Source organism: Rhodococcus sp. KRD175 (assembly GCF_017168275.1).
GTDB lineage: Bacteria > Actinomycetota > Actinomycetes > Mycobacteriales > Mycobacteriaceae > Rhodococcoides > Rhodococcoides fascians.
Map to the genome: position 1 here is coordinate 148,126 of NZ_JABFAQ010000004.1, position 114,176 is coordinate 262,301.

At 64.9% G+C, this 114,176-nt stretch carries 111 protein-coding genes, 1 tRNA gene and 3 pseudogenes (1 of these 115 running past the window's edge); 60 read left to right on the top strand and 55 right to left on the bottom strand.

The features are described from left to right. Positions 1–169: 169 nt before the first annotated feature. On the bottom strand, positions 170–1,039 hold the full coding sequence (locus J1M81_RS05195; protein ID WP_027494282.1) for an SMP-30/gluconolactonase/LRE family protein: 870 nt from the start codon (positions 1,037–1,039) through the stop codon (positions 170–172). 55 nt (positions 1,040–1,094) lie between these two features. On the opposite strand from J1M81_RS05195, the gene J1M81_RS05200 reads away from it, so the two are divergent. Further along, entirely contained in the window at positions 1,095–1,841 is a 747-nt protein-coding gene (locus tag J1M81_RS05200; protein WP_032364983.1) for an amidohydrolase, read from the top strand. Here J1M81_RS05200 and J1M81_RS05205 read toward each other — a convergent pair. Beyond that, complete coding sequence (locus J1M81_RS05205) at positions 1,838–2,320, bottom strand: DUF456 domain-containing protein (protein WP_032371480.1); 483 nt, start codon at positions 2,318–2,320, stop codon at positions 1,838–1,840. The genes J1M81_RS05200 and J1M81_RS05205 overlap by 4 nt on opposite strands. A gap of 42 nt (positions 2,321–2,362) precedes the next feature. On the opposite strand from J1M81_RS05205, the gene J1M81_RS26780 reads away from it, so the two are divergent. After that, positions 2,363–3,058, top strand: coding sequence for a CPBP family intramembrane glutamic endopeptidase (locus J1M81_RS26780; protein WP_155288749.1), 696 nt, complete (start codon positions 2,363–2,365; stop codon positions 3,056–3,058). A gap of 10 nt (positions 3,059–3,068) precedes the next feature. Here the strand turns inward: J1M81_RS26780 and purT are convergent, their stop codons facing one another. Then, entirely contained in the window at positions 3,069–4,265 is a 1,197-nt protein-coding gene (purT, locus tag J1M81_RS05215; protein ID WP_032373689.1) for a formate-dependent phosphoribosylglycinamide formyltransferase, read from the bottom strand. A gap of 95 nt (positions 4,266–4,360) precedes the next feature. Between purT and J1M81_RS05220 the strand changes: the two genes are divergently transcribed. Further along, a complete protein-coding gene (locus tag J1M81_RS05220) occupies positions 4,361–5,437 on the top strand; it encodes a CaiB/BaiF CoA-transferase family protein (RefSeq protein ID WP_032373688.1) in 1,077 nt (358 codons plus the stop codon). Positions 5,438–5,521: 84 nt separating this feature from the next. Here the strand turns inward: J1M81_RS05220 and J1M81_RS05225 are convergent, their stop codons facing one another. Beyond that, positions 5,522–7,003, bottom strand: a complete 1,482-nt coding sequence (locus J1M81_RS05225; RefSeq protein ID WP_032373687.1) for a PLP-dependent aminotransferase family protein — start codon at positions 7,001–7,003, stop codon at positions 5,522–5,524. A 90-nt stretch (positions 7,004–7,093) separates the two neighbouring features. On the opposite strand from J1M81_RS05225, the gene J1M81_RS05230 reads away from it, so the two are divergent. Then, positions 7,094–7,618, top strand: a complete 525-nt coding sequence (locus tag J1M81_RS05230) for a methylated-DNA--[protein]-cysteine S-methyltransferase (protein WP_032373686.1) — start codon at positions 7,094–7,096, stop codon at positions 7,616–7,618. A 71-nt stretch (positions 7,619–7,689) separates the two neighbouring features. On the opposite strand, the gene J1M81_RS05235 is transcribed toward J1M81_RS05230, so the two are convergent. After that, positions 7,690–8,034 carry a hypothetical protein gene (locus J1M81_RS05235; RefSeq protein ID WP_230593450.1) on the bottom strand — a complete coding sequence of 115 codons (345 nt, stop codon included), beginning with the start codon at positions 8,032–8,034 and terminating at the stop codon, positions 7,690–7,692. 1,040 nt (positions 8,035–9,074) lie between these two features. Between J1M81_RS05235 and J1M81_RS05240 the strand changes: the two genes are divergently transcribed. Further along, the gene (locus tag J1M81_RS05240; protein ID WP_206497685.1) at positions 9,075–9,413 is read left to right on the top strand and encodes a hypothetical protein; all 339 of its coding nucleotides are present in this window, start codon (positions 9,075–9,077) and stop codon (positions 9,411–9,413) included. A 483-nt stretch (positions 9,414–9,896) separates the two neighbouring features. Here the strand turns inward: J1M81_RS05240 and J1M81_RS05245 are convergent, their stop codons facing one another. Beyond that, a complete protein-coding gene (locus J1M81_RS05245; protein ID WP_027494295.1) occupies positions 9,897–11,186 on the bottom strand; it encodes an adenylosuccinate synthase in 1,290 nt (429 codons plus the stop codon). Between the two features lie 203 nt (positions 11,187–11,389). On the opposite strand from J1M81_RS05245, the gene J1M81_RS05250 reads away from it, so the two are divergent. The 3 genes from J1M81_RS05250 to J1M81_RS05260 all read left to right on the top strand — a co-directional run bounded on the left by J1M81_RS05250 (position 11,390) and on the right by J1M81_RS05260 (position 13,410). Further along, the gene (locus J1M81_RS05250; protein ID WP_027494296.1) at positions 11,390–12,055 is read left to right on the top strand and encodes a hypothetical protein; all 666 of its coding nucleotides are present in this window, start codon (positions 11,390–11,392) and stop codon (positions 12,053–12,055) included. Next, a complete protein-coding gene (locus J1M81_RS05255) occupies positions 12,052–12,825 on the top strand; it encodes a site-2 protease family protein (protein ID WP_032400305.1) in 774 nt (257 codons plus the stop codon). Before J1M81_RS05250 ends, J1M81_RS05255 begins: the two co-directional genes overlap by 4 nt. 117 nt (positions 12,826–12,942) lie before the next feature. Beyond that, the gene (locus tag J1M81_RS05260; RefSeq protein ID WP_032391292.1) at positions 12,943–13,410 is read left to right on the top strand and encodes a pyridoxamine 5'-phosphate oxidase family protein; all 468 of its coding nucleotides are present in this window, start codon (positions 12,943–12,945) and stop codon (positions 13,408–13,410) included. Here the strand turns inward: J1M81_RS05260 and J1M81_RS05265 are convergent. From J1M81_RS05265 to J1M81_RS05275, 3 genes are all read right to left on the bottom strand, one after another. After that, positions 13,400–14,329 (bottom strand): cation diffusion facilitator family transporter, encoded by a 930-nt coding sequence (locus J1M81_RS05265; protein ID WP_032373680.1) that lies wholly within the window; start codon positions 14,327–14,329, stop codon positions 13,400–13,402. The genes J1M81_RS05260 and J1M81_RS05265 overlap by 11 nt on opposite strands. A gap of 78 nt (positions 14,330–14,407) precedes the next feature. Beyond that, complete coding sequence (locus J1M81_RS05270; protein WP_032371495.1) at positions 14,408–15,502, bottom strand: aromatic acid exporter family protein; 1,095 nt, start codon at positions 15,500–15,502, stop codon at positions 14,408–14,410. Between the two features lie 37 nt (positions 15,503–15,539). Further along, the gene (locus J1M81_RS05275) at positions 15,540–15,956 is read right to left on the bottom strand and encodes a DUF3151 domain-containing protein (RefSeq protein ID WP_206497686.1); all 417 of its coding nucleotides are present in this window, start codon (positions 15,954–15,956) and stop codon (positions 15,540–15,542) included. A 148-nt stretch (positions 15,957–16,104) separates the two neighbouring features. Between J1M81_RS05275 and J1M81_RS05280 the strand changes: the two genes are divergently transcribed. Further along, positions 16,105–16,806: a hypothetical protein gene (locus J1M81_RS05280; protein ID WP_052061482.1), complete on the top strand. Its 702-nt coding sequence runs from the start codon at positions 16,105–16,107 to the stop codon at positions 16,804–16,806. A 63-nt stretch (positions 16,807–16,869) separates the two neighbouring features. On the opposite strand, the gene fbaA is transcribed toward J1M81_RS05280, so the two are convergent. Beyond that, positions 16,870–17,910: a class II fructose-bisphosphate aldolase gene (fbaA, locus tag J1M81_RS05285; RefSeq protein ID WP_027494302.1), complete on the bottom strand. Its 1,041-nt coding sequence runs from the start codon at positions 17,908–17,910 to the stop codon at positions 16,870–16,872. A gap of 185 nt (positions 17,911–18,095) precedes the next feature. Here fbaA and J1M81_RS05290 point away from each other — a divergent pair, with 185 nt between their 5' ends. Both J1M81_RS05290 and J1M81_RS05295 read left to right on the top strand, forming a co-directional pair. Then, positions 18,096–18,836: a VTT domain-containing protein gene (locus J1M81_RS05290; RefSeq protein WP_370878752.1), complete on the top strand. Its 741-nt coding sequence runs from the start codon at positions 18,096–18,098 to the stop codon at positions 18,834–18,836. A gap of 73 nt (positions 18,837–18,909) precedes the next feature. Beyond that, on the top strand, positions 18,910–19,575 hold the full coding sequence (locus J1M81_RS05295; RefSeq protein ID WP_032400303.1) for a DedA family protein: 666 nt from the start codon (positions 18,910–18,912) through the stop codon (positions 19,573–19,575). An 82-nt stretch (positions 19,576–19,657) separates the two neighbouring features. Here J1M81_RS05295 and J1M81_RS05300 read toward each other — a convergent pair whose 3' ends face one another. The 4 genes from J1M81_RS05300 to J1M81_RS05315 form a co-directional block, all read right to left on the bottom strand. Beyond that, the gene (locus J1M81_RS05300) at positions 19,658–20,794 is read right to left on the bottom strand and encodes a glycoside hydrolase family 76 protein (protein ID WP_032373679.1); all 1,137 of its coding nucleotides are present in this window, start codon (positions 20,792–20,794) and stop codon (positions 19,658–19,660) included. 62 nt (positions 20,795–20,856) lie between these two features. Beyond that, a complete protein-coding gene (locus J1M81_RS05305) occupies positions 20,857–21,540 on the bottom strand; it encodes an RNA methyltransferase (protein ID WP_045841394.1) in 684 nt (227 codons plus the stop codon). After that, entirely contained in the window at positions 21,537–22,199 is a 663-nt protein-coding gene (locus J1M81_RS05310) for a DUF6636 domain-containing protein (protein ID WP_371828105.1), read from the bottom strand. The genes J1M81_RS05305 and J1M81_RS05310 overlap by 4 nt, the downstream gene beginning before the upstream one ends. Before the next feature lie 86 nt (positions 22,200–22,285). Then, entirely contained in the window at positions 22,286–23,074 is a 789-nt protein-coding gene (locus J1M81_RS05315) for an SDR family oxidoreductase (RefSeq protein WP_027494308.1), read from the bottom strand. 90 nt (positions 23,075–23,164) lie between these two features. Between J1M81_RS05315 and J1M81_RS05320 the strand changes: the two genes are divergently transcribed. Further along, on the top strand, positions 23,165–23,614 hold the full coding sequence (locus J1M81_RS05320; protein ID WP_027494309.1) for a hypothetical protein: 450 nt from the start codon (positions 23,165–23,167) through the stop codon (positions 23,612–23,614). Here the strand turns inward: J1M81_RS05320 and J1M81_RS05325 are convergent. Then, the gene (locus J1M81_RS05325; protein ID WP_371833672.1) at positions 23,541–24,242 is read right to left on the bottom strand and encodes a lysoplasmalogenase family protein; all 702 of its coding nucleotides are present in this window, start codon (positions 24,240–24,242) and stop codon (positions 23,541–23,543) included. The genes J1M81_RS05320 and J1M81_RS05325 overlap by 74 nt on opposite strands. A gap of 135 nt (positions 24,243–24,377) precedes the next feature. Here J1M81_RS05325 and J1M81_RS05330 point away from each other — a divergent pair, with 135 nt between their 5' ends. The 5 genes from J1M81_RS05330 to J1M81_RS05350 all read left to right on the top strand — a co-directional run bounded on the left by J1M81_RS05330 (position 24,378) and on the right by J1M81_RS05350 (position 29,466). After that, positions 24,378–24,977, top strand: coding sequence for a hypothetical protein (locus J1M81_RS05330; RefSeq protein ID WP_206497687.1), 600 nt, complete (start codon positions 24,378–24,380; stop codon positions 24,975–24,977). 93 nt (positions 24,978–25,070) lie between these two features. Further along, on the top strand, positions 25,071–25,532 hold the full coding sequence (locus J1M81_RS05335; protein WP_032364936.1) for a MarR family winged helix-turn-helix transcriptional regulator: 462 nt from the start codon (positions 25,071–25,073) through the stop codon (positions 25,530–25,532). Next, positions 25,529–26,755, top strand: a complete 1,227-nt coding sequence (locus J1M81_RS05340; RefSeq protein WP_032400293.1) for an MFS transporter — start codon at positions 25,529–25,531, stop codon at positions 26,753–26,755. Before J1M81_RS05335 ends, J1M81_RS05340 begins: the two co-directional genes overlap by 4 nt. 271 nt (positions 26,756–27,026) lie before the next feature. Continuing rightward, positions 27,027–28,871 (top strand): hypothetical protein, encoded by a 1,845-nt coding sequence (locus tag J1M81_RS05345; RefSeq protein ID WP_045841390.1) that lies wholly within the window; start codon positions 27,027–27,029, stop codon positions 28,869–28,871. A gap of 97 nt (positions 28,872–28,968) precedes the next feature. Continuing rightward, positions 28,969–29,466 carry a class F sortase gene (locus J1M81_RS05350; protein WP_230593448.1) on the top strand — a complete coding sequence of 166 codons (498 nt, stop codon included), beginning with the start codon at positions 28,969–28,971 and terminating at the stop codon, positions 29,464–29,466. Positions 29,467–29,524: 58 nt separating this feature from the next. Here the strand turns inward: J1M81_RS05350 and pyrE are convergent, their stop codons facing one another. The 5 genes from pyrE to clpB all read right to left on the bottom strand — a co-directional run bounded on the left by pyrE (position 29,525) and on the right by clpB (position 35,491). After that, on the bottom strand, positions 29,525–30,073 hold the full coding sequence (pyrE, locus tag J1M81_RS05355) for an orotate phosphoribosyltransferase (protein ID WP_032400291.1): 549 nt from the start codon (positions 30,071–30,073) through the stop codon (positions 29,525–29,527). 102 nt (positions 30,074–30,175) lie between these two features. Further along, positions 30,176–30,751, bottom strand: coding sequence for a LemA family protein (locus tag J1M81_RS05360; protein ID WP_032400290.1), 576 nt, complete (start codon positions 30,749–30,751; stop codon positions 30,176–30,178). Between the two features lie 57 nt (positions 30,752–30,808). Beyond that, a complete protein-coding gene (locus tag J1M81_RS05365) occupies positions 30,809–31,777 on the bottom strand; it encodes a hypothetical protein (protein ID WP_032400300.1) in 969 nt (322 codons plus the stop codon). Between the two features lie 159 nt (positions 31,778–31,936). After that, positions 31,937–32,842, bottom strand: coding sequence for a DUF5666 domain-containing protein (locus tag J1M81_RS05370; RefSeq protein ID WP_052062951.1), 906 nt, complete (start codon positions 32,840–32,842; stop codon positions 31,937–31,939). Between the two features lie 102 nt (positions 32,843–32,944). Then, entirely contained in the window at positions 32,945–35,491 is a 2,547-nt protein-coding gene (gene clpB / locus J1M81_RS05375) for an ATP-dependent chaperone ClpB (protein ID WP_032373675.1), read from the bottom strand. Positions 35,492–35,704: 213 nt separating this feature from the next. On the opposite strand from clpB, the gene J1M81_RS05380 reads away from it, so the two are divergent. Further along, the gene (locus J1M81_RS05380) at positions 35,705–36,868 is read left to right on the top strand and encodes a globin domain-containing protein (protein WP_027494318.1); all 1,164 of its coding nucleotides are present in this window, start codon (positions 35,705–35,707) and stop codon (positions 36,866–36,868) included. Positions 36,869–36,885: 17 nt separating this feature from the next. On the opposite strand, the gene J1M81_RS05385 is transcribed toward J1M81_RS05380, so the two are convergent. The 3 genes from J1M81_RS05385 to J1M81_RS05395 form a co-directional block, all read right to left on the bottom strand. Next, positions 36,886–37,575, bottom strand: coding sequence for a hypothetical protein (locus tag J1M81_RS05385; RefSeq protein WP_155288677.1), 690 nt, complete (start codon positions 37,573–37,575; stop codon positions 36,886–36,888). A gap of 106 nt (positions 37,576–37,681) precedes the next feature. Then, positions 37,682–37,963 carry a DUF2277 domain-containing protein gene (locus tag J1M81_RS05390; protein ID WP_032373673.1) on the bottom strand — a complete coding sequence of 94 codons (282 nt, stop codon included), beginning with the start codon at positions 37,961–37,963 and terminating at the stop codon, positions 37,682–37,684. Positions 37,964–37,985: 22 nt separating this feature from the next. Next, the gene (locus J1M81_RS05395) at positions 37,986–38,561 is read right to left on the bottom strand and encodes a TetR/AcrR family transcriptional regulator (RefSeq protein ID WP_027494321.1); all 576 of its coding nucleotides are present in this window, start codon (positions 38,559–38,561) and stop codon (positions 37,986–37,988) included. 95 nt (positions 38,562–38,656) lie between these two features. Here J1M81_RS05395 and J1M81_RS05400 point away from each other — a divergent pair, with 95 nt between their 5' ends. Continuing rightward, positions 38,657–40,054, top strand: a complete 1,398-nt coding sequence (locus J1M81_RS05400; RefSeq protein ID WP_032373672.1) for a cytochrome P450 — start codon at positions 38,657–38,659, stop codon at positions 40,052–40,054. On the opposite strand, the gene dinB is transcribed toward J1M81_RS05400, so the two are convergent. After that, positions 40,055–41,287, bottom strand: coding sequence for a DNA polymerase IV (gene dinB / locus J1M81_RS05405; RefSeq protein ID WP_268987813.1), 1,233 nt, complete (start codon positions 41,285–41,287; stop codon positions 40,055–40,057). Between the two features lie 134 nt (positions 41,288–41,421). Between dinB and J1M81_RS26785 the strand changes: the two genes are divergently transcribed. From J1M81_RS26785 to J1M81_RS05420, 3 genes are read left to right on the top strand one after another with little or no spacing between them, the layout of a single operon-like run. Next, positions 41,422–43,695, top strand: a complete 2,274-nt coding sequence (locus J1M81_RS26785; RefSeq protein ID WP_045841389.1) for a bifunctional diguanylate cyclase/phosphodiesterase — start codon at positions 41,422–41,424, stop codon at positions 43,693–43,695. An 11-nt stretch (positions 43,696–43,706) separates the two neighbouring features. After that, a complete protein-coding gene (gene bluB / locus J1M81_RS05415; RefSeq protein ID WP_197077456.1) occupies positions 43,707–44,330 on the top strand; it encodes a 5,6-dimethylbenzimidazole synthase in 624 nt (207 codons plus the stop codon). Next, positions 44,327–45,376: a YncE family protein gene (locus J1M81_RS05420; protein ID WP_283348268.1), complete on the top strand. Its 1,050-nt coding sequence runs from the start codon at positions 44,327–44,329 to the stop codon at positions 45,374–45,376. The genes bluB and J1M81_RS05420 overlap by 4 nt, the downstream gene beginning before the upstream one ends. A gap of 4 nt (positions 45,377–45,380) precedes the next feature. On the opposite strand, the gene J1M81_RS05425 is transcribed toward J1M81_RS05420, so the two are convergent. Both J1M81_RS05425 and J1M81_RS05430 read right to left on the bottom strand, forming a co-directional pair. Continuing rightward, positions 45,381–45,893: a DUF427 domain-containing protein gene (locus J1M81_RS05425; RefSeq protein ID WP_032364925.1), complete on the bottom strand. Its 513-nt coding sequence runs from the start codon at positions 45,891–45,893 to the stop codon at positions 45,381–45,383. Positions 45,894–45,915: 22 nt separating this feature from the next. After that, positions 45,916–46,635: a DUF2637 domain-containing protein gene (locus J1M81_RS05430; protein WP_094715158.1), complete on the bottom strand. Its 720-nt coding sequence runs from the start codon at positions 46,633–46,635 to the stop codon at positions 45,916–45,918. 431 nt (positions 46,636–47,066) lie between these two features. On the opposite strand from J1M81_RS05430, the gene J1M81_RS05435 reads away from it, so the two are divergent. The 6 genes and pseudogenes from J1M81_RS05435 to J1M81_RS26215 all read left to right on the top strand — a co-directional run bounded on the left by J1M81_RS05435 (position 47,067) and on the right by J1M81_RS26215 (position 51,696). Then, positions 47,067–47,216 (top strand): transposase, encoded by a 150-nt coding sequence (locus J1M81_RS05435; RefSeq protein ID WP_206497688.1) that lies wholly within the window; start codon positions 47,067–47,069, stop codon positions 47,214–47,216. A gap of 78 nt (positions 47,217–47,294) precedes the next feature. Then, positions 47,295–47,786 (top strand): annotated as a pseudogene (locus J1M81_RS05440) (excalibur calcium-binding domain-containing protein); the annotation flags it as partial. A gap of 581 nt (positions 47,787–48,367) precedes the next feature. Continuing rightward, the gene (locus tag J1M81_RS26205) at positions 48,368–49,567 is read left to right on the top strand and encodes a DUF2510 domain-containing protein (protein WP_008709938.1); all 1,200 of its coding nucleotides are present in this window, start codon (positions 48,368–48,370) and stop codon (positions 49,565–49,567) included. Positions 49,568–49,821: 254 nt separating this feature from the next. Beyond that, positions 49,822–50,637 carry an SDR family oxidoreductase gene (locus J1M81_RS05455; RefSeq protein WP_008709940.1) on the top strand — a complete coding sequence of 272 codons (816 nt, stop codon included), beginning with the start codon at positions 49,822–49,824 and terminating at the stop codon, positions 50,635–50,637. A 54-nt stretch (positions 50,638–50,691) separates the two neighbouring features. After that, positions 50,692–50,967: pseudogene (locus tag J1M81_RS26210) on the top strand (GAF domain-containing protein); the annotation flags it as partial. 180 nt (positions 50,968–51,147) lie between these two features. Further along, on the top strand, positions 51,148–51,696 hold the full coding sequence (locus J1M81_RS26215; RefSeq protein WP_241257827.1) for a hypothetical protein: 549 nt from the start codon (positions 51,148–51,150) through the stop codon (positions 51,694–51,696). A 95-nt stretch (positions 51,697–51,791) separates the two neighbouring features. Here the strand turns inward: J1M81_RS26215 and J1M81_RS26220 are convergent, their stop codons facing one another. Both J1M81_RS26220 and J1M81_RS26225 read right to left on the bottom strand, forming a co-directional pair. Beyond that, positions 51,792–52,004 carry a helix-turn-helix transcriptional regulator gene (locus J1M81_RS26220; RefSeq protein ID WP_241257751.1) on the bottom strand — a complete coding sequence of 71 codons (213 nt, stop codon included), beginning with the start codon at positions 52,002–52,004 and terminating at the stop codon, positions 51,792–51,794. Between the two features lie 54 nt (positions 52,005–52,058). Beyond that, positions 52,059–52,349: pseudogene (locus J1M81_RS26225) on the bottom strand (helix-turn-helix transcriptional regulator); the annotation flags it as partial. 1,083 nt (positions 52,350–53,432) lie between these two features. On the opposite strand from J1M81_RS26225, the gene J1M81_RS05470 reads away from it, so the two are divergent. The 15 genes from J1M81_RS05470 to J1M81_RS05540 all read left to right on the top strand — a co-directional run bounded on the left by J1M81_RS05470 (position 53,433) and on the right by J1M81_RS05540 (position 71,711). Further along, positions 53,433–54,713, top strand: coding sequence for a hypothetical protein (locus J1M81_RS05470; RefSeq protein ID WP_008709946.1), 1,281 nt, complete (start codon positions 53,433–53,435; stop codon positions 54,711–54,713). Positions 54,714–54,842: 129 nt separating this feature from the next. Further along, positions 54,843–55,355: a hypothetical protein gene (locus J1M81_RS05475; RefSeq protein ID WP_206497689.1), complete on the top strand. Its 513-nt coding sequence runs from the start codon at positions 54,843–54,845 to the stop codon at positions 55,353–55,355. A 74-nt stretch (positions 55,356–55,429) separates the two neighbouring features. Then, positions 55,430–56,086, top strand: a complete 657-nt coding sequence (locus J1M81_RS05480; RefSeq protein WP_008709948.1) for a hypothetical protein — start codon at positions 55,430–55,432, stop codon at positions 56,084–56,086. Then, positions 56,086–57,375 (top strand): ParA family protein, encoded by a 1,290-nt coding sequence (locus tag J1M81_RS05485; protein WP_008709949.1) that lies wholly within the window; start codon positions 56,086–56,088, stop codon positions 57,373–57,375. Before J1M81_RS05480 ends, J1M81_RS05485 begins: the two co-directional genes overlap by 1 nt. Before the next feature lie 40 nt (positions 57,376–57,415). Further along, entirely contained in the window at positions 57,416–59,488 is a 2,073-nt protein-coding gene (locus J1M81_RS05490; protein WP_008709950.1) for a cutinase family protein, read from the top strand. 145 nt (positions 59,489–59,633) lie between these two features. Further along, positions 59,634–61,325: a peptidoglycan DD-metalloendopeptidase family protein gene (locus tag J1M81_RS05495; RefSeq protein WP_008709951.1), complete on the top strand. Its 1,692-nt coding sequence runs from the start codon at positions 59,634–59,636 to the stop codon at positions 61,323–61,325. Beyond that, positions 61,322–61,918 carry a hypothetical protein gene (locus tag J1M81_RS05500; protein WP_008709952.1) on the top strand — a complete coding sequence of 199 codons (597 nt, stop codon included), beginning with the start codon at positions 61,322–61,324 and terminating at the stop codon, positions 61,916–61,918. The genes J1M81_RS05495 and J1M81_RS05500 overlap by 4 nt, the downstream gene beginning before the upstream one ends. 58 nt (positions 61,919–61,976) lie before the next feature. Then, complete coding sequence (locus J1M81_RS05505; RefSeq protein WP_008709953.1) at positions 61,977–62,390, top strand: hypothetical protein; 414 nt, start codon at positions 61,977–61,979, stop codon at positions 62,388–62,390. Positions 62,391–62,458: 68 nt separating this feature from the next. Beyond that, positions 62,459–63,193, top strand: a complete 735-nt coding sequence (locus J1M81_RS05510; RefSeq protein ID WP_008709954.1) for a hypothetical protein — start codon at positions 62,459–62,461, stop codon at positions 63,191–63,193. Positions 63,194–63,201: 8 nt separating this feature from the next. After that, complete coding sequence (locus tag J1M81_RS05515) at positions 63,202–65,376, top strand: hypothetical protein (protein WP_206497690.1); 2,175 nt, start codon at positions 63,202–63,204, stop codon at positions 65,374–65,376. 3 nt (positions 65,377–65,379) lie between these two features. Beyond that, positions 65,380–66,966: an SCO6880 family protein gene (locus J1M81_RS05520; RefSeq protein ID WP_008709956.1), complete on the top strand. Its 1,587-nt coding sequence runs from the start codon at positions 65,380–65,382 to the stop codon at positions 66,964–66,966. A 14-nt stretch (positions 66,967–66,980) separates the two neighbouring features. Then, a complete protein-coding gene (locus tag J1M81_RS05525; RefSeq protein WP_008709957.1) occupies positions 66,981–68,471 on the top strand; it encodes a putative ATP/GTP-binding protein in 1,491 nt (496 codons plus the stop codon). Further along, entirely contained in the window at positions 68,468–69,247 is a 780-nt protein-coding gene (locus tag J1M81_RS05530; RefSeq protein ID WP_008709958.1) for a hypothetical protein, read from the top strand. Before J1M81_RS05525 ends, J1M81_RS05530 begins: the two co-directional genes overlap by 4 nt. Further along, a complete protein-coding gene (locus tag J1M81_RS05535) occupies positions 69,244–71,091 on the top strand; it encodes a type IV secretory system conjugative DNA transfer family protein (protein ID WP_008709959.1) in 1,848 nt (615 codons plus the stop codon). Before J1M81_RS05530 ends, J1M81_RS05535 begins: the two co-directional genes overlap by 4 nt. Then, positions 71,088–71,711, top strand: a complete 624-nt coding sequence (locus tag J1M81_RS05540; protein WP_008709960.1) for a DUF4913 domain-containing protein — start codon at positions 71,088–71,090, stop codon at positions 71,709–71,711. Before J1M81_RS05535 ends, J1M81_RS05540 begins: the two co-directional genes overlap by 4 nt. Positions 71,712–71,925: 214 nt before the next feature. Here J1M81_RS05540 and J1M81_RS05545 read toward each other — a convergent pair whose 3' ends face one another. Beyond that, entirely contained in the window at positions 71,926–73,206 is a 1,281-nt protein-coding gene (locus J1M81_RS05545) for a hypothetical protein (RefSeq protein WP_206497691.1), read from the bottom strand. Between the two features lie 372 nt (positions 73,207–73,578). On the opposite strand from J1M81_RS05545, the gene J1M81_RS05550 reads away from it, so the two are divergent. Continuing rightward, complete coding sequence (locus J1M81_RS05550; RefSeq protein WP_008709962.1) at positions 73,579–74,346, top strand: hypothetical protein; 768 nt, start codon at positions 73,579–73,581, stop codon at positions 74,344–74,346. 89 nt (positions 74,347–74,435) lie between these two features. On the opposite strand, the gene mobF is transcribed toward J1M81_RS05550, so the two are convergent. Then, entirely contained in the window at positions 74,436–78,476 is a 4,041-nt protein-coding gene (gene mobF, locus J1M81_RS05555) for a MobF family relaxase (protein WP_008709963.1), read from the bottom strand. A gap of 328 nt (positions 78,477–78,804) precedes the next feature. Between mobF and J1M81_RS05560 the strand changes: the two genes are divergently transcribed. From J1M81_RS05560 to J1M81_RS05570, 3 genes are all read left to right on the top strand, one after another. Beyond that, complete coding sequence (locus tag J1M81_RS05560) at positions 78,805–79,320, top strand: hypothetical protein (protein WP_008709964.1); 516 nt, start codon at positions 78,805–78,807, stop codon at positions 79,318–79,320. A gap of 182 nt (positions 79,321–79,502) precedes the next feature. After that, the gene (locus J1M81_RS05565; RefSeq protein ID WP_008709965.1) at positions 79,503–79,709 is read left to right on the top strand and encodes a hypothetical protein; all 207 of its coding nucleotides are present in this window, start codon (positions 79,503–79,505) and stop codon (positions 79,707–79,709) included. Between the two features lie 319 nt (positions 79,710–80,028). Continuing rightward, the gene (locus J1M81_RS05570) at positions 80,029–80,397 is read left to right on the top strand and encodes an Lsr2 family protein (protein ID WP_042937345.1); all 369 of its coding nucleotides are present in this window, start codon (positions 80,029–80,031) and stop codon (positions 80,395–80,397) included. 225 nt (positions 80,398–80,622) lie between these two features. Here J1M81_RS05570 and J1M81_RS05575 read toward each other — a convergent pair whose 3' ends face one another. The 9 genes from J1M81_RS05575 to J1M81_RS05615 form a co-directional block, all read right to left on the bottom strand. Beyond that, the gene (locus J1M81_RS05575) at positions 80,623–80,958 is read right to left on the bottom strand and encodes a hypothetical protein (RefSeq protein ID WP_008709967.1); all 336 of its coding nucleotides are present in this window, start codon (positions 80,956–80,958) and stop codon (positions 80,623–80,625) included. A gap of 54 nt (positions 80,959–81,012) precedes the next feature. After that, positions 81,013–81,291: a hypothetical protein gene (locus J1M81_RS05580; RefSeq protein WP_008709970.1), complete on the bottom strand. Its 279-nt coding sequence runs from the start codon at positions 81,289–81,291 to the stop codon at positions 81,013–81,015. Beyond that, on the bottom strand, positions 81,288–81,824 hold the full coding sequence (locus J1M81_RS05585; RefSeq protein WP_008709972.1) for a DnaB-like helicase N-terminal domain-containing protein: 537 nt from the start codon (positions 81,822–81,824) through the stop codon (positions 81,288–81,290). The genes J1M81_RS05580 and J1M81_RS05585 overlap by 4 nt, the downstream gene beginning before the upstream one ends. A 111-nt stretch (positions 81,825–81,935) precedes the next feature. Continuing rightward, complete coding sequence (locus J1M81_RS05590; RefSeq protein WP_008709973.1) at positions 81,936–82,241, bottom strand: hypothetical protein; 306 nt, start codon at positions 82,239–82,241, stop codon at positions 81,936–81,938. 176 nt (positions 82,242–82,417) lie between these two features. Continuing rightward, positions 82,418–82,984 carry a hypothetical protein gene (locus J1M81_RS05595; RefSeq protein WP_042937347.1) on the bottom strand — a complete coding sequence of 189 codons (567 nt, stop codon included), beginning with the start codon at positions 82,982–82,984 and terminating at the stop codon, positions 82,418–82,420. A gap of 440 nt (positions 82,985–83,424) precedes the next feature. Beyond that, the gene (locus tag J1M81_RS05600) at positions 83,425–84,300 is read right to left on the bottom strand and encodes a DUF2637 domain-containing protein (RefSeq protein ID WP_008709977.1); all 876 of its coding nucleotides are present in this window, start codon (positions 84,298–84,300) and stop codon (positions 83,425–83,427) included. Further along, on the bottom strand, positions 84,297–84,647 hold the full coding sequence (locus J1M81_RS05605; protein ID WP_008709979.1) for a hypothetical protein: 351 nt from the start codon (positions 84,645–84,647) through the stop codon (positions 84,297–84,299). Before J1M81_RS05605 ends, J1M81_RS05600 begins: the two co-directional genes overlap by 4 nt. Continuing rightward, entirely contained in the window at positions 84,647–85,435 is a 789-nt protein-coding gene (locus J1M81_RS05610; RefSeq protein ID WP_008709981.1) for a ParA family protein, read from the bottom strand. The genes J1M81_RS05605 and J1M81_RS05610 overlap by 1 nt, the downstream gene beginning before the upstream one ends. Before the next feature lie 1,131 nt (positions 85,436–86,566). Further along, on the bottom strand, positions 86,567–86,779 hold the full coding sequence (locus J1M81_RS05615; RefSeq protein WP_230074464.1) for an AlpA family transcriptional regulator: 213 nt from the start codon (positions 86,777–86,779) through the stop codon (positions 86,567–86,569). 124 nt (positions 86,780–86,903) lie between these two features. On the opposite strand from J1M81_RS05615, the gene J1M81_RS05620 reads away from it, so the two are divergent. Continuing rightward, the gene (locus tag J1M81_RS05620) at positions 86,904–87,536 is read left to right on the top strand and encodes a helix-turn-helix transcriptional regulator (protein WP_008709984.1); all 633 of its coding nucleotides are present in this window, start codon (positions 86,904–86,906) and stop codon (positions 87,534–87,536) included. After that, positions 87,529–88,743 carry a site-specific integrase gene (locus tag J1M81_RS05625; protein ID WP_008709987.1) on the top strand — a complete coding sequence of 405 codons (1,215 nt, stop codon included), beginning with the start codon at positions 87,529–87,531 and terminating at the stop codon, positions 88,741–88,743. The genes J1M81_RS05620 and J1M81_RS05625 overlap by 8 nt, the downstream gene beginning before the upstream one ends. A 164-nt stretch (positions 88,744–88,907) precedes the next feature. On the opposite strand, the gene J1M81_RS05630 is transcribed toward J1M81_RS05625, so the two are convergent. Then, positions 88,908–88,982, bottom strand: a tRNA-Thr gene (locus J1M81_RS05630). A gap of 89 nt (positions 88,983–89,071) precedes the next feature. On the opposite strand from J1M81_RS05630, the gene J1M81_RS05635 reads away from it, so the two are divergent. After that, entirely contained in the window at positions 89,072–90,535 is a 1,464-nt protein-coding gene (locus tag J1M81_RS05635; RefSeq protein ID WP_206497692.1) for a threonine/serine exporter ThrE family protein, read from the top strand. 10 nt (positions 90,536–90,545) lie between these two features. On the opposite strand, the gene J1M81_RS05640 is transcribed toward J1M81_RS05635, so the two are convergent. Continuing rightward, the gene (locus J1M81_RS05640) at positions 90,546–90,806 is read right to left on the bottom strand and encodes an MbtH family protein (RefSeq protein ID WP_027495672.1); all 261 of its coding nucleotides are present in this window, start codon (positions 90,804–90,806) and stop codon (positions 90,546–90,548) included. A gap of 90 nt (positions 90,807–90,896) precedes the next feature. Further along, positions 90,897–91,706, bottom strand: coding sequence for an alpha/beta fold hydrolase (locus tag J1M81_RS05645; protein ID WP_027495671.1), 810 nt, complete (start codon positions 91,704–91,706; stop codon positions 90,897–90,899). Positions 91,707–91,798: 92 nt separating this feature from the next. Between J1M81_RS05645 and J1M81_RS05650 the strand changes: the two genes are divergently transcribed. From J1M81_RS05650 to J1M81_RS05660, 3 genes are all read left to right on the top strand, one after another. Beyond that, the gene (locus J1M81_RS05650) at positions 91,799–92,326 is read left to right on the top strand and encodes a hypothetical protein (protein WP_032367327.1); all 528 of its coding nucleotides are present in this window, start codon (positions 91,799–91,801) and stop codon (positions 92,324–92,326) included. Between the two features lie 31 nt (positions 92,327–92,357). Continuing rightward, a complete protein-coding gene (locus J1M81_RS05655; RefSeq protein ID WP_032389807.1) occupies positions 92,358–93,011 on the top strand; it encodes a hypothetical protein in 654 nt (217 codons plus the stop codon). A 194-nt stretch (positions 93,012–93,205) separates the two neighbouring features. Further along, complete coding sequence (locus J1M81_RS05660; protein WP_206497693.1) at positions 93,206–93,418, top strand: hypothetical protein; 213 nt, start codon at positions 93,206–93,208, stop codon at positions 93,416–93,418. 62 nt (positions 93,419–93,480) lie between these two features. Here J1M81_RS05660 and J1M81_RS05665 read toward each other — a convergent pair whose 3' ends face one another. The 4 genes from J1M81_RS05665 to J1M81_RS05680 all read right to left on the bottom strand — a co-directional run bounded on the left by J1M81_RS05665 (position 93,481) and on the right by J1M81_RS05680 (position 98,101). Continuing rightward, positions 93,481–93,969, bottom strand: coding sequence for an FBP domain-containing protein (locus J1M81_RS05665; protein WP_206497694.1), 489 nt, complete (start codon positions 93,967–93,969; stop codon positions 93,481–93,483). Further along, the gene (locus J1M81_RS05670) at positions 93,966–94,538 is read right to left on the bottom strand and encodes a TetR/AcrR family transcriptional regulator (protein ID WP_206497695.1); all 573 of its coding nucleotides are present in this window, start codon (positions 94,536–94,538) and stop codon (positions 93,966–93,968) included. Before J1M81_RS05670 ends, J1M81_RS05665 begins: the two co-directional genes overlap by 4 nt. Before the next feature lie 69 nt (positions 94,539–94,607). Next, positions 94,608–96,356 (bottom strand): ABC transporter ATP-binding protein, encoded by a 1,749-nt coding sequence (locus tag J1M81_RS05675; protein WP_032399230.1) that lies wholly within the window; start codon positions 96,354–96,356, stop codon positions 94,608–94,610. Then, positions 96,353–98,101, bottom strand: coding sequence for an ABC transporter ATP-binding protein (locus J1M81_RS05680; RefSeq protein ID WP_206497696.1), 1,749 nt, complete (start codon positions 98,099–98,101; stop codon positions 96,353–96,355). The genes J1M81_RS05675 and J1M81_RS05680 overlap by 4 nt, the downstream gene beginning before the upstream one ends. A 105-nt stretch (positions 98,102–98,206) precedes the next feature. Here J1M81_RS05680 and J1M81_RS05685 point away from each other — a divergent pair, with 105 nt between their 5' ends. The 3 genes from J1M81_RS05685 (at position 98,207) to rsgA (ending at position 101,072) form a co-directional block, all read left to right on the top strand. Continuing rightward, the gene (locus J1M81_RS05685) at positions 98,207–98,380 is read left to right on the top strand and encodes a hypothetical protein (RefSeq protein ID WP_008710019.1); all 174 of its coding nucleotides are present in this window, start codon (positions 98,207–98,209) and stop codon (positions 98,378–98,380) included. A 52-nt stretch (positions 98,381–98,432) separates the two neighbouring features. Beyond that, positions 98,433–99,881, top strand: coding sequence for a trehalose-6-phosphate synthase (locus tag J1M81_RS05690; protein WP_206497697.1), 1,449 nt, complete (start codon positions 98,433–98,435; stop codon positions 99,879–99,881). A gap of 141 nt (positions 99,882–100,022) precedes the next feature. Continuing rightward, entirely contained in the window at positions 100,023–101,072 is a 1,050-nt protein-coding gene (rsgA, locus tag J1M81_RS05695; RefSeq protein ID WP_206497698.1) for a ribosome small subunit-dependent GTPase A, read from the top strand. A gap of 1 nt (position 101,073) precedes the next feature. On the opposite strand, the gene J1M81_RS05700 is transcribed toward rsgA, so the two are convergent. Then, entirely contained in the window at positions 101,074–101,304 is a 231-nt protein-coding gene (locus J1M81_RS05700; RefSeq protein ID WP_027495662.1) for a hypothetical protein, read from the bottom strand. Positions 101,305–101,462: 158 nt separating this feature from the next. Here J1M81_RS05700 and J1M81_RS05705 point away from each other — a divergent pair, with 158 nt between their 5' ends. Continuing rightward, complete coding sequence (locus tag J1M81_RS05705; protein WP_206497699.1) at positions 101,463–102,878, top strand: MFS transporter; 1,416 nt, start codon at positions 101,463–101,465, stop codon at positions 102,876–102,878. Further along, the gene (locus J1M81_RS05710) at positions 102,875–103,276 is read left to right on the top strand and encodes a MarR family winged helix-turn-helix transcriptional regulator (RefSeq protein WP_206497700.1); all 402 of its coding nucleotides are present in this window, start codon (positions 102,875–102,877) and stop codon (positions 103,274–103,276) included. The genes J1M81_RS05705 and J1M81_RS05710 overlap by 4 nt, the downstream gene beginning before the upstream one ends. Positions 103,277–103,317: 41 nt before the next feature. Here J1M81_RS05710 and J1M81_RS05715 read toward each other — a convergent pair whose 3' ends face one another. The 6 genes from J1M81_RS05715 to J1M81_RS05740 all read right to left on the bottom strand — a co-directional run bounded on the left by J1M81_RS05715 (position 103,318) and on the right by J1M81_RS05740 (position 109,212). Continuing rightward, positions 103,318–104,064, bottom strand: a complete 747-nt coding sequence (locus J1M81_RS05715) for an FAD-binding oxidoreductase (protein ID WP_206497701.1) — start codon at positions 104,062–104,064, stop codon at positions 103,318–103,320. A gap of 184 nt (positions 104,065–104,248) precedes the next feature. Beyond that, on the bottom strand, positions 104,249–104,665 hold the full coding sequence (locus J1M81_RS05720) for a heat shock protein transcriptional repressor HspR (RefSeq protein ID WP_045841157.1): 417 nt from the start codon (positions 104,663–104,665) through the stop codon (positions 104,249–104,251). Then, positions 104,665–105,843, bottom strand: a complete 1,179-nt coding sequence (gene dnaJ, locus J1M81_RS05725) for a molecular chaperone DnaJ (RefSeq protein WP_032371878.1) — start codon at positions 105,841–105,843, stop codon at positions 104,665–104,667. The genes J1M81_RS05720 and dnaJ overlap by 1 nt, the downstream gene beginning before the upstream one ends. A 31-nt stretch (positions 105,844–105,874) precedes the next feature. Then, complete coding sequence (grpE, locus tag J1M81_RS05730; RefSeq protein WP_206497702.1) at positions 105,875–106,534, bottom strand: nucleotide exchange factor GrpE; 660 nt, start codon at positions 106,532–106,534, stop codon at positions 105,875–105,877. Further along, entirely contained in the window at positions 106,531–108,375 is a 1,845-nt protein-coding gene (gene dnaK, locus J1M81_RS05735) for a molecular chaperone DnaK (RefSeq protein WP_206497703.1), read from the bottom strand. The genes grpE and dnaK overlap by 4 nt, the downstream gene beginning before the upstream one ends. A gap of 336 nt (positions 108,376–108,711) precedes the next feature. Then, positions 108,712–109,212 (bottom strand): hypothetical protein, encoded by a 501-nt coding sequence (locus J1M81_RS05740; protein WP_032366878.1) that lies wholly within the window; start codon positions 109,210–109,212, stop codon positions 108,712–108,714. A gap of 316 nt (positions 109,213–109,528) precedes the next feature. On the opposite strand from J1M81_RS05740, the gene treS reads away from it, so the two are divergent. After that, positions 109,529–111,709, top strand: coding sequence for a maltose alpha-D-glucosyltransferase (gene treS / locus J1M81_RS05745; RefSeq protein WP_027495653.1), 2,181 nt, complete (start codon positions 109,529–109,531; stop codon positions 111,707–111,709). A 40-nt stretch (positions 111,710–111,749) separates the two neighbouring features. Continuing rightward, entirely contained in the window at positions 111,750–112,313 is a 564-nt protein-coding gene (locus J1M81_RS05750; protein ID WP_206497704.1) for a hypothetical protein, read from the top strand. On the opposite strand, the gene J1M81_RS05755 is transcribed toward J1M81_RS05750, so the two are convergent. Both J1M81_RS05755 and J1M81_RS05760 read right to left on the bottom strand, forming a co-directional pair. After that, positions 112,302–113,762 carry a dynamin family protein gene (locus J1M81_RS05755; protein WP_027495651.1) on the bottom strand — a complete coding sequence of 487 codons (1,461 nt, stop codon included), beginning with the start codon at positions 113,760–113,762 and terminating at the stop codon, positions 112,302–112,304. The genes J1M81_RS05750 and J1M81_RS05755 overlap by 12 nt on opposite strands. Beyond that, a protein-coding gene (locus tag J1M81_RS05760; RefSeq protein ID WP_241257706.1) for a dynamin family protein crosses the window boundary here: on the bottom strand, positions 113,759–114,176 show its end. The gene runs 1,391 nt beyond the window's last position; only the last 418 of its 1,809 coding nucleotides appear in the window; its start codon lies off the right edge, out of view; it ends in the stop codon at positions 113,759–113,761. Before J1M81_RS05760 ends, J1M81_RS05755 begins: the two co-directional genes overlap by 4 nt.

The following is a 114,176-nucleotide window of genomic DNA, read 5'->3' on the forward strand; positions in this document are numbered from 1 at the left end:
CGCGTGTGAACGATGTCCGTCGAGACGAAGGCCGACACATCACATGAAAGACAGCCATCGGCGTCAGAGCGGAAACGAGTCATACCTTCCACCCCGACGAACGACTCCAGTATCACTGAGTGGAAACGCGTAGCAGGCTACGAGTTTCCACTCACATGCGCGGAGCGCTCTACACCCGAACCGCCAGCAGCTTTCCCTCGGTTTCGATCTTGCGTTGATGCTCGTTGAAATCGGGTGCAGCGCAGACGAACAGCGTGCGGCCGTCGGATCCGCCGAGTCCGCACGCGAACACTCCGAGATCGAAGTCGAGCTGCTCGAGAACCTCTCCGCCCGGCGCGACGTGCAACACGCGCTGACCGAGTGCGTCGGCGATCCACATCGTGCCGTCGGTGTCGATGCAGCAGCCGTCGGCAGCCACCTTCACCTCACTCATGGCCGTTGCCATGTCCGTCGACGACGGCAGTTCACCGAACGTCGCCCAATCACGCCGCTCCCCCAGTGATCCGTCCTCGGCGATGTCGAAGGCACTGACCCGGTTCCCGACCGTCTCGTCGACGAGCAGTTCACCGGAATCGGTGAACGCCATTCCGTTGGGGAAGTACAGGTCCGAGGCCACGACGTGCGCGGACCCGTCCGGGTCGACGCGAATCAGATCTGCCGTCTCGACGGGCGCGAAGTTCATCAGATCGAACCCGAAATTGCCGATGTACGCGCGTCCCTGCGCGTCGACGAGCATGTCGTTGAGGTTCGCCTTCACGTACGTCGACAGATCGGCATGGACGGTCAGCGAACCATCGTGCTCGCGTAGTAGCAGTTTGTAATCGCGCATCGAGACGATCAACAGCCGGCCGTCGGGTAACCAGCCCAGGCCCGACGGCTGATTGGGCACCTCGGCCTCGACTCGCACATCGGAACCGTCCTCGAGGGCGGATACGACGCGATGACTGTAGAAGTCCGATACCCAGATCCTCCCGTCGTGCCAGCGTGGACATTCGAAATACGTGTATCCGTCGAGAACGACGGTGGTCTCCGGTTTCATATTTCGCATTCAAACACCGAGCCAGGTCGCCGCGACGGCGAATCGGCGAGCTGGCATGCTGGGACCCGTGTTCGACGCCCACCTACACATCATCGACCCCAGATTTCCGCTGATCGAGAACCAGGGATACACGCCGGATCCGTACACCGTCTCGAACTATCTCTACGACGTCGACGGGCTCGGGATCACCGGCGGTGCCGTGGTCACCGCATCGTTCCAAGGCACCGATCAGAGCTATCTGTTGGCCGCACTGGAGACGCTCGGACGCGGCTGGGTGGGGGTGGCTCAGCTCGATCCGGAGTGCACGGACGAGGAGATCGTCGCCCTCGACGAGGCAGGCGTGCGGGCGATGCGATTCAACCTCAAACGCGGTGAAACCGACGTCGAGATGCTCACCACGCAGGCCCGACGCGTGCACGAACTGGTGGGCTGGCACGCCGAGCTGTACGTCGACGCGTCGTTGCTGCTCTCGCTCGAGCCGATCCTCGCGAAACTACCGGCGGTGAGCATCGACCATCTGGGACTGTCGACGCAGGGACTTCCCTATCTGTTGAACCTCGTCGACCGCGGAGTACGCGTCAAGGCAACGGGATTCGGGCGCGTGGACCTCGACATCGTCGATACCCTGCAGCAGATCCACCGCGTGAACCCGGAGGCACTGCTGTTCGGCACCGACCTGCCCGGTACACGAGCCCCACGGCCGTTCTCCGAGACCGACATCGACATCATCTCCGGGGCCGTCGGCGGCGACCTCCCCGCTGTGCTCGACGGTAATGCCCGGGCCTGGTATCGGGTCCCCTAGATCAGTACTGCTCCCCCGAGCCACACGGCCGAGGCGAGCAACGCACCGAACAGCTCCACCAGGATGGACAGCCCGGCCGCCTTGGTCGCATGCACGGTCGATCGCCAGGCCTCGGAATGGTTGCGGTGCCTGGGTAGTTCGGCCACGTAGACGCCGGCGATGAAGCCGATGAAGAGCCCGACGACCGGGATGACGAAGAAGCCGACGATGCCGAGCAGGCCGCCGACGATCAGCGACCGCATCGGCACTCCGGCCTCCCGCATCCGGCGGCCCGGCCAGGTGTACTTCACGACGCCGCTCAGAACCAGCAGCACGGTCGCGATGCCGAACACCGTCCACGCGGCGGTGCCGCCGGTAACCCACGCCCACACCGCAACAGCCGCGAAGATCAAGATGGTGCCCGGCAGGACGGGCACGACGATGCCGACGAGTCCGACCAGAATCACCAGGCCGACCAGTATTTCTCCGAGAGCGCTCATGGTGGTCAAGTGTGCACGCCGATCGCCGGTAAGTTGACGCCTGTGCCCCGAACCGCGACTTTCGAACGTCCTGTTTCCGGCGGCGACGCCCTGCTGTCCATCGGCTGCCTGCTCATCGGTGCCATCGCTGTGGTGGCCGCGGTCGTGCTTCTCGTCGGTGTGTTCGACCTGAATTGGGTACTCGGGTACGCCATTCCGCTGGCGACGGCGGTGTTCGCAGTTACCTTGTGGCAGTCGCTGAGTCGCCGCGGCTGGACGTGGAAGGATCTGCAGCTCACGTCGGGTCCACGATCGCTGTGGCACCTGCTGTGGGAAGTACCCGTCGCGTGGATCGCCGCCATGGGCGTCGGCATTGCACTCGCCGGCGCTGTCGACATAGCTCCCGCCTCGGATGCCGGCGGAAGCGCGTCGACTCTCGATGCACTCGACGTGGGTGTGGTCGCCGGAACCCTCACCATCGTCTGCACTGTGCTGATCGCACCGGTACTCGAGGAAGTCCTCTTCCGTCGGGTGATCTTCGGGTGGTTCGACACCCGAACACGATGGCAGATCGCGGTTCTCGGATCCGCGGTGTGCTTCGGGGCCGTCCACGTGCTGCCCGCCATCGCGCTGATCATGGTCTGCATCGGCTCTGCTGCGGCCCTGCTGGTTCGACTGCACCGATCGTTGATTCCGGGCATCGCACTGCACACGATGAACAACGCCGTTGCTACCGCAGCGGTGGTGGCCGCAATCTAGACGGCGCGATCTAGACGGTCGGTCGAACCTTGCCTGCTGCCTCGCGGGCCCGAGCCCGCGCAGTCTCGATGTCCGACGCCGTCGACACCGCAACACCCATTCGCCGCCGGACGAAGCTGGCGGGCTTGCCGAACAGTCGAAGGTCGGTTTCGGGAACCGCGAGGGCATCGGCGACGCCTTCGAACGAGATTCCGTCCGCATCGACACCGCCGTAGATGACCGCCGACGCTCCCGGGGAGAGCAGCGTCGTGTCGATCGGTAGCCCGAGAACGGCGCGGGCATGCAGCTCGAACTCCGAGAACCGTTGCGTACGAAGCGTTACCAGGCCGGTGTCGTGTGGCCGGGGGCTGACCTCGGAGAAGTACACGTTGTCGCCCTGCACGAACAGCTCCACGCCGAACAGTCCCCGACCACCGAGCGCCGTCGTGATTCTCTCGGCCACTTCGCGCGCCGACGCGAGTGCCGCGTCGGACATCGGTTGCGGCTGCCAGGATTCGATGTAGTCGCCCGACTCCTGCAGATGGCCAATCGGCTCGCAGAACGAAGTCCCGTTTATCGCGCGCACGGTGAGAAGTGTTATCTCGTAATCGAAATCGACGAATCCCTCGACGATGACGCGGCCCAGGTCGACTCGACCGCCCTTCAACGCGTAGTCCCACGCCGTTTCGACGTCGGCTTCGCTCCGTACCACCGACTGCCCCTTGCCGGACGAGGACATCACCGGCTTGATGACAGCAGGGAAGCCGATGTGGGACAACGCTTGTCGCACCTCGTCCAACGAATCGGCGAACGCGTACGGCGAGGTCGGCAGGCCGAGCTCCTCGGCCGCGAGCCGCCTGATTCCTTCGCGATTCATCGTCAATTGTGTTGCACGCGCGGTCGGAATGACCACGGAGCGTCTTTTGGCCTCCACCTTGGCGAGCGCATCGGTGGCAATGGCTTCGATCTCCGGGACGACGAAGTCCGGCTGCTGAGCGTCGATCAGCGCCAGCAGCTCTTCGGGATTGCTCATGTCGATCGTGTACGCGTGATGCGCTACCTGATGGCCCGGGGCGTTGTCGTAACGGTCGACGGCAATCACCTCGACACCGAGGCGCTGGAACGCAATGATGACCTCTTTGCCCAGCTCACCTGCTCCGAGGAGCATGACCCGGGTGGCACCGGGCGTGAGTGGAGTACCGATGCGGACGGGTTCTGGGGCAGTCACAGCCCTATTATCCACACCCACATCACTTGGACGCCCTAGTACAAGTTAGTCTCCATTCACAATCGCAGCTGACGAGTCGGAACGAGGCAACAAACGTGGCTAACACTGGTGGACCGCTCGCAGGGCTCCGCGTCGTCGAACTCGCCGGGATCGGGCCCGGTCCGCACGCAGCGCTATTGCTCGCCGACCTCGGCGCAGACGTCGTCCGCGTCCAGCGCGCCGGACAGGTCTCTCCACACGATCACCAGCTGCGCAGCCGCACCATCGTCGAAGCGAACCTCAAGGATCCCGCCGACATCGAGAAGGTCCTCGGCCTGATCGAACGCGCCGACGTCCTCATCGAAGGCTTTCGCCCCGGCGTCACCGAACGGCTCGGCCTCGGGCCCGACGACGCCCTCGCCCGAAACCCGCGACTGGTCTACGGCCGCATGACGGGCTGGGGGCAGGAAGGCCCCTGGGCACAGACCGCCGGCCACGACATCAACTACATCTCCGTCACAGGCGTCCTCAACGCTATCGGCCGCGACGGCGAACGACCGGTGCCACCGATGAACATGGTCGGCGATTTCGGCGGCGGATCGATGTTCCTCGTCTTCGGCATCATGGCGGCACTGTACGAACGACAGAATTCGGGACAGGGCCAGGTCGTCGACGCGGCCATGGTCGACGGCACCGCAGCACTGTCGCACATGATCTGGGCCTGGCGAGGCGTCGGAGCATGGAGCGACGACCGCGGCGTCAACCTGCTCGACACCGGCGCGCCGTTCTACGACACCTACGAGACATCGGACGGCAAGTACATGGCGGTCGGGTCCCTCGAACCGCAGTTCTACGCCCAGCTCGTGACCGGTCTCGGCCTCGCCGATGCAGACCTACCGTCACAGATGGACAAGCCGCGCTGGCCGGAACTGCGCGAGACGTTCACCGCGACATTCCTGACCAAGACCCGCGACGAATGGGCCGCGATCTTCGACGGCACCGACGCCTGCGTCTCCCCCGTCCTCACCTTCGCCGAGGCTCCGAACCACCCACACATGAAGGACCGAGACTCGCTCATCGACATCGGCGGCGTGACGCAGCACCGTCCGGCACCGCGGTTCTCGCGCACCGAAAACGGCGTCCCGACGCCACCGCCCGCCACCGCCACCGACATCGCATCCGTCTGGGCGTAATTCTTTGCGCCGAACTCGAAGTTATGGACGCTTTACGGCTGATTCTCGTCCATAACTTCGAGCTCGCGGTCAGAACACCGCCGCTCAGAACACCAGGGCCGGCTGTTCGGATTCGACGCTCGGTGCCAAGGCTCGATACGCCGCGGCAGTGGCCGCAACCGCAGCCCGAAGCTCCTGCGGCTCACGGGTGTACGGCAGCCGAAGGTAACGCTCGAACGCACCCTCGACCCCGAACCGCGGACCTGCGGCCAATACTGCCCCGAACGCGGGCGCAGTAGCGGCGAGCGCACTCGACACCGGAGCGGGGAGCTGAAGCCACAGCGACATCCCGCCCTCCGAGCGCCGGTACTTCCACTCCGGAACATGTTCGGCCAGGGCATCTTCGAGCACATCTCGACGCTCCCGCAGTTGGGATCGACGGACCTCCAGCGCGGGTTCGGCGTCCTGCAGCAGGAACGACGACGCCAATTGATCGACGATCGAGGTACCGAGGTCATGTGCTGCTCGCGAGCCGGCGAGCTGCGAGACGAGCGAAGGATGCGCTCTGATCCACCCGATGCGCAGACCGCCCCAGAACGACTTGGACGCCGAACCGATCGTGACGATATCCGAACCGGACACCCGTCCGAACGATGCGACCGGTGGCGGCGGTGGCGCATCGAGCCACAGGTCCACCATGGTTTCGTCGACGATGAGCGTCATTCGGGTGTCTCGGGTGATGCGCGCGAGCTCGGCGCGCCCCTCCGCGTCGAGCACCTGCCCGGTGGGGTTGTGGAAGTCCGGAATCAAGTACGCCACCTTGGCGGCGGTTTGCCTTGCGGCACTGCGGATTCCGTCGAGATCCCAATCCCCTTCGACGGGACGGACCGGCACCGGCACCGGCCGGGCACCGACGCGCCTGATGGCCTCGAGTGCATTGGGATACGTCGGGTGATCGATCAGGACGCGGTCACCGGGCGAGGTCAGCGTACCCAGTAGCAACCGAACCGCCTGCTGCGCACCCGAAGTGACCATGATCTGGTCGGCAGTGGTGGGCAATCCACGTTCGACGAAACGCTGCGCGATGGCCTCCCGCAGCACTGCGAGTCCGATGGGCTCCATACCGTGAGTGGGCAGATACGTCGGAAGTGCCTGCAGCGCAGACTCGTACGCTGCCGTCATGGTTCCGTCGGCCGCCGACATGGCCGCATGGCTCATATCCACCACCGGACCCGACGGCGACGTCGACTGAATCAACATGCCGTTGGGGGTCGGCGCGGCAGGCAACGCCACAGTGCTGCGCGATCCCTGCTTGCTGATGAGATAACCCTCGTCACGCAGCACCGAATACGACGAGGTGATCGTGGTACGACTCAGATCGAGAGCAGCGGACAGATCGCGTTCACTCGGCAACCCGACACCCAACGGGATGCGGCCGTCGTGAATGAGCAGTCGAACCCCGTCTGCGAGAGCCCTGTACGTGGGACGGGAGGCCTTGCGCCTGCCGGATCCATCGGCCGACGCGTCGCCGCGCCAGCTTCCGAGATCTCGTGCCAGTGACGTTGCATTGAGCACTCTGGAGGCCATACAGCCCATATTCACCCACTGGCATCGAACTTTCAAGTCCATTGGGCGTTCGACTGGACTGCCTGTCGGCGTCCGGTGGATACTCGACCCATGCCGAGCAGCACCCTCTTCGACACGGCCATCGGGCGATGCGGTCTTGCCTGGAGCGCGGACGGCGTGATGGCCGTGGCACTACCCGAGCCGTCGGACGAGGCGATGCTCGATTACCTGGCCGGCTTCGCCGCTGACCTAGGTCCGGTCGACGCTCTCGCCGAGGACGCGATCGATCGAATCGTGGCGCTCCTCGCCGGGCGCGCCGTGGACATGAGCCCGATCCCGTTGGTGCTCGAGGTTTCGGCGTTCGACGCCTCGGTCTACACCGTGTGCAGCGCGATTCCCCGGGGCGCAACGCTGACGTACGGAGACATCGCGCGTCGACTCGGGGTGCCGGGCGCGGCCCAGGCGGTGGGCGGGGCACTGGGCCGAAACCCGGTACCGATAATCGTTCCGTGTCATCGCGTGCTGGGCGCGGGCCGAGAGGTAGGCGGCTTCTCCGCTCCCGGCGGGGCGAATACGAAACAACGAATTCTCGGCATCGAAGGCGTCACCGGATTCGACGAGCCGACGCTGTTCTGAATTCATCGGTAATCGCTAAAGATACTCTCGACCGAATAAATAGATGAAAAACAGGACTGAAGTTGGCTTTGTCAGCCAGATATGCCGACCGAAGACATCGAGGCGTCGACAACGGAGACCGTCGCGGCGTCGGGACCCGGACTGACATCAGAATCCTCTTCTCTACCGCCGATGGTGAATGCGCCCGTATCCGGTAGCCAGCCGATCGCTCCCCGCTGGAACAGGTTGTAGCGTCCGGAACCGGTGGGCGTCGGGCGCTCGTTGCTGATCGGATAGCCAAGTGCGCCATAGGGTCCGCCGTGCGAGAGGTACCACTCCAAGATTGGTCCGTGTACTTCGTGCGCACCACCCTCGGGGAGAGCGAACACCATCGCGTGGGTGAACTCCAACATGCCGCCACCCTGAGGACCGAGCATGAATTCGCCAGTCTGCGCCCCGATCCACGAGTGTTCGTAAGCAAACCGATCGAATTGGTAGCTGAAAACTTCCAAGCCATTGTAATTTTCAGTCATCGACCGGCCCTCCGTCGCTTTACTTGCCCTCGATTATCCACCCGTTTCGTGGACGCGCACTTCGATTCGGAGATATATGTGACGTCTCCGCTATTGGAGAAGGGCGAGAATCTCGGCGGGGACCTCATCCGTCGCTGCGGGGTCGACCACCGTTCGAGACCAGGCGCAGTCGACATCGACTCGCGCCTGCGGCCGGTCTACGTACACGCCGAACGAGGCGCGCCCCCTACGATCGCTCCAAATCGCGGGTAAGCAGGTCCTCCGCAATGGACCTCCGGTCATACGCGATCATCGAGACCTTGCTGTCGGGTCTGACCGACGGACCTTTCGCGCACATGCCCTCGGCATCATGAGGCGCGGACTCGGCGTAGGTACAGCGGAGCGATCAGCACCACCTGCAACCCGCCGCCGGAACCGTGGCAAGAGGCCGGCACACGAAGCCCAGCGGGATGACGTCGGTGGATCGGGGCTAAAGCAACGCGGCGATGTCCGACGGTAAGTCAGCGGTCGATTTCGTACTCGAAACAAACGTGCCATCACCTGACGGAGCCAACTGCACCGGAGCAGATTTCTCCGAGAGGATGTACAAGCTGCCGTTGGAGGACCACACTGCCCCTGTACCGTAACGCTCACTCGACGACACTGGGTATTCGTACACGATCACCTCCGCGGGATCGGTTATTGCCAGCACACCTTGTGCGACACTCGCTGTGTACTCACCCGAGGATTTCGGCGAACCGGGTGAGACAAATGCGCTTGCTGGAGGGGCTGGCGGAAGCGCCGGCGTCTCAGGGACGGCAAGTCCGGGCTCGACTGGTTCAGGGACAATCGGTGCGGGAACGACCGGTTCGGTGGGGACGGTCGGTGCCGACGTCGTCGTCATTGGTGGCACTTCCGTAGCTTTCGGAGGCGCAACCGTCGTGGTCGGTGTCGTGGTCGGTGTCGTGGTCGCTGTCGTGGTCGATGCCGCGATCTCGGGCGAGGTCGTGTTAGCCACCGAACTATCGATCGTCGGCGACGGTATCGGCACAGCTTGCCTGCTAGCCGACGCGGTGGCGCTGCCGTTGCAATTCACACCTAGAAAAGAGGTGATTGTCTGGGTCTGTTTCCCGGGCGAGACCCACTGCCCAGCAGTCGATCGAACGTCTGCATACGAAGTTCCGCCCAACAATGCCCCGAGAAGTCCGGAAGTCACCACCGCGGTGGCGCTACCGGTCTGCGGCACCGTGAAAGCCATCGGGGCCGTGGAAGTTGTACCTGCAGCATTCCGAACTACCACCTGAAACCCGGTGACCGGAGCCACGGGACGGCCGATGGTCAAAGTCACCGATCTTGCCAACGTCCCACCGCCCGAGCAAACCAGTCCTGTCGGGTTGGGTAAGGTACCGGCTGCTAGCGGCCCCGGCCGAACCGTGGCAGTGTCCGATAGAGCAGCCTCAGTCATGTCAGGATGCGCATACCCCGTCTACCTGGCCTGTTACCCAAGTGAGGGTAAAAGTCCAAGAGTTTTTTCGGCCGCTCGTTTCGTACTCTGAGTTTACAAGTCGAGATCGACTGTAACGCAGAGTCGCATCGGTAATCGGTCGAATTGGGGGCAGTTCGACGGCTGTTTCGCAGTGACCACCCGTCGATAGAGTCATTTCGGCGCAATTGGCAAAACCACAGTTCGTTTTCAACCCACAGCCGATGTGAAAGGTCCAGTCCGTCCTCATACAGCAAAAAGCCCCGAGGCAGTGCGCCTCGGGGCTTTTCGATAACGGGTTCGGCTACCGCAGAATGTCTCGACGGACGATGGTTTCGTCGCGGCCCGGTCCCACACCGATGCACGACATGTACGCACCCGACAGTTCCTCGAGACGCAGGACGTAGTTCTGCGCGTTGATCGGCAGTTCCTCGAATGTCCGGGCACCGGAGATGTCTTCCCACCAACCGGGCATTTCTTCGTAGATCGGCTTCGCATGGTGGAAACCGGTCTGCGTCATCGGCATTTCGTCGTGACGGACGCCGTCGACGTCGTAGGCGACGCAGATGGGCACGGTGTCCAGGCTGGAGAGCACGTCGAGCTTGGTCAGGAAGTAGTCGGTGATGCCGTTGACGCGGGTGGCGTACCGAGCGATGACCGCGTCGAACCAGCCCGTACGTCGGGCGCGACCGGTGGTGACGCCCACCTCGCCGCCCTGCTTGGCCAGGTACTCACCATGGTTGTCGAACAGCTCGGTCGGGAACGGACCGGATCCCACACGCGTCGTGTACGCCTTGAGGATGCCGAGCACCGTGGTGATCTTGTTCGGGCCGATGCCCGAGCCGACGGACGCGCCGCCTGCCGTCGGGTTCGACGACGTCACGTACGGATAGGTGCCGTGGTCGACGTCGAGCAACGTGCCCTGCGATCCCTCGAGCAGAATCGTGTCGCCGCGCTCGAGCGCGAGGTTGAGCTGCAGGCGCGTATCGGTGATGCGGTGCTTGAATCCCTCGGCCTGCTCGAGCACCTCGTCGACGACCTGCTGTGGATCCAGCGCCCGGCGGTTGTAGATCTTCGAGAGCACCTGGTTCTTGAATTCCAGTGCGGCCTCGACCTTTTGGGTCAGGATCTTCTCGTCGAGCACATCCGCCGCACGCACACCGACGCGGGCGAGCTTGTCCTGGTAGCACGGGCCGATGCCGCGCCCGGTGGTGCCGATCTTCTTGGCACCGAGGAACCGCTCGGTGACCTTGTCGATGGCCACGTGGTACGGCATGATCAGGTGCGCATCGGCGCTGAGCAGCAGATTCGACGTATCGACATCGCGCTTCTCGAGGCCGTCGAGCTCGGTGAGCAGCACACCCGGATCGACGACGACACCGTTACCGATGACGTTCTTGACGCCCGGCGTGAGAATTCCCGACGGGATCAGGTGTAGTGCGAACTTGTCTCCGTTGGGAAGAACGACGGTGTGGCCGGCGTTGTTGCCGCCTTGGTAGCGAACCACCCACTGAAGTCGTTCGCCGAACAGGTCGGTGGCTTTGCCTTTGCCTTCGTCGCCCCACTGGGCGCCGATCAGGACTATCGCCGGCATGTGCTCTCCTACGTTGCTTTCGTGCAAGGACGTGCTGCAGATGTACTCGAGCGAATGCAGCAGTCACCATTCGTCGCAGGCGCGACAGTGGCCGGGGGAACAGTCTAGCCGAGGCGGTGAGCTGGCCCGCATGCCGCTACGGTCGACGCCGAACGAGGGCACTATGGTCGTGACGAGGATTCATCGGAAGATCTAGGAGCGCCGTGACACCGTTCGTTCTGCAGTGCGGCAACCCGCTGCTGCCGATCACGCTGACCGACGTCCCACTGCGCAACGCCGACGCAGTACCGACCGACGACGACTGCAGCGCGATCTTCTCCGACATCGAATCCGCCCCCGAGCCACGCATCATCGTCCTGGGCGACGATGCGTCCCTCGCCGCGCTGCTGACGCGCCTGATGCGCACCGAACGGCTGCACGTCGAGGTCGCGTTCGTGCCGGAGAACGCAACCGACGCCGCGCACATCTACAAGCTGGGCACCGGGTCACGTGCCGCCAAGGTCGCCCTGACGGGTACGGCGTCGAGCACACCCCTCATCCGCGACGATGCAGGCAAGGCCGTCGTCGGGAGGGCTCTGCTCGGCGGTGCCGACGGAACCGACCTCGAAGGCGAGGCCTACGTCGACGACACCCGGTTGTTCTCCGGCGTCGTGCCCGGAGTCGAGGTGGCTCCCACCGCGGACATGCCCGGCCTCCGCGCACGCGTCGTCGGCCGTCGCCGATTTCTGCCGCGCCGCTGGGTCAGCGGCCGCGCCATGCAACTCGGCTCCCCCGCCGCCGAACTGACGCGCGACGGTATCGCCGGCGGCAAGGCGGTGAAGCGGTCGACCTTCTACCGCCACCATCAGGAGTGGTTGCTGGTCCGATGACCGTTCCGGTGCGGCGCAGTCCCGTACTGCCGAGCCCGATCTTCGTCGCGGTGCTCGCCGTCGCCGGAATCGGTGGTGCCCTTGCCTGGACGGCGGACGACGTCACGTCCGTCGCCGCGCGCATCGGAGTGTTCGTGCTTGTTCTCGCCGGGTGGATCGCGTCGGTGTGCCTGCACGAATTCGGCCACGCCTACACCGCGTTTCGAGCCGGTGATCGCGAAGTCGAGCTCCGCGGCTACCTGACCCTGAACCCGCTGAAGTACACCCACCCGCTGCTGTCCATCGTTCTCCCGGTGGTGTTCATCGCGATCGGCGGGATCGGCCTGCCGGGCGGCGCCGTCTACCTGCGTACCAGACAGTTCTCGGCGTCGCCCCAGCGGCGCATCGCACTGGCCGGCCCGTTCGCCAATGCAGTTGTGGCCGTGGCACTTCTGGTGGTCATCAGGCTGTTCGGTACCGACGGCACCAACGCCGCCTTCTGGTACGGGCTCAGCTTTCTGACGTTTCTGCAGATCATGGCCACGATCCTCAACCTGATCCCGGTGCCCGGACTCGACGGATACGCAGCCCTCGAACCCTCGCTCTCACCCACCACCCGAGCGTCGCTGAACCAGTTCAAGGGATACGGGATTCTCGTCCTCGTTGCGTTGCTTTTCGTGCCGGCTGTCAATGCCGCCTTCTTCGGAGCGATCTACACCCTGTTCGGATTGTCGGGGGTCCCCGAGTTCTTCGCCGGCAACGGCAACTACCTGATGCGATTCTGGATCTGACAGGTCCAGCGGGAAAGAGTGCACGATATCGAACGCGATCGGCGGGATTCCGTCTGTTCGGGCAGGTTCCGTGCATTCCTGCCCAACACTGTCGGTGGTCGATCGCATAATGTGCGCATGACGACGTGGAACGAATTCTCGGCAGCGGCTCCGACTCTCGCGTCCGCGGTGCGGGCCCGATTCACCGCGCACAAGCACCATGTTCTCGCGACACTACGGGCAGACGGCTCACCGCGCGTCAGTGGAACCGAGGTGGAGTTCGTGGACACCGGGGTGCTGCGACTCGGATCGATGCTCGGTGCCGCCAAAGCGCGAGATCTACAGCGCGACGGCCGGTTCGCACTGCACAGCAATCCCGGCCACCACTCGATGGAGGGCGGCGATGCAAAGATCAGCGGAATCGCCGCAGAGATCACCGATCCCGCTGTGCTGCAACCGATATTCGACGCGGCTCCCGGCGAACTCGTGCCGTACCACGTGTTCGATCTCGACATCGGCGAAGTGGTACTGACGTCACTGGTGGACGATCACATGCAGATCGACGTCTGGCGTCCGGGAACCGAGGTACGCACCGTCACCAGGTGAGCTCTTCCTTGCAGGTTCGGCCGTGTGCGGTCGGCTCGACCTGCACGGTGGCATGGTCGAGTCCGTAGGTCGACAGCAGCGAGCGCGCGCGATCGAGCACCATCGACGACGACCCCTCGCATTCCAGATGCACCGTGGCCACGTCCATTCCGGTGGTCAGGGTCCACACATGCAGGTCGTGCACTCCCGTCACTCCGGGAAGGGCGCTCAGATCTCCGGTCAACGCGTCCACGTCGACATCGGCAGGACTCGCCTGAGTGAGGATGCGCAGTGCCGACCCGGCGAGCTTGATCGCACGCGGAACCACCCACAGCGAAATGAGCACGCCGACGACGATGTCGACCCAGGTCCACCCGAACACCAGCATGAGCACACCGCCAACCAACACACCGACGCTGCCGACGGCGTCGGCCAGCACCTCCATGTAGGCACCGCGAACGGCGAGGGAGTCCTTCGCATCGCCGCGGATGAGCATCATGACGACGATGTTCGCGGCAAGACCGGCCGCAGCGGTGAGAATCAACGGAAGACCGGGGATCTCGGGCGCATCGCCGATGCGAGATATCGCCTCGTACATGATGAACGCCGCAACGCCCAGCAGCAGAACAGCATTCGCGATCGCGGTGAGCACCTCGGCACGGTGCCAACCGAATGTCCTTGCCGCTGCGGCACTTCCCTTCCGTGCAAGGACGAGAGCGATCAAGCCCATCGACATTCCGAGTACGTCGGTGAGCATGTGGCCGGCATCGGCCAGCAGACCGAGCGAGCCGATGGCCAGCGCCACGGTCAGTTCGACCACCAGGAACACCACCAGAACGGCCAACGCCACGATCATCTTGCGAACCCGAGATCTGGGCGGTCCCGCGCCGTCGAGCGAATGACCACCCACGCCGTGGCTGTGTCCGTGACCCGCGCCCATGACTCCCCCTCGTGACTGCAACGACTTCAGGCAGTCACCATATGCGTACATACGCATATATGCAATGGTGTGCTCGGGTCACAACTCCGGCGGGACGTGCGGATGCTTGACCGTCGGCGGCAGAGTCGCCAGCGCAGAGATGCGCTTGAGCCCGGCGACCTGCAACAGATCGACGATGATCGACCGCAACTGAGCGAGCACCACCGTCGCCGACAACCCGGCGTTCGAGATCAGTTCCGGCTTCGCTCCGGCAGCGACCGACCGCAACACCCGCGCGGCCTCCGCCGCATCCGGCTTCTGCCCCGGATCGGCGAGAATCATTTGACGTAGGACTTCCACCGCATGCGCCAGCTTCTCCACCTCGTCGACCACCCGCGGGTCCAGAATTTCGTCGTCGCGCACCAAGGTCAACGACCGCCGAGCCAGCACCCGAATATTGCGAACAGCGTTGTCGATGGGGTCGGCTGTCGCCGCCAGGGCCGCCAACCGAGTGCGATGATTCCAGTACATCGGAGAAATGCGCGCGATCTCCCGGCCGCCCTTGAGATCGGTCCGCAGAGCATCGATTCCGGACTGCGTCGCCCGAGCCTTGCGCAACGCATCCTCGATGGGCTTCGGGTCGTTGGCCACCAACCCGTCGGCCACTTTCTGCAACACACTCGCCGCAGTCGCCAACACGTTCGCCGCATCCTTACGCGCCCGCCACACCGGATGCGTCGGAATCAACGCCACGATCGCGATGCCCACCAGACCACCGACCAACGCGTCGACCATGCGGTTGGGGCCACCCATGTTGCCGGGCGGAATGAGGGTCGCCACCAGCACCGCGGACGATCCGGCCTGCATCGCGATGATGGGTCCGCCGTCGAGGAACACCGCAGCCGACATCGCCAGCACGACCACCAGCGCAATCTGCCACGGCCCACTGCCGATCAGGGAGATCAACAGATCGCCGACGCCGATGCCGACCGTCACGCCGGCCACCAGCTCGGCCGATCGGCGCAACCGCGCCCCGAGGGACACACCGAGCGAGACGACGGCCGCAATGGGCGCGAAGAACGGACGTTCGTGACCGACGAGATCCGTAGCGACGAACCACGCGACCCCGGCCGCCAACGCGCACTGCACGATGGGCAACAGCGACAACCGCAGCCGCTCGGTGCCCGCCTTCATCCGGGTTCGGCCACGCGCCCGGCTCGCGCGGGCACGATCAGCCCAGGCCGAGCGCTTCCGCTGCTTTGGGGTCACAGTCTTCGAGGAGGTCGAGGCAGCGGGCGTACTCGTCGTGCTCGCCGATGTCGCGGGCGGCTTTGGCGAGGACTGCGACGCATCGGAGGAATCCGCGGTTGGGCTCATGGCTGTACGGGACCGGCCCGAATCCCTTCCATCCGTTACGACGCAACTGGTCCAGACCTCGGTGATAACCGGTACGCGCATAGGCGTACGCGGTGATGGTGGCACCCGATTCGAGAGCGGCCTCGGCGAGATACGCCCACGCGATCGACGCCGTCGGATGGGCCGCAGCAACCGTCTCGGGAGCCTCGTGATTCAGCAGTGCGGATTCGGCCTCGTCGTCGCCGGGAAACAGCGTTGGTTGAGGTCCGAGCAGATCACCGAAAGAAGTCATGGCGCTCATTGTGCCCCTACGTCACCCAATCGTGTCCGAACACCCCCGGCGGCGCTCACGCTGCGCTGCACACGCGGTCGATAGGCTGCCAGCTGACGAAATTTCGGACTTACAGCTTTCGAGGAATTCGGTGAACGAGGGAGAACGCATGCCGGACGAGAAGAACAATGCGACCCCCGAGGCCGACACGACCAAGATCGACCTGAACAAGAAGAAGCCGGCCGACGAATCGACGGACGCCTCCACCGAGAAGATCGCTGCACCTGCAGCCGATTCGCCGGTAGCTGCGCCTCGAAAAGCCGAGCCCCAGAAGATTGCGCCCCAAAAGATCGCGCCCAGAAAGATCGAACCGCAGAAAGCTCGGCCGCAGCAGGTCGGACCACGCCGCGTCGGACCGCCGGCTGCGGAACCGAACAAACCGAGTCACAAGAAGTGGTGGGCGGCTCTGGTGGCCGCGGTAGTCGTGATCGCGGCAGTGGCCGCCGGTGCGTACCTGCTGATCGACCGCACGAACGTCGAAGACTCCCCGGAAGCGCAGATTCGCACGACGGTCGAGTCGTTCACCAGGGCGCTGGCCGCCGGGGATCTGGCCACGCTGCGCAGCACGTCCTGCGGAGACCTGGCGACGTTCTATCGCGACATCCCGGACGCGGAGTTCGCCGACGTGCATCGGGTGTCCGTGGAGCAGGGCAACATCCCGACCGTCGACAGCATCGACGCCATCCAGGTCACCGACGACACCACGGCGATCGCTCAGGTCATCGCCCACACGGACGCCAACCCGAACGATCGCTCGCCGCGCACCTTCGACCTGAGCCTCGACGGCGATCAGTGGAAGGTGTGCAGCTGAGTAGCCATGTGAGTGGAACTTCGTAGCCCACTACGAGGTTCCGCTCACATGGGGTGCGGCCGCTTATCCGGCGCTGACGCTGCGTCCGGCCGACTTCAGGTCGTTGCAGGCCTCGATCACACGGGCCGTCATTCCGGCTTCTGCCTTTTTGAGGTAGCTGCGCGGGTCGTAGGCCTTCTTGTTACCCACCTCGCCGTCGATCTTGAGCACGCCGTCGTAGTTGGAGAAGAAGTGTCCGGCGATCGGGCGGCTGAATGCGTACTGGGTATCGGTGTCGACGTTCATCTTCACCGTTCCGTACTCGAGCGCCTCTTCGATTTCGCTCTTCGCCGAGCCCGATCCGCCGTGGAAGACGAAATCGAACGGCTTCGAGCCCGATGCCAGGCCGAGCTTCTCGCTGGCCACACGCTGACCGTCGGCGAGAACGGACGGCTTGAGCTTGACGTTGCCCGGCTTGTAGACGCCGTGCACGTTGCCGAACGTCGCCGCCAGCAGGTAGCGCGAGCCGGCGTCTCCGGCACCGAGTGCCTCGACGGTCTTGAGGAAGTCCTCGTTCGACGTGTACAGCTTGTCGTTGATCTCGGCCTCGACGCCGTCTTCCTCGCCGCCGACGACACCGATTTCGATCTCCAGGATGATCTTCGCGGCCGCAGCGCGGGCCAGCAGATCCTTCGCGATCTCCAGGTTCTCGTCGATCGGCACGGCCGATCCGTCCCACATGTGCGACTGGAACAGCGGGTTCTTGCCGGCGTCGACGCGCTCCTGCGAGATCGCGAGCAGCGGACGCACATAGGTGTCCAGCTTGTCCTTGGGGCAGTGGTCGGTGTGCAGCGCGATCGTGACGTCGTATTCGGCAGCCACGACGTGAGCGAACTCGGCGAGCGCGACAGCGCCGGTGACCATGCTCTTCACACCCAGGCCGGAGCCGAATTCTGCGCCGCCGGTCGAGAACTGGATGATGCCGTCGCTACCCGCGTCGGCGAAGCCTTTGATGGCGGCGTTGATGGACTCGGAACCCACACAGTTGATTGCCGGGAAGGCGAACTTGTGTTCCTTCGCCCGGCCCAGCATCTCGGCGTAGACCTCGGGAGTTGCGATAGGCACGGCGTCATTCCTCCATTGAAAGTTCGATTGTGTCCTGTGCAGTATGGCAACCTCCGGGCTCGGTGTCGTGCGTACCCGCTCACGTCCCTCTCGGGTGGTTGTCCGTCGAGGGGTGCCGAACAGGCCATCGAGTTCACGGTCGGCCGACACCGACTGTTCAGGAGTTGCCGGTTTCGGCCGGTAGTGTGGGCGCGGTGAGTCTTCTTGCTGCTTCGGAATCGGTGACGACGAATCTGGCCCTGTTGCCCGGTTTCCTCGATCCGGTGAACCTGCTCAATTCCTTCGGTCACTGGGTCCTGATCGGTCTGCTGCTGGTGGTGTTCATCGAGTCGGGCCTGCTGTTCCCGCTGCTGCCCGGCGACTCGTTGCTCTTCACAGCCGGTCTGATCGCGGCGTCGAAGTCCACCGAGATCGAGCCCTTCGCGTCCATCTGGACGCTGGTCATCCTGATTCCCATCGCGGCGATCCTCGGGGACCAGGTCGGTTTCCTCATCGGCACCAAGGGTGGTGCCGCCCTGTTCAAGACGAACGACGCCCGATTCTTCAAGAAGAAGTACATCGACGAGTCGCACGTCTTCTTCGAGAAGCACGGCCCGATCACGATCATCCTGGCGAGATTCGTACCCATCGTGCGGACGTTCGCGCCGGTCGTCGCCGGTGCGTCGCACATGAAGTACTCGCTGTTCCTGACGTACAACGTCGTCGGCGGCATCCTGTGGGGCGCGGGTGTCACGGTTCTGGGGTACCTGCTCGGACAGATCGCGTTCATCCGCGACCACGTCGACATCATCTTCCTGCTGATCGTCGCCGTGTCCGTACTGCCCATCGTGATCGAGGTCGGCAAGCGCATGATCAAGGCCCGCAAGACTCCACTCGGGGAAGCAGCCGACGCGATCGAAGCCGACGCCCCGGACTCCAAGTCCTGATCGAGAAATTCCGAAAGCGATCGAGCCCGTGTCACTGAGCGCCACAGCATTGACCGCCACCGCACTGCAGACCGTGTCCACCGAGGCCGTCGGCAGTTTCGGACCGCTGCAGTCGGCGGGTCCGCTGGTCGTGTGGGTGATCGTGATGGCATTCGTGTTCATCGAATGCGCGGTGATCATCGGCCTGTTCCTACCCGGTGACTCGATGCTGATCACTGCGGGCATCGTCATGGCGACGCACGCGTCGGGCACCGGCCACATCTGGGCTCTCTCGGTCGGTGCGATGGTCGCGGCGATCGCGGGCAACCAGGTGGGATACATGATCGGCCACCGAACCGGTTCGACGCTGGTGGCCCGCAAGAACGGCAAGTACCTCAACACCAAGAACCTGCACAAGGTCAATCTGCTGCTGGAAAAGCACGGATTCTGGGCGGTTCTCGTCGCGCGTTGGATCCCGTGGGTGCGCACGCTGTGCCCGATGGTCGCCGGGGCGGCGAAGATGGATCACCGTCGCTACACCATCGCCAGCACTCTGGGCGCGATCATCTGGGCACCGGTGCTGTTGCTCGTCGGCTTCTACTTCGGCTCGTTCATCCAACGCATCCCGTGGCTGATGCCCGCGGTGCTGATCAGCATGATCGTGCTGCTGGTCGTCGGAACGGGTCTGGGCATCTTGCAATACCGCAAGGAAATGGCGCGTCCCGAAGAGACGATCGTCGTCGACGAGGTTGTCGAGTAGGACCCGGAACGACCTGAAAACCGGCGGGAGTGCAGCCTGCGGAACGACCTAGAATCCGCGGGAGTGCAGCCTGCGGAACGACCTAGAATCCAGCAGCGCAGACGCGGTAGGCCGCTTCCATGAGCATCCAGCCACCGAGTTGCACGGACAGGTCGCGTTCGGGCACCTCGGACGGTCGGACCGTTCCCTCGGCGAAGGTGGCGATGTGCAGGCCCTGCCCCGGGAATCGTGCTTCGCGGGTCCAGTCGGCACCGAACAGTGGGTTGTCCTCCACTTCGAGTCTGTTCTCCCATGCGGCCTCGGCCGAGGCGAGGACGATTGCGGCCGCAACCTCTCGTGCACGGTCGTCGGCGTCGGTGTCGCCGGGTAGTTCGGTGGCCACCAACGCGAGGTAGCGCGCGAGGATCGGGTTGAACAGGCCCCCGTCTCCCCCGCCGCCGCCGGTGATGACGAGGTTGCGGGTGAGGTGGTTCTCGACGGCGTCGACCAGCGCGTGGACACGCTGCGCGTGCCTCGGCTCGCCGAGACGGAGTGCGAGTTCGGTTTCCAGGCCGAGTGCGACGCCCTGGCAGTAGCTGTAGATCGCGCGTTCGACCTCGCCGGACTTGCCCGCGTCGACGAGGGCGCGGGTGGAATGCATGCCGTCGAGGATCAATCCGGTGCGCGAGTCACGCAGGGTGCGGTCCATCCAGTCCGACATCTCCTGGGCCCGCCAGAGCCGACCGGTGCGGGCGAGCATGATCGCGGCCGGGCCGTTGGCCGGCGCGTTGTAGAAGTCGGATTTCTTGCGCCACGGGATGCCGCCGCCTTCGGCCGGAGCCCAGGCGTCGAACAGTTCCATCTCGATCTGCTGGATGCCGCTGCGGTTTCCGACGAAGTGCTGACGCTGCGCACGTTCGAGAGCCAACCCGAGCCAGGCCATGTCGTCGTAGTAGTTGTTGGTCCAGCCGGTGAGGTTTCGGGTGCGGTGCGCGCGGGTGATTTTCGTCAGGCGTCGTCGACGTTTTGTGGTGAGTTCGCGGTCGGCGGCATCCACTGCGCAGTCGAGCAGGTGTGCCTGCCACCAGTAGTGCCAGCGCAGGAAGGCACGCTCATGCTTGACGGGCGGCCACGCGACGACTCCGAGCGCCGTACCGGGCAGTCCCCACAGCCGACGCATGTGCCGTGCGACGACGGCCCCCTCCGCAGCGTCGGCACGCTGCGACCACAACTCCTGCATACCCGCAATCCTGCCACTACCGTTGCCGAACCGTTACATCCCGTCCTGGTAAGGCCCTGTCTTCACCATGCGGTATCGAGATCGGCGTGGCGACGAATCCACGAGTGCATCGCAATCCCGGCCGCAACACCGGCATTGATGCTGCGTGTCGACCCGAATTGCGCGATCGAGACCGTCATGGACGCGGACTCCCGCGCGCTATCGGAGACGCCGGGACCCTCCTGACCGAACAGCAGCAGGCAGTTGCGCGGCAATTCAGCCGTTTCGATCGGCACCGAGCCCGGGGTGTTGTCGACGGCGACGACGACGAGTCCCTGGTCCTCGGCGAACGCCATCAGCGCCTCCACCGAATCGTGGTGGTGAATGTGTTGGTACCGGTCGGTGACCATCGCGCCGCGACGGTTCCATCGACGCCGCCCGACGATGTGCACCGCCTGTGCAGCGAAAGCGTTGGCCGTGCGCACCACGGTGCCGATGTTCGCGTCGTTCGCGAAGTTCTCGATGGCGACGTGCAGTGAATGACGGCGAGTGTCGATGTCGGCGACTATGGCCTCGCGTCGCCAGTATCGATATGCGTCGACGACATTGCGTCGATCACCGGCGGCGAGCAGTTCGGGGTCCAGCCGCGGGTCGTCGGGCGGCGGCTCGTCGTGGGTGTCCGACCACGGGCCGACGCCGTTCGGGTTCTCACCCCATTCGGTGGGACCGGCTTCGGCCGGTTGGCCGTCGATCTCGTTCTCGCTCAATAGATTTCGTTACTGTCGGGCGCGATCCGGAATCCGTGACCGGTGGCGTCGTTCGCGCACGAGATACCGTTCTCGGCCGAGGTACAGGTGTAGCCACCCTCGGCGATGGTCGCACCGACAGCCAGCGGCGGATCCATCGATTCGCCACCCGAGGTGTACACCACTCCCCCGGAACACATGAATGCCGCGGGACCGTCGTTGGTCACGCGAATACCGTTGCCCCAGTTGATCATGCAGTCGTCGGGCCGCGGCGGGACCGGGGTGGTCGTACCTTGACACCCGGCCTCGGTGCGACTCGACAGCGGCACGATGCCGCATTGGAACAGTCCGTCGGGCGAGGTGAAGTAATAGGCCCCGCCGATCGCGGCATACGTCGTCTGCGGCTCCGCGACCGGTGGGGGTGGTTCGACCGGCGGGGGCGGCGGCGCTTCCGACGTGGTCGTCACCGGCGGCGGAGTCGTGGTCGGTGCGGTCGTCGTGGTGGTCGGCACGGGGGTGGTGGTCGACGACGGAGGCGGCGCTTGCGCAGCCGACTCGCTACTGCAGCCGGTGAGGACGAGCGCCGACCCGACCCCGACAGCGACCGCCCACGCCCGCACCGTTCCGAATCGCACTGTCCCGAATTGTCTTGTCCTGCTCGACCGCACCGTGCTCAGCATGAAGAAAACCCGACCCACCTTTCGACACCTACTGCTCGAAAGACAGACGATACCGGCGCAGCGCCGGCATCGTCCGGTGCGGCGTTCTAGGTGTGGCTCAGACGGCGGTTGACTTCACGGGTGAGCCACGCAGGCGAGAACCGTGAACCGAGCGAGAGCGCCTTGGAGGGCAGTCCGACCGGGAAGTGCACCTTGTGCAACCGACGCTTCACCGGACGGGTGGCGTCGAAGATCGCGTCGGACACATCTTTGACGGTGAGCTTGATGCCCAACGAGCTCGTGGTGCCCGTCGAGATCTTCTCGGTCATCGCCGTCTGGACGAACAGCGGCCACATGGCCTTGACCGCGATGTCGTACTTGCTCCATTCGAGATCCAACGCCTCGGTGATGCCACGTACCGCGAACTTGGATGCGCCGTACGTCACCAACTCGGGCTGACCGTAGATGGCCGAGGCCGAGCACAGGTTGACGACCTGCGCGCCCGGGGTGTCCCTGAGGTAGGGGAATGCAGCGTGGGTGCCGTAGACGACGCCGTTGACGTTGATGTCGATCTGGCGGCGATGCACCGAGAGCGGCATGTCTTCGAAGGCCCCTGCAGCGAGGATCCCGGCATTGTTGATCAAGATGTCGAGTCGACCGTCACCCTCGGCAACGAACTCCTTCAACCGGGTTTCCCACTGGTCGGAGTTGGTTACATCCAAAGTACCGGTGAACACCCGACCGCTGAGCGAAGCAGCTTCCTTGCCGAGTGACGCCAAACCGGTCTCGTCGATGTCGTACGCACCGACGAGGTAACCGTTGGCAGCGAACTTGAGTGCCGTTGCACGGCCGATGCCGGCCGCGGCACCTGAGATGAAGACAGTTGGTCGAGTCACATCGATCACCGTACATGTAACCCTACTTACGAGTAACCCCCAATCTCCGATCGATCGAACGCCGTCTCCCGACGGCACAGGAGTACCGAAGTGAACGACTCGAGGATCGTGCGAGCCGTCGTCGTCGTGGCGATCGGCTATTCGATAGTGCTGGCAGTCTGGATCGGCTGGCTCGTGGACAAGACCCCGCCCGGCACATTGCCGTACCAGTTGGCAGCCCTGGTGGCCGGATTCGGCGCGGCCCTCGGCCTGGCCATGATGATCGCTGGACGCCCCACGCGCGAGCAGAAGGATCTGATCGAACACGGCGTCGAGGGGTGGGCGACGGTGGACGCGATCCGGCGCATCGACGACGACACCGCCGAGCTGGACCTGGAGTTCACCGTGCCGGGCTCGAGCAGCTACTTCGGCAAGATCGTCTACGGCATTCCCCGAGCCGACACCGCACACTTCGAGCCGGGCACGGTCATCGCCGTTCGAGTGGACCCGGCCCATCGAGAGCGGGTTCTGCTGCTTCCCCGTCACGGCGTCGACGAGTAGTGGCCAGGGCGTCGACGAGCAACATCTGAGCGGCCACGTACGTGGACAGGATCACCGCCTCCGCCGTGCGGCGCTGCCGTTCGTCGGTGAGGAACAGTCGTCGGTGGACGATCAGCGCGTCGGACACCGTGAACAGGATGCCGCCCACGACGAGCCGGCGATCACCCCCACGCGAGACCGACCGCGCAGACAACGTCGACGTCGTCGCGAGCACGCCGCCGTAGGCCGACAGGGTCGGGGCGACCGCCGGTTGGCGTCGAGCCAGCAGGATCGACGCGGCCAGCCAGCCCGCGTATCGCGGAACGGCGTCCAGCAGAACCGGTCGCGCACCACGACGCCACAGCAGAAACGTGTAGCAACTCTGCATGACTCCGAATGCAGTGGCACCGAGTTCGAGCGCCGAGTCGTCGTCCGGGTCGATCAACAGCAAGTCGCCGATGGTGGCGGCGACCAGACCCGTCGCCAGCACCCGGTCGTGTACCGGATCGAGGGCGGTGGCCAATGCAGGAACGATCAGCGGCTTCGCGATCTTCTGCAGCCGTGCCGAGCCCGTCCACGCCCCGAGCACTGTCACCGCACCTGCTACCGACGCGGCAACGCGGGCATATCCCACCCGATCGATGTTCACTTCCGACCTTTCCGGGGCGAATCCGTCATAACGACCGTCACATGTGACCCTGACCCCTATCGCTTGATACTCGCAGTGAGCGTGGGCATCGTGGACAGGTCGGTCGGATCATTTTCGAAAGCACTGGGGACCATCATGCGCCGCAAACTCACCGGGCACACTCGCATCGCAGGTGACGAGTTCGCCGGCTACCCCAATCCGCTTCTCCGCGACTGCGACCTTCGCCAGGCACAGATCAAGCGCTGGGTCGTCACCCTGCTGATCGTCATGGTGCCGTTCTCACTGTGGATCGGCATCGGTGCCTACTCCGAGCAGCAGCAACGACTCGACGAGCAGCGCACGTCGATCCACCAGGTGACGGCCACCACGACCGATGTCGCAACCGTGGCACCGACGGCCGCAACCAGCTTCGACTCCACCAACGGTGCCGCCGTGACGGCCGTTCCCTCGCAGTGGGTCTACCGAGGCGTCGAGCACACCGGCCGCGTCAGCGTCGACACCGGGTCGCCGGTAGGTACGACCGCTCAGATCTGGGTGAACGACGCCGGCGAGCTGAGCCTGCGGCCACTGACCTCGTCGGATGTCGTCGCTGCCGCGATCTTCAGTGCCGTCGGAAGTTGGATCCTGGCGGCCACTGCGCTGATCGGCTTCTACTACGTCATGCGCTTCCGATATGACGGGCGCCGAAACGCCGAGTGGGATCGCGAGATCGCCGATCTACTGAGTCGACACTGATCCGCTCTCACTCCCCGAGCTCACCCCACCCGATTTCAACGGCAGGTGAGCCTCGCATTGCGATAGATAGTTAGTGTATGTAACAATAAACCGGTGAGCCATTCCCACGACGACCTCAAAGATCTGGTCTCGGAGCTGGTCACCAGTTCGTCACGCTTCGTTCGCTTGGCTGCCCGGTTCGGCAGCGACGAATGGCCCAGAGCGTGGATGCGGGCACTGTCGCTGCTCGAGGAGTATCAGCCCTTGCGCATCAGCACCTTCGCCGAGTTGGACCGATGCTCGCAGCCCTCGGCCACGGCACTGCTCGCGAAGTTGGGCAAGAACGGCCTGGTGACCAAGACGTCCGACCCCGACGACTCGAGGGCCGTGCTCGTCGAGATGACCGAGGCCGGCCATCGGTGGCTCGCCGCGAGTCGCCGTCACATCGTCGACGGACTCGTCCCGTACCTGTCCGACCGAGACCCGGAACAAATCCAGAAATTGACCGACGGCCTGAGCGAGCTTCGCAGCATCCTCGAACCCGTCGATCGCGAAAAGAGAGGAACTCTTTCGTGACCACCAGCACCTCCCCCGACAGCCTGCTGAGGCAACCGCGCGCCGTGTGGGCCGTCGCGTTCGCCAGCGTCATCGCCTTCATGGGTATCGGTCTGGTCGACCCGATCCTCAAGCCGATCGGCGAACAACTGCACGCCTCGCCGTCTCAGGTGTCGCTGCTGTTCACCAGCTACATGCTCGTCACCGGCGTCGCGATGCTCATCACCGGCGTCGTGTCCAGCCGATTCGGGCCCAAGCGCACATTGCTGGCCGGCCTGGCCGTCATCGTGGTCTTCGCCGCCCTCGCCGGCATGTCCGGTTCCGTCGGCGAGATCATCGGATTCCGCGCCGGCTGGGGACTGGGCAACGCCCTGTTCATCGCCACGGCGCTCTCGACCATCGTCGGCGCAGCATCCGGCGGCGTCGCCCGCGCGATCATCCTCTACGAGGCCGCACTGGGCATCGGAATAGCAACCGGCCCGCTGGTCGGCGGCCTACTCGGCGGATTCAGCTGGCGCGGACCGTTCTTCGGCGTCGCGGTACTGATGGCCATCGCATTCATCCTGCTGATCGTCATGCTCCCGGACACCCCCAAGCCCGCGCACACCACGTCGATCCTCGATCCGTTCCGGGCACTGCGACACCGCGGACTGCTGACCGTCGGCATCACCGCACTGCTCTACAACTACGGATTCTTCACCCTGCTGGCGTACACCCCGTTCCCCCTGGACATGGGCACCTACTCGATCGGTTTCATCTTCTTCGGTTGGGGCCTCTGCCTGGCCGTGGCATCGGTGTTCATCGCACCGAGACTGCAGCGGGCCTACGGAACGCTGAACATGATGATGCTCTCGCTCCTGCTCTTCGCCGTCGACCTCGGCGTCATGGCGATGTTCACCGAGAACAAGACCGTCCTGATCGTCGGAACCGTCGTGGCCGGCTTGTTCTTGGGCGTCAACAACACTCTGATCACCGAGACCGTCATGATCTCGGCACCGGTGGAGCGCTCGACCGCGTCGGCGGCCTACAGCTTCGTCCGCTTCACCGGCGGTGCCGCTGCTCCCTACCTGGCCGGCAAGCTCGGTGAATCCAACATGCACGTCCCGTTCTGGGTCGGCGCGGCCTGCACGGCCCTGGCCATCGTCGTCCTTGCAAGCGGCCGAAAAGTCCTCGCCCACGTGGACGAACACGAGCCGGCACCGCACAGCATCGACGAGGCCCGCGCGGTGACAGTAGGCGACTGAGCCTTTCGATCAACCGCTGGATCCGACGGCCGAGAGCATCGCTCTCGGCCGTCGACGTGTATCAATGGCCTCATTCGTCACATCCGTCTCATCAGTAACACTTTGGTAACCAATACCTCAGTAAAGGACTTTTCGGTTCGATGTACCGTCCGGTTGGTTTACGGTCACGTCATCACGGTTGTTCGTGTGACTCACCAACAACACTCGTTCCGCGTGGGAGGACGGGTGCGCGCAGCTCACTGCTGCCACTGACCGAAGGGCCACAATCTCCATGTCGCAGAAGTCGATCGCCAGGTCCAAGAAGGCGCGCCTCGCCGCAGCCGGGGCCGCCATGGCACTGTCCCTGTCCATCGCCGCACCGGGAATCGCCAGTGCTCAACAAGAGCCCCCAGAGAGCTCCGAGGTTCAAGCACCGGCGGGCGAAGAATCCGAAAGCGTCGAACCCGCCGCTCCCACAGGCGAACAGGGTGCCGCAGTAGAAGGATCGGGCACCGCAACAGCCGAAGGACAGATCGACGCACCTGTCCCGGCCGTCACGTCCGAGGACGCAGCCGCGGCCGCCGCAGCCGCAGTCCCGACACCCGAAGCCCCCTCCGCCGTTCGTCCACTGCCGCAGATCACCGGCGGCGTCGTGTTCAACGAAGACGGCACGGCCACAGTCAATCTCGATGTCATTCCGCAGTTGTCCGACGCCGAGAAGAAGGCGATCGCCGACGCCGAGGCCGCCAGCAAGGAAGCTGCAGCCGCATCGGCTGCCGCCCAGGTACGACTCGAGACGGCCAAGGCAGCCGAGGCCACCGCGAGCACCGACGCCACCAAGGCCGAGGTTGCTGCTGCCGAGGCAGACGTCAAGGCCAAGGCCGCCGTCACGGCCGCCTCGAACGCCAAGGTCGAGAGCGCAGCAGCGAGCGCAGCGGTCACCGCAGCGAAGAACACCGCTGCCGAACTGAAGACCAAGGCCGACGAAACCAAGGCCGCCGCCGACAGCGCTGCAACAGTCGCAGCCGAGGCAGAGGCGAAGGCGAAGGAGCTCGAAGCCGCAGCCGTCTCGGGCGACCCCGACGCCACCGCCGCAGCCGAGGCGGCTCGTGCAGACGCCGACGCGAAGGCCGAACTCGCCGCCACCGCCAAGGTCGATGCCGACGCATCGAACAAGGCACTCGCGGATTCCGTTACCGCTGTTCAGGATTCGTTCAAGAACTTCAATCTCGCCAAGGTGACCGCTGCAGTTCGCGCTGCCGCTGCCACTGCCGCGAAGTCGCTGGCACTGAACATCGAGGCTCAGACCGCTGCCGCAGTGGCTGCAGTGGCCGAGCAGAACGCGAAGAACCTCGAAGCCGCCGCCGAGGCCGCCGCAGGTGAAGACACTGCATCCGAGAAGGCCGCAGCCGACGCCCGCACTGCAGCCGACGCAGCAAAGGCCGATGCCGACGCCAAGGCCGAGGCGGCAACCGCTGCCCAGGCTGCACTCGATTCCGCGCCGTCGGACGCCGATGTCGCCGAGTTGCAGGCCAAGGCCGACGCAGCCGCAGCGGCACTGGTGACGGCGAATACGGCCGTCGAGACGGCGAACGCCGACCTGCAGGCCAAGACCGACGCAGCCGCGACCGCCAAGACCAAGGCCACGGAGGCAGCAGCCACGCTGAAGACGGCTCAGGACGCCGCAACGGCCGCCAAGACCGAAGCCGACGCCAAGGCGAAGGCCGAGGCCGATCTCAAGGCCGAGGCAGCCGAATTGGCAGCCAGCGGACCGAAGTTCGAGTGGACCATCAACCTCGGCAACACCGTGAAGGAAGACGTACCCGTCACCGAGGTCGACGAGAACACCGTCGTCGTCGACAAGACCGGAGTCTCGCTCGTCGGCGTCAAGAACGAGGACGGATCCTTCACCGTCGCGGACTACTTCACCACCGACGACAACGGCGTCGTCAGCGTGGCCGGAGAGCTCCCGCCGGTCGATCTGGCACTCGGCGATTCCTCGAACGAGGCGTCGGGCGCTTCGGACAGCTCGTCGAACACCCCGGTGATCCTGGCCGGTGTCGGCGTGGTCGTCGTCGCAGCTGCCGGTGGCGCGTTCTACCTGCGTCGCCGCAGCTCCACCGATGCCACCTCGTAACACCCGCTGGCTGTGGACGGCGATCCTGACGTTCGTTCTTCTCGTATCAGGTTGTGCGAGTGACGAAGTCGGGATCGCCGCACCCGATCGTTCGCCGGTGCAGTCACAGATCTCGGGGGCTGCACCGACGGGCGATGTCGCCCCCTCTCGACCGGAGTACATCGAGCTGCGCTCGGCGGACGGGTCGACCTATCTGAGCAGTCCCATTCATCCGGACCCCCTCTATCGCGGCGGGGAAAGCGGGCAGGTGCTGAACCCGGTGGACGAACTACCGGCCTGGTGGGCCGAGAGTGGCATGCCGGGCACCTCGACCGAGCAGACGGTAGTTGTTGCCGGACACAACTATTCGAAGCGGGACGCCCCGTTCAAGGCACTCCGAGTGGTGGCACCGGGAGACACCGTCGTATTACGCACGGCCAACGGCACTGTGGAGTACGCAGTCGAAACCGTAGGACCCCTGCCGAAGGGATCACTGTTGGCGGACAACGAACTCCGCAAATCGGTGTCCGGTCGATTGATCCTGGCCAACTGCGACGTTCAAGGCGGCGAGCCGACCGACGACAACTTCGTCGTCGTCGCGCAGTTGATTCGCTGAAACAGGCTTGTAGACAATCACTGTCGCGGCCGGGCCCCCGGTCCGGCCGCGACAGTGGCTACAGACCGAGGTCTGCCAAGCCCAGCAGTGATCGGTATACCAGCCCTTCGGCGGCGATGACATCGTCCGCACCCGTCGCCCGATCCACGACTGTGGCGACCCCGACCACCGTCGCGCCCGCGTCGCGCAGGGCTCGAACTGCGGTCAGGGGCGAATTGCCGGTCGTCGTCGTATCTTCCACTACGAGAACACGTTTGCCGACGATGTCCGGTCCCTCGATCTGACGCTGCATGCCGTGCGCCTTCGCTGCCTTGCGCACCACGAATGCGTCGATCGGCCGGCCCTGCGCGTGCATGATCGCCATCGCGACGGGATCTGCGCCCATCGTCAAACCGCCGACCGACGCGAAATCCCAGTCGGCGACGAGTTCGCGCATCAGCGAACCGATCAATGTACCTGCGCGGTGATGGAGCGTCGCCCGACGCAGATCCACGTAGTAGTCGGCCTCCTTGCCCGAGGACAACGTCACCTTCCCGTGCACGACGGCGAGCTCTTTCACCAGATCGGCCAGTTCCTGCCTGTCCGAATTCGCAGCGCTGTCGGCCATGTTCGGGTTCCTCTCGTCGTGCCCTGAGGCGGTCGGGTCGGTACGAACTTACCCACCGAGATTCTCGACCACCCGCACCCGGGTACTGGGCGCAGCGCTCCCCTACGCGGCGACCTCGGCGGCGCGGTGCTCGTCCAGGGACTCCTTGGTTTCGACGAACGGTTCGGGCGCGGTCACCGAGCGAGCCTTCGCGACCAGCGACGAGGGGAACGATCCGACGGCCTCGGACAGCTGATACGCCGTGTCGTTGTACACCCGCACCGCGCCGGCAATCCGCTTCTCGGTGACCGTCAGTTCGCCGGCCGGCCCCTGGAACGCCCAGTTGCCGACGACACTGCGGCGCGCTTCGGCGTCGTCGAGAACCGCATGGAAGGCGGCGGACAGAGCGTTCTCGGCGGCAGCCTGCGCCTGCAGGCCCAGTCCGCGATCACGGACTGCCTTGGACCACGAACGCGCTCCGGCGAGCTGACGCTGCAGGTCGCCCGACAGGTCCGCCGACTCGGCCGCAGTCAGAAACGGTTGCAGTTGCTCGTATCGACGCTCGAGCTCGATGTCGACGAGCCGTGCGCTCTGCTCGGCCAGACCGCGGTACCGCGCGAGGCGGCGCACCACACTCAGGACGTAACCGAGAACGACGAGTACCAGCACGAGGACCACAACGCCCGAGAAAACCGTCACGAGGTACGAATTTAACGGTGCCCGGCCGCCGAGGCCGGTAGGCACGCCCGAGAATGATCAGGGTTGGTTGCGTCGCCGATCCGCATCGAACGGAATCGGACGGGACACGGGCGGACGCGGCACCGGTCGCACCGGATTCACCGATCGCGTGGCCTGCGGTCCGCTCTGATCCGGCCTCGGTGGACTCGGCCGTCGAGTCGCCTCCTGCGGACGAGAATCGGCAGCAGGACTTCTCGTCTCCACACCGCGCGGTTCTATATTGGGCGGCTCCACGCTGCGCGGTTCTACACTGCGCGGCGGGACGTTCCCGGACTGCTGGTTGCGGGGCGGTCCGACGCGCGGTTCCTGCACCAACGGTCGACCCGGATCGCTTCGATCACGAACGGACTCGCCGCCGCCCGGACGCGAGCCGTACACGGCGCTACCGCGGACCGGCGGCAGAACGTGCAGCATCCCCGACAGTCGCGCCACCGCATCGATCGCGGCATCCCAATCGCGCCCCGAGCTGGTCAGGGGCATCGATCCGAGAGTCCAGTCCTGTTCACTCCACAACAGCTGCAGATTCTCGGGAATCGACTCGGTGAACGCCGCCATCCGCTGGTCACAGACACGACGAGCGATGTCGACGTCGGTGGCGAACACCACTCGCGGTCCGATGGACCCGAGAAGTTGCATGTCCTCGTCGCGCGGAGGTGGCGTCGAGCGGGGCCTCAGGTCGATATCGACATCGGAGCCGACGGAACGCTGCACGGCCACGATGGTGCCCGTCTCCTCGACGTCGAAGAGTACGAACTCCTCACCACGCCGAACTCCGGTGACGACGCCGAGAGCCACATCGAACTCGGGCTTGGACAGCGCGGCGCGCGAGAACTGGGTGACCAGCTCTCGGTCGTGGGGTCGGTACTCGTACCCCTGGGCCTTGGCCCACATCTGCCGTACCCGACCGGATCGATCTCGCTTGGATCGGTCGATGTAGAGCAGCGCTGCTGCGCCCACGAGTGCAATTACCGCCAGGCCGAACCACATTGCCGTCATCGCGAACCACCTTAATCGACTTCCACCTCGCGCCCGTCCACGGCCGCCGACTCCTGTGAACGGTCATGGAAGCCGCACGGATATGAGCGAGATTCCGCAGGCTCCACTCCCGCCTCACCTCAGGGTCATTCCGCAGGCTCCACTCCCGCCTTACCCTCCGAGCTTGGGGGTCTCGATGATGACGTTCGCACGGATGATTCCGTTCTCGACGGCCTCGCCCTGCACCACGACGAAAGCACCGACGGCCAACGACGCGAGATCGCGACCGGACAACGAGATTATCTGGGTCTGCGGTGTGGTCTGCACTGTGACCGGAGCGCCGTCGAGGCCGTCGAGCGTCAGAGTCGAACCGTCGTTGGCGTTGATCGTTCCCACCGATGAGCCGAGCTGGCCGAGGATCTCGGGAATACCGCCGGGGATGAGCTCGGGTGTGGTTGTCGCACCCGATTCCGTGGGCCGCGGCGTGGTCGTGGGCGCGCTGGACGGCGAGGGCCGGATGGAGGTGGACGGTGCCGCGGCGGTGGTGCCCGGTTCGTCGCGCCCTCCGCTCAGAAACGCAATCCCGAACGAGACGACGATGACGAGCACAACGAGCCCGATCAGGGCCAGAACCCACGGACGGGGCCCCTTACTGCCGGAATCGACGCTGTTCGGCTCCTGCGGCGGCGGCGCACCACCGAACTGCTGGGTGTGACCGAACTGCTGGGTGTGACCGAACTGCTGGGTGTGACCGAACTGCTGGGTGTCGTATCCCGGGGCCTGTCCGTAGGCCTGGTTCGCGGCCGCCTGCTGCGCCGGGTCGAAGGGCGGGAACGCCTGCGTCGGCTGGTAGCCCGGTGGGTACGCCTGCGGGTCCGGATTGCCGTAGGCCTGGGTCGGATACGCCTCCGTCGGCTGAGCGCCCGGATACTGCTGGGCATCCGGATACTGCTGGGCATCCGGGTACTGCTGGGCGCCTGGGTGCCCGTAGTCCTGGGTCGGCTGAGATGACTCCGGCTGCTGCGCCGCGTCCTGATCGCGATCTCGGGGTGCTCGCGGGTCGTCCGGATTTGTCATTCCACGAGGGTACCCACGCCGAGAACGTCGACAGTGGCAACCGAGAGCAGGCCCGCACGAGGTCTCGTGCGGGCCTGCTCTGGCTGGTTGCCGGCTCGGGCGTTAGCCCAGGATGAGCCGTTCGCCGTCGGGGCTGACGTTGACGGGCACCACGTCGCCGTCGTGCACGTCACCGGAGAGGAGGAGCTTCGCCAGCTGGTCGCCGATTGCCTGCTGAATCAGTCGGCGAAGCGGTCGAGCACCGTACAGCGGGTCGTAACCGCGTACGGCCAGCCACATCTTGGCAGGCGACGACACGTCGAGAGTCAGTCGACGAGCTGCCAGACGGTTCGCGAGGAAGCCGAGCTGGATGTCGACGATCGACTCGAGCTGGTCCTCCGACAGTGCGTCGAACACGACGACGTCGTCGAGCCGGTTGACGAACTCGGGCTTGAACGAGCGCCGCACCGCGTCCATCACTTCGTCCTTGGTACCGCCGGCACCGAGGTTCGAGGTGAGGATCAGGATCGTGTTGCGGAAGTCGACCGTGCGGCCCTGACCGTCGGTGAGCCTGCCCTCGTCGAGCACGGCCAGCAGGATGTCGAACACATCCGGGTGTGCCTTCTCCACCTCGTCGAAGAGCACCACCGTGTACGGACGCCTGCGTACCGCCTCGGTCAGCTGCCCGCCGGCCTCGTAGCCGACGTAGCCCGGAGGGGCACCGACGAGCCTGGCGACGGCGTGCTTCTCGCTGTACTCACTCATGTCGATGCGCACCATCGCGCGTTCGTCGTCGAAGAGGAACTCCGCCAACGCTTTCGCGAGCTCGGTCTTACCGACGCCGGTGGGTCCGAGGAACAGGAACGAGCCCGTCGGACGGTTCGGGTCGGCCACCCCGGCGCGGGCCCGTCGGACGGCGTCGGACACCGCTTGCACTGCATCTTTCTGTCCGACGACTCGCTTGCCGAGTTCGTCTTCCATCCGCAGCAGCTTGGCGGTCTCGCCTTCCAGCATTCGGCCGGCCGGAATTCCGGTCCACGCCGCCACCACGTCGGCGACGTCGTCCGGGCCTACCTCCTCCTTGAGCATCACGTCGCCCTGGGCAGGTGAGTCCTCGGTCTTGGCCGCGAGCTCCTTCTCCAGGGTCGGGATCCGGCCGTACCGCAGTTCGGCGGCCTTGCCGAGATCACCGTCGCGTTCGGCGCGATCGGATTCTCCGCGCAGGTTCTCGAGTTCTTCCTTGAGCACCCGCACCGAGTCGATGGCGTTCTTCTCGTTCTGCCACCGCGTGCTGAGCTCGGCCAGCTTCTCCCGCAGGTCGGCGAGTTCCTGACGCAGCTTGTCCAGCCGGGCCTTCGAGGCGTCGTCGGTCTCCTTGGCCAGGGCCATCTCCTCGATCTCGAGGCGGCGGACGGCTCGTTCCACCTCGTCGATCTCGACGGGGCGCGAGTCGATCTCCATGCGCAGACGTGATGCAGCCTCGTCGACGAGGTCGATGGCCTTGTCCGGCAGGAACCGGGCCGTGATGTACCGGTCGCTGAGGGTCGCGGCGGCCACCAGGGCGGAGTCCGTGATGCGGACGCCGTGGTGCACCTCGTAGCGTTCCTTGAGTCCGCGCAGGATGCCGACGGTGTCCTCGACCGACGGCTCCCCGACGTAGACCTGCTGGAAGCGGCGTTCGAGGGCGGCGTCCTTCTCGATGTACTTGCGGTACTCCTCGAGGGTGGTCGCGCCGACGAGTCGGAGCTCGCCGCGAGCAAGCATCGGCTTGATCATGTTGCCCGCGTCCATCGCCGATTCACCGGTCGCGCCGGCTCCGACAATGGTGTGCAGCTCGTCGATGAACGTGATGACCTGGCCTGCGGAGTTCTTGATGTCGTCGAGCACGGCCTTGAGCCGCTCCTCGAACTCACCGCGGAACTTCGCACCCGCGACCATCGATCCGAGATCGAGCGAGACGACGGTCTTACCGCGCAGGCTCTCCGGAACGTCACCGGCGATGACGCGCTGGGCGAGTCCTTCGACGATGGCCGTCTTGCCGACGCCGGGTTCACCGATGAGCACCGGGTTGTTCTTGGTGCGCCGGGACAGCACCTGGACGACACGCCTGATTTCGGTGTCTCGGCCGATGACGGGATCGAGCTTGCCTTCTCGGGCGAGCGCCGTCAGGTCGGTGCTGTACTTCTCCAGCGCCTGGTAGGTGTTCTCCGGATCCGCGCTGGTGACGCGGGCACTGCCGCGGACCGCCTGGAACGCGTCGCGCAGCTCGTTGGCTCCGGCACCATGGCCGGAGAGGAGCTTGGCGACGTCGTCGTTTCCGGTCGCGAGACCCACCATGAGGTGTTCGGTGGAGACGAACTCGTCGTCCAGTTCGGTGGCCAGGTGCTGCGCTGCGGTGATCGCGGCGAGGGTTTCACGGCCGAGTTGCGGAGTGGTGGTCGAACCGGACGCCGAGGGCAGGCGGTCGACGAGGTTCTGCGCTTCTCGACGCACCGTTGCGGGGTCGACGCCGACGGCCTTCAGCAATGGTGTGGCGATGCCGTCGGTCTGATCGAGCAACGCCACCAACAAATGTGCCGGACGAATATCCGGGTTACCGGCCGCGGATGCGGCCTGCAGGGCAGCCGAAAGTGCTGCCTGCGACTTCGTGGTGGGAGTGAAACTGTCCACCGGTCACCTTCTTTCCAGTGTGGGGTTCGAGCGTGTCGCTGGGTACAACCATAGACAAGTTGAGTCTGTTCCGCTCAACCTTGATTTTTCTCGTGCGCGTTTTGCGTACCTGGAGGGGCGCAAGACGCGCACGAGGGCGAAGCCCTGATGCGCGAAAGTCTCGATCGGTCTACTTTGGTGACGGTCGTAGGTGTCAATCGGTGGGGGTGGAGGTTGCTCGACGCACGCACGGTCTCCCTGGTCCGCACCGGATTCAAGTCGGTAGCGGCTGCACCGAACGGTCCCGAACAGCTGTCCCGGTCGTTCTACGCTCACCTTTTCGCCGAGTATCCCGACTTCCGTTCCCTGTTCCCGGCGTCGATGGACGCATTGCGCGAGCATTTCGTCCTGGCACTGGGGTACATCTTCGACAATCTGGACGACGCCGACCGCGTCGAGCCGTTCCTCGAACAGCTGGGCCGGGACCACCGCAAGCACGGAATTTCCGGGGCACATTTCCGGGCGGGGAGTTCGGCGCTGATCAGCGCCTTCCGGAGCTTCGCCGGCACCGAGATGTGGACCGACGAGGTCGAGACCGCCTGGCGAGACGCCCTCACCGTGGTGAGCAACGCAATGGCCGCCGCCGCCGACAACGACGAACTGCCCCCGTATTGGAGCGCGACGGTCGTCGAACATCACCGTTTGCTCGACGACCTGGCCGTGGTGCGACTGAAGACCGACGGGGAGATTCCCTACTTCCCCGGCCAGTACGTCAGTGTGCAGATTCCGCAGCGGCCCAAACTGTGGCGCTACCTGTCCCCTGCCATTCCCAGCAACCCCTACGGCGAGATCGAGTTCCATGTTCGACGCGTATCCGGGGGCTGGGTATCACCGGCGATGGTCACCGAAACGACTGTCGGCGACCGTTGGCTGATCAGCCCGCCGCTGGGCGGCATGCACGTCGATCGCACGATCGGCGAGGACGTGCTGATGATCGCCGGGGGCACCGGTTTGGCGCCGTTGCGCGCGCAGGTGATGGAGATGGCCCAGCGCAGCACCAATCCGCGGGTGCATCTGTTCGTCAGCGGGACGTATCCGTGCGACCTCTACGACCTCGACACACTGTGGCAGCTGTCGTTGTCGAATCCGTGGCTGACGGTGGTGCCGGTGACCGAGGAGCTCGAGGATCCGTGGTGGCACTCGGGTCCGACGCGCGAACTACCGTGGGGCATGCATCATCGGCTGCACGGCCCGGTAGGCAAGGTGGTGACGCGGTTCGGCTCGTGGGCCGATCGGCAGATCCAGATCTCTGGATCGCCGTCGATGGTGCGCACCACGCTGTACGCACTGCGCAAGGTCGGTACGCCGATGGAGCACATTCAGCACGATCCGTTCTGATTGCGCTGCAACACTTTTCAGCCGGGAATGATCTTTCGTCTGGAGATCGACCGCGGCGGGAGGTCCTCGACGATGCCTCCGACGACCAGCCGCGGTGTCCAGCTCTCGGTGACGAGCCTGCCGTCTCCGGTGATGATCGCCTCGGGATCGGGGTCGACGAGGATGGGGTATCCGGTGTCGGAGGTAGCTCCGACATTCTGCACCAGCAGGCCGTTCTCGATGGTGTAGTACACGTGCACCGGGTGCAGGTCGGAGTCGAAAGCCCAAGGGCGGCCGATGAATATCACTGCGTCGCCCGTGTCGTCGAGCACCGATACGGAACCGTCTCGCTCGAGCCGCAACTCCCAACACGCAGGCATGGATGCGGTGAACTCGAATCGGTGCGGCGCCTGGGCTTCGAGCAGGTGAATCATCAACAACGCACCCTCACGTGGGTCTCGTTGCGGCACAACCACTTCGAACGATCCACACTCGTAGAATCTGGATCCGAACGGTCCCGGTACGCCTACCCCGAGCTCGTCGGCGATGGCCAATTCCAGGCGGATCGAACCGGATCCGTTCTCGGCCCGCAAGGTGATGCCCTCGGAAGGATGGGGCATCGGGGACTCGTCGCGGGGCGCGTAGGACAACACCGCTCGCAGCAGCGGCTCGGCGACTTCGGCGTCACCGTCTCGGGAATCGAACGTGCGTCGTCGTCGATCGGTCATCGTCACCCCCTTCGCCTGACTCGACCAGTTTGCCACCCTCGACCCCGATCGCGCGTCCGATTCTGCGGAAAACCATCCATTCGATGCAGTGGTCTGCTAGCGCGCGTCAGGCCCCGGCAGCCGCCTTGGCGGCAATCCGCGCCTGCACTTCCGGACGCCTGAGCGGCGGCACCGTCGGGGGTGGCTGCCGCCGGTCCGGCAGGGCGTCGAGCAGCCGATGCGTCGTGGCCGTCACCTCGGCAACTGCCGTCTCGAACGCGTCACGGGTGGCGTCGGACGTCTTCTGCACTCCGCTGATCTTGCGGACGTACTGACGCGCCGCAGCCTCGATCTCGTCGTCGGTGGCGTGTGGTTCCAAGCCCCGCAGGGTGGTGATGTTTCGGCACATTCCCCGACGATAGACCCGCACGTCACACCTCGAGAAGACCTGCGATCGCCTTCAGACACAGCTCGCGAACCTGTTCCCTCTTCAGGGTCCTGCGCTCCACCCAGTCGTGACAGACCGCGCGGACGAATGCCACCCACCCGCGGAGCGCGGCCCGGATCATCTCGTCGTCGTGGAACTCGTCCGGCAGCGCGTCGAGAATGCGTTGCTGCTGGATGTCGAACTCGCGCGTGAGAATGTCGTTGATGCGGTCGTCTCCGAGCAGCGCGCCTCGATTGACCGCTCGGACGCCGTGCGCATGCTCGTCGGTGTAGGCGATGTAGGCGTCGAGTCCGGCGGCTATTTGCTCGAGGACCGGCAACGACGGGTCCGGGGCGGTGACGGCGAGGTTGCGCTCGGATTCGGTGCGCACGATCTCGACGAAGAACTCCCGTTTGGACGGGAAGTAGTGGTACATCAGACCCCGTGAGACCCCGGCCAGGTCTGCCACTTCCTCGATCCACACGTCCTCGTAGGGACGTTCGGCGAACAGGGTCGACCCGATCTCGATCAGCTGCGCACGCCGCTGCTCCGGTGTCATGCGTTTTCGAGGTGTGGTCATGGGGTCTCGAACCTTACTTGACACGAGTTCAACGGTGAGTACGGTCACTATTTGACACCGGTTCAACGAGTCGGTTCGGGGACTGAAGAGCGGCCATGTCGACGGAATTCGCACTACGAGACGGCGTACTACCGCATCCGCCGTATCGATTGCCGATACTGGGCGACGTCATCGGTGTCGACCCGCGCTCGCCGATCCAGGATTCGACAGCTCTGGCCGCCCGGCTCGGACCGATGTTCGAGCGCCACATCCTCGGCAAGCGCTTCGTCTTCGCCTCGGGTGCCGACGTGGTCGGCGATCTCTGCGACGAACGCCGCTTCGAGAAGTTCCTGCCGCCGGGCGTCGAGCGCCTCCGCGACATCGGTGCCGACGGCCTGTTCACCGCCTACAACGACGAGCCCAATTGGCAACGGGCCCACGATCTGCTGCGGCCGGCGTTCACCGCCGGAGCCATGCGGGGCTACCACGACATCATGGTGAACGTCGCGGACGATCTGATCGAGCATTGGACCGAACGTTCACGCGACGCGTCGACGACCGACGTGTCCTCGGACATGACGAAGCTGACACTCGAGACCATCGGACGCACCGGATTCAGCTACAGCTTCGGCTCGTTCACCCGCGCCGAACCACACCCGTTCGTGTCCGCGATGGTCGGCGCACTGACGTACAACCAACGGCGGGCGTTGGTGTCGATCCCGGCGTTCGCCGCGCCGCTGTTCGCCCGATCGGACCGCCGATACGAGCAGAACAAGAAGTACCTGGCCGAGGTACTCACCGACGTCGTACGTACTCGTCGACAGTCCGACGGGGACTTCACCGACCTACTGCAGATCATGATGGACGCGGCGCGCGAGGCCGACAACCCGAATGCATTGAGCGAAACCAACATCGGCCACCAGATTCTGACGTTCTTGATCGCCGGGCACGAGACCACCTCTGGCGCATTGTCTTTCGCACTGTACTTCCTGGCCACCCACCCCGAGGTCTTCGAACGTGCCCGGGCCGAGGTGGACGAAATCTGGGGGACGGACAAGCCGGAGTTCGGCCAGGTCCCCAAACTCCGGTACGTCCGCCGAGTCCTGGACGAATCACTGCGCCTGTGGCCGACGGTTCCCGCGTTCGGACGCGGCGCACGAGCCGACACCGTCATCGGCGACGGCTACCCCATGGCGGCAGGAGACTGGGCGATCGTGCTCGCGACGGCACTGCATCGAGATCCGGTGTGGGGCGATCGGCCGGAGAAATTCGACCCCGACAACTTTCTGCCCGCCCGCATCAAAGCTCGGCCGGCGCACGTGTACAAGCCCTTCGGGACGGGCGAAAGAGCATGCATCGGAAGGCAATTCGCCGTCCATGAGGCCGTACTGGTACTCGGCACCGTGCTGCAACGCTTCGATCTGCAGGCCGACCCGTCGTATCGGCTGAAGGTCACGGAGCGGCTGACCATGATGCCCGAGGGCTTTCGGGTGCAGCCCACGGTGCGCACGTAGTCAGTCCGGCAGCAGCGGTACCGATACCCCCGGGTCTCGTCCGAGCAGTACCCCGCGCGTCAGCGACGTCGACCCGAACTTCTTGTGCACCCCGTCCAACGCACGGTCGAGAGCCGACGCCTCGGGTGGTCTGCGTACCGAGGGGGCGTCGAACTGCAGTTCCAGTTGCTCGGCTCCACCCCTGTCGATGCTCGAGACCGTCACCCCGACCAGCGTGATGCCCTTCTCCGCGATCAGCGGAGCCGCCTCGTGCAGCAGCTCGAGTGCGGCATCGAGGATGTCCCGGGTGTCGGCGGTGGCGCGATCGAGGGTGTGCGATCGGGTGGCCCGAGTGAAATCGGCAAACCGCAAGCGCAACATCACGGTTCGGCCGGTCCGCTGCGCGCCCCGCATTCGGTGCGTGACGCGATCGACGAGGCCGATCAACGACGCCTCCACCTCGGCCGCGTCGTGCCGCCCGCGGCCCAGGGCCCGTTGGGCACCGATGGAACTACGCGACTTTCCGGGCTGCACGCGGCGCGGATCTCGGCCCATGGCCAGTGCGTACAGGTGCGCTCCTGCGCCCTTTCCCAACACCGAGGCCAGCGATCTCTCGCCGTAGGCCGCGATGTCTCCCACGGTTCGGATGTCGAGCACGTGCAGCTTCTCGGCGGTGACCTTGCCGACGCCCCACAGCCGTTCGATGTTCAGCGGGTGCAGGAACTCGAGTTCACCACCGGGTGGCACCAACAGCAGCCCGTCGGGTTTGGCGAACGCACTGGCCACCTTCGCCAGGAACTTGGTGGTGGCAATCCCGACGGTGATCGGGAGCCCGACCTGTTCGGCGACGTCGCGGCGCAGTTGCTGCCCGATGTCGAGTGCACTGCCCGCTATCTTGCGCAGGCCTCCGACGTCGAGAAAGGCCTCGTCGATGGAGATTCCCTCGACGAGCGGCGTCGTGTCGTGAAAGACGTCGAACACGTCCTTGCTCGCCTGGGAGTACGCCTCCATACGCGGAGGCACGACGATCGCCTGCGGACAGACCGCCCGCGCCTGCCCACCGCTCATCGCGGTGCGTACCCCGAAGGCCTTGGCCTCGTAGCTGGCCGCGAGTACCACTCCCCCGCCGACGATCACCGGTTTTCCCCGCAGCCGCGGGTCGTCTCGCTGCTCCACCGAGGCATAGAAGGAGTCGAGATCGGCGTGCATGATGCTCGCTTCCCCGCTCTTCGCCTTCCCGGCGTTCGACTCCACGATTTCATGCTCCCACGAGGCACCGACATCCCCGTTACCTGCATCGAGCCCGAAAAACACCCCGAGAAAGTGACCCAGGTCACCTGATGTGCCATTGTTGAGTCGTCGGATCACGCGAACGGCTGGAGACAACTGTGACGGCCTGGTGGCGGTGGTACGGAGCACTCGGCGTACTCGGCTGCATCGCCTACTTCGCGGTGCCCGACTCCGTCTGGTCGCAATCGATTTTCGTCGTGGTCGGGGCGTCCGCCGTCGCCGCCACGATCGTGGGAACGAGGCTCAACCGTCCGCGCAACCGAACCGCCTGGTGGAGCGTCGCCGCGGGCACCGCGGTGTGGGTGCTCGGCGACATCGTCTACGAGTGGCTTCACGCCGGCGGAGGCGTCGCGTCCTACCCGTCGCTCGCCGACGCGCTCTACCTCGTCGGCTACCCGATCTACGGTTTCGGACTGTTTCTGCTGGTCCGGCACAAGTGGAGGGCGAGCGAACGCGGCCACATCGCCAACAGCGCTATCGTGATGGTCGCATTCGCACTGCTCACCTGGGTTTTTGCGGTCCAACCGTCGCTGGATGGGGACGGCATTTCCGGCGTCGCCGGGCTGGTCGATGTCGCCTATCCCGCGATGGACATCTTTCTGCTCGGGTTGCTCGCCCACTTCGTCGGCTCTCGTCAGTGGCGGGCACTGTCCTACCGACTGCTCACCGCGGCGGTGGTCCTGCTCGTCGTCACCGACACCGTCAACAACTTCTCCATCGTGTCCGATTCCTCGGCCGACCGCTCGCTGCTCGACGCGGGATGGACGCTGTCCTACGTCCTCATCGGCGTCGCCGCACTCCACCCGTCGATGCGGAGAATCACCAGTCCCACCATCGAATCCGACGCCCACCTGATGGCGTCGTTCACCACACCGTCCGTCGTCGTGCTGACCGCCGCCACGCTCACCGCCCCCGCCGTGATGGTCGTCGAAGTCGTGCGCGAGAAGCCGATCGCACAGTGGGGATGGGCGGTCATGCTGTGCGCGGGCATTCTGGTGGTCCTGGTGATCCTGCGCATCACCGACCTGCTGCGGCTGCTGCACACCCAGACCGTTCAGCTCCGTGCCGTAGCCGACACCGACCACCTCACCGGGCTGGCCAACCTGCGCGCCCTCGAACACAAGATCTACGGCAACGCCGGTGAATCGACGTTGCTGACGGTCGACATCGACCGCTTCACCGAAATCAACGACACGTTCGGACGGGGCCTCGGAGATCAGGTGTTGGCCGCCGTCGCCACCCGACTGCGCACGGTAGGCGACGACGCGATCTTGTTGGCACGCTTGGCCGGTGACGAATTTGCGCTGTGCGGTGAATCGGATTCGATGGATCCCGAAGCCCTCGCCCGCGACATACTCGAACAATTTTCGACGCCGTTCGAGGTGGGCAACATGTCGCTGCTCATCGAAGCGAGCGTCGGGGTGGCGACGAACGCCCCGGTGGGCGTCGCCGAGGACGACGCCACACCCGACCGTCTGGTGCAGCGCGCCGACCTCGCCGTGCAGGCCGCGAAGACCGTGCAATCGCGCGTCGCGTACTACGACCGGTCCATGGACCGGGACAAGAGCGAGCAGTTGATCATGCTGGGCGAGCTCACCGCCGCCCTCGCGTCGGATCAACTGAGACTGCGCTATCAGCCCCAGGTCGATCTGGACTCGATGACCGTGGTGGGGGTCGAAGCACTGCTGCGTTGGCACCACCCGAGCGGAGACATTCTCTCTCCCAGCGCATTTCTGCCCACGGCCGAGCACACCGGACTGATCCGCCCACTGACCCGCTACGTTCTCGAGCAAGCCCTGGCGGAACGACAGCGATGGGCGGCATCGGGCCTGCACCTGCGCATGGCCGTCAACATCTCCACCCGAAACCTGTTCGACGACAGTCTGATCTTCCACGTGTCCCGAGCCCTGTCCGAGTTCGATTGCCCTGCAGAGCAGTTGACCTTGGAGGTGACCGAGAGCTCGGCGATGACCGACCCCGCCGGTGCCACCGAGGTGCTGGCCGGTCTGCACGCCATGGGAGTGCAGGTCGCCATCGACGATTACGGCACGGGCTACAGTTCCCTGGCCTACATCGAGCGCCTCCCGGTCCAGGAACTCAAGATAGATCGAACGTTCGTCAGCGGAATGTCGCACAATGCCACTCACGCCGCCATCGTTCGCTCGACCATCGAACTGGCGCGCACACTGGGACTGTCGGTGACCGCAGAGGGCGTAGAGGACGAAAGGACGGTATCGGTGTTGCGTGAGCTGCGATGCGGACGGGCGCAGGGCTTCCATCTGGGCCGCCCCACCCCCGGCGAGCACCTGCCCGCCCTCGTCGACGAACTGAACGAGAACTTGAAAACTGTTATCGGAGAACGGATATCATGACCGAAGCCACACTGTCGGTATACGCGGCCATTCGATCTCGCCGCGACGTGCGAGCCGAGTTCGACGGAACCGTCGTCGACGACGACACCTTGCGCCGCATCCTCGGCGCAGCGCACCAGGCACCGAGCGTCGGTAACACCCAGCCCTGGGATTTCATAGTGGTCCGCAAACCCGACACGTTGAGCGCCTTCGCCGCACACGTCGCCGACTGCCGACAGGACTTCGCGGACAAGCTCGACTCCGAGCGCCGACAGACGTTCGACCCCATCCGTATCGAAGGGATCGAGACCAGCGGCACCGGAGTGGTGGTCACGAACGACCCGAACCGGGGAGGCCCGCACGTCCTCGGCCGCGATACCGTCGACGACACCGGATTGTTCTCGGCAGTACTGGCCATCGAAAACCTCTGGCTCGCAGCGATAGCCGAGAACGTCGGGGTCGGCTGGGTGTCGTTCTACGACGAGGCGTACCTCACCGAACTGCTCGACATCCCCGCCCCGGTGCGTCCGATCGCATGGTTGTGTGTGGGCCCGGTCGAATCGTTCCAGGAGGTACCGGATCTCGAGCGATTCGGCTGGCGCACGGGGCGTCCACTGGACGATGCCCTGCACTTCGAGCAGTACCGCCGATCGTGAAAACCGCTTTCGCCGCGGCGACGGTCATGTGCCTCCTGCTCGTGGGGTGCTCGTCTACCCCTGACGAATCCCCCTCGCCGGCATCCACTCCGGCAACAACTCCGGCAGCCGAACCCGCCCAGGCGCCCGATTCTGCCGATCCCATCGGAACTGTCGTTCCGCTCCCGGGGGCTCCCGAGGGCATCGTCGTGGGGACGTCGGGCATCGCCGCCGCCGGAGTACGCGAGCCCGACGGCGTGGTGCTGTTCGACGCGGCGACGGGTGCCGTCCGGCAGATGGTCCCGACGACGGGCGCACCCCGGCATCTTTCGCTGGCAGGTCCCGACGGCCCGGTCCTGGTCCCGCTCGAAGGCAGTGACGAACTACTCGAAGTGGCGCTCAACGACGGCGCGATCCTGTCCACGGCCACCGGTGTCGGACGGCAGCCGCACGACGCGGTGCTCACCTCCGGCGGCACCATCGTGGCCACCAACGAGATGGGCGGCGGGGTGATCTTCCTGCGCGAGGGATCGGTCTTGTCGGAACTTCCGCCGGGCCCGGTCCAGCCCGGTGGCGCTGCCGCTCTCGGCCCGTACGCCGCCGTCGCAGACGTGCAGGGCAACGGTGTGTGGGTCTACGACGGCGCGACCCAGCGGGAGGTGGCGCAGGCCCCGATCGGCGTCAAGCTGACCCACGCCGTGACGGTGAACGAGACAACAGCCGGGTTCGCCGATACCGACGGCGGGACCGTTCTTCTCGCCTCGGTCGACGCTGCGGGGAGTATCCGCCAGACCGCGTCGATCGAGGCCCCGGGAAATCCGTACGGACTTGCCGTCGACCGCGACCGGGCACTGTTGTTCGTGACGTTGACCGCGTCGAATCTGCTGCGCGTGGTCGATGTTTCGGACGTCTCCGCACCGCGAATCCTGGGCGACGTCCCGACCGTGACACAGGCCAACTCCGTTGCCGTGGACCCGCGCACCGGGGACGTTCTGGTGACCGGTAGCGACCCCGGCGCAACGAGTTCGATTCAGAACATCCCCCGCGCCGAGCTACCCGCGGGGTGAGTGATCACCAGCCGTAGGAGCCCGGGATGCCCTTGAACGGGCCGACCACGTCGTCGGTGATCCAGCCCTCGTAAAAACCGCCTTCTTGCGGCCGGACCGCCTCGCCGTCGATTTCGCAGTCGAGTCGGCTGGGTGAGAACGCGAGGTAGCCGGCGATCTCGGCGAACCGCGGTGTCGGGTTCTCGTAGCTCCACCCCGCGGCCGGGGCGACGGCATCTCCGCCGTGCACGTCCCAGTACGTCGCCGCGCCCTTCCATTCGCAGTGCGTCGAACGGGCCTCGGACGGCGTCAACGCACCCGGAACCACGTCTGCGGGAGAGATGTACCAGGTGGGCGGATGGCTGGTTTCGAGCACTCGGTACGCGGCGGTGGTGCGCGCGACCACCTCGCCGCCGAGCCGGACGACCAGCGAACGGTTGGAGGACTCGAGCTTCGGTGGACGGGGGTAATCCCACACCGACTCCTGACCCGGCTTCGGCTTCTCGGGAACTACGGATCTCGGCAGATTCTGGCTCATCACTCGATGGTGCCACCGGATGTCACGGAGCGTCGACGGGATAGAGATCGTCCACCCGTTCTTCGTCGAGAATCCAGCGATCGACGTCGTCCAATGGTTCGACCGTGCGCACGGACGTGAACGGAATATCGCGCGCCGGCGAATCGCGACGAACGTCCTCGACGGGTGCGGCCGGTACCGGGGTGGATGACACAGCAGACGCGGGCTCAGCCGGTTCCGGTCTCGGTTCGATCCCGGTCTGCAGCGGCACCACGTCGGCGGCCACGGTGTCGTCGTCTGCCTGCGTGAGGCTTCGGGCGTCGTCCGGGATCTCTGGATTGTTCGGCAGTTCGGCCGGTACTCGGACGAGGATGCCGAGTCCGTGTGTCGCGGCCAACAGACTGACCGGGGCGACCGTCGCAATGGCCGCCGATAATGCCGGATGCAATGTTCCGGCGTCGGAAATGAAGGCGTGCATGGCATTTGCACCGATACTGACCAGAGCCGCCGTGATCAACACGCCCCAGAAGAAGCGTCGGCCACTGCGTTGTTCCTCGAATTGAGCGAGTGCGATGACGGAGATCGTGGCCTGCAGAATTGTGCCGTCGACGATCACGGGCCACAGCCAGGACAGCGATCGCGGGACGCCCGCCATCGTGGCGAGATCCCACAGTGCGGCGAAACTCAGCACGAACGACGCGATTCCGATGACGGTGGTGATGACGACCGCACTGACGAGCGTCGCACGCAGGACCTTGTTCATGGGTCGTCATGAAACACGAGCCCACCGACAGGTTCGGCGACGAGCACGCTGGTGGCCCCGAATCCAGTGCGCAGATCACGTCCGGCACCGTGTGCTGCACTCCACCTCGATACTTCCGATCACAGCTCGGACGAGTGAACGCTCGATGATACCGAGGCAATCCACTTCCAGTCTGCGCCTCCGTCGCCCCACCTTTTCCACACGCGGACCATGTATCCAGTTGGAAGCAAAACCATTATGGCCACCAAGGAGCACAACGCCCGGGATGGACCCCTGCGACTGAGCGTGCGAGAGCGTCGAGCAACGCAATGGAGATACTGCCCTAGTTGTAATGAGCAGGGACGTTGTGGACGGCGTGGCAGCGACAGATAGGTGAGGACCTCCGGTATCGGTGTGGTTACCACAACTGCACCGACAACCGAGAGGTCCTCGTGTCACACGCTAATGCCTTGCTCTTCGCTCTGGCCAAGCAATGGCGAGCGCTGGCCACCCGCTACGACAAACTCGCGATCACCTACCGCGCCGCCGTCACCCTCTGCGCAATTCTCACCTGGCTACGCCGATTGGGAGACACGCCCTAGTCGGGAGCGGCTGGCGGGAGACGACCCGTGGTCCAATCGGGGTCTCCCAACCCCCTTACCCAACATAGTTAAAGCCCCTACATAATGGCGCTCAGCAACGCCTGGCAGACGGGTGCGCAGCAACTCGACCAGGCCACCAGGGCGAACTTCGCCAACGACCCGCGCAATCTGCAGGCCGTCGACGGCCCCGCCAACCAACAGAAAAGCGACGGCGACGCCGCAACGTGGCTGCCCAGCAACAAGGCCTACCGATGCACCTACGTCGCTCGGCAGGTCGCGGTCAAAGCGGCCTACGGGCTGTGGGTCACCCCGCCCGAGCACGATGCCATCGTTCGAGTCCTCAGAGACTGCGGCGCAACCGCTGCTGTCGAGACCGCGGCACCGTCACCTGTACCGGCGTCGGCAGCACCAGCTCCGAAGCCAGCTCCCGCACCGAACCCGGCTCCGTCGGATGTGGTCTACAAGAATTGCAACGAGGTTCGTGCAGCTGGAGCCGCTCCCATCCGGACCGGAGAACCCGGATTCAGCACCAGGTTCGACGGTGACGGCGACGGCGTCGGCTGCGAATAGCGCCGACGGTGTGCATTGGGTCAAAGCTGTTGAGCGCGCCAGAGATTGCCATCTCGAGGGTGCTCCGGGACTCTCGTGGGCCACAGTCAAAGGTCGTACGATGACGTCATGATCGCGTTGTGGCGTACTTCCCAGCACTATTGTGAACGCGATTCGATTCCGGACATCGCGGCCGATGATGTCGAGGAGCTTGCTGCTGTTCGGCACACAGTGCCCAGGGTCGGACGATTCCCTTGCCTAATGGCGGAGACTCTTGGCGGTGCGAGGAAGACGCTGGGATTGATGGCCCCGTCGACCGGCGAGTTGACGAAACAGCGCAACGACCCCGACAGGTACGACAGTGGGCGCGTCAACGGTGTTCCCGAAGGGTCGTGGCCGGGCACAGTATTGGGCGACAAAGAGCATCCCAATTCAACGCGGTGGGTGGGTAAACAGGCTCCATAAACCTGATGCCAGGCCGTCACAGTCCAGGCAATCGCCGCTGGACTCGACCGCCACGTTGGGTCGGCTCACGGGTCCACCGAATAGTCGATTCCTCCTTCGGGTGTCATCGCCGATCGCCGAAGATTGCGCTGAGGCTTGTGGCGCGCCGACGCCGCCACATCCGGACCGGACAACCGAAATTCAGCACCGGATTCGACGACGTCGGCTGCGATCAGCACTCAGGTCAACACGGTGAGTTCGGTGTCGTCGACCTGGGACACTTCACCGATGACAACACCGAACCCGGCTGGTACACCGACCCCGACCAGTCCAACGCCGGTGGACAACGACACTGGGACGGCGGCCAGTGGACCCAACACTCCGCACCCGGCACGCCCCGCCCGACACGGCAACCCACCCCGGGACAGCCTGCAAGTCAGGGTGGCGGCAACCGAGGACTCAAGATCGTGCTGGCAATCGCGGCCGTTCTGATTCTCGCAGTCGGCTTCGGATCGATATTTGGCTCGGACGAGGGCAATGGCGAGCCTGATCCGGCTTCGGCGACTTCGTCGGACTTGCTGACCGCGACGACAACCACCCGTACCGGCTGTGGTCCCCTCGATCGCGCCGCGCACACCGGTGCGCCCGCTCCGACGACAGCTGAGGCGACGCCGGCGGCCGGCTGTCTCGACGTCCCAGGCGACGTCCTCTCGGCCCTCAACGCATCACTCGAGCCGAGCGGGTACGAGCTGGGATCGCCCGCGGCGTACGACGACGGCGACACCCTCTATATCGCCGGTGAAATCGTCGAGCTGCAGGACGGCGGGATCCGCTCACGCGACGACGTGGTCGCCCAGCAAGGACCGATACTGACTCCGGTGACGGTCACAGCGCGCAACGAATACACTCTGCTCGACAGACATGACCAGCTCGAACTCGAATTTTCGGATCCAGCGTCGCTCTTACATCTGCCCGACGCGTCTCCTGCTCACTCCGGTGCTTCTTTCCCGAGCAGGAGAAACGCTAGAACTGTCATCCTCACCACGATCGACCGCGCCGCCCTCACACTGACTTCGTTGCCGTCGGACCCGGCGCAGTCGCACGAGATGTGGTCCACGCTGTCCCCGGCCGACAAGGATGCGCTGTTCGCTCACGGCAACTACATCGGCAACCGCGACGGCCTACCCGTCATCGATCGTGATCACTACAACCGAATCAAGCTCGACGACGAGTTGTCTCGCGCCGAGGCCTGCGGCCTGACCGTGTCTGATCGGCTCGTGGACCTACAGGCCGTCCGTCGAGAAAGATCCCAACCGGATGCTGATGCTCAGTGTGCGCACAAACCCACGCGGCAGTAGCCGTCGGCAACCCAGACACCGCTGGGACATCGGATCTAGTTTTAGACGTTGACCAAAACCGACCGTCGTGCAGGATCCGGCGGCGAGACTTCCTGCGACAAAGTCAGATTCACACCTAGAGCATGCCCGTTTGAAAGCCTCCGAGCCACTAGATACAAACAGAAATACAGACCAGCTGGTTGCTAGCGCGGCTGTCGACCGTTCGTTACTGTGCCTAGTTACCAAGGGCAGCGAGTTGTGGGAGGCGAGGTTAGATGCCAGGGGAATGGAGAGCGGCGGTCACCGGCGCAGGTTCTGGAGTCGGCCGTGAAATTGCGTTGCAGCTCGCGGGCCAGAACTGGTCACTTGCTCTCGCGGACTACAATTATGATGCACTGCTGGACACACAGTCCCGATGTGCTGCTATGAACGCAGTCGCGCGCGCGACTCAAGTCGACGTGGCCAACCGGGCCGAAATCAGTTCGTGGGCAGCAACTTCTCGCTCAGCATTGGGCGGTATCGATGCAGTCTTCAACGTCGCAGGCGTTCTCTATAGCGGCGATGTCATCAACACTCCCCCAGCTGACTTCGATCTGGTGATGGCGACCAACTTCGAGAGCGTCGTCAACAGCTCTCGCGCCTTTCTACCTGATATCTTGAAGTCACATCGAGGTCGAATCATCAACGTGTCGTCCGCATTTGGGGTCATGTCCGCACCCGGCTATTCGGCGTACAACTCTTCCAAATTTGCCGTTCGCGGCTTCACCGAGGCCCTGAACCAAGAATTGCGCCTAGCGTCACGGACCGCGCGTGCGACATGTGTGATCCCTGGTGGACTCAAAACGTCAATCGCACGGACCGCGAGGGCCGCACCCGGCGTCGATCGTGCGCGGACTGCCGATTTTTTCGACAGCCGCATAGCCCGAACCACCCCTAAAGTGGCCGCCCAAAAGATCATTGCGGGTGCGTGGAAGGGAAAATCACAGGTGACGGTGGGCAACGACGCACGCCTCGTCGACGTGACCGCGCGCGTGCTCGGACCTCATTACCAACATCTACTGCCTGCGCTCCAAGCACTGCGGCGACTCTGACAATCCGAAACCTATAGACAATCCACTCAACAGACCTGCGGGGGTCGGTCAACTATGTCGAATAGCTGGATCCTGATAGAGACGTTCGGAGACGAAGAGCCGTCGGTCATCGGAGTTGGGTCTTCGCCCAAGTCCTTTGTCTCACCTCGTAATGTTCTCCGCAGCTCTGGCAGCCGCAACGAGGCACTGACCGCGGTAGCGGAGGCGCTTTCCACAGGAGCCGTGGTGGATCGGCTGTGCAAAGACCGCTACAGGCGGGTACTGGCCGAACCACTGCGAACCTTCGCGGGTCGCACACATGGTGTGTGGGTGTGGCTCGGCCAGCGCGACGAGACTCCACCTCGACGAGACGCCGCTGGGGCGTGGCAGTTCAACCTCACCAAGAGCACGGCAAGCGGGAGCGGCGATCTACTCGACCTTTACCGCGTTCCGCAAGACGAGCGAGAGACCCAGCGTGCACTCGCCGGAGCGTTCACCCGACTGGTCACCAACCGCGACGAGAGCGAAGCGATGGCCAAGATCGTGCAATCAGCCCCGGGCACCACTCATCAGGCGGTTTGGACCGTGAGGCGGGACGACGGTGAACTTCGAGCAGCGCACTTCTCGTGCCGGATGATTGCCGAAGACGGGGTTTCGGGCACCGAAGTTATCTTGAGGGGTATCACCCACGACATCGGCCCCGCAGGGGACATCAATATCGCTCCCCCACCTACGATTCTCGAACATCGCGTTCTGGAGGCTTCGACCAAGGAGGGCGAGTACCGCGCACTGGTCAACCTCAGAACACTCAACTTGTTGCGCTGGTACAACTCTGACCCCGCACCGAATATCTGCTGGGAAAACCTTCCTGACGAACCGGTACCGGCGATTCATCCGGACGACGTTCCAATTGCGAAACGAATGTCGAACGCACTCGCACGCGAACGCACCCACGGTGTGCTTCGCTTCCGAACTCTCGACGGAAATTGGAAACCGATGACGATCGACGCGGTATTAGTCTCGCTCAATCAGCACACTACGGCCGCACTCGTCACTCTGACCGAATTGTCCGAGGAGTAAATAAGTTCGCGGATCCATACGGATCCACACAGCCCATTGCGGACTGAGTGCAGTTGACGCGCGAACGCTGGAAGTGCGTTTAATAGTTGCGTTGTCTACAAGGACCGCGCGCGTGTCGTGCGGGCATCACGCGTTCGACTCCACGCAGCCGCCACCGTCCGAGTCGATACGCCATACGCTTTGGAAAACGACTCGATGCGCTCCTCGTTCTCGGGCTTGCGCCCACGTTCGATGTCGGCGAGAACGGTGGTCGACATCCCGAGCAGCTGCGCAGCGTCACCCTGGGACAGCGCGGCGTGCACCCTCAAGTCGGACAATTTGAGCTGAGACTCCGGGATCGGAACCAGCGCCGCGACCGACGTATGCAGGGCGTTCGCGATCCGACCAAGCGTCGCAGGCGGTGGCGTTGAGCGCCCCGTCTCCCAGGTCGATACTGCCTGTCTGGTCGCGCCCACTTTCGCCGCGAGGTCGTCAGCACTGAACCCCGCACGTACCCGTAGCTCCCGCAACCGGTCGGCGCGAAACCCACGAACTCCGCTTCGCGGCACTATCCCAACTCCCTGTCGACCCTTCAAGACAGTCCCATCTTCCTCGATCGACGATGCCCATGAACTCTTGTGCGTTTTATAGTTGCGCGCTATTGTTGCACTCATGCGCCAATACGAGTCGAGTTCCGCGAAGCTGAACCGATTGCGCGGTGCACCTAACCTGTTCTACAGTCCTGATGCGCGCCCAAAAGGGAATCCTCGGTGCTTGTCTATCTCGGCACTGCTTGTAGCGCGGGACATCAGGTCGGTCTGTTCACAGGGTCCGTCCGATCATTCCTGTCGGGAGTTCTACATGTTCGCGTCGCTCGCCCTTGCCGCATCGCAGTTGCCGTCGACGACTGAAACCAGCATTTACCACGCTCGAAGTTCAGCGTTGGGCCATCACGGACGGGGTGCGACGGCAGGTGCATTCACCCGACATCGCCGCTTTCGCCTCGGTTACGGGGGCAAATCGAAGTGAGTGCCGCACGGGATGCAATAGCACCAAATCTCCTCTCACTGAATCAGTTCTGCGCATCAATCGTCGTAAATCGGACACATGGTGACTTGATTGCGTGCTCGCTCGACCACGAGCATTCCGGTCGCCACCAATACATCGGTGACGACGGAGCCCTGCTAGCCGAGTGGGGTCCATCCAGTTCCTGTAATGAGCGGTCCATTCTTACCCGCAAGCCGTAGGCCTGGCAGTTCGGACTGCAACCCGACCCGAGTGGGCTGTCGCTGATAGTCCCACTCGTGCGCTGCAGGAGCTCCCCCGCGCGCCCTGCAGCTCGACCGGTGGACCGGTGGACCGGCGCGAGGGTCGCGCAGTGAGCGCATTTCATCATGTTCAGCGCTGCGCGGCCCCGCCGGGACATCACACCTCGGACTCACACCCGTTCGCACAGAAAGGATTCCGATACCCGATGTGGATTTTCCAGCAGCCATGGTTTTGGTCGGTTGCCTTCGGCTGGCTCTGAGCCTCTAGCACGTGATGGGTGCGTGCGACTGGCCCACAACCTATGGATCGCACGCACCCATCCACTTCTGTCGACCGACTTACCTAAAACCAATTGTCGCCAGAACGGTTGCTCCGCAATCGCATTCACCAGCACGACCCGATCGCCGGGTCGCACCAGGAAGGGATCGACACCAATGCCAGCACCACAGGACACAGGACACCACCGCTCATCAAAGAAGCGAGGGCGGGTGATCACATCGCTGCCCGCCGTGGCCGCGGTGACGATCGCCGGCCTGACCATGCAGGCCGCTCCTGCTCAGGCTGCACCATCGCAGCCGGGAGTGACCAGTCCTCGAGGATCACAACCGGGGGTCACGAGCACACCGCAGACGGCACCGGCCACCCTGCCGCCTCCAGCGCCGGAACCGCGCGTGTATTTGGACGGCTACCAGCCCTCACCTCGGGTGCAGCAAACCCCGTCACGTAGCTACGACGACTACCTGGCCGGTAATCAGCAGTCCTCGAATTACCAGAACACCTACTACGAGCCCACTCCCGCGCCGCAGGCCGCTCCGAGCGACGCTCCCCCGGCGTTGCAGGCGACTCCGCCGCCCCCGCCGCCGGTCCCGACGGTGCAGCGCAGGGTCATTGCACCGATCGAGGCACCGCCCGGAACGTTCATCGCCGGCGGCACGTTGGTGCCGGTCGATACCAAGATCGTCGACCAGAATCTGCTCACTCGAATCAACAACACGTTGCAGGCTGTGCAGGCGGATGGCGGAAACTGGCTCGTGGACAACGGGTTCGCCGATTCTCCCCGTGCCGACCGCATCGCAGCGGGTACCGCGACCGGCGTCATCGCAGGCGGAGCGACCGGTCTCGCGGCATCGGTGGTCCCGGCCGCGGTGATCACCGGAACCGCAGCCGCTATCGGCGGCGGACTCGGTGTCGCCGCCTCCACAGGCACCGGTGCTGTCGTCTGGGGAGGACCAGTGGGTTGGGTCTTCATCCCTGGAGCGGCAGCACTCGCGGGAGCCGGCGTCGGCGCAACACTGTCGGCACCGATCGTGCTGGGCCTGACCGGTGCTGGCGCTGTCATCGGCGGCATCCTCTGTGCCACCGTTCTCGGCGGCGAGCAGCAGATCATCGAAGAGCCGGCCCCTGCCCCGGCGGTTGTTCCCCCGGCGGCCGACAGCGTCCCGACGATCCCTCCTGCCGCAACCGTCGATCTCCCCGGACCCGTCGGGCAGGTTCGCGACACTCTCGCGTCCGACCCGAACGGCCGCCAGGTGCTCGCGGCGGCCGACACAGCCGTTCAGAACGCGGCTCCGATCGTCGACAAGGCCGTCAGCGATGCGTCGGTGTGGACCGCACCGGCGGCCTCGGCAGTGCAGGGCTTCACCTCGAAGGCCCTCGAACAGCCGCAGGTGGCGCAGACCGTCGAGACGGTGCAGGCGGCTGCAGCTCCTCTGGTCGATCAGGCCACTGCCGCTCTCGGCGGCTTACAGGCGGCGTTCGCACCCGCCTGAATCGCCCTACAGCCAGCTAGTTGAACCAGCCAGGAAGGACATATCCAAATGATTCGCCGTTCGACGACATCTCCGATTGCCAGTGCCACCGGTCCAGCACGATCAGGGGTGCCGTCGAGCTCTCCCCGTGTGCCGCGATCGCGCCGACGCGCGGTCGCGGCAGCCGGGGCTGCTGTGGTGTCCGTGGCGGTCGCCGCCGCTGTGTTGTTCAGCGGTGGCGACTCCGAGCCGGACACGACAGCCACCGATACGACCGTCTCTTCCTCGGTCGCGCCGACAACTGTTGCCGCCGGGCCGGATTGCTCAATGCCGACCGGTGATCAGAACAGCGGCCCCGGGGTCATTGCCGCGTTCGAGCACGCCTACTACGTCCAGAGATCGGGCGCGGCCGCGCACGCTCTGGTCTCACCGAACGCCCCGGCGAGTGCCCCGTTCACCGTCGAAGCGAACCTCGACGCAGGTATCGCCACCGCGCCGGCCGGCACCACCTACTGCCTCGATATCGACCCGCTGCGCACCGGTTCCTACACCCTCACCCTGACCGAGAGTGGCCCGAACGGGCCTGGGACGCAGTACCGCCAGCGGATCACCACCGATCAGGTCGACGGTCGCTACGTCATCGCCGCCATCGAGCAAGCGTGATCACCCACCGCCGCCACAGCGCGAGATCGCCGCAGCACCGCGGCGAACAGCCACCACGAAAGGAACGCCAGGACATGAGCGATGCAGCGAGCGAATGGGCCGAGGCCGCCACCGCAGTACGACAGGCACGCGAGACCCTCGAGGCGTCGACCGCGAGCGAGATCCGCGCCTGGGCCGAAAAATCGGGGCTGACCGACTGGTCGATGTGGCAAAAGATCAAACGAGAGCTCTACAAGCAGCTCGACCTCGACTACGACGGATTGCGCGCCAACGAAGCCGAGCAGGTCACCGACGCGGTCGCCTCTGCGGCGTCGGCCGCACCACTGGTCGAGCTCTACGCCGCAGGCGATGAGCGCGGCAGCTTCGCCGTGGTCGGCGACGGTGACGAAACAGCCTGGTACGGAACATTTCACGCTAAGGACGCGGTGTTCCGGCAGGGCGATCAGACCTCGGCCGACGACTCGGCGGCCGGCAAGGCAGCCTTTCTCGCCGGCAAGCTACGCGAAGAGCTCGACGCCCCCGCGATCCGGCTGATACTGCATATCTCCAACCCGCACCTCGACGGCGCGCGGCTCGCCGCTCTCGCCGCGCGATACGGAGTGCACCTCGAACGCCTCGACATCGACGACGAGAACCCGGCCACCGTGTGGTGCGAGGTTCCCGGGCACCGTCCGTGGCAGGCCATCCGGCTCTCCGATCTGCTCGTCGACGATCAAGCGGAGGTCGGCTGATGGCCGAACAGCACCCGCGCCCGGACGACGACAACCCCGTCGCGGGCTACGAAGCCGAGGACACCGTCAACCTCCGCGCTCAGCGCCTGCGCCGACCCGAATCCGAACCGGACGAACAGCCTGTAGAGGAGTCGGCCGACGACACCGCACCGGACCCGTACGGGGTCGGGCAGGACGCACTGGCCGCGGTCGAGACACCCGATGTCGACCCCTCAGCGTTCTACCGCGCACGACTGTTCGACCGCCAGGAAGAAGACCCGACCGCCGAGCCCGCCGAAGCAGGCCTGCGGGGCCGGATCAACGCCGCCCTGGGAACTCATCTCAAGCCCAAGCCCACATCGGCCGAAGTCAGACTGCGTCAGTCGATTCGCGTTGTGCAGCAGCCACTTCCTGGATGCTCGGTGGTCTCGGTCATCAATCCGAAGGGCGGAGCGGGCAAAACTCCGACATCGGTGATGCTCGGTTCGACGTTCGGCAAGCACCGTGGCCACGGGGTGACGGTCTTCGACGCGAGCGAATCACTCGGCAGTCTCGGCGATCGCGCCGCCCGCACCACCGATCCGGAGCTCACGGTGTGGGATCTGCTCGACCATGCACACGAGCTGGCGTCCTCGTCGGCGGTGTCGGGATCGCTCACTGCGTTCCTGCGGCGTCAACCGACGATGGAAGACATTCTCGCAGCAGATAATTCGGCCGACCGTGAGCGCAACCTGGGGTGGGACGAATGCGCCGCGGTGATGGCAGTGCTGCGCCGACACCGGGACCTGATCGTCATCGACACCGCCGCCAATCCCTTGGCCGAGAGCTGGCAGTGGGCCGTGCAGCATTCCGATGCCCTGGTCGTTCCGCTCCCGCTACGCCTCGACATCGCCCGGCAGGTCTATCAGATGCTCGAGGGCATCATCGCCCGCGGCTACGGACACTTGCTGGCGTCGACGATCGTCGTGACCTGTGCAACACCGGATTCCAACCCGCAGTTGGCGTCGGCGGTCTTCGAGGACCTGCGCAATCTCGGTGTCCAGGAAAGCAATTTCATTCAGGCCCCGTACGAATCAGCTCTCGCCCGCGGCGATCGGATCGTCTACAGGGGCCTCCCGCCCGCCACGATCGAGGCCTACACCAACGTCACCGCCCTGGTCGCCGACAACATCGCCGCGGCACGAGCCGGCGTCGCCTACCAATTCACCGATCCGTATTCCCCGCAGCCGGTGAACCGCCAGCCCGACAGCGCACCACCCCCACAGCTCTCGCAGTGGGAGCGGCGCAGCCGCGACCGTCGCGGAGCCTGACCCGTCCCCACCCCGCTCGACGCACACGAGGAGAAACACCATGACCGGCCAGAGAACGCACACCACCCCGCGGCGACGACAACGCCGGACACTGTCGGCGCTGACCGTCGTCGTCTCCGCGGTGGTCCTGGCCGCGGGCACCGTCCCCGCACACGCCGCACCGGCAGCGACGGCGGCGACCTCGTGCGCGAAGTACGTCGCGATCATGGCCCCGGGAACGTGGGAGACCAACGCCGCCGCGAACCCGACCGCCCCGGTCGGGATGCTCGCCACCGTCGGCAACGCCCTGAAACAGAAGTACGGCAACGATATCGAGGTCTACTACCCGGCGTACGCGGCGTCGGCGTTCGACAAGGGCCGCACCTACGCCGACAGCAAGGAAACCGGCAAGAGCGCCATCAACAACATCCTCACCTCGGCATGCGCGACGTCGAAGTTCCTGCTCTCGGGCTACTCCCAAGGCGCGGACGCCGCCGGCGACATCGCCGCCGAGATCGGCAACGGTCGCGGCGTCGTTCCCGCGGCCCGGATTCTCGGCGTCGGTCTGGTCGCCGATCCGCACCAGGGCACCGCCGGCGGCACCGTCGTCGGGCCGAAGATCGACGGTCAGGGCATCGGCGGGGTCCGGCCCGAAGGCTTCGGCTCTCTCGCCCCGGTGGTCAGGCAGCTCTGCAATCCCACGGACCTGTACTGCTCGACGAACGCCGGCAAGGACGGTCTGCTCGCGGGCCTGGGCAAGGTCCTGGCGAACAAGCCCGTCGACCCGGGCGAACAGGCCGGAACCGGGTCGACCCCAGCAGCGTCGAATACCGCGGTTCCGTCGACGACCGCGCAGGGCGGCGTCACCGGTGCCGAGACACAGCCCGGCACGACGCCGACACAGGCCGGAGGGGTCAGCGATTTCTCGTCGTCGCTGGTCTCTGACTTCTCCCGCGTCGATCTGGCGGGCGCCGCGAACACCGCATCGACTCTCGGGGAGCGGGTGGCCACCCTGCCCGACTCGGTGGGAACCAACCGCACTCAGTCACAGGTCGCCAGCGTCGGGGCCTCGGCGACATCGCTGCTCAACACCCTCGAACCGGTCGCCGACGTGCAATCGGTGATCGCCGCGAACCCCGGCATCCGCTCGACCCTCGACACCGCACCGGAAGGATCCCCGGAAGCGAAGACGTCCACGGTTCTCGACGCACTCGACCAGATCGACATTCCCGCAGTGCTCAGCACCGCGACCTCGATCGCCGACACCGCATCATCGGTGCTGGGCGGCACCGGCACCACCGCAGGCCTGACCGATACGGCCGCAACGCTCAGCGGGCAGGTCGCACCGCTGCAGTCCGTGTCCCCGGACGCGCTGACCTCGGCAACGCAGGTGCTCTCGCTGCTCAAGCCGAAGACCGTGGTCAACCAGGTCGTCAACGTCGCGACCGGCTTCACGAGCCTGGACTACCAAGGCATCGTCGACAACCTGATCGCGCTGCCGCAGAAGGTCGCCGCACTCGACGTCGCGGGATCGCACAAGATCGCCGGGGACCTCAACAACCAGTTCGAACCGATCGTGAAAATGGCCGCAGGAGTGGACCTGCACACCCTCGCAGCATTGGTGGCGATGATCCCCGACCCCAGCGGATCGGCGCAGATCGCCTCCCTGGTGCTGAGCTTGCTCGGCAACGTCGACGTGATCCGCCTGGCCAACGATGTCGGCGCGATCCAGGAAGTCGCGTGGAAGATCCTCGAAACCGGCAACCTCGCGGCCGCCGCCGAACTGCTACCCATCGGGCTCGACCTCGCCTCGGTCGCGGTCGGAGTGCTCACCGGATCCTCCAAGACCAGCCCCGACCAGCTCGGCGCGCAGACCCAGGTCACCGGACAGTCCGCCGCGATCGGCCAGCAAGCCTCCACCGGCGATTTCGCCGGTCTGGCAGGCAGTCTCATCTCACTGGCCTCGTCACCGAGTGCAGGCGATGCCGCCGAGCTGGTCGGTGCCGGTATCGACGCCGCGACGTTCTTCGCCTCCGGTGCGCACCAGTCCTATGGCGACTTCAAGGTCGACTCCACCGGCCGCAGCGCACTGCAATGGCTCATCGACTTCTTCACCCAGAAGATCGGGGGCTGACCGGCGGCCACCGATCGGGCTCTGCAGCCGGGCGGGCATGACGCAGAGCAGCCGAAAACTACAGCACCACAAACGAACTACGCGTACCACCACAGGTGTCCGGGCGGGCACTGATCATCTTTTCGATTCGTGAGGACATGCACCGATGGCAGCATCACAGCAGGGCACCAAGGGCAGTGCGGGCGCACTGAGCCTGTTGCTGATCGCCGCCGTCGCTGCGATCGGCATGTTCGGTGTCCTCTCGGGCGATCGCACACCGCCGGTCGACGAAGGCACGTGCCTGCCTGCCGGCGCGGCCGTGGTGGCTCCGCACTCGGGCACGGTGGTGATGCCGCTGAGTGAGGGCACATACCAAGCCACGAGCGGTTTCGGTGCCCGCACGAACCCGGTGACCGGCGAGGCCGAGGGACACCAGGGCCAGGACTATTCCGCCCCAATCGGGACCCCGATCTACGCGGCGACCGACGGCACGGTCGTCAAGGCCGAACACGCCAGCGGGTTCGGCAACTGGATCATCATCGACACCACCGTCGACGGACAGTCGCTCTCGACGGTCTACGGCCACATGAACGACGACGGCGTCGGGGTCACCGCTGGCCAGACCGTCAAAGCCGGTGACCCGATCGGTGCCGTCGGCAACGCCGGACAGTCCACCGGGCCGCACCTGCATTTCGAGGTCTGGCCCGGGACTCGTCTCGCGTCCGGATCGAGCCCGGTCGATCCCGTGGCCTGGCTCGCCGCCGCCGGTGCCACCGCCCCAACCGCGAGCGCGGACGTTCTCGCGGCGGGACCGGCCGGCACCTCCGCCGCGATCCCGACCACCAGCACCAGCGGTGTATCGAGTCGATCGGTGAAACTCGCCGCCGCGATCAAACCCGGCTGCGGAGTCCCGGCCGGGTCGACCGGGCTGCGACCGGGGTCGGTGCCGGCGGACTTCGAGCCGTGGATCGTCAAGGCCGGCACCGTGTGCGCTGAGGTCACTGCTCCGGTCGTCGCCGCGCAGCTCGAACAAGAGGGCGGCTTCGACGTCAACGCCCACAACGCAGGATCGGGCGCGGACGGACCGGCACAGTTCATGCCTGCCACGTGGGCGGCGAAAGGCGTCGACGGTGATGGAGACGGCCGCAAGGACACCCGCAGCATCGCCGACGCGGTGATGAGCCAAGCCGCCTACGACTGCGAGCTGGCCGGCATCGCCAAGGACTCCCTCGCCGCCGGCAAGGTCAGCGGCGACCTGACCGAGCTGTACCTGTCGATGTACAACTGCGGCCCCGGCGCGACCCTCTCGCAGGGCCGGGTGTGCCAGAACGCCGAAACCCTCGACTACGTCGCAAAGATTCCCCGCCGCGCAGCAGAAGCGTTCTCCGTCGCCGTCCCCCAGGCCACACCGGGCATCGTCCCCGGTGGCCCCTTCGGGCAGAACGTCGTCGCGGCCGCGATGCGCTGGCTCGGCACCACCTACGCCTGGGGCGGAGGCGACCGCAACGGTCCCACCCGCGGGGTCAGCGACGGCGGCGGCCGCGCGGACATGATCGGCGACTTCGACAAGGTCGGCTTCGACTGCTCCGGACTGGTCCTCTACGCCGTCGCACAAGCCTCCGGCGGCGCGATCGTGCTCCCCCACCAGGATTCGGCGCAGATCGCCGACAGCCGCGGCCGCGTGATCGCCACCCCCGGCGAGCTCGCACCCGGCGACATCATCCAACCCCACTCGGGCCACATCTTCATCTGGCTCGGCGGAAACAAGGTCGTCGAGGCCCCGCAGTCCGGCGACGTGGTGAAGGTATCGGACTGGACCCCGCCCGCGAGTGGACTGACAGCACGGAGATTCGGATGAAAACCAACAGACGTACCGCCGTGGCCATAATCCTGACCGCTGCAACAATTCTCACTGCCTGCGGTGATGAAAGCACCGACAACGGCAGTGACGTCCCGTCGATCCCGGCGCAGCAGTGGACACCGGGTACGCCTCCACCGAGCGGCAGCGATCCCACCCGTACCCCGCCTCCGGCCGCGACCACGCTGCCCGACATCGCTGCAGGGGTGGACCGGCAGGATCCGGACTCGGTGGCCACCGCGGCGTTGACGGTCTGGTTCACCTGGAACACCGCCGTCGACGCCGGACCCAACGATGCCGCAGCCCGCACCGCACCGCTGCTCACCTCCGAGTACGCGCGCGAGATCACCTCCACCACAGCGCAATCGAGTCCCGGTGCGCAGTGGCTGGACTGGGCCGCCGACGGCGCGGTCCTGACCCCCGACCTCGTCGCCGACGACGAACCCGTTCCCCCGCAGACCGATTCGACGGCCTACCGCTCCTACCGCGTCACCCAACGCATCGACGGTGTGCCGGTGAGCGAGAGGGTCGTCGCGATGATCCTGCGGCGCGGCCCCGGCGGCTGGGAGGTGAGCCGCATTCAAGACAAATAGCTCCGCCTCATCTATCCGCTGGCACTGCAGAACACCATGTTTCGGAAAGGAACCCCCGATGGACACAGAATCCGTCACCATACCCACGACCCGCACCGCACGCCGAGCTCGTCGTGTGCTCGGCGTCCTCGCCCTCACCGCCGCGCTGACCGTCCTGGCCGGCGGAGTCGCCTCCGCTCAGGCGGTCAACCCGTTCGACGGGGTCAACCCGGATATCGGATTGTTCGGGCCCGCTCTGAACCAGACGTGGAAGCGCCTGCTCGCGGCGATCTGGGGAGCCAGCATCGCCCTCGCCGGCCTGTGGGTGCTGACCTCGTTCCTCAGCTCCCGGAAGGCGCGTAAACGCAACATGTCCAGCGATCTGAGCGAAGCGGGCGAGGATCTCAAGCTCTCCCTCATCATCTTGGGCGGTGTGGCCGCTGTCTCTCCGATCGTCGGCGCGGTCCTGCTCCTCGTCCAGCCCGGCGCGTAGCCGACCCGGCTCTACCCTCCATTTTCTTTGCCCCGACGCGGCACTGTCCGCAGAATTGAGCACTCATCATGGCCATCGACTACCGCAATGTCGGTTCCGAACCCCCCAGCTCCCCCAACACCGGCACTGTCTCCGGTGATCAGCACTCCGACAGCAAGTCCGGGTCCAAGCGTTGGATCGTCCTCGGTGCCATCGCACTGGCGATCGTCGCCGTCGTCTCGGTGATCGTGGTCGGTCTGTCGGGCGGCTCCGACGAGACCGGCGGCAGCGATGCCATCCGCGCAGTACACGGGCCCACGACGGTGAACAACGGTGTCCCCAGCGGATACACCCGCGACACCCAAGGCGCATCGACGGCCGCGGTGAACGTGCTCCAGGCGTTCGATCAGGCCAGCCAGGGCCGCATCGACATGAACGATGTCCGCTCGACGATGATCGCCGCCGACCCCGGTGCCGAACTGGCCCGCGAGATCGAACTCGGCAGCAACCGGGACGAGAGCAGCGACGTGATGAACACCCTGCCGGCCGCGGTGCACGTGTCCTCGTTCTCCGCCGACGCCGCGCAGATCTCGGTGTGGTCGATGACCACCACCCAGTCCGACATCAACAACACCGGCACCGTCGCTGTGAGCACTCTGTGGGCGACCACCGACATCTCGTTGATCTGGCAGGACGGGGACTGGAAGGCCAAGGACTGGTCCTACCGCCAGGGCCCGCGACCGGAGGACGCCTCCTACCCGGCCGCTGATTCCGCGCTCGGCGGTCAACTGACCGCAGGGTACTACACCTTCTACATCGACTAGGAGAGAACATGATTCGCCGTCTCGTTCTCATCGCGGTCACCGCCGCACTGGTGGCACTGTTCGGATCACCCGCTGTTGCGCTCGCCCAGCCTTCCGCCGTTCCCGCCCCCGCACCGGGTGCGGTCACCGCCCAACAACCGGCATCGAGGCTGCCCGCGCACTTCCCGGACGATCTCAAGAAATTCATCGGCGGCACCGAGGAATTTCGGAGCGGGCCCTGGTTCACGGGGAACTGCGCAGACCACGGCGGCGACCTGGGAACCTATATCTCCCAAGCACTCACGAACGAAAACCGGCTCCTGTACTGGACGGCATCGGACGAGAACAAAGCCGTCATGCTCGGCGATGCGAGCGCAGTCGGCTCCGACCCGCAGGCCCAGGCCACTGCCGAGATCACCCGTCAGGCCGTCGCCGACGGGACCGAACCACCCGCCGACGCTCTGCCGACCGTATTCCCGGCCGGGGACACCAGCTTTCACCCACCGACCGGAACCTGCGCCGAGGACCTCGCCCGGTGGGGCACCAAGGAATGGGGAACGTGGGGCTTCGCCTGGGCGCAGAGCCCGGACGCGGACTCGCTGACCGCGATCAAGGCACTGCCCGGTGCCGACAAGGTGCCCGACGCCGCCTGGTCGGACCCCTGCTCGCAGGGCTCGGGCGACCAGTACTGCATGCACGCCTTCTTCGTCGACTGCTCGAAAGCCGAACGGGCAGATGCCAGCCGCTGCCAGGACTGGAACCTCTCGATCGGACGATTGTTCGCCGGCACCGCAAACTGGATCGACAAGAACACCTCGTTCACCGAACGCCTCGAGGACACCCTCGGCAAAGTCATCGCGGCCACCCCGCAGTACAAGCTCGGCAAGGCCTACCTGCAGGCATTCTCCTGGATCTCGGGGGCCGCGAACGACGTCGTCGACTTCGTCACCGATCCGACCACCGTCATCGACGACTGGGTCAACGCCACCAAGAGCGGGGCCCTCTCCCTCACCGACGCCGTGCTCCGTGGGTTGACCTCGACCGGCGACTTCGATCCCACCCAGCAATGGTTCGTGACCTATTACGCCGGATCGACGGGTCTGGGAATCATGGTCATGTCGCTGGCGGTCCTGCTGGCGATCATGCGATCACGGCACAAGGGCTCACCGTCGGAGCTGGTGGCCAACGTCTTCGGCTACATGCCCGCCGGGGTGGTGATGATGCTGTTCTCCCTCGCCCTGGCCCAACTGGTGATCGAGTTCGCGTCAGTGCTCACCGAGGGCATTGCCAGTTTCAGCGGCTCCACGATCACCGAGATGGTGCAGAACATCTACGCCACGATGGGCACGCTGAACAAGGACACCGTCGTCGGCGGCTCGATCGTCGGCCTGGTCTTCTTCGGCATCCTGCTGCTCGGCGCGATGTCGGTCTACCTGGGGCTGCTCATGCACCAGATCGGGCTTCCGCTGACCGCTTGCGTCGCCGGAATCGGCTACGGCATGTGGGTGCACCCGACGTGGCGGACCAAAGCTCTGCGGCCACTGTTCACGTTCGTCGGCATCGTGCTCAGCAAGCCGATGCTGTTCCTGCTCATCGCGATCGTGCTCGCCGGGGCCAACAACGCTCTGCTCTCGGGCGGCGGCGGCTCGGGAGATCTCACCTCGCTCGGCGCTCTCGTGCTCGTCGGTGCCTCGATGGTCGTCGTCGGCCTGGCACCGTGGGCGATGCTCAAGTGGGCACCGATCCTGCCGACCAAAGCCGACTCCGAAGGATTCGGCGGCGGCGGTGGCTCCGTCGCCGGTGGTGTCATCGGAGGCGTGGGCAGCTCGGCCCTGTTCCGCAGCCGCAGCGGCGGAGGTGGTGGCGGCGGGTCGACCGTCACACCGCGCTCGACCCGCTCCGGCGACGGCGTCGACAAGGCCACCCGATCCACGCATTCGACGCCATCGACCAACTCCACCCCCGGCCACACCAGCGCGGCCGCCCACAGCGGCGGCGCCGACAAGGGCGGGGCGTCGACACCGAAGCGCTCGACCATGGGAATGGCCGGCCGACTCGGCGGAAAGCTCGCGACGGGATCGGCCGCGACGGTCGCCTCGGCCGGGGCAGCGGCGGTGCCGATCGCCGCGCAGTCCGCAGCGGCGGCGATGAACAAAGCCAAATCCAGTGCCGAGTCCGCACCGTCCGAAGCCGAAGGCAGGTAAGCGATGTCGACCGAGACCGTCGAGCACGACAGCGAGCAGAGAACCTCCATCCTGGGCGGTGAGATCGCGCGCCGCGGCATGACCGGGATCTCGGCACCGGTGCTCATCACCTGGACCGCCGCTCTGATCATCGGCATCGTGTACTACTTCGCGGCCGGTGGCGGCGCGATGACCGTCGGGCTCGTGGCCGTGTTCTACGTCGGGGTGTTCGCCTCGACGTACGAATTCGGCGACGCTTCCCTGGCGGCGCGGCAGTTGCACCGGTTGCGGAACTGGTCGCGGATGCGGCGCGGGGAGCACGTCTACCGCAACGCCGACGACTCTGCCTACGGGATCACCGAGCTCGACCCCGGCTGGGAGTACCCGGTGCCGCTCGGGCGGACCGCCCCGCTCGACGTCGCCGGCACCGGCCTGGACGAGATGTTCATCGTCCGCACCGCCAACCCCGGCGAGCGGGCCTATTACACGGTCGTACTGTCCGTGCAGGGCCTGGCAGGGGGGCTGCGCACCGACGCGGCCTGGGCGACGACATCGGAGAAATTCGGTCTGTTCAGCGCCTCGATGGCCCGCAAGACCTCGCTCATCCGCGGAGTGCAGCTGATCCACCGCTCCATTCCCGCGGATCTGACCATGCACGAGGACTGGGTCGAGCGGGAGGTCGAAAAGCTCGGCGACATGCGTCTGCGGGCACCGGTGGAGTCCTACGGCGACCTCATCGACACCATCCGGCCGCACTCGGAAGAGCACCGGGCGTACGTGGTGCTCAAATTCCCCCAGACCGACCACTTCGAGGCCGAAGCCGCGCGGGCTGCAGGCGGGAAAGGTGCCCGATTCGAAGGCGGTGTCGCCCAAGTGATCCGCGACGAGACGATGCGTGCTGTGAGCAAACTCGTCGCCGCCGGCATGGGCCGCGTCCAGGTCCTCGGTGAGCAGCGCACCTGCGCGCTGATCCGCGCGTTCGTCGACCCGTCGAACCCACTCGATCGCCACCAAGGGGCGCGGTGGTCGAACTGCTGGCCCTCCTACGTCGGTGGCCACGACTCGGTGGTGGTGTCCGGCCGCTGGCACACCCGTGTCGGGTTCCTCCCGCCGGCGAGTATCGAACCCATTCCGCTGGGCCCGCTGTGGCTTGCGCCGCTGCTGACCGGGGTCGCCCCCGACATCGGCGACGACGAGAACCCGCCCTCACCGACGATCCGAACAGTCAGTGTCCGAGTCGATTTCGTGCCCGACGCCGTCGCCCGGGAAGCGGCCAGTCAGGACTTCACCCAGGACCGGGCCTCGCAGGAAAGTGCCGCACGCAAAGGCATCACCGGCGACGGCTCGGCCGAAGTGATGGCCACCGCGTCCGGGCGTCGACGCACCGATCTGATGCCGGGCTCGGGCCATCACGGCACCATCTACTCCCTCGCGGTCGCGGTCACCGGCCGCGACGAAGACGACCTCGAGCGGGCCTGCATGCGCGTGGAGGAAGCCGCCGACGAATCGGCAATCAAAACCATCACCTGGCAGGACGACACGCACGACGTCGCCCTGTTCACCACCCTGCCCTTCGCTCGCGGTCTCGCCGTGACGCGCTACACCAAGTAGCCCAGGAGATTTCGATGCCGCAACACACCACCCGTCGTCCGTCCACCCGACCGGCCGCGACCGAGCAACCGGTACGCCCGCGGTTGCTCGGCGGCGATCGCGAACGACTCGGCGACGCCGTCCTCGAGGCCGCGCAGGCGGTCCCGAAGCGGATTGCCCGCCGTAAGCCACCTCGGCGGTTCGCGCTCCTCGACCGCTACGGCTGGTACGAACCCCGCTCCGAAGGCGCGTGGAGCACGACCAGGCAGTCCGAAGCGCTGAACCTGGCCATCAGCCGCCGCAGTGCCCGCCACCAGGGAGCGGTGACCGGCCTGAACCGGATCTCCCAGGATCTGGTGATCACCGATCCGTTCGAGCTCTACGGCACCGACATCTCCAACATCAACGTCTGCGTCGTCGGGGACATCGGCAAGGGCAAGTCCTCGATGATCAAGACCGCATTTCTGTGGCGGCAGATCATCTTCGGCCGACAGGTGGTGGTCATCGACAAGAAACGCCAGGGCAGCGAAGGCGAGTACTCCGTCTTCGCCCGCACCCTCGAGGTGGAATCGGTCCGGTTCAAAACCGGTGGCGGCGGCGCCAGACTGAACCTGCTCGACCCGGCGATCACCACCGGCGGTGAACACGCCGGCGGCCTCGACGGTGTCACCCCAGCCGGTCAGGAAGCCCTCGTGCTCGCCGTCCTCGCCGACACGATGGAACGCCCGCTGACCACCCCGGAGAAGAGCGCCGTCGGCCGAGCGTTGGAGCTGGTCAACGCCGACGCCGCCGCCACCGGTCGCGCACCGGTACTCAAGGATCTCGCCCGCCGCCTCGTCGAGCCGTCCACCGACGACGGCACGTACTTCGGTGACCGCTGGTCCGAGCGCTCCCTCGAATGGGGCTACGAGCCGGGCCTGGCCCTGCTGCGTCTGGTCGACCGGGACCTCAAGGGCCTCGTCGACGCAGAAACCTCCCCGGAGGTCCGCGCCGCGCTCGAGCACCCGTTCGCGCACTTCGACGTCTCCGCGCTGCCGACCGAAGGGCCTGCGCTGCGGGTGGTGATGACCGTGATCAACACCTGGCTGGCGAACCTGCTCGCGGCACGCTCGTCGGTGTCCAAGCAGACCATCCTCATCGTCGAGGAAGGCTGGCACGTCGCCGAAGGATCGACCGGCGCGGTGTTCCGGTCGAACATGAAACTCTCCCGCGGACTGGGCCTGTCGACCGTCTCGGCCTTCCATCACCCCTCCGACATGTCCCACGACTCCCCCGCCCGTGCCCTGATGCAGGAAGCGGGAATCGTGTTCCTGTTCGCGCAGGAACGCTTCGACGACGCCCGCGAGACAGCCGAGATGTATCACCTCCCGCCCGGGTCCATCGACATCATCATGGGCCTGGGACAGGGCGAATGCCTGGTCAAGATCGGCTCGTCCGATCCGATCCTGATGGAACACGTCCGCTCCCCGCAGGAGATCGCCCTCACCGACACCGACGCCGCCGTCAAAGGAGTCAAGCCAGCATGAGCACCTCATCGCCCTCACCGTCAGCGGCCCGGCGTTCCCGCACCATCGACGTGTACGTGAGCTCGCCGGCCCCGATCGGGTACGACGACACCTGCGCGAGCGGGGAGAGGCGGTTCGTATCCCTTTCGGCCGCAACACGATTCGCCGTCAGCCATGCCGCCGCCATCGACGCCGGTGTCCCCGGGATCACCGTCACCATCGCTGCCGAGGGACACGACGACGTCTGTGTGTCCGGCACCCCCGGCGAGATCACCTGCGCACTCGCCACCATCCCGGCCTACACCGCCGGCGTCCGCACAGCGCGGATACCGGCACCGGGCTACCTGCGTGCCGCCGTCGACGAGGTCACCCTGCCGATCCAGTGGCAGGGCAGCGTGGGAGTGGAGGCCGGCGTCGATGTGCGCGTGCTCTCGACCCGGCCCGACCCGCTGCCGAACTCGACACTGCTGCTCGGACAATGGGCACCGGACCTCGCGCACCGCCTCGCGCACGACCTCGCCCGCTCGATCACCGAGCGCAGTGGCCAACGGAGCCCGGCCACCGTGACATACCTCCCCGACCAGGGGCGGTACGAGATCACCCATCCCGCCCCGATCTCCGATACCGACGCCGCCGCGGTGGCCCGCTACATCCGGATCACCCGACTTCGAGCCAACCTCGCCGCCCTCGACCCGGTCGCCGACGCGGACTGCGCCGTCGGTCTCGCCGCCGAGCTGCACGTGCTCGAAAGCTACTCCCGCCGTGTCCCTTTTACCGACGACAGGACAGTTCGATGAGTGCGATGCAATCCCCTCCCCGTAGGCCCAGCGATCCGTTCGTTCCGTCCGAGGTCTGGGTCGGTGCCGCTCTGATCGTGGGTCTGGTGTTCGCTGTCGCCGGCGGCGGCATGGTCTCCTCGCTGGTCTCGGGCACGGTGATCGCGATGCCCACCAGCTTCGGTGAGCTGTTCTCGATCTTCCGCGGGTTGGCCACGAACCCGTCGGACCCCGCGGCCGCGTGGCCGGCGACCGCGCAGCCGGGTCCGGCGTGGGTGACCTGGGTGTGCATTCTGGTGCTCGGTGCGCTGTATACCGCCGTGGCCCTGTGGATCAGCTCCGAGATCGACGACTGGCAGCACCACCGCGGTCAGGCGCAACGTGGTTTCGCCGGCCGACATGAGCTCGCCCGGGCAGGCATCGACGAGAAGAGTGTCCGCACCGCTGCCGTCGCCACCCGTTCCTCGTTGAAGGGCACGCGGGCCTCGAAGCTGGACGCGAGCGAGGTCGCGATCGCGTTGGGCCGCAACATGGTCGACCCCGACAGGGTCGTCTACATCAAACAGAACGACTGCATGCTCGTCGAGGGCGTCACCGGCTCGGGCAAGACCTGGCGCGTGGCGTATCAGCGCTGCATGGACGCACCCGGTGCACTGCTGGTGACCTCGACGAAAGTGGACCTGATCTCGGCGACGTACGAGCACCGCGCCGCGCTCGGCCGAGTATCGATCTTCGATCCGGACAACATCACCGGATGGCCCGACCCGATCCGCTGGTCGATCCTCTCCGGATGCCAGGATCCGGACGTGGCCATCCGCCGCGCACAGAGCTTGGTGTCGGCAATGCCTATGGGAGACACCAAGAACGGCGGCTACTGGGAAGACAAAGCAGTGGTTCTGCTGCGCTGCTACCTGCACGCGGCCGCGATCAGCGGCGCGAACCTGGCCACGCTGCGCGTGTGGGTGAACTCGCGTAAAGGCCGCGAACCACGCGAGATCCTCATGCGGACGATGCCCGGCTGGGAAGCCGAACTCGGCCAAATCCTCGACTCCGGATCGGACTCCTCCGACGACATGATCGGCGCGGCCAGCAGACTCCTCGCCCCGCTCGCCTCCCCCGCACTGCTTAGAGCCGTCGACGTCCCGATGCGCGAGTCGTTCGACATCGACGAGTTCATTCGATCCGGCACGGACACGCTGTATCTGGTGTCCAAGGGCAAAGACAATTCTGCGGCACCATTCATCGCAGCCCTGGCCAGCGAAGTGCACTACCTAGCCGACCGCCACTCACAGTCCCTGCCCGGTGGCCGCTTCGATCCCCCGATCCGATTCGAGCTCGACGAAGTCAACAACGTCGCCCCGATTCCCGGACTGCCGGATCTCATGTCGGACTCGGGCGGCCGCGGCATCACCATCCACGCCTACGCCCACAACGAAGAGCAGAACAAGCTCCGCTGGGGCGCGGTCGCCGGCAAGATGTTCGCCGACAACTCCCCCGCCCGCCTGATCCTTCCCGGCCTCAAAGGCGACGAGCTGCAAGCGATCTCGAAGATGCTCGGCGACCGATACGAGTGGCAGCCCTCCGGCAACGCCCAGTCCGGCCCGACGCTGCGAGAGGTACCGGTGATGTCGCCGGCGCAGATCCGCCAGATGGACCCCGACCAGGGTCTGTTGATCTACCGGACCGCGCCGCCGATCCTGGTGCATCTACCGACGGTGTGGGACGAAAAACCATCACGTGCCGCGGTGCTGCGCTCGCAGAAGGTGTTCGACGAGATCGTGGCATCGGGCACCGCGCCTTGTACCAAGGTCCGGTCCGGCGCGGTGGTGCTCGACAAGGTCAGTGACGGGACGACGCTATCGTGACCGCACCGGGGGCAGAGCAGGAAGAATTGGTGCCGTCGCGGTTCACCTGGCGCTACCTCGATGCCGAGCAGGCGCGGGCCCTGTGGTCGGAGCTGATCGACTGGACCACGTGGCTGCGCGAGCGCTACGAGCTCGGCACCAAGATCCCGCCGTGCTGGTACCGCCACGATCCCGTCGTCGAGGAACTGAGCGCCCTGATGGCGGCATGGACCGATGCCTACTACCGCGGTGACGAGTACCGGGACGACCTCACCGCCTGGCACACCCAGTGGTTCCGGCCGCTCATGGCGCGTGTCCGTGACATCTCGGACTTCGACAGTTGCACCCACGATCGGTGTGCGCACCGGCCGTCGCCGCCGGCCACGCTCGCCGGCATCGAGGAGTTCGTCGACGCCGACGTCGACGCCCGCCCCGAACCATCACCAGCCCCGCCGGCACCGGTCGTCGACGTCACCGCGGCCGAGGAAGTGCGCACCATCCCCGCCGACGACATGGACATGGCCATCGACTCCGGCCTCGCCGAACCGCTCGACCCCGCCGACCCCGACAGCCCCGTGAGCTTCGAGGGCATCGAATGGACCTTCAACGCCCGCATGGGTGCCTGGGTTCCTTACACCTGACCTCATCCCCTTATGAAGCTGCGGACCTACATCGCTCGATCGGCCACTCGTCCGTACATCCCGCCCGGATACGGCAGGGTCGGTGCACGATCACTGTGGGTCTGCCGAGCCCGACCACCGATTACACGTCAACCCGCCCGGCGTGTAGTCGGTGGTCAGGGTGAGTGGTTCCGGTTCAGGCGAGAGAACTCGGATTGTCCGCTCGCTCCGAGCGTCAGGTCGCGCACTTCTTGTCGACCGAGACGTTAATTCGACGAATAGCACTGTCCATGAGCGGGGCGTTACGCATGTGAAGACTCGCTTCAATCTTAAGTTCACTGAGGCCACACGGAAGCAGATACGTTCGGATACCCAGTTCCGTCCCGGCTTCTGCGACGGTGTCTCCGTGCGCCCAGCCGACCTTCATGTTGGCGCCGAACTTCCACGGCTGGATGGGCCCCGAGTTCTCGACTACTGGCGAGACCCACCACCCTTTTTTGGTCGGCAGGTCCCAGATCCTCTCCACGTCACGGTCGGCCTCAAGGGCATAGACCGTCTGCGGAGGGTCGCCCGGCTTCCTCTGAAAGACCTCCACATTGGCGCTGAGTTCGATCGGTGGGAGCCCTGGGTTCTCTTCAACTGCCGTCGCCGATGCTGGTGGCGCGTGAAAGATGATGCGGATTGGAACGATGCCGCCCTCGTGTCCGTCCTGGGTGAGGTTCGCACTGGCGTCGACCTGAAGATTGAGGACAGGAGCTTCATCGTCCTGGTCGGCGATGACCGAGAAGCCGATGTCGTCCACCGTGAACGGATCCGTCGCGGGATCGTCGCCCTCCCTCGGAAACGCGACCAAAGCGACGTTACCGAGGCCGGGGTCGTAAAGCCCCGGGCCGGGTGCCGAGGCGGCGGTGCGAGAGGACCCTAGTTCAGTCCATGTGTACTGCGCCAGCGCTACGGCCAGCACCAGCACCATCGCAATGAACATCGCCGCGATGACCCGCGGCGGACCGCCAAAACCGAAAATAGAGACACTGAAGGTTGGTCCCTCGGGCTCGATGATGTCCGGCTCGCGGGCTTCCCGGAGTCGCGCGTAGATAGCGTCTGTACCAGCTTCCGTCGCTTTACTTCCGGACGCCCCGGTGAGGCCCATCATGAACGATGTCTGCGCCTCGTCGGCCCGGAGTCCGGTACAGAGGTCGCGCATGAGACTGGGCTCCATCGCTTCGATCCCGTCGATGTAGGCCCCGATCTGTGCCGATGTCTTTTCGAGCGTTCGATAACCGGCCGACTTACTGGTGGTCTCCTTGAGTGCGTCGGCGAGGGTGGAGCCCTCGGGCATGTGCGCTAGGTACCACCAGACCGCCATATGCTTGGGGCCGGGATATCTCCTGTGCGCTAATGCCTTCGAGTCCGTGAAATTGTACGGCGAACGCCTTTTGTCCGCGAATCCCTCCTGAAGAGTCGAGTGAAATTCCAATCGGAGATATGCAAGAAATAGCTCATTATTCTTATCCACCCGAACCTCCTGGCAAATACGCCGCTGTCGGCGCATTGTCGATAGAGCGATTATGCCAGTGTTTCGATCGCTAGTCACGAAAGGGCAGGTTGGAACAGTCCGGTAGTCCCATCTACCGCCAGTATCAGGCACTACCGGCCACCATCCGGCAGTGCCGATCATTTCGGTAGTTCCCGACAGTGCCAGTAGCCGCCTATACCGAGCACTTACAACCCCTGAAATCCTTTCGCTGCAATTACTCGATCCACTACAAAGGAATAAGGCAACCAACGGCGGTCAGCCTGAAATCCTCTTCGAACGAGCCTCGACTTTCGGACCTATCGGAATATCGGGAAAGTACGGAGAATAATTCGCACTCGAAAGGACATTTCCATGGAGAACACGCCTGTGAACCGTCACGACAATTGCAGTGCATGTGGCGGTGGTGGTGGTGAGATCGCCCTGTCGCCGGCGCAGACGGCTGAGGTAGTCGACCGACGTACGTTGGCCATCGACGAGGCACTTCGCCTCCGTCTCGTCAAGCGAGTCGAACAGGACTACGAGTTCAACGCTCGCGTATCCTCGGAGATCCAGGGTGAGCACCGGACCGCGGTGGCGGAACGGATCGTGCACCAGACGATCGGATTCCTGACGCTGGTTGCGAAGAACCCCGGAATCGGGTTCTCGCCCAGTTCGCTCGTCGACATCGGTTGGCACAACTTCATCCTGTACACACGTGAATACACCGCGTGGTGCCAGGAGACCGGTGGCCGCTATATCCATCACGCGCCGTTCGACGAGGCCGGAGTCGACTACGGCACCGGTCATTCGCACCGGACAGTCGATGCTCTGCGTGAGTTCGGATGGCTCGTGGACGAGGAGTTGTGGGCGAGCAAGTTCGTCTACGACTGCGGTACCTGCAACGTCGGCGGCTACGACTGCACGTCGACCGATGGCGGGAATGTCCCCCCACACGCCCCGCATTCGGTGGCGCTGCGAGCACCGAACAACGGCAATTGCGGTAGCCAGGACTGCAGCGACGCGTGCGGAGGTCCCGACGGTCTCGTTGGGCGCGCGCGGGCTGCCCTGGCCGCGCCGAACAACGGCAGCTGCGGTAGCCAGGACTGCAGCGATGCGTGTGGAGGGGGCAGCACGGACTGACCGCGCGACGTCGGCTCCGCTGCTGGACGGCCCTGACCACCATTCCTATGGAGTGGTGGTCAGGGCCATCTTCTGTTCGGACAACCTATTCAGATGCGTGGGCCGCGGGTCGGTCCGGGTCGCCGGGCCTGTTGTCGTAGTTGTTCGCGGCGTTGGGCTTTGTGTTGCTCGGCGAGGCGGCGTTGTTCTGCCGCGCGTTGCTCGGCGGCCTCTCGTCGCGCGCGGTCCGTGTCGACGATCGGATCGGGCCTCGCGGGTTGCAGGGACGGTGCCGGCTGCTGTCCGGGGCCTGCGTGTGCGGGCACCGCTACGGGCGCGGTGACTGTCTTGATGCGGGCGTTGACCTGATCCCACGCGCGGGCCGCTTCCCCGTGTTCGGGTCGGTCTCCGATAAGAGTGCGATCGGTGTCGATGCCGAATTGTTCTCGATAGGCCCCGACTTGACCGGCAGTGACCTGCCAGCGCAGTCGGGCACCGCCGGAGTCGGGAACCTCGCCGAGGTGGCGGGTCCAGGCGGGTTGTTCGTCGATGGCGTGCTGTCCGAGCTCGCGGGTGCGTTCGGCGATCTCGGTGTAGCGGCGGCGGCTCCAAGCGACGAGTTCGGGGTCGATTCCCTCGCGGTCCTGCATCGGCGGCAGCACCCAGCTCGGGGCACTGTGGTCGCGTGCCTCTCGGCCGAAGGGCCAGCGCCGTTCGGCTTCGTCGAGCAGATCCGCTGCACTCGGGTCGGGGTCGGTGACACCGCGCCGCAGTTCCACGATCGCGGCGTGGGGGTCTTTGCCTGCGCGTTCGGCATTGCGTAGATGGGCGGCGAGGTCGGGCCACGCCCCATCGTCGCCGAGGATGGTCTCGGCGTGCTCACCGAACTGTGTCCGCAGCGCCGGTTCGATGCTCTGCGTCCACGCGTGCATCTCGTCCGCGCCGTTCTCGATGTGCTTTTCGAGTCGCCAGTGCATGACGGCGGAGACGGAGTCTGCGCTGGCGAGTTCTCGCTCCGAGCGTGCGGCGGCGAGGGTGTGGGCGGCGCCGAGGCCGAGCTGCTCGGCGCGGCGGTATTGGTGGACGAAGGTGTCCCATTCGGCTTCGGCGATCATCGTGTTCGCCAACTCCGGACCCATGTTCTCGCGGACGATCGCTTCGATGCGGTGCGCGTCGATGAGCTCTCCCGCGTACTCGTATCCGCCTACGTTGTAGTCGAGCTTGCGGTGCGCGACTGCGGCGTCGCGTTGCTGTTCGGTCGCCGAGACGTCCGCGCCGTCGCGGCCGATGATGGTCCGCACGACTTCGTCGGCGATCTTTTTGTCCGGATGCACGTGGATCAGGTGCGGGTCGACGATCCGGTCGATGGGCACGTACAGCTGACTCCTCTCGCGGCCGCGGGTGAGGGCGACGTAGAGGGCTTGACGGTTCATGGTGTCGTCGACGAGAACATGGACCTGGTCGACGGTCATGCCTTGCGACCGGTGGATGGTGGCGGCGTAACCGAGCTCGCAGTGCTCTTTGACGTAGTCTGCCGGCAGTCGGATGCGCCCGCCGTGTTCGAGGTGGCGCACGGTCAGCGATCCGTCGCGGTGCGCGGTCTTGACCGTCCACAGGTCGCCGTTGCGCACGCGTTCCCCGCGGGTTCCGGTCACGCGCAGGCTGGTGTCGTTGCGGCGGGTGACGATGAGATCCCCTGCGCTGGCGCGAAGTCCGTCGGAGAGGTCGTTACCGCCTTTCTTGACCAGTCCCTTGGCGAGTCGTTCGGTGCGGGCCCGGTCGTTGAGGTCGCGGACGGCGTGGTTGCTGTTGGCGATCATCAGCGACGTCGTGTCGGTGTCCGAGGTCTTCGCCCAGGCGATGAAGACTTTCTCGGCGAGGTCGTCGGCCATGCCGTGCTGCACGCGGTCTTTCGCGGCGTACCAGGCGGCGACGGAGGTGTCACCGTCACGTAGACGCAGGGAGATCTCGGCTTCTTCCTTGTCGCGGAAGCGGTGGACGTCGACCAGCTCCGGTGCCGCGCTCGATCGGGCGACCAGGCGCAGTGCGCCGCCCGTATCGACGGCGGCGAGCTGCTGTGGGTCGCCGAGCAGGCGGACCACTGCGCCGTGCTCGGCGGCGATATAGGTCAGCCGGTCCAAAATGTGTGTCGAGGCCATGCCTGCTTCGTCGACGAGGATCATCGCGCCCGGGGTGATGCCGGTGTCGAGTTCGTTCTCGTAGCGGGTGAGGACGTCGTCGATGGTGCGGCCGGTGACCCCGAGTTCGGTGCCCAGGACGTCGGCGGCTTTCGCGGACGGTCCGAGGGCGATCACGTCGTATCCGGTACTACGCCAAGCGTCGACGACGACGCGCATGGCGGTGGTCTTGCCGGTTCCGGCCGGACCGACGCCGGCGGCCAGGAGGGCCCCGGAGAACAGGAAGTGCTCCACGAGTGCCTTCTTGTCCGCGCCGACGTCCCAGCCCTTGCGTTGGGTGTGCGCGGCGAGGGCTGCGGTGTAGGCGTGGGCGGGTGCCAGCACCGCGGTCGGGGTGCGGGCGGCACCGACGAGGCGGTGTTCGGCGGCGAGGATCGCTGCGCTGGTGTACGTTTCGTTGCCGTGAACGGTCAGGATCGACGCACCGTCGCTGCGCTGCAGCGCTGCCGGGATCGCGTCGACCTGGCGAGTCAATCGGATGGACTCTGCGCCGAGGGCGGCTTCGGTGACCTTCTCGGCGACCGCGTCACGCTCGGCCGCGGTGCCGAACACCAGTGGCCGCAGTTGTCGTTGGACTTCGGCTTGGATGTGCCAGCGGTTCCAGCTCGAGCGTTGCTGTGCGATGCGTGCGACTGCGGTGCGGGCGATCTCGCGGTGGTCGATCGAGGCGGCTTCGGTGACGGTGATCGTGTTCCCGGTGCTCTTCTTCAGGGCGGAGTTCAGGGCGCGTCGGCCGACGACGTCGAGTGCGCGTACGCGCCATTCCGCGCGTTGGGCACCGAGCGATTTCGGGGGTGCTTTCTCGTTGCGGGTTTCCAGAGTCGCTTGGTCGGCGAGTCGCATCTGCGTCGCGGTCGAGGGGTCTTTGCCGTGGGTCTTGCGGTAGTCCGAGACGAGCTTTTCCATGCGTGACTCGATGGCGTCGCGGCGGGAGAACTCGCTGAGCAGTGCAGTGGGGATGCCTTCTATTTCGCGGACGGCGCGTTTGTTGATTCCGGTGCCGGGCCGGTTGGCGAACACGGTGCCGAGCTCGCGGGTGACGTACTCCTCGATGAGGGTGTTGTAGCGCTCGGATGCGGCGACGGCGAGCTTGTGCAGCACGCGGCCATCCAGGCTGCGCCATTTGCCGTCGACGCCGTGCACTTTGGTGGAGATCGCGACGTGGGTGTGCAGGTTCGGGTCACCGTTGCGATTGTCGCGGTGATCGAACCGGGTGTACATCAGGCCGGTCGATTCGATCTGTCCGACACCGGCTTTGCCGACCCGGGTGTAGGAGGCGTTGTCCTCGACCCAGCCGATGGCGTCGCTCACCGCGGCGCTGTGTGCGCGCTCGATCGCGACGCGGGTGTCGTCGTCGCCCAGGCCCCAGAGAACGGACACCGATTTCTGTGGAGTGAACACGCAGTCGTAGCCGGCGACGGGTTGGCGTTCGCGGCGCTGCTGCGAGGCGATGTAGCGGACGAGCTCTGCTTCGCTGGCCGGTGATCGCCCGACTTCGCGGTGGAATTCGTCGGCTCCGACGCGGTAGCGGATCTGCTGGCACTGGTCGGCGGTGAGCGGTTTTCCGCCGGCGGCGCGGTCGTTGTCGATCTCGGCGCGGATGCGTTTCATCAGCGGCACCTCGTTGCGGAAGCTCGCGAACTTGCGGCCGAGCCGCACGCTCTCGATGGCCGCGTTCGCCTTCGTGCCGTCGAGGACGGCGGCCTCGATCAACGCTTGGGCTTCAGGGTGCAGGCCCTCACCGAACAGCGCTTTCATCTGGTCCTCGCGGACGTACCCGGACACCCCGAGCTCGGCCGAGGCCCGCCCTCCCCAGATGCCCGGCTCGGTGCCTTCGGCCGCGTAGTAGTCGGTGAGGTCCTGGCCGCGTTCGCGGCGAATGTCATCGCTGGCGACCTCGCGGGTGAGGTAGGTGTAGCCGTCGCCCGCGTGCAGCGCGTGAACAGTCATCATCGCGGGCACTGCCGACGAAGAGGTGGTGTGCGACGAGATCTCACGGGCCGATCTCGCTCGAAATCTGCTTCTGAATCGCGCGGCACAGTCGCGATAGTACGCAGATTCCGCCCATGGACACTAATAGTGCAAGAGGTGTGTAGCGTTTAGTTTGTTATTTCGCAAACGGTTACAGAAAATCCGAAGTTGACAGCATCTGCATTCCGGACGAATTAGAACGTGCATGGACGGTGAGGGACGAAAGTTGTAGCGAGACAGCTCGATCAGGGCGACGCTGGGTGCGTATGACCCTTTCGCCGGCCATCATGTTGGCAGTAGCCTGTCTCGTATGACTCCCTCGAACAATGGACCGGTCAGTGCTCGGGAACGGGCTCGGCGAGCGAATGCGCAGCGGCTGTCAGAGGCACAGTTGTGTTTGAAGAATCAGGAGCAAGATTTGATTTCATATTTCGATGCCACCCGCGACGAACAAAGGATCAACGACGATGTGACCTCGAGGATCGAGCGGTTGCAGCGGGACGCGGAAGCCAAACTTGCTGCGGCGTATGAGAGACGCGCTGGAGCACTCGCGAAGCTCAAGAACCGCGGTGAAACATACGCCAGTATCGCTGCCTTGGTGGATCTCTCGGTGCCGGAGGCGACGCGGTTGGTCAAGTCGACGATGGTGTCACGTGCGACCGCCATGCCCGATGTTCATCCGGATGCAGAGGATGACGCGAGTGGATCGCGTAGCACCGAGGAGAATGTCGAAGGCCGTCGCGATTCTGCACCAACTGCGACTGTAGAGCTGTCGGTGGATGGAGACGCGGGGGCGGATGGAGAGGGCGCGCGCAGCATCGCCTGACAAACGAGCGGAGCTCACGCCGCAGGCTTCACGCCTGCACACATCGAAGGTTCTAACTCAGTGCCACACAACGGTTGTTCGAGAACGCCATGAGAACGCGCGCCCACTGCACATCGTTACGGCGGAATATTTATGTCGTTGTCTTGGTGTTGAAATCGACTCGAGGTAGGAGGTGAACGATCGTGATCGCACTTATTATCATCGGCTTGATCGTCGTAGGAGCGCTGTGGCGCGCTGGGAAGTCCGAGTCAGGTTGGCGGTTCGCTCCCCTGCGGGCAACGGGAGTCATCGCCAGCGGCGTGTTTCGCATCGGCTTGTTTATTGCGTCGATCATGTTTGCCGTAGTCGTTACTGTTGCCATCGGCGTGTTGCGCAGCACCTCCCAATAGATCGTCGAAGCTTCATCACGTGGCGAGCTTGCGGCATGATCTGACTGTTTCTCGACCCGCCTTCAAAGCTCCGCGCCATCTCAGCCTCGTAGCGTCTGCGCAGATGCGCGTTTGGTGTTCTACGGTCGAGCTGTGGCGTGCGTGTCAGCTCGGAAGGCCATCCGTTCAGGCGCACGCCAAGCGAAGCAACGCAGGTGCGCGAAACGGTGCCGTAGCCAATTGCCGTGTCGCTGAAGAGCGCGGATATCGGCGCTGGTTACGCTCATAGATAAGAATGCGGTTGCGCATTGCGAATGTGTCGATGAAAGGTTTTTCGGCTGTGGCAAGACGAGTGACAACCCAATTGGTGGACGATATCGACGGGTCGGTCATCGACGACGAGTCCGGCGAAACGATCGAATTCGCGATCAACGGCGTCGAGTACTCGATCGACCTGAAGGCGAAGAACGCGAACGAGTTTCACAGGAAGCTCGACTACTACGTCGGACACGCGACGCGAGTCGGTGGCCGCAAGCGCAAGCCCACCCCCGCTGCCGCGTCGGCCGCGACAGCGGCCGGCGGATCGGGCAAGCGTGATCCGGAGCAGACGCGGGCGATTCGGCAGTGGGCATTCGATCAGGGCTACGAGATCAGCGAACGCGGCCGCATCCCGGCCGACATCGAAGAGGCGTACAACGCCGCACACTGACAGGCGGGTGAGCCGCCTGCGTCGACGTGAGCGGGCGGCTCCCTGTTCGCTCTGATTTGCCGCGAGTGCGGCGCGCTGCGCAGCACCCGTTGACAACTCGTCGAAGTTTCGGCGAGAGGCCGAGTTTGCGGCGCGGGCCGAACGTTGCTCGGTGCACGGGTGCGCTCTGCTTCAGCGACGTAGCAAGTTCGCTTCGATCTGTGCCGGTCGATCTATACCCTGAATTCAGACCAGCAGTTCATGTGCCCACTCGTACACCCAGTGCGGCAACGCGGGTGCGTCGAACGGTGCGGTAGCGAATTCTGATTCGGTGCGAACTGCGCACTCGGGAATCGCGTCGACGGTGCGGGAGCCGAAGGATCGAGCAGCGACGATCCACTGTCCACGGTGATGCACTCGGATTGCAGTCGACACTGTGCACCGCCCGCCGGAGTATCCGGCGGTCAGCTTGTGGCAGTCCCATTCGACGTGCTGGTTCTGTCCGAAGAAGTGTGTCAACGTCTCGGCGAAGGATGGCCCGTAGAGGGTCCCTCGGTCTGTGTCGATGCGGATGAAGTTCATGGTGGCGGCCTCTTCGAGTCATAGCGGCAATGCGAGGTGTGCGTGGAAAGTTGCTCAGAACAGGGGATTCTGGTTGCGCGCCGCGAGAATCTCGCGGAACGCTCGGAACTTGCCTAAAAGGTCTGAGGCGACGGCCTCGGTGTAACCGATGGACAGCGCGACGTCACTCAGTGTGTTGCCGGCGGCCAGCGCGTCCTCTACCTCACGCCCGACAGCGAGGTCCTCGACTGCGTCTGGATCCAGATGCTCGACATCGACGGCGGCCAATCGTGCAGAAGCGACAGCAGCTCGACGCCGCTCTTCGCCCGACTCTGGCCCTTCCCGCGCGGTCATCGTGTGCTGCCGCTGCGGAAGGCGTTCAGGCGGTTCGTCGCTTCACGTTGCGCCCTTCCGATTTCGACGAGCTGGTCGAACAGGAATTCCTCCGGCGCTTCCTCGGCGAGCTGCTGAATTCTGATTCCGGCGTCGAAGAAGCTACGTCGGTAGCTTTCCGACAGGACCATGCCGGCGTATTCGTTTGCCGATGCTCCGCATGCGTTCGCTGCGGTGACGTCGGTCAGTGTTCGACGCAGCCGTGCACCGCGGTGTCCGCTGGCACCTGACCGGACAAGGACGCCCAGAACACTCGCGGGGTCGTGTGGGAGGTTGTCGATGATCAGCTCCTGCACGATGCCGTACAGCTCGCGATAGACGGGATCGTGGAAATCGTTGGCCTGCAATGTTGCTGAAATGCGGGCAGCCTCTTCGGTGTCCTGCAGCCACATCAGTGCGCAGATGACCAGTGCTTCCGGTGCCGTCTCCGGATGGTCCGTCAGATCAGCGTGATCTTCGTCGTCGGCGGGTTCGACTGCTCTCAACGGGGTCATCTGTTTGCCTCGTTTCTCTTTGCGGGTCTGTTGCGGGAGAACTGGATTCGATAGTCCGGTGGCGCTTTGCTTGGTCCTGCCGCGTTCATCGTCATTTTGCGGAGGTGTAGGTCAGATGTAGAGAAGGTTCGGTGGCGCAGAGCCGTCGAACTGCTCGAGGCTGTCGAGGACGGCGTTGTAGTTCTCGGGCCTGCAGCTTCCGAGTCCGATGATGAGGGCACAGGTTCCGTCGAGTGTGACGAGGTAGGACGGCGGGCTGCCGTTGTCGGACGATGCGTGCTCGCGTGCGTCGAGGAGGGCGATACGGACGGCATCGGCGGCGGCGCGTTTCGCAACTTCGAGGTTGGGTTCCGCTCCGGTTGCGGTAAGGATCTCGGGGTTGTCCTCGGGGTGTGTGGTGACTGTCCAGGTGATCATCGTTGGTTCCTTGTCGCTCGTGCCGGCCCAGTTGCTTGTCGTCGAGCGTCACACGAGGTCCGCAACGATTCGTTCGATGCGGAGACCGATCAGGCGAGGCTGTGGATAACTGTGGCGTCGAGTCAGCCTGTGGATAAACGACGTTCGGCCCCGGGGTTGGGGCCGAACGTGTGGTATCAGACGTCGTCGAAGACATCGAGGAGTTTGGCGGGGTCGCGGCGGTAGCGTCCGCCGTCGAGAAAGACACCAACGGCAGCACGGTGAACGCGTCGGAGTTCGGCCATCAGGGTGTCGTAGCCGACGCGGTCGGTGATGCGCCAGGTCACAGGTCCCATATGCAGGTCTACCCAGTGGATGGTACGACGTTGTTCGGAGCTGTAGCGGTGGTGCGGCACCGCAGTGTGTTCGGGGCTGTCGAGCCACAGGACAGAGATCGCGGCGGCGCCGAATTCTGCGCCTGGTTGGGCGGGATGGGGGGCTTGTCCATCGGCTCCGGCAAGTGCGGCGCGGACGGTGGCGAACCCGGTGATGACCGCGGAAACTGTTTCGGCACTTCGGAAAGTCATCATGACGTGACCGAGTGCGACGATCATCTGCGCTTCGTCGGTGGCCGCGGAGGTAGCGGTGATAGTGGCCTGCTGGGGTCCGGCGACCAAAACCGTGGTGTGGGTGACAATTCCGGTAGTCCGGGCATTGTGTGCGGCAGTGGTCCGTCGTCCTGTGCTGGAAGCGTTCTGCGGCATGTCGGGCTCACTTTCTGTTGCGGGACCGGCTCCCCCGGCCTTTTCGCTCTGCCAATTTCTTTCGCCGTCATCTGGCTCGAAGGAGAGAAGGCGGCGCACTGGACCGGCGTCCTGGCCCTGATCCGCAAAGTTTTCAGCCGCAGGCGCTTTGAAAAGTTTTCGGAGCCCACCGGGCCGGAGCAACGCGGAGTCAGGGTTGGGTAAGACGGGTCAGGGTGTTGCAAGCTCGACCGGAGCCAGATGTGCGAAAGAAATAGTTCTTTCTGCAGGGCGAAGCGCAGCAAAGCTCAATCCGGAGACCGCCGGAGGTGGTCCCAGGGCAGCACACGTTTCGACGCACGCTGAACCACCCGAGGCGACAACCTCCCAGCCATCAACAGTCTGGGGCGATTGTGCGGGAGCAACGGAGAGCAACAAGGCTCGATGTCGCGGCAGCACTTCTATTCTGCAAACATGCGATCACGCTCGCTGGCTGGCTTGTCACCCAGCTCGGATTCCCCGTCCTGGCGGCCCTCGACGATCCCGGCGGTGACTTCTTCCCACTTCCGATATCGGCGCATCGCGGTCGATGCAACGGAGCCGTCGGTTTCTCTACCGATTCGTGCCCACGACCATTCACGGTGTGCGTGTCGAAGCCGCGCTGTCTCTGCAACTTCCGGGGTGAGGGCGTCTACTGGTCGTCGGTGCGTGTCCGCCGCGTCGACCTGTTCTCCCCACGAGCCGTCTTCGCCCTCTGAATTATCCCCGCTCAGGCTGTGGCCTTCGTGACTGAACTCTGCATCTGTCCAATCCACCACTTCTGTTGCAGCACTTAGCCCGGACTCCTCCCCTGCGGCCCCGCGAGGCGCACGAAGGATGACAGCCAACACTTCAGTCATGGCAAGGAGCGCGATAGGTGCAATGGTGGCAATACCCGCCGAGACCACGGCCGGAAGCAATGTCGCAGTCAACACCGCGTGGTACGAGTTACCCGCAATCGACGCCGATGCGGCAACACGCAAGATCGTGACGACGAAGCGACGGCCCTTGATCGTGCGGTGGTCCGTGTGATTCGACAGCGCAATGGCTGTCACTGTTGTCGAGACGATTGCGCCGTCCAGCACGATCGGAATCACCCAGGCTTCACCGGGACCTATCCCTGCCATCACCGCGAGATCACGCAACACAGCGAAACTGAGCCAGAAGGACGCCCCGGCGATGCCAACTGTCAACGCAACGGCTGTTGCGAGAGCCCACTGCAGAATCGCTGGATGTAGCGCAACGACCTCTGACGGCTTCGTTGTCAACGGGGTTGCCGCGGAGTGTGATCGGCTCATCGGATTCTCGGTCCTCGTGCGAGGGGGCCCGTTCGTTGCGGGAACGGCGCACCGTCGTTGAATCTGTTGCGCAACGACTCCAAGTAGTCTTCGATTGCCGCATTGACGAGATCCGACGGGCCCCGCGGCGCGCCGGGCGTTGCGGACAGCGCTTCGGCCGCGTTGAGAAGATCGTCGACGGTGGACTGGTAGAGGTAGTACGAGCGCTTCTGTTTTGTGTTGTCCGGTGACGGTTGCGCACCGGTCTCGGCCGACGAAACAGTGTCGTGGGGCTGCCGCGAGTTCTCCGGCGGATCGACCGGGCTCGATCCGGCGAGTGCGCTCTTCATACGTTCGGGCCGGGCCATCACAGGTGTCCCTTCGTGAGCAGCGTAAGAGTGTCGCGATAGATCGTGGACAGGCTGCGAGATTGTGTGGTCCCCCAGTCGAACAGGCTGGTTTGGGCCTCCATCGAGTCTTTGATGACAACCCGCTTGGGAACGGCGTCACCGAGGACGTTGATGCTCGCGGCGATCTCGACCAATTGTTCTCGGCCGCTGATCGTCGCGATCTCGTGGAGGTTGACGATCGCACCGAGCATGTCGAGGTCCGGGTTGTAGCTGCGCTTGACTGAATCGATGGTGCGCAGTAACCGCGCGAGTCCATTGGCTGAGAACAGCGCGGACTGAGTCACGACGACGGCTGCGCGCGCCGCAACAAGGGCGTTGATGGTCAGCAGATCGAGGCTGGGTGGGCAATCGATGAGGACCACGTCGTACACGCCCCGTACGACGTCGATTGCGTCGCGAAGCCGCCGTTCTCGGCCAGCGCCGGCGACGACCAATTGATCGCGGACATAGGCCAGGGACTCGTTTCCAGGCACCGTGGGTACCAGGTCTACGCCAGGCCAGATGGTGGGGACGACAGCGTCGGCGATGGTCGCGTTCGACGACTCGGCGAGAACGTCGGCAACACCGACATCGTCGCTCTCGAGCTCGGTCCTGGTCAGGACTGTGCTGGCGTTGCCTTGCGGATCCACGTCGACAACGAGCGCGCGCTTCCCCGCTTGGGCGACGGCGTAGGCGAGGTGAAAGACGGTGGTGGTCTTGCCCACCCCGCCTTTCTGGTTGCAGAACGCAAAGATGTCAGCGGGCATGGTGGGTCTCACTTTCCATGGATGAATAGGACGAACTGGCGGTATAGCGGGAATGGGATGCAATGCACGCCTTGGAACCGAGGGATGAGTCGCACCCTGTAAAAGTGTTGGGTGAATTACAGGTAAGGGGCGCGATGCGTGAGTCGCGTGCCATAAGCGAAAGACGCTCCATAGTGGCATGAAAAGCATTTACCAACAACACATCCCGAGCTTGACTCTCATCCTTTGCAGGCATTGGAGGTATGGCCACTGCGGGATGTTTGACGCCCGTCGCCAGCGAGTCATCTGAGGCACTCTTTGCGGGTAATTCAGGCATGGGACTGGCGGGCAACGCCGCCGTACCGCTAGCGGGAGCGGCCTGCACCGGCGGGCTGTTGCGCTCGTGCCCAAGCAACCAAGTGTGTTGCTGTGGTTGCATCTTCGAGCATTTTGCGTACACAACGGATACGAGCAAGAGCGCGGCAAGGATTGAAAAATCGAGGTCTGAATGACGGTTCGCCATGCCAGGCAACTCAGTGATGTCAGCATTGCAGATGGATCGAAAGCTCAACTGATACCTCCATAGTGGTGACGTATGAAAGACAAGGGACTTCGTTCGTTCCCTTCGGACCCCCCATGGCCCCTGAGCCAATTTCCGCACCCACGTTGTCCGCTCCACGCCCGATAGCCCCGCGCCTCGGCGGGCGCGTGGCTAATCGGTATCGCCACCTGTTCGATGATCAGTCGAGCTGGTGGTGCCTCGGGGCCGGTCTCCGAGGATTTACAAAGGGTGCACAGGCCGGCGGCAGGCTGGTGTTACGTCGGGCTCTGCCAGAAAACGACGCTGCTTCGGCACATCAGGCCTTGCTAGGAAGCTCCGTAGCCAAGGTTTATGCGGCGCGAGCAGAAGAACTCGACCGCGCTGTCGCGGGTCGAGACATGCGTCATCGCCCGCTTGGCCCCTGACCGAAATCGAGGGCGGAGAACGGTGACTCGGCGAAATGTCTTGAATGACTTATCAAGACGCTCTATGATCGGTGACGAAGCTCCTTCCTCACGGGTTGTGGTTTCGACGCCCTCGGCCTCAGTGCTGGTAACACTGAGATCTTCCGGGGGCGTTTCATTTTCCTGAGGGACAATTGGCTCTGGGCCTCACGCGACGCCTGAGCTGGCATCGGATTGTGCCTCGAGACCTTCGATGTACTCGTCGATGGCCGTATCCGGGATCAGCCGGCGCTTGCCGACCTTCACGCTCCGGATTTCTCCCGACGCGATCTTGTTGAAGAAGTTGGAACGTCCAAGTCCCGTGCAAGCCATAGCCTCCGGGACAGACAGCAACCGTCTGGGCATCTTCAGCACCTCCACTGAATTGTGTAGTAGAGCCACATTATGCAGGACATTTCTGGTCAGTCCACGTGGTTCCACCACAGAGTAACAAGTACGTAGCCATCCCACAACGGGGAGCCATTCTCCGCTAGACTGCGTAACCATGACGCAGTCGTGGGCGGAATCGATCGTTGCCCGGGTCGCCTCGGAAGTGCGCCGACTTCGAGGTAAAGACCACTCCGCTCTGTCCGCAGCAAAGCTTGCCGACAGGACGGTTGACTTCGGGTGGGGGATCTCGCGATCTGTAGTCGCGGACTTGGAGACCGGACGCAAGAAGAGCTTGGACGTCTCGGAACTCTTGATTTTGGCTGCGGCACTGGGAGTCTCACCAGCACAACTGGTCTATCCGGACCTCCCCAAGGGAAGAGTCGAAGTACTCCCAGGGCTCCAGCAGGAGTCTCACGATGCCCTTCGCTGGTTCAGCGGGGAGGCTGGGCTGATGCGGCCGAGCTCCGAGTGGACCGAGGAGGAATCCGACGCTCCTTTCGGGATGTGGGTACGTGACACCTTCGACCCGAAGAACGATCGCGTTGGGATCACTCGTGAATGGCTTGATGCGTTGAAGGCGATGCGGCGTGCTCGGGTGCAGCTCCGAAACGGCCTTTCCAAGAATGAATCAGCTGAGCACATCGAGTCGATGCAATACCTGTACGAGGATGCTCGACGGCGTTCGGAAGAGCTCTTTAGACGGATGACCGAACTGGGCATGAACACGCAGGACGAAGAGGATGGCTAGGCAGCAACTGCCGCCACAGATCAAGAAGATCTACGTCACCAATCGGTCTACAGGCAGTACCGAGTTGCGGTATCAAATGACCGTCGACGCTGGTGGTGCCGACGCCACCGGCACCCGGGCGTCGAAGCGGACGCAGTTGCGTCGTCGATTTCTTACGGAGAAGGACGCTCGCGCAGCCCTGTCCAAGGTGCTCGAGGAAGTCTCGAAGGGGACATTCGTTCCCTCCTCGACCACCACGGTCGAGGAGGCTTGCGCTGAGTGGCTTGCCGGACGACGCGTACGAGAGTCCACTAAAGCCGCGTACACCCATGCCCTTCAACCGCTGCGCGATACTTACGGCGCGCTAGCGGTGCAGAAGTTGACCAAAGGTCACTTGGACGCTCTGGTGAACGATCTGTTAGCCGGCAGCTCGGTCAAGCCCGATGGCCAACTGCGACGTCCGTGGAAGGCCACTTCGATCAATCCGATGCTTAACCTTGTAAGCGCAGTCCTCACCGGGCTGATGCGAGAAGGGCGATTGGTACGAGACGTTGCCGCGCTCGTCGACCGCGCGCCCCGTGTGCACGTCGAGATGCAGACATTCACGGAGGACGAAGTGCAACGCCTCCTGGAAGCATCGGCGTGCGATCGGAACGGCCACGCTTGGCTGCTTGCTCTGAGCGGCCTCCGACGCGGTGAGCTATGCGGGCTTCGATGGAACGATGTCGATCTTCACGCCGGCAGCCTGACAATCAACAACACGCGAGTCTCGGTCAATGGACGTGTCGTGGAGGGCCCTCCGAAGACAGAAAAGTCCAAGCGCACGCTTCCCCTCACACCAGCCCTAAAATCCGCACTCGAAACTGCACACCGCTTGCAGGGTGTGGAACGAAAGAGCTTGACCTACGTCGGCCCCGGCACCTACGTCGTGTCCGACGCTGTTGGGCGACCTTTTCATCCCGATACGGTCAGCGACTATTGGCGCAGGCTATGCATCAACAGCAAGGTGTCCGACATCCGCCTCCACGACGCCCGCCACACGTGTGGGACTCTGCTGCACCTTCAGGGCGTGCCGATTGCCGTCATCTCGGCATGGCTCGGGCACTCGGACAATGCATTCACAATGCGCACCTACGTCCATTCTCAGAACCATGCGCTACTGGGCGCAGCCGACACTTTGCAGTCACTCGTCCGGCGTCGCGACGAGCCATCCGACGATGCGCGTTGACCGGCGTTTGTCCGCAACCGTCCACATAGGAGCAGGCAGTCTCACCAGCCGCTGTTCCGGCGAGTTCTGCGGCACTTGTGACATTCTGTGACACTGAGCTCGCCTCATCGGCAACGAATCCCATTATAGATAATACAAAAGGCCAGTTCAGGCCCTATTTTCAGTGGAGCCTCCTAACGGGATTGAACCGTTGACCGCTCGCTTACAAGGCGAGTGCTCTACCGCTGAGCTAAGGAGGCAGTGAAGCGAGCCAAGCATACCGTTCAACGGACGCTCAGCGACAACAGGTACCTTGTCGGTGGATCACCCCAGCAACGTAAAGACGGTCATGACTTTCCTGCAAGACCTGACGGCTTCGCTGAGCCGTCTCACCGGTGAGCGTCGGGCCACCATCGATACACCGACCGCCGCGCCGTCACCTCTTCGCCCTATCGATCTGACCGACGATGCGACGGTCGCCGAGGTCCTCGAGCTGGCGGTTCGCGTCGGCGAGGTGTTGTTGGCGTCGGGCACGTCTGCGGTGGATACGGCGACGCAGGTGCAGTTCATCGCCGCGACGTACGGCCTCGCACGATGCGATGTCGACGTCACGTACAACTCGATCACGCTGAGCGCACATCGCGGTCCGACGCGTCCGCCGGCGTCGACGATGCGCATCGTCCATTACCGCTCGATGGACTTCACGCGGCTGGCGGCGGTCGACCGACTTATTCGCTCGGTGCGCGTCAAGGTGGTCCCGGCGAGCATTGCGCGTGATCGCCTCGACGAGATCACCTCGGCCCCGCACCCGTACAACCGGTGGATCGCGACCTTCGCGTGGGCGGGCATGGCGGCGGCGATCGGTGTGTTGCTCGGCGGCGGCTCGTTGGTGGCTGTGGTGAGCTTCCTGACGACGATGGTGATCGACCGAATCGGCCGCATCCTCAACCGCGCCGGACTGCCCTTCTTCTTTCAGCAGGTGGTCGGCGGATTCGTCGCTGCCACCCCGGCGATCACTCTGTACAACTTTCAGGATCAGCTCAATATCGACATCTCCCCGTCGGTGATCATCGGTGCCGGGGTGACGGTGCTGCTGTCGGGGCTTTCGCTCGTCGGCTCGGTACAGGACGCGATCACCGGAGCACCGATCACCGCGTCGGCCAGATTCTTCGAAGTGTTGATGATGACGGGCGGCATCATTGCCGGCGTTGCCACGTCGCTGCGGCTGGCGGCCCTGATCGGGAGCGATCTGCCGCAGATCAGCAACCTGCCTCCCCCGGACATCACACAGGTGCCCACCAAGGTCCTCGCCGGCGCGGCCGCGTCACTGTTCTACGCGCTCGCCTGCTACGCCGAGCGGCGCGCACTGACGGCAGCGTTCATGGGCGGCTTCGCGGGTGCGCTCGTCTACTTGATGTCGCAGACGTTGGCTGTGGGTCCGATCATCGCGTCTGCCATCGCGGCCACGGTCGTCGGATTCGCCGGTGGTCTCCTTGCACGTCGAGCGCTCATTCCGCCGCTCATCGTTGCCGTCGCCGGTATCACTCCGTTGCTGCCCGGTCTCTCGCTCTACCGAGGTCTGTACGCGATTCTCAACGACCAGTTGCTGCTCGGTATCAGCTCGCTCTTCGCGGCGTTCGGCATCGGCTGTGGTCTGGCTGCGGGCGTCACATTGGGCGAGTGGGGTGCGCGAACATTGCGTCGACCCCGGATCCTGGCACGCACCGAGGAACTACTGCGCCCGACGCTTCGCCGCAGAGAAGAACCGCGCCGACCGACGGTTCGTCGGCGGCGCGGTACGAGTCCTTCGTAGAAGGCGGAACTCAAGCCTCGGTGCTGGGGGTTCCCTCAGCACCTGCGCGGGCAGCTGCGTCGGCCTCCATGGCCTCACGCAGGCTGCGCGGACGCATGTCGGTCCAGTTCTTCTCGACGTACTCCAGGCACGCAGCGCGGGTGTCTTCACCGAAGACGACACGCCACCCCTGAGGGACCTCGGAGAACGTCGGCCACAGCGAATGCTGATCTTCGTCGTTGACCAGCACGAAGAAGCGTCCGTCTTCGTCATCGAACGGGTTGGTACTCATCTCGCCTCACTCGTCGCGAACGTTTGATTGGTAAGTCTGCACCGTGAGGTGCCACACGACCCTAGCAACGCAGGTCGTGCTCAGGTGGCGTCAGGCCTTGAAGAAGTCGAGCAAGTGCGCATTGACGGCCTCGGGACGCTCGAGATATCCGTAGTGCCCGGCGTCCGCGATCTCCACGTATCGAGCCCCCGGAATGGCGTCGGCGAGCTCCTTGCCCAGGTAGGCGGGGATCATCCGATCGTCGGCGAACCCGACCGACAGACACGGCACCGACACTGCCCGGTAGGCGTTGGTGCGGTCGAAATCGTCGTCCATGCCCAGCTGCGCGCGCACCCCGGCGGATGGTGAGGATGCCGAGAACTCGAACAGGTCGAGCCAATCGCGAGCCGTTCGCGCATCGCGCAACGTGGCGGGCGACAGGTTCATCACCGCCGTCACCGCGGCCGAGTACGTGCCCGGCAGCTCGACGCGCTTGTCGTAGAGCGCCCGCTCGCCCTGGGCGAGCGTCTTCTGGAACTCGTCGACCCGCGCGTGCCCGGCCAGGAATGCCGCCTTGCGAACCAGATCGGGACGCTTCAGAGCCAACTCCTGCGCGACGCGAGAGCCCATCGACGTTCCGACGACGAAGGCCTTCTCGGCACCGTCGCGGACCAGTTCGATCAAGCCCTCGGTGTCGGCAACCATGGCGTCGATGGTGATACCGGTCGCACTTTCCGACGACGGCGCGATACCGCGGTTGTCGAAGGTGCACACCCGGTAGCCGGCCGCCAGGAGGGCCGGTACCTGATGCAGTTCCCACACTCGGCCGGGACTGCCGGTGCCCATTATCAGAACGACCAGGTCTCCACTGCCCTTGACCTGGTAGTTCACGTCGATGCCGTTGATCTTCGCGATAGGCATACGTCTCCTCACTGCTGATGCTTTCGTCGGCGATCGTATCGTCCGAGGTCGACGTGGGGTTACTCGAACAGCCAGTGGGTACCTGCAGTTACATGACTGACGAGAACGTAGCGGGCGAAGCACGCAAAGGAATGCTCGACGGGATCAAGGGCAAAGCCAAAGAGGTCGTCGGCGCTGTCACCGGCAACGACTCGTTGACGGCCGAGGGCCAGTTGCAGGCCGCTCAGGCTCGCGAACGCAAGGAGGCGCAGGCCACCGAACGCGTCGCCGATGCGCAGGCCACCGAGGCCGCCGAGGAGCTGGCCGACGTGCGGACTGCGGCAGACAGTCGACGCGAGGCCGCGGAAGAGAACGCGGCAGTTGCCGAGGCGAACGCAGACCGCGTTCGAGAGACCCAGGTGGCCGCGGCCGAGCAGAACAAGCGTGAGACCGTGGCGCAGGAACGAGCGGCAGCCGAGGTCGACGCAACGGCCGAACAGATCGAAGCGACCGAGGAGCGCAAAGCCGAGCAGGCCGCGGCAGATGCGGACGAAATGGTGGCTGCGCAAAAGCACCAGGAAGCGTTGCTGCAGGCCGAAGCCGACCGCAAGAAAGCCGAAGAGCTTCGCAACCAGGCTTAACCCCCCACTGCTGATCTAGGAGTTCGACTACATGAGTGTTTTGGCCCTACCACTGACCATCCTGAGACTTCAGTACAAGATCGCACGAATTCCGTTGCAGCTCATCGAGACCAACGTCGTCGTGAAGATGGATGCGGAATCACCGGCGCGGCTCGCCTACGAGCACACGCTCGGATCCCTCGATCGTGCCGTCGGAAACCTGTTGGGAGACAGGAGTCTTGCCGATCGCGGTGAGACTCTGGTCGACAGCACCGAGAACCGCGCCGAAGCAGCACGCCTGGACGCCGAGGCACGTGCGAAGAAGACTGCCGCGGACGCCGACCTGAAGACGGCTCGTGAGACCGCCGAGCAGGACCGGCGGGCCGCCGACGCCGCAGCCCAGGAAGCGGCCCGCGACGCGCGACAGGAAGCCGAGCAGCGCAAGCGCGAGGCCGCTCAGGAAGCCGAACGCGAAGCGGCTGCAAAGAAGAAGAAGGCCGACGAGCAAGCTGCCGCGGCGGCCAAGGCAGCCGAGGACCGCAAGAAGACTCAGCAGGCTCAGGTCGACAAGCAGGAGAAGTTGGCTGCAGCACCGTCCGAGGCCGAATTGGCCGAGGCCGCAGAGCGATCCGAGGAAGCCGACGCCAAGAAGGACGAGGCGGAGCGCATCGAGAAGCTGTTCATCGCGGAGAAGAACAAGGACTGACAGCCCGATTCTCTCGAATCGAGCTCAGCAACAACCTCTTCCAGCCCCGCACCGTATTCTCGGTGCGGGGCTGGTGCGCGCTGCAACCGTTGGGTGCCACACTCTGAGAGCATCGACCGGGGCGCACCAGCGAAGCCCGACTGCCCGGTTTACTGTAGGTTCGCCGAACACATTGACGAGGAGGGTAGATGCGCATGCGACAAACGGGAACCGAGTCCACTCGACTTATCCGCGCCCGGCGCAGACTCTCGCCGCTGTTCGCCACTTTGGTGATCTTCGGGGTTCTCGCCATCCCAAGACTGGACTTCCCCGGGGCCGGCATCGCGGGCTGGGGTCTGGCAACCGTCGCGGCAGCGGCCTGGCTTTTCACAGCATTGCGCCCGCAGCGGTCCAGCAAAAAGAGCTAGGTCGTGCGCGTTGTGCGTACCGCTGAGGGCGCACAACACGCACGACGGGAGCGCAGCGACGATCAGCCGACGATGCGAGCGAGGAATGCGTCGATATTGTCCCTCACCGTCGCCGTGCGGGTGTCGACGTCGAAGTCCTCCTTGAACTGTCGTCCCAGGGCCGGTGTTTTCTTCTTGCGTGCGTACAGAGAACATGCGAGATCCGAGCAGATGTAGGTACCGACGGTGTTGCCGCGTCGCCCGGACTCCCCTGCCTTCGCAGCGGCCATCAGCGACACACCGCCGTTGGCGTGGGTGGTGAGACAGATGCTGCACATCTGCGCAGTCCGCGGTCCACCTGCCTTGTATCGCAACGCAATTGCACGGAGTCGATCTTCCTGCGGTACGACGATGTAGCTTCGTCCCGCCAGCTTCGGGTCGCCCCAGCCGAGGAAATCGAGATCCTCCCAAGGCGTTTCGTCGAACATATCGGGGAGGGAAAGCCGAGTGGCGTCACCCTTGGACGAGTTGACGAACGACGATCTGATGTCGCGTTCGGAGATCGGCTTCATTGTTCCTGCCTCCATTGCCGTAGGAGTGTGTCGATTCCGTCGAGGATTCGGGCCCACGACTCTTGCGAGTCGGGTGCACTGTGAGCGAACGAGCCGGCCGCTTCGAGGCTGGCGAAACCGTGAAAGACACTGCCCAACAGTCGAACAGCGTGCACCTGGTCGACCTCGCTCAGGTGATACCCACGGAGGATCGCCTTCATCATCGCCGAGTGCCGCACCCCGGCACTGTTGATCGCCGTCTCGTGGTCGAGAGGAAATTGAGTGGCCGCGTACCGGCCGGGATGTTCGCGCGAATAGACCAGGTACGCGTCGGCCACTGCCACCAACGCGTCCTTGCCTGCCCTGCCCGCCAACGCTTCTGCCACCCGGTCGGCCAGTTCTTCCAACGCCAGCAGAGCGATGCCGGCATTGAGCTGATGCGCGCTCTTCAGATGCGAATACAGACTCGCCACTTTGACGTCGAAGCGTCGCGCCAACTCACTGGCAGTCACGCGATCGAAGCCGACCTCGTCGGCCAGATCCGCTCCTGCTGCCACGATGCGCTGCGCGGTCAATCCTGCGCGTGCCATGTCGGCCTCCTCCATCTTCCGAGGACACCGTAGCCAAAACTAATAGCTATAGGCAAATTACTAAAGCGATCAGCGGCCCTGCCACGCCTCCCACAGCTCTGCGTAACGCCCACCGGCAGCGACCAACTCGTCGTGCGGACCTTGCTCGACGATTTTCCCGTGCTCGAGCACAACGACGCGGTCGGCGGCAGCGGCCTGGGTGAGGCGATGCGCCACGACCAATGTGCTGCGGCCTCTCGTCGCCGCCTCCGCAGCCAGTTCGAGCTCACGGGCACCGGAGCTGCCGGCCTCGGCGGTGGCCTCGTCCAACACCGCGACAGCCGGATCGGCGAGAACCAGCCGCGCCAGAGCCAATTGCTGCGATTGCGCCGCGGTCAACTGGTGACCACCCTCGCCGACTGCGGTGTCGAGGCCGTTCTCGAGCGCCTCGACCCATCCCCAGGCCCCGACGGTCCGCAGTGCGGCTTCCACGTCGTCGCGGCCGGCGTCCGGTGCCGCGAGCAACACGTCGTCGATCAGAGGGCCGGCGAAGACGTGCACTTCCTGGCTGACGATCGCGACATGCCGGCGTAAACCCTGGTGGCCCAACGAGTCCAGCGACGCGCCGCCGACACGAACCGTGCCCGACGTCGACGCCATGGACCCGGCCGCAATGGCCGCGATCGTCGACTTCCCGGCACCGGTGGATCCCACGAGCGCGACCGTCTCACCTGCGTCGACACGCAGGTCGACACCGTGCAGTACTTCGTGACCCCCGTCGTACGAGTGGCGCAGGTCGACGACATCGAGGGTGGCGTCGGCAGGCACGGAACCGTCGCCCACCGGCCGCTCGTCGGGGATGTCGACAACGCCGACTAATCGGGCCAGAGACGCTCCGGCAGACTGGATGTCGTCGAACGTGAAGAGCAGGGTGCCGATCGGATTGAACAGGCGATGGAACAGCAGCGCCGCAGCCGTGGTCTCACCGACGGTCACGTAATCGCCTCGTACGAGCAGGAATCCGGCCAGCAGGATCACCGACAGACCGACACATTCGGCGCGGTTACTGCGTGAGCCGAAACGGGTGAACAGGCGGAAGACGTCGACGCCGATGTCGCGGGCTTTCGCCGACGCTCGATCCACCTCACCGAGGTGCTCTGCTTCGAGTCCGTAGGCGCGCACAGTCTTTGCGCCCTGCATGCTGCTGACGAAGGACTGCGCCCGCTCGCCCATAGCGACTCGTTCGGCCGCGTACAGCGGAGCCGATCGGGGCAGATACCAGCGCAGCGCGAGCACGTACATCGGCAATGCCACCAGACCGGCAAGCCCCAGACGCCAGTCGATTCCGAGCATCGTGATCATGCTCAGGCACACCAGCAGGAATGCTCCGACGAGCTGGGGAATCACTTCGCCGATCGACTTGGCCATCACTGCGACGTCGTCGCCGACGCGGGAGAGCAAGTCGCCCTTGCCCACTCGCTCCAGCGTGGCCACCGGCAGGCGGAGAGCGCGTCGCACGACGGCCTCACGCAGCGACGCCAGGATGCCCTCGCCGAGGGTACTGATCAGGTAGCCGCTGAAACCGGTGACGACACCGCCGATGACCGCTGCCACCGCGATCACGACGACGACCCCCACGATGGTCGACGAGTCGGCCCCGTCGCGGACGCGGTCGACCAGGACGCCGAGCACATAGACCGGCACAAGTGACATCGCCGCGGCCACTGCGCCGAGGAGCAGCGTCACCGCGGTACGGAGTTTGCGCAGGCGCAGCTGTTCCAACAGCCATCGGCCCGACCGGGCACCGGTGGCGATGGGAAGAAGTTCGGGGGCGGTCATCGCAGCACCGTCTCCTTGTACTGCGCGTCCGAGGACGCGAGATCGTGGTGGGTTCCTTCGGCGACGACGCGGCCGTCGTCGACGACGAGCACGCGATGCGTCACCGACAGCAGCGCAGGGCTGGTGGTGATCAGGATCGTGGTCTGCGCGGCGCTGCCGGTGTGTCGCAGCTCGGCGATACCGCGCGCGATCGTGTGCTCGGTGACGGCGTCGACCGCGGTGGTGGGGTCGTGCAGCACCAGCACCGGGGCGTCGACCGACAGGGCCCGCGCCAACGCGACCCGTTGACGTTGGCCGCCGGAGAGGCTGGCACCGCGGTCGGTGACGGCGTGGTCGAGTCCGGCTTCGTGCAGTTCGACGACGTCGGTGGCCGCGGATGCCTCGAGCACGCGGGCGAGTTCGGCGTCGGGCTGCGCGCGACCTGCGGTGACGTTGCTGCGAACGGTGCCGGCGAACAGGTCGGTGATGTGCGGCTCGACGAGCACGGTCTCGCGGGCGCGTCGGAGATCGATGTCCCCTGTTGCGATGCCGCCGATCCGTACCGTTCCGGTGTAGTCGGACTCGGAGATCTGACCGGAGAGCACCTGGGCGAGTGCCTCACCGTCCTGCGGCCGGTAGGCGACGATCCCGAGCATCTCGCCGGGTGCAGCAGAGAAGGTGAGGCCGTCGAGCGAACGGAACCCGACCTCGTCGACGGTGAGATCGGTACCCGAGGGCACAGCGGAATCCGATTGCGGCAGAACGTGGTCGGCACCGAGTACGAGTGCGAGCCGGTCGGCAGAGCCACGCACCATCGCCACCACGCCAGGGACCTTGGACAACCCGGTCAGCGGTTCGATGACGAATTGCGAGAGCCCGATGACGGTGATCAACTCGCCGACCGAGATGCGACCCTGCAACGCGAACCAGCCTGCGGTACCGGCGATTCCGACGGCGAGCAACGCGTTGACCGCCGCCGCCAGGCCCTGATAGACGTTGTTGGCGCGGGCCAACCTCAGCGTGGCCGCCAGTGCCGTTCGGCTCGACGTCACGAACCGCTGGGTCGCGGCGTCCTCTGCTCCGATTCCGCGCAGCGGACGCACTCCACTGACCAGATCGGTGGCCATTCCCGATACCCCGGCGATCTCGGCCTGCTGTGCGGTGGCCGCGCGGGTGAGCAACGGGGCGAGACGCTGGAGCGCAATCAGAATCACCGGAGTACCGATCACGACGGCCAGGCCGAGAGGAATGTCGATGATCAGCAATGCCACCGCCGACGCCACCACCGCCACTGCCGACGCGAAGACTCGCGCGATCAGATCGAGAATCCACGATTCCTTCTCGGCATCGGACGTCGAAACCGTCAGCAATTCCCCGGCCGACAGATCGGTGCGCAGTCCGCGTGGGTCGAGAACGCGGCCGGCGACCTCCACCCGCACATCGTGGGCCTCACGCTCGATGGCGACGACGATGATGCGGGCACCGATGCGCCAGGCGTAGGACAGTGTGACGAACAGAGCCGCGAGACCGACCAACGAGACGATCATCGCCGTCACGTCGCCGGTGTCGATCGCCCGCGACACGATCAGACCGATCGCGACCGGAACCATCGTTTCGCACAGTTGATGCACCCCGAAGAGCAGGGACGAGACGATCAAGCGGGTGCGACGACGTCGTACGGTGCGGCGCAGAATCGCGCCACCGGTGGCCGGGAAAGGTGCCTCCACCACGTTTCGAGCATGGTGAAGCGAGACAGAATCGGTCATTCGCTGCAGCCTATGGCATCCGGAAGTGGCGATGGGGTGTCACATTTACATAGAGTTGGCACCAGCGAACACCGAGTAAGTCCAGCAGAGAGTACGGAGATCACTATGCCTGCCAAGACATCGACCGACAACGACATCGCCGACGAAGACATCGTCCCACTCGAGTACGAGACCGCCAGTCAGGCCCAGCGCGTCGTCGCCGCCTATGCGACCGATGCAGACGAGTGCCGCATGTTGTTGTCGATGCTGGGTATAGACCCCGTAGCGAAGACCGACTGACAGGTTTTCGCAGGGCTGATTACCCAGGGATCAACAAGCGGATTGGACAGTTGTGGCTGACGCCTCGCAGGGTTCGGATTTCGTCGTCGTAGCCAACAGGTTGCCGGTCGATCTGGAGACACTTCCCGACGGAAGCGCGCGATGGAAGCGCAGCCCCGGCGGGCTGGTCACCGCGCTCGAGCCCATCCTGCGCGCCAACAAGGGTGCCTGGGTGGGATGGGTCGGCGTGTCCGACGTCGACGTGGAGCCGTTCGTCGAGGACGACCTGCACCTGCGTCCGGTGCCGATCAGCGAGAAGGAATACACCCAGTACTACGAGGGCTTCTCCAACGCCACGCTGTGGCCGCTGTACCACGACGTCATCGTCAAGCCCGAGTACGACCGCGACTGGTGGAACGCCTACGTCGAAGTCAACCGCCGCTTCGCGGAGAAGACGTCCGAGGCAGCCGCGCAGGGTGCGACGGTGTGGATTCAGGACTATCAGCTCCAGCTCGTCCCGAAGATGCTGCGGATTCTGCGGCCAGATCTGACCATCGGCTTCTTTCTGCACATCCCGTTCCCGCCGATCGAGCTGTTCATGCAGATGCCGTGGCGCACCGAGATCGTCGAAGGACTGCTCGGTGCCGACCTGATCGGTTTCCATCTGTCCGGCGGCGCGCAGAACTTCCTCTACCTTGCCCGACGCCTCGCCGGGGGAACCACCTCACGCGGAACCGTCGGTGTGCGGTCCAAGCTCGGCGTCGTCCAGGTGGGGTTCCGAACCGTTCGCGTCGGAGCGTTCCCGATCTCCATCGACTCCGGTGACCTCGACACCAAGTCGCGCACGAAGGCCGTCCGAGACCGCGCCAAGCAGCTGCGCAAAGACCTCGGCAATCCGAAACGGATCATGCTCGGCGTCGACCGACTGGATTACACCAAGGGAATCGACGTTCGGCTCAACGCATTTCGAGAGTTGCTCGAAGAAGGCCGAGTCGATCCGGCCGAAAACGTCATCGTGCAATTGGCGACGCCCAGCCGTGAACGCGTCGAGAGCTATGTCGCCATGCGCGGCGAGATCGAACAGCAGGTGGGACGCATCAACGGCGAGTACGGCCAGGTGGGCCACCCGGTGGTCCACTACCTGCATCGTCCCATTCCCCGCGAGGACCTGCTCGCCTACTTCGTCGCTGCCGACGTCATGCTGGTCACTCCCCTACGCGACGGCATGAACCTCGTCGCCAAGGAGTACGTGGCCTGCCGCAGCGACCTCGGTGGCGCGCTGGTTCTCAGCGAATTCACCGGTGCTGCTGCAGAATTGCGCCAGGCGTACCTGTGCAACCCCCATGATCTGGACAGCGTGAAGGATGCCATCACCGGAGCGCTCGAACAGGAACCCGAGGCAGGCAAGCGTCACATGCGAGCCATGCGCCGGCAGGTCCTGGCCCATGACGTCGACCGCTGGGCCCGCTCGTTCCTGTCCGCTCTGGCACAACCGGCCGAGGGCACCAACCTCGTCAGATAAATCGCTTTACCCCCACCGTCGACGGCTGCTAGTTTGCCGTCGACGGTTTTGTGCATGCGAGAAGTGAGGAGGTGGGCATCGTGGCCACCTGGACGAGAACACACCCGAGCCCTCACACCTCCTCCACGAAGGACTTCTCGCATGTCTTCTCTACTCGAATACGGACTCGACCAGCACTGGCGTGACGAGTTCGAACAGCATTCTCACAGCGCAGTTCTCGCCCGCGTGGTTCGCGTCGACCGCGGTGAATTCGACGCCATCACCAAGCACGGAATCGCGCGCGGCACCGGCAGTGTCAGCGGTCGTTCCGCAGGCTCCACTCCTGACGGCCTCTGCACCGGGGATTGGGTGGCACTGGACGCGGAATCGTTCCGGCTGATCGACATCCTGCCCCGCCGGACTGCCATAGTTCGAGCCAGTGCCGGATCGACCTCGGCCGCACAGGTTCTCGGTGCCAACGTCGATACTGTCGTGGTCACCGTCGCGTCGGACACGGTTCTCGACCTCGGTCGCGTCGAGCGCTACCTCACGCTGGCGTGGGGCAGCGGCGGCGTACCCGTCGTCGCGATCACCAAAACCGACAGCGGACGCGTCACCGAAGAGTCGGTACTGGCCGCCGCGCCGGGTGTCACCGTCTGCAGCACCAGCGCGGTGTCGGCCGACGGAATCGACTCGCTGACAGCACATCTGCACGGCACGGTCGCGCTCATCGGGCCGTCGGGATCGGGTAAATCGACTCTCGGCAACGCTCTGATCGGGAGCGCCGCGTTCACCACCGGCACCACTCGCGAGGCGGACGCCAAGGGCAGACACACGACGGTGCGTCGGGAATTGATTCCGGTACCACGACTGGGACTGACCCTGCTCGATACTCCCGGATTGAGATCGGTGGGTGTACAAGGATCGGAAGACGCAGTGGCGAGCGCCTTTTCGGATATCGACGAGCTGGCCGCACTGTGCCGTTTCGGCGACTGCGCGCACGCACACGAGCCCGGTTGCGCCGTTCTTGCCGCCGTCGAGACAGGCGAACTCTCCGAACGCCGGCTGGGTAACTACCGAAAGCTGTTGCGGGAGAACGCCTGGACAACGTCACGCCACGACGCGCGGGCGCGCAGCGAGAAGTTGAGGGAATACAAGCAGATGACCAAGTCGCTACGCCAGAAGTACGCAGCCGACGGTGGGCGGCGCTAGGTCAGCTCTCGTCGAACAGCGAGGGGCTCTCGGACTCGGCCTCTTCCAGCGGAGCCGAGCCCTCGCGCGGCGACGCCTTGCGCACCACCTCGACCGTCGTCGTACGGACCGACAGCCGATGCCCGTCGTGATGCTCGAGCAACGCCAACCCTTGACGAATCTCGAGCACCTTCCACGGGCCTGCATGCCCGGACGCCTGAACCAGGTCGCCTGGTGCGATCTCGGAAGCCACTGTTGTTCTCCATTCACCGAGCAGGTATCGGGGGTCGAGCCAGTCTGTGACACACACCCTATCGGGCACCGACCAGCCCGACGCCACTTGCTCGTCGAACAAGTTAGGAGTACTCATGTAATAGTTGTAGATGTACAAGCAAATATGCGGAGGTGCACGTGGCCGAGCTGACTCGACGACACCGATATCTCGTGCTCGGGATCTGCTGCCTCAGCCTGTTTCTCGTCAGCACCGACAACACGATCGTCAACGTCGCGCTGCCGTCGATGCGCGCAGATCTGAATGCATCGGTATCGGGTCTGCAATGGATCATCGATGCATACACGCTGGTCGTGGCATCTCTGCTGATGCTCGGTGGCTCGATGGCCGACAAGTACGGCCGCAAACGCTTCTTCCTGATCGGCACCGGAACGTTCGTCCTCGGCTCGCTGCTGTGCAGCGTCGCACCGTCGCTCGGCTGGCTCATCGCCTTCCGGATGCTGCAGGCCATCGGCGGCTCGATGATGAATCCCGTCGCGATGTCGATCATCACCAACACCTTCACCGACCCCAAAGAGCGCGCCGGCGCGATCGGCATGTGGGGTGCCGTCGTCGGAATCTCGATGTCCGCGGGACCGGCACTCGGCGGCGTGCTCGTCACCAGCGCCGGCTGGCAGTCCATCTTCTGGATCAACGTCCCCGTCGGGATCTTCGCTTTGGCGATGACACTGAAGTTCGTCCCGGAATCCAAGGCCGAGCACGCGAGGAAGTTCGATCCGCTAGGTCAGTTCCTCATCTTCGCGTTCCTCGCGTCCCTGGTCTTCACCATCATCGAAGGTCCCGCGAAGGGTTGGGGATCACCGCTGATCGTGTTCACGGGTGCCGTCGCGATCGGCTCTCTCGTCGGGCTGCTGGTGGTCGAATCGCGAATCGATGAACCGCTGATCCAGCTGAAGTTCTTCCGCAGTGCACCGTTCAGTGGCGCTACGGTGATCGCCGTGTGTGCGTTCGCGTCCCTCGGCGGGTTCCTGTTCCTCAACACGCTGTACCTGCAGGACGTTCGCGGCTACTCACCTCTGCACGCTGGTCTCTACACTCTGCCGATGGCACTGATGACGCTGATCTTCGCGCCGATATCGGGACGCATCGTCGGCAGCCTCGGGGCTCGCATCCCCCTGCTTGTGGCGGGCCTCGGCTTCGTGATCTCGGCGCTGATGCTCACCAGAACGACGCCGACGACGTCCTTCGCCTGGCTGGCGACGGCATACGTGATCTTCGGAATCTCCTTCGGCATGGTCAACGCCCCGATCACCAACACCGCAGTGTCCGGGATGCCGCGCAGCCAAGCCGGCGTGGCCTCGGCTATCGCGTCGACCAGCAGGCAGGTGGGTCAGTCGCTCGGTGTGGCCGTCATGGGCTCGATCGTCACCGCGAGCATCGTCGGAGAAATCTCCGACGGCTTCACTGCCGCCGCCGTGCCCGCTTGGTTCGTCATCGCCGGTGCCGGCGTGGTCGTGACCGTGCTCGCGCTGGTCACCACCGGCCGGTGGGCACGATCGACCGCCGAACGTATCGACCAACCGGTGCTCGTATGACGAGCGAAGCAGCGCAGATCTGGCGCGAGATGCGAGCGCTGATGCTCGAAGTACACGACACTCGACGGGCCGTCGCCGAGGCCACCGGGATGAGCTTCCTGCGCGCGAAACTGCTGATCAAGCTGTTGGCCGGCGATCGGACGGTCACCGAACTCGCCGATCTGCTCGCCTCCGACGTGCCCTACGTATCTCTGAACGTGCGCGAACTCGAACAGCGAGAACTGGTGTTGCGCACCGAGGACCCCCACGATCGTCGACGACGCATCATCGGACTCACCGACACCGGACGCCGCCTCGCCGAGAAAGCCCGCACGATCGCCGACGCCCCGCCGCCGGAATTCACGGCACTACCGCCGGAGGACCTGGCGCATCTGCGTCGAATACTGCGACTGCCCTGATGTGGTGGGGCGGCGGTTCTGCTTCGTCTTCTGCTTCGGCTTCAGCGGTGAATGTCTGCGAGCGGGGTTCCGATCTCGACGAGGGCGCGCACGGTGGCGGCCTCCATGCCGGGTGAACCACACACCAGGATCTGACGGTCGGGGAACGGCCCCTGCACCGCGACGACGTCGGCGATAGCACCCTCCCAGCAGTGCTCCGGCTCGAAAAATGATGTGCTGGAACCAATTTCCTCGTGAATACGATCGTTCCAGCGGTCCGAGGCCCACGGCTCGTGCAGCTGGTCTACGACGGGAACGACGGTCAGCCACGACAACTCGGCCGCCATCAACCACAGCATGTCGCTTGCATAGAGATCGCGCGGCGACTTGCCGCCGAAGAACAGCGTCACATTCGGCGGCCGCTCCCAGCGCGTGAGATCGAGCAGAATCGCGCGCAACGGAGCGAGACCGGTACCGCCCGCGATCATGACGACGTCACGCCCGGAATCGTCGACGTGCAGACCGCCCTGCGGATCACTGATCTGCCAGACATGACCGGGCCGCGTCTCGTTGACGATCGACCCGCTCACCCACCCCGCGGGTACCGCGCGCACATGGAATTCGAGCTTGCCGTCCAGCGACGGCGGCAGGGCGGGCGAATATCGCCGCGTCAGAGCAGTGTTCTGAGGAACTGTCACGGACACCGACTGCCCGGCCCTGAACGGGATCGCGTCGCCCTCGAGCCTGATCACCGCGAGGTCGTTCCGAAGGCGATGGTACTGAACGACTGTCGAATTCCACGCCTGCATGCGGACCAGGATAGGGGTCGATGCCGGGTGTCTCGCAAACGCGGGCGGGGTTCGCCACTGCTGCCCGGCTCGCCAGCGCAAACGCGCGCGCGTTTGCTGAACGCGCGCGGAATAGTGACCGAATCACTGGCAAATCTGCGCGCACCTGACAAATGCGCGCGCGTTTGCGGGGAAGGCGGCGAATTCAGCGCTGGTGTTTCGGCTTCCAGACCACCAGGGCGTTGCGTTGGATCGGCACCAGGTCGCGGCGATAGCTCGCGTGCACGTTCGCGACCTCCTGCGCCAGTTCCGAGACCCGGGCCTGCAGGGCCTCGACCTGGTTGGTGAGCTCGATGATGCGCTTGATACCGGCGAGGTTGACGCCCTCGTCCTGCGAGAGTCGCTGCACCTCACGGAGCAGTGCGACGTCGCGCGGTGTGTAGCGTCGACCTCCGCCGGTGGTGCGGTGCGGGATGACCAGGCCCAGTCGGTCGTAGGTGCGCAGCGTCTGCGCATGCATGCCGGCCAGCTGAGCCGCGACGGAGATCACGAAGATCTGCGCGTCAGGATCACCTTGTGCCCCACCAGCTTTCGCGGAACCGCCCTCGGGAGGGACCGACATCACACACCTGCCCACCCGGCCCGCGGGTCGAATCCGCTGGCCTTCTCGGCTTCCAGATAGGTCTTCAGAGCGTCGGTAGCAGCATCGTCGAGTTTCTGCGGGACGGCAACTTTGACGGTCACCATCAGGTCGCCTGCGCCGGACTTCTTCGGGATGCCGCGTCCACGCACCCGTAGCACTCGGCCGTCGACGGTGCCCGGTGGCACCTTGACGCCGACACGTCCTTCGAGGGTGGGCACCGACAGTGTGGTGCCGAGGACCAGTTCGCCGTAGCTGACCGGCACGGTCACCGTGAGGTCGTCGCCGGTGCGGCCGAAGACCTTGTCGGGCTTGACTCGAACGGTGACGAACAGGTCGCCGGACGGTGCTCCACGAAGTCCGGCCTCGCCTTGGCCTGCGAGTCGTACTTTCTGGCCGTCGCTGATGCCTGCGGGTACTCGCACGGTGATGGTGCGGGTGCGGTTCTGCACTCCGGTGCCGCGGCAGTCGACGCACGGGTCGTCGATGATGGATCCGGTTCCGCGGCAGTCGTCGCAGGGCTCGCTGAAGCCGAACGCGCCTTGGTTTCGGTTGACGACACCTTGGCCGTTGCATTTGGGGCAGACCCGCGGGCTCGTTCCGGGCTTCGCTCCGCTGCCGTGACACGTGGTGCACGAGGACGGACTGGTCAACCGCAACGGGACCGTCACACCCTGCGCTGCTTCACGGAATTGCAGCGAGGTCTCGGTCTCGACATCGCTGCCGCGTCGGGGACGGTTGCTCTGCGGGCGCTGAGCTGCGCCGCGATTGAACAGGCCACCGAAGAGGTCGCCGATTCCGCCGTCGCCGCCGCCGCCTTGACCGAAGATGTCGCCGACATCGAAGGTCTGGCCGCCGCCGCCGCCGAATCCGCCTGCGCCGGGGGAGAATCCGCCTCCACCGCGGCTACCGAAGCCACCGGACGCGAACAGCCTCCTGGCCTCGTCGTATTCCTTGCGTTTGGCCGGGTCGGCGAGTACGGCATGCGCCTCGCTGACCGCCTTGAACTTGTTCTCGGCCGCGGCGTTGCCGGGATTGGCGTCGGGATGGTTGTCCCGCGCCAACTTTCGGTACGCCTTCTTGATCTCTTCTGCAGTAGCGCTGGAGGAAACGCCCAGCTCCTTGTAGAAGTCCTTCTCGATCCACTCCCGCTGGCTCACCGGGCGTTTCCTCCTCTCGCGCTATTTCTTTTTACTGCTCGTCGGACGCGGGTGCGTCCGATTCTTCTGTTGCCGTGCCCTCGGAAGCACTGTCGACCACGCCGACCATCGCGGTACGCAGCACGCGTTCGCCGAGCTTGTAGCCCGGACGCATCAGCGTGCCGACGACCGGATTGCTGCCGTCGCCCTCATGGGAGACGGCCTCGTGGATGGCCGGGTCGAAGGCGTCGCCCTCGGCCCCGAAGGTGCTCAAACCGATGTTCGAGAACACCCCTGCCAACTTGTCTGCCACTGCCTTGAGCGGTCCGGTTTCGAGATCGCCGTGCTGGCGAGCTCGCTCGAGGTCGTCGAGAACCGGAAGAAGCTGCGAGACGACGGACGCCTTGGCGTTCTCCGCTCCCGACTGCTTCTCGCGGTCGGTACGACGCCGGTAATTGGCGTACTCCGCCGACACGCGCTGCAGATCTGCGGTGAGTTCTGCGACCTGAGTGTCACGCGGGTCTTCCACTACCTCGGCGTCGATCTCTGCATCGCCGTTCCCTGCGTCAACCGAGCCGGGCTGGGGCGCAGTTCCGGTGCCCGCGAGGGGCTCGGGAACTGCGTCACCTTCCCGTACTTCACCGGTCTCGGGATCGATCTTTCGCTTGTCCACGAAAGTGACCGGTTCCTGCTCGGTGTTCTCCGACGTCACTTCTTGTCCGTGTCGTCGGCGGGCTCGTCGACAACCTCTGCGTCGACGACACCGTCGTCAGCAGCCTGCGCGCCACCCTCTGCGCCGCCCTGCTCCTTGGCCTGAGCCTCGTAGATGGCGGTGCCGAGAGCCTGCGACTCGGTCGAGAGCTTCTCCACGGCGGTCTTGACTGCCGAGATGTCACTGCCCGCGAGAGCCGTCTTGGCGTCGGCGATGGCGGTTTCGACGCGGCCCTTGAGCTCGGCGTCGACTTTGTCCTCGTTGTCCTTGACGAACTTCTCCGTCTGGTGGACGAGGGACTCGGCCTGGTTGCGGACCTCGGCCTCTTCGCGACGAGCCTTGTCCTCGTCTGCGTGAGCTTCGGCGTCGGCGACCATGCGGTCGATCTCTTCCTTGGACAGACCGGAGCCGTCCTGGATCTTGATCGTGTTCTCCTTGCCGGTGCCCTTGTCCTTGGCCGTGACGTGCACGATGCCGTTGGCGTCGATGTCGAAGGTGACCTCGATCTGGGGGACGCCGCGCGGAGCCGGCGGCAAGTCCGTCAACTCGAACGAGCCGAGGAGCTTGTTGTGCGATGCGATCTCGCGCTCACCCTGGAAGACCTGGATCTGCACCGAGGGCTGATTGTCGTCAGCGGTGGTGAAGGTCTCGGATCGCTTCGTCGGGATGGTGGTGTTGCGCTCGATGAGCTTGGTCATGACGCCACCCTTGGTTTCGATACCGAGGGACAGCGGCGTGACGTCGAGGAGCAGAACGTCCTTGACCTCACCCTTGAGCACACCGGCCTGCAGTGCAGCACCGACGGCCACGACCTCGTCCGGGTTGACGCCCTTGTTGGGCTCGCGTCCACCGGAGAGTTCCTTGACCAGCTCGGAGACTGCGGGCATACGCGTCGAACCACCGACGAGCACGACGTGGTCGATGTCCTTGACGGCGATGCCGGAGTCCTTGACCACTGCCTGGAACGGCGCACGGGTGCGGTCGAGCAGGTCGGAGGTGATCTTCTGGAACTCCGAGCGGCTGAGCTGCTCGTCTAGGAAGAGCGGGTTCTTGTCCGCGTCGACCGTGATGTACGGAAGGTTGATCGAGGTGCTCTGCCCGGAGGACAGTTCGATCTTCGCCTTCTCGGCAGCCTCACGCAGACGCTGCAGGGCCATCTTGTCCTTGGTCAGATCGATGCCGTTCTGAGCCTTGAACTTGTCGACGAGCCAGGTCACGATGCGCTCGTCCCAGTCGTCGCCACCGAGGTGGTTGTCGCCGGACGTCGCACGGACCTCGACGACGCCGTCGCCGATTTCGAGCAGCGAGACGTCGAACGTGCCGCCACCGAGGTCGAACACGAGAATGGTTTGCTCGCTGTCGCCCTTGTCCAGGCCGTATGCGAGAGCTGCCGCGGTGGGCTCGTTGACGATGCGCAGGACGTTGAGGCCGGCGATCTGGCCGGCTTCCTTCGTGGCCTGACGCTGTGCGTCCTCGAAGTACGCGGGAACGGTGATGACCGCGTCGGTGATTTCCTCACCCAGGTAGGCCTCGGCGTCGCGCTTGAGCTTCTGCAGCGTGCGCGCGGAGATTTCCTGAGGGGTGTACTTCTTACCGTCGATCTCCACGGTCCAGTCCGTGCCGACGTGGCGCTTCACGGAACGAATCGTGCGGTCGACGTTGGTGACCGCCTGGTTCTTCGCGGGCTGGCCGACCAGCACTTCACCGTTCTTGGCGAAAGCGACGATCGACGGGGTGGTGCGTGATCCCTCGGAGTTGGCGACGACAACCGGTTCGCCGCCCTCGAGGACGGACACGACCGAGTTGGTGGTCCCGAGGTCGATACCGACCGCACGAGCCATAATGTTTCCTCCTGTTGTTGCGTGGGTTCCAGTCCCTGGGTGAGCGAACTCCGCTCAAGTTTGCACAACGCGATCTATCGCGTCAACTTCCAACTTGAGCCTCATCCACTCAAGGCTGCTGACCTGCACAACGGAGGGTGTGGCGAATTTGTTCCCGAGGGAGCGGCTGCGCCGCATGTGAGTAGGAGTGGAGCCTGCGGAACGACCCAGGTGAGTGGAAACTCGACCCCTGCTACGAAGTTCCACGCACATGGGGCGAAGCCCCTCCACAGCAGTACGCCGCGACGATCGGCGGGGATCGTCGCGGCGCAGCGGGAGAGAAGTGCAGAACGAGAATTACTCGGCAGGCTCGGTGGCGGGTGCGGGGATGCAGCTGTAGCTGAGCAGTCCGCCGGTGATGTTGTTCATGAAGTCGGCATCGAGTGCGCTGGCGAAGGCAGCTGCGCCGGCGGGGCGAGCGACCCATTCGCGATCGGCCGACGGCACGGTGTAGGTCATTGCCTCGCCCGCCTTGATGGTCTTCTCGGTGTTCTGACCCTGCAGACCCGGCAGTGCGCCGTAGTTGACGTTGACGTTCGACGCGTCGTCGGCACCCTTGTTCTCGACCTTGACCTGCAGTGCGACGACGCCGCCCTCGGGGGCCTTCTCGACTGCGGTGTCGCAGACAGTGGCCATCGAGACCACCAGGTCGGGGCTTTCGAGAACTGCGGAGCCGAGTGGCATCGCGGGCTCGGTCTCGGGCTCGGCCGAGGCCATGGGTACGAGGACGACCGCACCGATGCCGGCGGCCAGGGCGGCCGTCGAGGCCAGGATCGATGTGCGGGCAAGACGTCGCATGGACAACTCCTGTGGCTGAGGGGATGTGACCCGTGAGTCTGATGTGACTGAAGGGACAGTTGGTACTTCCTCACTATGGCCTATCCGATTCAGACATTCCACACCAGGCGGTATCGATTCGATGACGTTCACATATCGAACAAAACCGGTCGCGCGGAATGACATTGGTGTGATTCGGCCGACGCTCACCGATCGACGGGCCGGGCCCGGCGCGCCCACACGCTAGGTTTCGCTGGTCGAAGAAGAGGGGAACCACAACCCTGCGGATCGGCCGCGCCCTACGTAGGGTTGAAGAAAAGCGAGGCTACGGAGGCACATGGATCCCGAAGTGCAGCACGAACCGAGCGAGATCACCTACGACGAAAAGTTCTACCCGGCTCGGCCGAAACCGCTTCGTCCGTCCGTGCGTCGTGCGAACCGAAGTAGTGGTCCCACACCGGACAGCGAGCCGGTCGCGTCCAATCCCGAGTACGTGGACTGGCTCACCGAACAGTCGATGCTGCGAGATGCCAAGCTCATTGCCGAACAGCTGTCGGGCAAGGGCAGCATGTGGCAGAACCCGTATGCCGATCCCGACCCGCGTGCTGCCGTCGAGCGAGCACCCGTCTGGTTCACCGCCTACCCCATCTCGGTGATCAACGCTCCGCAGACCAGCTTCCTGAGCACCCTCGGTGACGAGAAGTTGTGGCAGGCGTTCTCCGAAATCGGCGTCACCGCCGTGCACACCGGACCGGTGAAAGTGGCGGGCGGCATCCACGGGTGGCGTCCCACCCCGTCCGTCGACGGCCACTTCGACCGCATCGGTATGCAGATCGACCCCGCCTTCGGCTCGGAAGAAGAGTTCCGACGCCTGTGCGTCGTGGCTTCCGCGTACGACGGCATCGTCATCGACGACATCGTTCCCGGCCACACCGGTAAGGGTGCGGACTTCCGGCTGGCCGAGATGGCCGTCGCCGATTACCCCGGCATCTACCACATGGTCGAGATCGAGCCGCAGGACTGGCACCTGCTCCCCCGCGTGCGCGCCGGTGCGGACTCGCAGAACATCGACGCCGAGGCCGAGGCCAATCTCGCTCGCGCCGGCTACATCATCGGTCAGCTGCAGCGAGTGATCTTCTACGAGCTCGGTGTCAAGGAAACCAACTGGAGCGCAACACCTCCCGTCGTCGGCATCGACGGCGTCGAGCGGCGTTGGGTGTACCTGCACTACTTCAAGGCCGGTCAGCCATCCATCAACTGGCTCGACCCATCGTTCGCGGGAATGCGCCTCGTCATCGGCGACGCCTGCCATTCCATCGCCGATCTCGGTGCCGGCGCGTTGCGCTTGGACGCCAACGGTTTCCTCGGCGTCGAACGGCGTGCAGAGGGTCCGGGTTGGTCCGAGGGGCACCCACTCTCGGAGGCCGCGAATCACCTGATCGCCAGTGTGGTGCGCAAGATGGGTGGGTTCACCTTCCAGGAGTTGAACCTGACGATCGACGACATCAAGGCGATGGGCACCAACGGTGCCGACCTGTCGTACGACTTCATCAACCGTCCGGCCTACCAGCACGCGCTCGTCATGGGGAACACCGAATTCCTCAGACTTACCATGACTTTGGCGCGTGATCATGGCGTCGACACGGCATCGTTGGTGCACGCGCTGCAGAACCACGACGAGATGACGTTCGAGCTCATCCACTTCGCGACACTGCACGCAGAAGACGAGTTCGCCTACGGCGGCGAGTCGGTCAAGGGCTGCGATCTGGGCGATCGCATTCGCGGTGAACTCACCGATCGCCTCACCGGCCGCTGGGCACCGTACAACCGAACGTTCACCACCAACGGAATCGCTTGCACCACAGCCAGTGTGATCACCGCGTCGCTCGGCATCCGCGATCTCGATCGGATGGACGAGCAGGACATCGAGACCGTCAAACGAGCGCACCTGCTGCTCGCCATGTACAACGCACTGCAGCCCGGCGTGTTCGCACTGTCCGGCTGGGACTTGCTGGGCATTCTTCCGATCGCCGCCGACGAGGTCGAGGATCTCATCAAGGAGGGCGACACTCGCTGGCTCAACCGCGGCGCACACGACCTGATGGGGTATTTCCCCGACGCCGTGCGCTCGGAGTCGGGCATTCCCCGTGGACGCAGCCTGTACGGGTCGCTACCGGAGCAGTTGGCCGACCCGCAGTCGTTCGCTCGGCAGCTGGCTCGAATCATCGAGCTGCGCAACAAGTACGGAATTGCCACGGCGCAGCAGATCGACATTCCGACGGTCTCGCACAAGAGCCTGTTGGTGATGGTGCACGAACTCGGCCAGGGCACCATCCAGGCCACGGTGCTGAACTTCTCGTCCGACGAGATCAGCGCAACTATTCAGTCCAAGCACCTGGTGCCCGGCACCTGCGCCATCGATGTGTTCGACGACAACGAGATCGCGACGGTCGACGAACTGCACAGTTTCCCGATGAACCTCGGTCCGTACGAGGGCGTCGCGGTGGTGCTGCGGTGAGACGGCGTCGCAGCACCGCTGACGGATAGACTCCTGCACCGTGGCCGAAGAACCGAACGATCCGACAGCGCACAGGCCTCGGCCTGCCCGACCGCAACCACCGCGGCCGGAGCTGTCCGTCGAACCTCTTCGGCCACGACAGGAATCCACCGCAGACTCCCGTCTGCCGAAGATCGCGACCGGGCTGTGGGCGGCGACCGCCGCACTGATCCTGGCGCTGGCCGCCGTCATCGCGCTGAACTGGAACGTCGTTCTGTTGGGCGTCGAAACCGCCGTGGCTCAGCAGGATTCGACGGCGAGCGCCGCAGACGTCCGGAACACGGCGTCGGCCACCCTCATCTCGAGCGGTGCTGCCGCCGCCGTGCTGGTACTGCTCGGATTCGTCTCGTTGAACCTGCTCCGCGGCGCAGCCACGTCGTCCAAAATCTTGATGAGCGCGGTAGGAATTCTGACCATCGGGGCGGCCGTCACGTTCTCGACCTTCGTCTCCGACGCCTCGGCCCTGCTCGGCGGCGTGCTGCAATGGGGTCCGTTCGTCGTGGCAGGCGCTGCCGCAGCCGCCACGGTCGTCGCGCTGCTACCTCGACGCTCCTCACGTCAGTGAGGCGAGAATCCCTTCGGCACTGCGCGCGGCGAGGGCACACGAATTCGACGTGAACCGGTCCAGAAGCGGATGCTCCGAGAGGGATCGCCACTTACGCACCGCAGCCAGTGCCGTGTCGCGTTGCTGAGTGTGTCCCGCATCGGGCGGCAGATCGAGACGCTCGGTGGCGGCGATACCGAAGCCGCCGATGATGCGCTGCAGATCGAGCAGTCCGCCGTCGGGCAATGTCGGTGTGACCGAACGCAATCGGCCGAGCAATCGTAGTTCGGCAAACCCGTGCACGTCGGCAAGCATCCTGCCGGCTTCGGTACGCAGCGCATGCGACTCCGGTCGGAACTCCAGAATTCGTTGCAGCGCAACCAGAGCCGAGTGCAGCTTCAGCTGATCCGCTCGCTGGCCGAATTGCACGTCGATCACCGAGCGAAGTTCGGACAGTCCACTGCGCTCGACCAGGTCGGCCGCCAGTGTCGGCGAATCACGCACACCGAGCCGAATCAGCGTCACGGCCATCCGAATCCCGAACAGGCCGAAGCGGTCGACGATGCTGGCGCGCAGGGCGGCATCGACGGGCAGAGTGCTCTCCGCCCGCACGAACCGATCGGCCGAGAGCATCGCCAGTTGCAGATCCTCGGTCGGTACCGTCGCGAGCATCTGGAATGCGGCGAACTCGCTCTGCCGCAACGTCTCTGCTCCCAACGCCAACAGTCCCGCCACCGGGACGACGGCCTGGCACAGCCCGGTGGCTTCGAGCTCGGACGCGAACCGCGCCGCGACCTCCTTGGCCGACATCATCGCGTCCATGCGGCCCGAGCCGACCTCGTCCGCCCGGGAGACCACCCCGATGACGCCTAGTGGCCCGGAATCACCGCCGACGTGTGCCCCGATCTGCCCGAGAAACGAGACGTCCGTGGCATTGAGGGTGCGCAGCAGGTAGACCACTGCGTCGGCCCCCGACGACGAATTCTCGGGGGTCAGCATCGCCAACGTGCGCGCCGAGACATCGCGAGAGAGCGACGAGGTGCCGGGGGTGTCGATGATCGTCGTCTGCGCCAAAGTACTTGCCGGCCATTCGACGTCCAGACGATCGACCTGCGCCGCCGTCAACGCACCGAGATCGAACGTCAGCCGCCCGTCGCGTCGTTGCACCGGAACGTTCGCCGCGCGATCGCCGTCGTACCAAGCTGTCACACTGGGTGAGACACCATTGCGATACCACGTGACGACCTTGGTGCATTCGGTAGCGTCGGTCGGCGCAATGTCCTGTCCCACAAGCGAATTGAGCAGAGTGGACTTGCCGGCCTTGAGCGATCCCGCAAGCGCGACCCGGAGCGGCTCGTCCAAACGGTAGAGACATTCGTCGAGCATCCAGGACGCCTCCGCGTCGCCGGCGTACGTCGACCGCGCTGCCGAGATCAGATCGCGCGCTCGGGCCAGTGCCGTCACGCTCATACCGCGACGTCCTTCACCAGACGCGTTGCGCGAGCATTCAATTCCGAGACAAGCCGCATGTCGTTCTCCAGCCTCGCGATCCGGGCGGTGCGATCGGTGTTGTCGGCGGCAGCGGCTTCCTGCGCCGAGCGCAACGACTCGTTGAGCGAACGCAATGTCTGCTCGGCGATCGAGGTGAAGTGATCTCGCAGCACCCGCTGAATCTGACGCAGCCGATCCTTCGACTCCTTGCCCACCTGGAAGCTGACGTCGTCGGTGAAGCGGCGAATCGCCATCTTGGCCTCGGAGCGACGAGCCTTGACGCGATTCTCCTTGTCTTCCTTGTACGCCTTGGTGCCGAGCAGTACGCCTGCTCCGATCGAGATCGGATTGAGCAGACTCAGCCCGACGAACGTAGTGATCAGACCGAACATC

What these genes read in the sequence shown, in the direction of transcription:
- J1M81_RS05195 (WP_027494282.1), bottom strand. Translation starts at nt 1,039, where the DNA reads ATGAAACCGGAGACCACCGTCGTTCTCGACGGATACACGTATTTCGAA.
- J1M81_RS05200 (WP_032364983.1), top strand. Translation starts at nt 1,095, where the DNA reads ATGCTGGGACCCGTGTTCGACGCCCACCTACACATCATCGACCCCAGA.
- J1M81_RS05205 (WP_032371480.1), bottom strand. Translation starts at nt 2,320, where the DNA reads ATGAGCGCTCTCGGAGAAATACTGGTCGGCCTGGTGATTCTGGTCGGA.
- J1M81_RS05225 (WP_032373687.1), bottom strand. Translation starts at nt 7,003, where the DNA reads ATGGCCTCCAGAGTGCTCAATGCAACGTCACTGGCACGAGATCTCGGA.
- J1M81_RS05230 (WP_032373686.1), top strand. Translation starts at nt 7,094, where the DNA reads ATGCCGAGCAGCACCCTCTTCGACACGGCCATCGGGCGATGCGGTCTT.
- J1M81_RS05235 (WP_230593450.1), bottom strand. Translation starts at nt 8,034, where the DNA reads ATGCTCGGTCCTCAGGGTGGCGGCATGTTGGAGTTCACCCACGCGATG.
- J1M81_RS05245 (WP_027494295.1), bottom strand. Translation starts at nt 11,186, where the DNA reads ATGCCGGCGATAGTCCTGATCGGCGCCCAGTGGGGCGACGAAGGCAAA.
- J1M81_RS05255 (WP_032400305.1), top strand. Translation starts at nt 12,052, where the DNA reads ATGACCGTTCCGGTGCGGCGCAGTCCCGTACTGCCGAGCCCGATCTTC.
- J1M81_RS05260 (WP_032391292.1), top strand. Translation starts at nt 12,943, where the DNA reads ATGACGACGTGGAACGAATTCTCGGCAGCGGCTCCGACTCTCGCGTCC.
- J1M81_RS05265 (WP_032373680.1), bottom strand. Translation starts at nt 14,329, where the DNA reads ATGGGCGCGGGTCACGGACACAGCCACGGCGTGGGTGGTCATTCGCTC.
- J1M81_RS05270 (WP_032371495.1), bottom strand. Translation starts at nt 15,502, where the DNA reads ATGAAGGCGGGCACCGAGCGGCTGCGGTTGTCGCTGTTGCCCATCGTG.
- J1M81_RS05275 (WP_206497686.1), bottom strand. Translation starts at nt 15,956, where the DNA reads ATGACTTCTTTCGGTGATCTGCTCGGACCTCAACCAACGCTGTTTCCC.
- J1M81_RS05280 (WP_052061482.1), top strand. Translation starts at nt 16,105, where the DNA reads ATGCCGGACGAGAAGAACAATGCGACCCCCGAGGCCGACACGACCAAG.
- J1M81_RS05300 (WP_032373679.1), bottom strand. Translation starts at nt 20,794, where the DNA reads ATGCAGGAGTTGTGGTCGCAGCGTGCCGACGCTGCGGAGGGGGCCGTC.
- J1M81_RS05310 (WP_371828105.1), bottom strand. Translation starts at nt 22,199, where the DNA reads ATGCTGAGCACGGTGCGGTCGAGCAGGACAAGACAATTCGGGACAGTG.
- J1M81_RS05330 (WP_206497687.1), top strand. Translation starts at nt 24,378, where the DNA reads ATGCGCCGCAAACTCACCGGGCACACTCGCATCGCAGGTGACGAGTTC.
- J1M81_RS05345 (WP_045841390.1), top strand. Translation starts at nt 27,027, where the DNA reads ATGTCGCAGAAGTCGATCGCCAGGTCCAAGAAGGCGCGCCTCGCCGCA.
- pyrE (WP_032400291.1), bottom strand. Translation starts at nt 30,073, where the DNA reads ATGGCCGACAGCGCTGCGAATTCGGACAGGCAGGAACTGGCCGATCTG.
- J1M81_RS05365 (WP_032400300.1), bottom strand. Translation starts at nt 31,777, where the DNA reads ATGTGGTTCGGCCTGGCGGTAATTGCACTCGTGGGCGCAGCAGCGCTG.
- J1M81_RS05370 (WP_052062951.1), bottom strand. Translation starts at nt 32,842, where the DNA reads ATGACAAATCCGGACGACCCGCGAGCACCCCGAGATCGCGATCAGGAC.
- J1M81_RS05385 (WP_155288677.1), bottom strand. Translation starts at nt 37,575, where the DNA reads ATGACCGATCGACGACGACGCACGTTCGATTCCCGAGACGGTGACGCC.
- J1M81_RS05390 (WP_032373673.1), bottom strand. Translation starts at nt 37,963, where the DNA reads ATGTGCCGAAACATCACCACCCTGCGGGGCTTGGAACCACACGCCACC.
- J1M81_RS05395 (WP_027494321.1), bottom strand. Translation starts at nt 38,561, where the DNA reads ATGACCACACCTCGAAAACGCATGACACCGGAGCAGCGGCGTGCGCAG.
- J1M81_RS05400 (WP_032373672.1), top strand. Translation starts at nt 38,657, where the DNA reads ATGTCGACGGAATTCGCACTACGAGACGGCGTACTACCGCATCCGCCG.
- J1M81_RS05425 (WP_032364925.1), bottom strand. Translation starts at nt 45,893, where the DNA reads ATGAGCCAGAATCTGCCGAGATCCGTAGTTCCCGAGAAGCCGAAGCCG.
- J1M81_RS05430 (WP_094715158.1), bottom strand. Translation starts at nt 46,635, where the DNA reads ATGAACAAGGTCCTGCGTGCGACGCTCGTCAGTGCGGTCGTCATCACC.
- J1M81_RS05455 (WP_008709940.1), top strand. Translation starts at nt 49,822, where the DNA reads ATGCCAGGGGAATGGAGAGCGGCGGTCACCGGCGCAGGTTCTGGAGTC.
- J1M81_RS26215 (WP_241257827.1), top strand. Translation starts at nt 51,148, where the DNA reads ATGGCCAAGATCGTGCAATCAGCCCCGGGCACCACTCATCAGGCGGTT.
- J1M81_RS05480 (WP_008709948.1), top strand. Translation starts at nt 55,430, where the DNA reads ATGAGCGATGCAGCGAGCGAATGGGCCGAGGCCGCCACCGCAGTACGA.
- J1M81_RS05485 (WP_008709949.1), top strand. Translation starts at nt 56,086, where the DNA reads ATGGCCGAACAGCACCCGCGCCCGGACGACGACAACCCCGTCGCGGGC.
- J1M81_RS05490 (WP_008709950.1), top strand. Translation starts at nt 57,416, where the DNA reads ATGACCGGCCAGAGAACGCACACCACCCCGCGGCGACGACAACGCCGG.
- J1M81_RS05495 (WP_008709951.1), top strand. Translation starts at nt 59,634, where the DNA reads ATGGCAGCATCACAGCAGGGCACCAAGGGCAGTGCGGGCGCACTGAGC.
- J1M81_RS05500 (WP_008709952.1), top strand. Translation starts at nt 61,322, where the DNA reads ATGAAAACCAACAGACGTACCGCCGTGGCCATAATCCTGACCGCTGCA.
- J1M81_RS05505 (WP_008709953.1), top strand. Translation starts at nt 61,977, where the DNA reads ATGGACACAGAATCCGTCACCATACCCACGACCCGCACCGCACGCCGA.
- J1M81_RS05510 (WP_008709954.1), top strand. Translation starts at nt 62,459, where the DNA reads ATGGCCATCGACTACCGCAATGTCGGTTCCGAACCCCCCAGCTCCCCC.
- J1M81_RS05515 (WP_206497690.1), top strand. Translation starts at nt 63,202, where the DNA reads ATGATTCGCCGTCTCGTTCTCATCGCGGTCACCGCCGCACTGGTGGCA.
- J1M81_RS05520 (WP_008709956.1), top strand. Translation starts at nt 65,380, where the DNA reads ATGTCGACCGAGACCGTCGAGCACGACAGCGAGCAGAGAACCTCCATC.
- J1M81_RS05525 (WP_008709957.1), top strand. Translation starts at nt 66,981, where the DNA reads ATGCCGCAACACACCACCCGTCGTCCGTCCACCCGACCGGCCGCGACC.
- J1M81_RS05530 (WP_008709958.1), top strand. Translation starts at nt 68,468, where the DNA reads ATGAGCACCTCATCGCCCTCACCGTCAGCGGCCCGGCGTTCCCGCACC.
- J1M81_RS05535 (WP_008709959.1), top strand. Translation starts at nt 69,244, where the DNA reads ATGAGTGCGATGCAATCCCCTCCCCGTAGGCCCAGCGATCCGTTCGTT.
- J1M81_RS05550 (WP_008709962.1), top strand. Translation starts at nt 73,579, where the DNA reads ATGGAGAACACGCCTGTGAACCGTCACGACAATTGCAGTGCATGTGGC.
- mobF (WP_008709963.1), bottom strand. Translation starts at nt 78,476, where the DNA reads ATGATGACTGTTCACGCGCTGCACGCGGGCGACGGCTACACCTACCTC.
- J1M81_RS05560 (WP_008709964.1), top strand. Translation starts at nt 78,805, where the DNA reads ATGACTCCCTCGAACAATGGACCGGTCAGTGCTCGGGAACGGGCTCGG.
- J1M81_RS05575 (WP_008709967.1), bottom strand. Translation starts at nt 80,958, where the DNA reads ATGAACTTCATCCGCATCGACACAGACCGAGGGACCCTCTACGGGCCA.
- J1M81_RS05580 (WP_008709970.1), bottom strand. Translation starts at nt 81,291, where the DNA reads ATGACCGCGCGGGAAGGGCCAGAGTCGGGCGAAGAGCGGCGTCGAGCT.
- J1M81_RS05585 (WP_008709972.1), bottom strand. Translation starts at nt 81,824, where the DNA reads ATGACCCCGTTGAGAGCAGTCGAACCCGCCGACGACGAAGATCACGCT.
- J1M81_RS05590 (WP_008709973.1), bottom strand. Translation starts at nt 82,241, where the DNA reads ATGATCACCTGGACAGTCACCACACACCCCGAGGACAACCCCGAGATC.
- J1M81_RS05595 (WP_042937347.1), bottom strand. Translation starts at nt 82,984, where the DNA reads ATGCCGCAGAACGCTTCCAGCACAGGACGACGGACCACTGCCGCACAC.
- J1M81_RS05600 (WP_008709977.1), bottom strand. Translation starts at nt 84,300, where the DNA reads ATGAGCCGATCACACTCCGCGGCAACCCCGTTGACAACGAAGCCGTCA.
- J1M81_RS05605 (WP_008709979.1), bottom strand. Translation starts at nt 84,647, where the DNA reads ATGGCCCGGCCCGAACGTATGAAGAGCGCACTCGCCGGATCGAGCCCG.
- J1M81_RS05610 (WP_008709981.1), bottom strand. Translation starts at nt 85,435, where the DNA reads ATGCCCGCTGACATCTTTGCGTTCTGCAACCAGAAAGGCGGGGTGGGC.
- J1M81_RS05620 (WP_008709984.1), top strand. Translation starts at nt 86,904, where the DNA reads ATGACGCAGTCGTGGGCGGAATCGATCGTTGCCCGGGTCGCCTCGGAA.
- J1M81_RS05625 (WP_008709987.1), top strand. Translation starts at nt 87,529, where the DNA reads ATGGCTAGGCAGCAACTGCCGCCACAGATCAAGAAGATCTACGTCACC.
- J1M81_RS05635 (WP_206497692.1), top strand. Translation starts at nt 89,072, where the DNA reads ATGACTTTCCTGCAAGACCTGACGGCTTCGCTGAGCCGTCTCACCGGT.
- J1M81_RS05640 (WP_027495672.1), bottom strand. Translation starts at nt 90,806, where the DNA reads ATGAGTACCAACCCGTTCGATGACGAAGACGGACGCTTCTTCGTGCTG.
- J1M81_RS05645 (WP_027495671.1), bottom strand. Translation starts at nt 91,706, where the DNA reads ATGCCTATCGCGAAGATCAACGGCATCGACGTGAACTACCAGGTCAAG.
- J1M81_RS05650 (WP_032367327.1), top strand. Translation starts at nt 91,799, where the DNA reads ATGACTGACGAGAACGTAGCGGGCGAAGCACGCAAAGGAATGCTCGAC.
- J1M81_RS05655 (WP_032389807.1), top strand. Translation starts at nt 92,358, where the DNA reads ATGAGTGTTTTGGCCCTACCACTGACCATCCTGAGACTTCAGTACAAG.
- J1M81_RS05660 (WP_206497693.1), top strand. Translation starts at nt 93,206, where the DNA reads ATGCGACAAACGGGAACCGAGTCCACTCGACTTATCCGCGCCCGGCGC.
- J1M81_RS05665 (WP_206497694.1), bottom strand. Translation starts at nt 93,969, where the DNA reads ATGAAGCCGATCTCCGAACGCGACATCAGATCGTCGTTCGTCAACTCG.
- J1M81_RS05670 (WP_206497695.1), bottom strand. Translation starts at nt 94,538, where the DNA reads ATGGCACGCGCAGGATTGACCGCGCAGCGCATCGTGGCAGCAGGAGCG.
- J1M81_RS05675 (WP_032399230.1), bottom strand. Translation starts at nt 96,356, where the DNA reads ATGACCGCCCCCGAACTTCTTCCCATCGCCACCGGTGCCCGGTCGGGC.
- J1M81_RS05680 (WP_206497696.1), bottom strand. Translation starts at nt 98,101, where the DNA reads ATGACCGATTCTGTCTCGCTTCACCATGCTCGAAACGTGGTGGAGGCA.
- J1M81_RS05685 (WP_008710019.1), top strand. Translation starts at nt 98,207, where the DNA reads ATGCCTGCCAAGACATCGACCGACAACGACATCGCCGACGAAGACATC.
- rsgA (WP_206497698.1), top strand. Translation starts at nt 100,023, where the DNA reads ATGTCTTCTCTACTCGAATACGGACTCGACCAGCACTGGCGTGACGAG.
- J1M81_RS05710 (WP_206497700.1), top strand. Translation starts at nt 102,875, where the DNA reads ATGACGAGCGAAGCAGCGCAGATCTGGCGCGAGATGCGAGCGCTGATG.
- J1M81_RS05715 (WP_206497701.1), bottom strand. Translation starts at nt 104,064, where the DNA reads ATGCAGGCGTGGAATTCGACAGTCGTTCAGTACCATCGCCTTCGGAAC.
- J1M81_RS05720 (WP_045841157.1), bottom strand. Translation starts at nt 104,665, where the DNA reads ATGTCGGTCCCTCCCGAGGGCGGTTCCGCGAAAGCTGGTGGGGCACAA.
- dnaK (WP_206497703.1), bottom strand. Translation starts at nt 108,375, where the DNA reads ATGGCTCGTGCGGTCGGTATCGACCTCGGGACCACCAACTCGGTCGTG.
- J1M81_RS05740 (WP_032366878.1), bottom strand. Translation starts at nt 109,212, where the DNA reads ATGCGACGTCTTGCCCGCACATCGATCCTGGCCTCGACGGCCGCCCTG.
- treS (WP_027495653.1), top strand. Translation starts at nt 109,529, where the DNA reads ATGGATCCCGAAGTGCAGCACGAACCGAGCGAGATCACCTACGACGAA.
- J1M81_RS05755 (WP_027495651.1), bottom strand. Translation starts at nt 113,762, where the DNA reads ATGAGCGTGACGGCACTGGCCCGAGCGCGCGATCTGATCTCGGCAGCG.